Source organism: Bradyrhizobium sp. GW821-FHT13H06 (assembly GCF_058803975.1).
This window is the reverse complement of record NZ_JBXAPN010000002.1, coordinates 447599-559808: the sequence shown is the minus strand read 5'-3', so window position 1 is coordinate 559808 and position 112210 is coordinate 447599. Positions and strand designations below refer to the sequence as shown.

105 protein-coding genes (2 of these 105 cut by a window edge) are annotated in these 112210 nt (G+C 64.8%); 74 read left to right on the top strand and 31 right to left on the bottom strand.

What is annotated here, in order from left to right:
• The 4 genes in view from AC1RQP_RS09490 to AC1RQP_RS09475 are tightly spaced (at most 34 nt apart) and all read left to right on the top strand, a layout consistent with a single transcriptional unit that may run on beyond the window.
• Nucleotides 1–605, top strand: the 3' portion of a protein-coding gene (locus tag AC1RQP_RS09490; protein WP_492936725.1) for a polysaccharide deacetylase family protein. Its footprint begins 280 nt before the window's first position; the window shows 605 of its 885 coding nt (coding positions 281–885); its start codon lies beyond the left edge, outside the window; the stop codon is at nt 603–605.
• Entirely contained in the window at nt 602–1252 is a 651-nt protein-coding gene (locus AC1RQP_RS09485; protein WP_492936724.1) for an aspartate/glutamate racemase family protein, read from the top strand. The genes AC1RQP_RS09490 and AC1RQP_RS09485 overlap by 4 nt, the downstream gene beginning before the upstream one ends.
• A gap of 34 nt (nt 1253–1286) precedes the next feature.
• Complete coding sequence (locus tag AC1RQP_RS09480) at nt 1287–2870, top strand: ABC transporter substrate-binding protein (RefSeq protein WP_492936722.1); 1584 nt, start codon at nt 1287–1289, stop codon at nt 2868–2870.
• A complete protein-coding gene (locus AC1RQP_RS09475) occupies nt 2867–4240 on the top strand; it encodes an amidohydrolase family protein (RefSeq protein WP_492936721.1) in 1374 nt (457 codons plus the stop codon). The genes AC1RQP_RS09480 and AC1RQP_RS09475 overlap by 4 nt, the downstream gene beginning before the upstream one ends.
• Nucleotides 4241–4434: 194 nt before the next feature.
• On the opposite strand, the gene AC1RQP_RS09470 is transcribed toward AC1RQP_RS09475, so the two are convergent.
• Nucleotides 4435–5349, bottom strand: a complete 915-nt coding sequence (locus tag AC1RQP_RS09470; protein ID WP_492936720.1) for a LysR substrate-binding domain-containing protein — start codon at nt 5347–5349, stop codon at nt 4435–4437.
• A gap of 274 nt (nt 5350–5623) precedes the next feature.
• On the opposite strand from AC1RQP_RS09470, the gene AC1RQP_RS09465 reads away from it, so the two are divergent.
• The 10 genes from AC1RQP_RS09465 (at nt 5624) to AC1RQP_RS09420 (ending at nt 15611) form a co-directional block, all read left to right on the top strand.
• The gene (locus AC1RQP_RS09465; protein ID WP_492936719.1) at nt 5624–6658 is read left to right on the top strand and encodes an ABC transporter substrate-binding protein; all 1035 of its coding nucleotides are present in this window, start codon (nt 5624–5626) and stop codon (nt 6656–6658) included.
• 23 nt (nt 6659–6681) lie between these two features.
• Complete coding sequence (locus AC1RQP_RS09460) at nt 6682–7722, top strand: ABC transporter ATP-binding protein (RefSeq protein WP_492936718.1); 1041 nt, start codon at nt 6682–6684, stop codon at nt 7720–7722.
• Nucleotides 7719–8594 carry an ABC transporter permease gene (locus AC1RQP_RS09455; RefSeq protein ID WP_492936717.1) on the top strand — a complete coding sequence of 292 codons (876 nt, stop codon included), beginning with the start codon at nt 7719–7721 and terminating at the stop codon, nt 8592–8594. Before AC1RQP_RS09460 ends, AC1RQP_RS09455 begins: the two co-directional genes overlap by 4 nt.
• On the top strand, nt 8591–9397 hold the full coding sequence (locus AC1RQP_RS09450; RefSeq protein WP_492936716.1) for an ABC transporter permease: 807 nt from the start codon (nt 8591–8593) through the stop codon (nt 9395–9397). Before AC1RQP_RS09455 ends, AC1RQP_RS09450 begins: the two co-directional genes overlap by 4 nt.
• 8 nt (nt 9398–9405) lie before the next feature.
• A complete protein-coding gene (locus AC1RQP_RS09445; protein ID WP_492936715.1) occupies nt 9406–10602 on the top strand; it encodes an NAD(P)/FAD-dependent oxidoreductase in 1197 nt (398 codons plus the stop codon).
• 31 nt (nt 10603–10633) lie between these two features.
• Complete coding sequence (locus tag AC1RQP_RS09440; protein ID WP_061025046.1) at nt 10634–10930, top strand: (2Fe-2S)-binding protein; 297 nt, start codon at nt 10634–10636, stop codon at nt 10928–10930.
• On the top strand, nt 10927–12345 hold the full coding sequence (locus AC1RQP_RS09435) for an FAD/NAD(P)-dependent oxidoreductase (RefSeq protein WP_492936714.1): 1419 nt from the start codon (nt 10927–10929) through the stop codon (nt 12343–12345). The genes AC1RQP_RS09440 and AC1RQP_RS09435 overlap by 4 nt, the downstream gene beginning before the upstream one ends.
• Nucleotides 12342–13463, top strand: coding sequence for an NAD(P)/FAD-dependent oxidoreductase (locus AC1RQP_RS09430; protein WP_492936713.1), 1122 nt, complete (start codon nt 12342–12344; stop codon nt 13461–13463). The genes AC1RQP_RS09435 and AC1RQP_RS09430 overlap by 4 nt, the downstream gene beginning before the upstream one ends.
• A 14-nt stretch (nt 13464–13477) precedes the next feature.
• On the top strand, nt 13478–13825 hold the full coding sequence (locus AC1RQP_RS09425) for a RidA family protein (RefSeq protein ID WP_492936712.1): 348 nt from the start codon (nt 13478–13480) through the stop codon (nt 13823–13825).
• Nucleotides 13826–13997: 172 nt separating this feature from the next.
• A complete protein-coding gene (locus AC1RQP_RS09420) occupies nt 13998–15611 on the top strand; it encodes an ABC-F family ATP-binding cassette domain-containing protein (protein WP_492936711.1) in 1614 nt (537 codons plus the stop codon).
• Nucleotides 15612–15759: 148 nt separating this feature from the next.
• Here AC1RQP_RS09420 and AC1RQP_RS09415 read toward each other — a convergent pair whose 3' ends face one another.
• Complete coding sequence (locus tag AC1RQP_RS09415; protein WP_239627174.1) at nt 15760–17088, bottom strand: dicarboxylate/amino acid:cation symporter; 1329 nt, start codon at nt 17086–17088, stop codon at nt 15760–15762.
• Nucleotides 17089–17535: 447 nt separating this feature from the next.
• Between AC1RQP_RS09415 and AC1RQP_RS09410 the strand changes: the two genes are divergently transcribed.
• The 11 genes from AC1RQP_RS09410 (at nt 17536) to AC1RQP_RS09360 (ending at nt 31296) form a co-directional block, all read left to right on the top strand.
• Entirely contained in the window at nt 17536–18372 is an 837-nt protein-coding gene (locus AC1RQP_RS09410) for an SDR family oxidoreductase (protein WP_492936710.1), read from the top strand.
• Between the two features lie 140 nt (nt 18373–18512).
• Nucleotides 18513–20315: a cation:proton antiporter domain-containing protein gene (locus AC1RQP_RS09405; RefSeq protein ID WP_492936709.1), complete on the top strand. Its 1803-nt coding sequence runs from the start codon at nt 18513–18515 to the stop codon at nt 20313–20315.
• A gap of 38 nt (nt 20316–20353) precedes the next feature.
• The gene (locus tag AC1RQP_RS09400) at nt 20354–21160 is read left to right on the top strand and encodes an NAD-dependent protein deacetylase (protein ID WP_492936708.1); all 807 of its coding nucleotides are present in this window, start codon (nt 20354–20356) and stop codon (nt 21158–21160) included.
• Nucleotides 21161–21301: 141 nt separating this feature from the next.
• Nucleotides 21302–23386, top strand: a complete 2085-nt coding sequence (locus AC1RQP_RS09395) for a hydantoinase/oxoprolinase family protein (protein ID WP_492936707.1) — start codon at nt 21302–21304, stop codon at nt 23384–23386.
• Nucleotides 23387–23388: 2 nt separating this feature from the next.
• Nucleotides 23389–25047 carry a hydantoinase B/oxoprolinase family protein gene (locus AC1RQP_RS09390; RefSeq protein WP_492936706.1) on the top strand — a complete coding sequence of 553 codons (1659 nt, stop codon included), beginning with the start codon at nt 23389–23391 and terminating at the stop codon, nt 25045–25047.
• A 40-nt stretch (nt 25048–25087) separates the two neighbouring features.
• Nucleotides 25088–26089, top strand: a complete 1002-nt coding sequence (locus AC1RQP_RS09385) for a TRAP transporter substrate-binding protein (RefSeq protein WP_492936705.1) — start codon at nt 25088–25090, stop codon at nt 26087–26089.
• A gap of 10 nt (nt 26090–26099) precedes the next feature.
• The gene (locus AC1RQP_RS09380) at nt 26100–26693 is read left to right on the top strand and encodes a TRAP transporter small permease subunit (RefSeq protein WP_492937125.1); all 594 of its coding nucleotides are present in this window, start codon (nt 26100–26102) and stop codon (nt 26691–26693) included.
• 31 nt (nt 26694–26724) lie between these two features.
• On the top strand, nt 26725–28029 hold the full coding sequence (locus AC1RQP_RS09375) for a TRAP transporter large permease (protein WP_239627166.1): 1305 nt from the start codon (nt 26725–26727) through the stop codon (nt 28027–28029).
• A gap of 327 nt (nt 28030–28356) precedes the next feature.
• Nucleotides 28357–30075, top strand: coding sequence for a pyrroloquinoline quinone-dependent dehydrogenase (locus AC1RQP_RS09370; RefSeq protein ID WP_492936704.1), 1719 nt, complete (start codon nt 28357–28359; stop codon nt 30073–30075).
• An 83-nt stretch (nt 30076–30158) separates the two neighbouring features.
• Nucleotides 30159–30494 carry a c-type cytochrome gene (locus tag AC1RQP_RS09365; RefSeq protein WP_492936703.1) on the top strand — a complete coding sequence of 112 codons (336 nt, stop codon included), beginning with the start codon at nt 30159–30161 and terminating at the stop codon, nt 30492–30494.
• Between the two features lie 34 nt (nt 30495–30528).
• Complete coding sequence (locus tag AC1RQP_RS09360; protein WP_492936702.1) at nt 30529–31296, top strand: substrate-binding periplasmic protein; 768 nt, start codon at nt 30529–30531, stop codon at nt 31294–31296.
• Nucleotides 31297–31418: 122 nt separating this feature from the next.
• On the opposite strand, the gene AC1RQP_RS09355 is transcribed toward AC1RQP_RS09360, so the two are convergent.
• Complete coding sequence (locus AC1RQP_RS09355) at nt 31419–32063, bottom strand: glutathione binding-like protein (RefSeq protein WP_239627159.1); 645 nt, start codon at nt 32061–32063, stop codon at nt 31419–31421.
• A gap of 106 nt (nt 32064–32169) precedes the next feature.
• On the opposite strand from AC1RQP_RS09355, the gene AC1RQP_RS09350 reads away from it, so the two are divergent.
• Nucleotides 32170–32814 (top strand): TetR/AcrR family transcriptional regulator, encoded by a 645-nt coding sequence (locus AC1RQP_RS09350; protein WP_492936701.1) that lies wholly within the window; start codon nt 32170–32172, stop codon nt 32812–32814.
• Nucleotides 32815–32878: 64 nt separating this feature from the next.
• Here AC1RQP_RS09350 and AC1RQP_RS09345 read toward each other — a convergent pair whose 3' ends face one another.
• Nucleotides 32879–33844 (bottom strand): 2-hydroxyacid dehydrogenase, encoded by a 966-nt coding sequence (locus tag AC1RQP_RS09345; RefSeq protein WP_492936700.1) that lies wholly within the window; start codon nt 33842–33844, stop codon nt 32879–32881.
• A 139-nt stretch (nt 33845–33983) separates the two neighbouring features.
• Here AC1RQP_RS09345 and AC1RQP_RS09340 point away from each other — a divergent pair, with 139 nt between their 5' ends.
• The 4 genes from AC1RQP_RS09340 to AC1RQP_RS09325 all read left to right on the top strand — a co-directional run bounded on the left by AC1RQP_RS09340 (nt 33984) and on the right by AC1RQP_RS09325 (nt 36757).
• The gene (locus AC1RQP_RS09340) at nt 33984–34352 is read left to right on the top strand and encodes a YciI family protein (protein ID WP_194389848.1); all 369 of its coding nucleotides are present in this window, start codon (nt 33984–33986) and stop codon (nt 34350–34352) included.
• On the top strand, nt 34349–35650 hold the full coding sequence (locus tag AC1RQP_RS09335) for an RNA polymerase sigma factor (RefSeq protein WP_239627154.1): 1302 nt from the start codon (nt 34349–34351) through the stop codon (nt 35648–35650). The genes AC1RQP_RS09340 and AC1RQP_RS09335 overlap by 4 nt, the downstream gene beginning before the upstream one ends.
• Nucleotides 35651–35773: 123 nt before the next feature.
• Nucleotides 35774–36313 carry an SRPBCC family protein gene (locus AC1RQP_RS09330; RefSeq protein ID WP_492936698.1) on the top strand — a complete coding sequence of 180 codons (540 nt, stop codon included), beginning with the start codon at nt 35774–35776 and terminating at the stop codon, nt 36311–36313.
• 30 nt (nt 36314–36343) lie between these two features.
• Complete coding sequence (locus tag AC1RQP_RS09325; RefSeq protein ID WP_492936697.1) at nt 36344–36757, top strand: VOC family protein; 414 nt, start codon at nt 36344–36346, stop codon at nt 36755–36757.
• A gap of 113 nt (nt 36758–36870) precedes the next feature.
• Here the strand turns inward: AC1RQP_RS09325 and AC1RQP_RS09320 are convergent, their stop codons facing one another.
• The 3 genes from AC1RQP_RS09320 to AC1RQP_RS09310 all read right to left on the bottom strand — a co-directional run bounded on the left by AC1RQP_RS09320 (nt 36871) and on the right by AC1RQP_RS09310 (nt 39037).
• On the bottom strand, nt 36871–37221 hold the full coding sequence (locus AC1RQP_RS09320) for a hypothetical protein (RefSeq protein WP_492936696.1): 351 nt from the start codon (nt 37219–37221) through the stop codon (nt 36871–36873).
• Between the two features lie 462 nt (nt 37222–37683).
• Nucleotides 37684–38121 (bottom strand): hypothetical protein, encoded by a 438-nt coding sequence (locus AC1RQP_RS09315; RefSeq protein WP_131873882.1) that lies wholly within the window; start codon nt 38119–38121, stop codon nt 37684–37686.
• Nucleotides 38122–38248: 127 nt separating this feature from the next.
• Nucleotides 38249–39037: an SDR family NAD(P)-dependent oxidoreductase gene (locus AC1RQP_RS09310; RefSeq protein ID WP_492936695.1), complete on the bottom strand. Its 789-nt coding sequence runs from the start codon at nt 39035–39037 to the stop codon at nt 38249–38251.
• 250 nt (nt 39038–39287) lie between these two features.
• Here AC1RQP_RS09310 and AC1RQP_RS09305 point away from each other — a divergent pair, with 250 nt between their 5' ends.
• The 17 genes from AC1RQP_RS09305 to ftsH all read left to right on the top strand — a co-directional run bounded on the left by AC1RQP_RS09305 (nt 39288) and on the right by ftsH (nt 56711).
• Nucleotides 39288–39704 (top strand): YciI family protein, encoded by a 417-nt coding sequence (locus tag AC1RQP_RS09305; protein WP_492936694.1) that lies wholly within the window; start codon nt 39288–39290, stop codon nt 39702–39704.
• A 158-nt stretch (nt 39705–39862) separates the two neighbouring features.
• On the top strand, nt 39863–40267 hold the full coding sequence (locus AC1RQP_RS09300) for a YciI family protein (RefSeq protein ID WP_492936693.1): 405 nt from the start codon (nt 39863–39865) through the stop codon (nt 40265–40267).
• Between the two features lie 47 nt (nt 40268–40314).
• Nucleotides 40315–40680, top strand: coding sequence for a YciI family protein (locus AC1RQP_RS09295; protein ID WP_492936692.1), 366 nt, complete (start codon nt 40315–40317; stop codon nt 40678–40680).
• Between the two features lie 127 nt (nt 40681–40807).
• Nucleotides 40808–41548: a TetR/AcrR family transcriptional regulator gene (locus AC1RQP_RS09290; RefSeq protein WP_239627141.1), complete on the top strand. Its 741-nt coding sequence runs from the start codon at nt 40808–40810 to the stop codon at nt 41546–41548.
• A 121-nt stretch (nt 41549–41669) separates the two neighbouring features.
• Entirely contained in the window at nt 41670–42161 is a 492-nt protein-coding gene (locus tag AC1RQP_RS09285; RefSeq protein ID WP_126258771.1) for a DUF2852 domain-containing protein, read from the top strand.
• 234 nt (nt 42162–42395) lie between these two features.
• Nucleotides 42396–43160, top strand: a complete 765-nt coding sequence (locus AC1RQP_RS09280; protein WP_492936691.1) for a serine acetyltransferase domain-containing protein — start codon at nt 42396–42398, stop codon at nt 43158–43160.
• Nucleotides 43161–43371: 211 nt separating this feature from the next.
• Complete coding sequence (locus tag AC1RQP_RS09275) at nt 43372–43899, top strand: flavodoxin family protein (RefSeq protein WP_492936690.1); 528 nt, start codon at nt 43372–43374, stop codon at nt 43897–43899.
• Nucleotides 43900–44333: 434 nt separating this feature from the next.
• Entirely contained in the window at nt 44334–45050 is a 717-nt protein-coding gene (gene tolQ, locus AC1RQP_RS09270; RefSeq protein ID WP_014492404.1) for a protein TolQ, read from the top strand.
• A gap of 43 nt (nt 45051–45093) precedes the next feature.
• Nucleotides 45094–45543 (top strand): protein TolR, encoded by a 450-nt coding sequence (tolR, locus tag AC1RQP_RS09265; protein WP_124159110.1) that lies wholly within the window; start codon nt 45094–45096, stop codon nt 45541–45543.
• 3 nt (nt 45544–45546) lie between these two features.
• Complete coding sequence (locus tag AC1RQP_RS09260; RefSeq protein ID WP_492936689.1) at nt 45547–46506, top strand: protein TolA; 960 nt, start codon at nt 45547–45549, stop codon at nt 46504–46506.
• Between the two features lie 30 nt (nt 46507–46536).
• The gene (tolB, locus tag AC1RQP_RS09255; protein WP_492936688.1) at nt 46537–47883 is read left to right on the top strand and encodes a Tol-Pal system beta propeller repeat protein TolB; all 1347 of its coding nucleotides are present in this window, start codon (nt 46537–46539) and stop codon (nt 47881–47883) included.
• A gap of 259 nt (nt 47884–48142) precedes the next feature.
• Complete coding sequence (locus AC1RQP_RS09250; RefSeq protein ID WP_239627132.1) at nt 48143–50473, top strand: putative bifunctional diguanylate cyclase/phosphodiesterase; 2331 nt, start codon at nt 48143–48145, stop codon at nt 50471–50473.
• Nucleotides 50474–50635: 162 nt separating this feature from the next.
• The gene (locus tag AC1RQP_RS09245; protein WP_492936687.1) at nt 50636–51397 is read left to right on the top strand and encodes an N-acyl amino acid synthase FeeM domain-containing protein; all 762 of its coding nucleotides are present in this window, start codon (nt 50636–50638) and stop codon (nt 51395–51397) included.
• 242 nt (nt 51398–51639) lie between these two features.
• A complete protein-coding gene (gene pal / locus AC1RQP_RS09240; RefSeq protein WP_239627128.1) occupies nt 51640–52128 on the top strand; it encodes a peptidoglycan-associated lipoprotein Pal in 489 nt (162 codons plus the stop codon).
• Nucleotides 52129–52316: 188 nt separating this feature from the next.
• Nucleotides 52317–53375: a tol-pal system protein YbgF gene (ybgF, locus tag AC1RQP_RS09235; protein ID WP_239627127.1), complete on the top strand. Its 1059-nt coding sequence runs from the start codon at nt 52317–52319 to the stop codon at nt 53373–53375.
• Between the two features lie 81 nt (nt 53376–53456).
• A complete protein-coding gene (gene tilS, locus AC1RQP_RS09230; RefSeq protein ID WP_492936686.1) occupies nt 53457–54512 on the top strand; it encodes a tRNA lysidine(34) synthetase TilS in 1056 nt (351 codons plus the stop codon).
• Between the two features lie 276 nt (nt 54513–54788).
• Nucleotides 54789–56711, top strand: coding sequence for an ATP-dependent zinc metalloprotease FtsH (gene ftsH, locus AC1RQP_RS09225; protein ID WP_239627122.1), 1923 nt, complete (start codon nt 54789–54791; stop codon nt 56709–56711).
• 325 nt (nt 56712–57036) lie between these two features.
• On the opposite strand, the gene AC1RQP_RS09220 is transcribed toward ftsH, so the two are convergent.
• Nucleotides 57037–57903 (bottom strand): alpha/beta fold hydrolase, encoded by an 867-nt coding sequence (locus AC1RQP_RS09220; RefSeq protein WP_492936685.1) that lies wholly within the window; start codon nt 57901–57903, stop codon nt 57037–57039.
• A 224-nt stretch (nt 57904–58127) separates the two neighbouring features.
• Complete coding sequence (locus AC1RQP_RS09215) at nt 58128–58262, bottom strand: hypothetical protein (protein WP_492936684.1); 135 nt, start codon at nt 58260–58262, stop codon at nt 58128–58130.
• 317 nt (nt 58263–58579) lie between these two features.
• Between AC1RQP_RS09215 and AC1RQP_RS09210 the strand changes: the two genes are divergently transcribed.
• A complete protein-coding gene (locus tag AC1RQP_RS09210; RefSeq protein WP_492936683.1) occupies nt 58580–59959 on the top strand; it encodes a hypothetical protein in 1380 nt (459 codons plus the stop codon).
• Nucleotides 59960–60034: 75 nt separating this feature from the next.
• On the opposite strand, the gene AC1RQP_RS09205 is transcribed toward AC1RQP_RS09210, so the two are convergent.
• From AC1RQP_RS09205 to AC1RQP_RS09190, 4 genes are all read right to left on the bottom strand, one after another.
• On the bottom strand, nt 60035–61030 hold the full coding sequence (locus tag AC1RQP_RS09205) for a glycosyltransferase family 2 protein (RefSeq protein WP_492936682.1): 996 nt from the start codon (nt 61028–61030) through the stop codon (nt 60035–60037).
• Nucleotides 61031–61240: 210 nt separating this feature from the next.
• On the bottom strand, nt 61241–62803 hold the full coding sequence (locus AC1RQP_RS09200; protein ID WP_492936681.1) for a hypothetical protein: 1563 nt from the start codon (nt 62801–62803) through the stop codon (nt 61241–61243).
• 112 nt (nt 62804–62915) lie between these two features.
• A complete protein-coding gene (locus tag AC1RQP_RS09195; RefSeq protein ID WP_492936680.1) occupies nt 62916–64190 on the bottom strand; it encodes a glycosyltransferase family 87 protein in 1275 nt (424 codons plus the stop codon).
• A complete protein-coding gene (locus tag AC1RQP_RS09190) occupies nt 64187–65698 on the bottom strand; it encodes a hypothetical protein (protein ID WP_492936679.1) in 1512 nt (503 codons plus the stop codon). Before AC1RQP_RS09190 ends, AC1RQP_RS09195 begins: the two co-directional genes overlap by 4 nt.
• A gap of 392 nt (nt 65699–66090) precedes the next feature.
• On the opposite strand from AC1RQP_RS09190, the gene AC1RQP_RS09185 reads away from it, so the two are divergent.
• Complete coding sequence (locus AC1RQP_RS09185) at nt 66091–66255, top strand: Flp family type IVb pilin (protein WP_061880846.1); 165 nt, start codon at nt 66091–66093, stop codon at nt 66253–66255.
• A 246-nt stretch (nt 66256–66501) separates the two neighbouring features.
• Here the strand turns inward: AC1RQP_RS09185 and AC1RQP_RS09180 are convergent, their stop codons facing one another.
• Complete coding sequence (locus AC1RQP_RS09180; RefSeq protein WP_492936678.1) at nt 66502–67995, bottom strand: hypothetical protein; 1494 nt, start codon at nt 67993–67995, stop codon at nt 66502–66504.
• A gap of 397 nt (nt 67996–68392) precedes the next feature.
• Here AC1RQP_RS09180 and AC1RQP_RS09175 point away from each other — a divergent pair, with 397 nt between their 5' ends.
• The gene (locus tag AC1RQP_RS09175; protein WP_492936677.1) at nt 68393–69391 is read left to right on the top strand and encodes a M23 family metallopeptidase; all 999 of its coding nucleotides are present in this window, start codon (nt 68393–68395) and stop codon (nt 69389–69391) included.
• Nucleotides 69392–69565: 174 nt separating this feature from the next.
• Nucleotides 69566–70246, top strand: coding sequence for a TetR/AcrR family transcriptional regulator (locus AC1RQP_RS09170; RefSeq protein ID WP_028180633.1), 681 nt, complete (start codon nt 69566–69568; stop codon nt 70244–70246).
• A 146-nt stretch (nt 70247–70392) separates the two neighbouring features.
• Here the strand turns inward: AC1RQP_RS09170 and pyk are convergent, their stop codons facing one another.
• Together pyk and AC1RQP_RS09160 are read right to left on the bottom strand one after the other, a co-directional pair.
• A complete protein-coding gene (gene pyk / locus AC1RQP_RS09165) occupies nt 70393–71829 on the bottom strand; it encodes a pyruvate kinase (protein ID WP_239627103.1) in 1437 nt (478 codons plus the stop codon).
• Nucleotides 71826–72416, bottom strand: a complete 591-nt coding sequence (locus tag AC1RQP_RS09160) for a DUF1036 domain-containing protein (protein WP_239627101.1) — start codon at nt 72414–72416, stop codon at nt 71826–71828. Before AC1RQP_RS09160 ends, pyk begins: the two co-directional genes overlap by 4 nt.
• Nucleotides 72417–72584: 168 nt before the next feature.
• Between AC1RQP_RS09160 and AC1RQP_RS09155 the strand changes: the two genes are divergently transcribed.
• The 3 genes from AC1RQP_RS09155 to AC1RQP_RS09145 all read left to right on the top strand — a co-directional run bounded on the left by AC1RQP_RS09155 (nt 72585) and on the right by AC1RQP_RS09145 (nt 75210).
• On the top strand, nt 72585–72890 hold the full coding sequence (locus AC1RQP_RS09155) for a DUF1244 domain-containing protein (RefSeq protein WP_239627099.1): 306 nt from the start codon (nt 72585–72587) through the stop codon (nt 72888–72890).
• A 197-nt stretch (nt 72891–73087) separates the two neighbouring features.
• Nucleotides 73088–73360 carry a DUF2312 domain-containing protein gene (locus AC1RQP_RS09150; RefSeq protein ID WP_008546273.1) on the top strand — a complete coding sequence of 91 codons (273 nt, stop codon included), beginning with the start codon at nt 73088–73090 and terminating at the stop codon, nt 73358–73360.
• A gap of 83 nt (nt 73361–73443) precedes the next feature.
• Complete coding sequence (locus AC1RQP_RS09145; protein WP_239627091.1) at nt 73444–75210, top strand: adenylate/guanylate cyclase domain-containing protein; 1767 nt, start codon at nt 73444–73446, stop codon at nt 75208–75210.
• Between the two features lie 47 nt (nt 75211–75257).
• Here AC1RQP_RS09145 and mepK read toward each other — a convergent pair whose 3' ends face one another.
• From mepK to AC1RQP_RS09130, 3 genes are all read right to left on the bottom strand, one after another.
• Nucleotides 75258–76877, bottom strand: a complete 1620-nt coding sequence (gene mepK / locus AC1RQP_RS09140; protein WP_492936676.1) for a peptidoglycan L,D-endopeptidase MepK — start codon at nt 76875–76877, stop codon at nt 75258–75260.
• 284 nt (nt 76878–77161) lie between these two features.
• Complete coding sequence (locus AC1RQP_RS09135; RefSeq protein WP_492936675.1) at nt 77162–79357, bottom strand: L,D-transpeptidase family protein; 2196 nt, start codon at nt 79355–79357, stop codon at nt 77162–77164.
• 350 nt (nt 79358–79707) lie between these two features.
• A complete protein-coding gene (locus AC1RQP_RS09130; RefSeq protein ID WP_239627085.1) occupies nt 79708–81204 on the bottom strand; it encodes a sigma-54-dependent transcriptional regulator in 1497 nt (498 codons plus the stop codon).
• Nucleotides 81205–81331: 127 nt separating this feature from the next.
• Between AC1RQP_RS09130 and AC1RQP_RS09125 the strand changes: the two genes are divergently transcribed.
• From AC1RQP_RS09125 to AC1RQP_RS09070, 12 genes are all read left to right on the top strand, one after another.
• Entirely contained in the window at nt 81332–83269 is a 1938-nt protein-coding gene (locus AC1RQP_RS09125; RefSeq protein WP_492936674.1) for a M3 family oligoendopeptidase, read from the top strand.
• 82 nt (nt 83270–83351) lie between these two features.
• Nucleotides 83352–83576, top strand: coding sequence for an AbrB/MazE/SpoVT family DNA-binding domain-containing protein (locus AC1RQP_RS09120; RefSeq protein WP_061850860.1), 225 nt, complete (start codon nt 83352–83354; stop codon nt 83574–83576).
• A 12-nt stretch (nt 83577–83588) separates the two neighbouring features.
• A complete protein-coding gene (locus AC1RQP_RS09115; protein ID WP_492936673.1) occupies nt 83589–83984 on the top strand; it encodes a type II toxin-antitoxin system death-on-curing family toxin in 396 nt (131 codons plus the stop codon).
• Nucleotides 83985–84080: 96 nt separating this feature from the next.
• Entirely contained in the window at nt 84081–84233 is a 153-nt protein-coding gene (locus AC1RQP_RS09110) for an aa3-type cytochrome c oxidase subunit IV (RefSeq protein WP_008136857.1), read from the top strand.
• A 137-nt stretch (nt 84234–84370) separates the two neighbouring features.
• Nucleotides 84371–85501 carry a Re/Si-specific NAD(P)(+) transhydrogenase subunit alpha gene (locus AC1RQP_RS09105; RefSeq protein WP_492936672.1) on the top strand — a complete coding sequence of 377 codons (1131 nt, stop codon included), beginning with the start codon at nt 84371–84373 and terminating at the stop codon, nt 85499–85501.
• A 22-nt stretch (nt 85502–85523) separates the two neighbouring features.
• Nucleotides 85524–85841 (top strand): proton-translocating transhydrogenase family protein, encoded by a 318-nt coding sequence (locus AC1RQP_RS09100; RefSeq protein WP_028180801.1) that lies wholly within the window; start codon nt 85524–85526, stop codon nt 85839–85841.
• Nucleotides 85842–85880: 39 nt separating this feature from the next.
• The gene (locus AC1RQP_RS09095) at nt 85881–87278 is read left to right on the top strand and encodes an NAD(P)(+) transhydrogenase (Re/Si-specific) subunit beta (protein WP_239627079.1); all 1398 of its coding nucleotides are present in this window, start codon (nt 85881–85883) and stop codon (nt 87276–87278) included.
• Nucleotides 87279–87494: 216 nt separating this feature from the next.
• Nucleotides 87495–88292: an alpha/beta hydrolase gene (locus AC1RQP_RS09090; protein WP_492937124.1), complete on the top strand. Its 798-nt coding sequence runs from the start codon at nt 87495–87497 to the stop codon at nt 88290–88292.
• Nucleotides 88246–89721: a sodium:proton antiporter gene (locus AC1RQP_RS09085; RefSeq protein WP_492936670.1), complete on the top strand. Its 1476-nt coding sequence runs from the start codon at nt 88246–88248 to the stop codon at nt 89719–89721. The genes AC1RQP_RS09090 and AC1RQP_RS09085 overlap by 47 nt, the downstream gene beginning before the upstream one ends.
• 49 nt (nt 89722–89770) lie before the next feature.
• The gene (locus AC1RQP_RS09080) at nt 89771–90868 is read left to right on the top strand and encodes a calcium:cation antiporter (protein WP_239627075.1); all 1098 of its coding nucleotides are present in this window, start codon (nt 89771–89773) and stop codon (nt 90866–90868) included.
• Between the two features lie 20 nt (nt 90869–90888).
• Nucleotides 90889–91173, top strand: coding sequence for a cupin domain-containing protein (locus AC1RQP_RS09075; protein ID WP_014492439.1), 285 nt, complete (start codon nt 90889–90891; stop codon nt 91171–91173).
• Between the two features lie 94 nt (nt 91174–91267).
• Nucleotides 91268–92239, top strand: a complete 972-nt coding sequence (locus AC1RQP_RS09070) for a hypothetical protein (RefSeq protein WP_492936669.1) — start codon at nt 91268–91270, stop codon at nt 92237–92239.
• Nucleotides 92240–92264: 25 nt separating this feature from the next.
• Here the strand turns inward: AC1RQP_RS09070 and AC1RQP_RS09065 are convergent, their stop codons facing one another.
• Both AC1RQP_RS09065 and rpsU read right to left on the bottom strand, forming a co-directional pair.
• Complete coding sequence (locus AC1RQP_RS09065) at nt 92265–92915, bottom strand: tetratricopeptide repeat protein (protein WP_492936668.1); 651 nt, start codon at nt 92913–92915, stop codon at nt 92265–92267.
• 251 nt (nt 92916–93166) lie between these two features.
• Nucleotides 93167–93463, bottom strand: coding sequence for a 30S ribosomal protein S21 (rpsU, locus tag AC1RQP_RS09060; RefSeq protein WP_008546194.1), 297 nt, complete (start codon nt 93461–93463; stop codon nt 93167–93169).
• A 260-nt stretch (nt 93464–93723) separates the two neighbouring features.
• Between rpsU and aqpZ the strand changes: the two genes are divergently transcribed.
• Nucleotides 93724–94446 carry an aquaporin Z gene (gene aqpZ / locus AC1RQP_RS09055; protein ID WP_492936667.1) on the top strand — a complete coding sequence of 241 codons (723 nt, stop codon included), beginning with the start codon at nt 93724–93726 and terminating at the stop codon, nt 94444–94446.
• Nucleotides 94447–94584: 138 nt separating this feature from the next.
• Here aqpZ and AC1RQP_RS09050 read toward each other — a convergent pair whose 3' ends face one another.
• Together AC1RQP_RS09050 and purE are read right to left on the bottom strand one after the other, a co-directional pair.
• Nucleotides 94585–95691 carry a 5-(carboxyamino)imidazole ribonucleotide synthase gene (locus AC1RQP_RS09050; RefSeq protein WP_492936666.1) on the bottom strand — a complete coding sequence of 369 codons (1107 nt, stop codon included), beginning with the start codon at nt 95689–95691 and terminating at the stop codon, nt 94585–94587.
• Entirely contained in the window at nt 95688–96176 is a 489-nt protein-coding gene (gene purE / locus AC1RQP_RS09045; RefSeq protein ID WP_492936665.1) for a 5-(carboxyamino)imidazole ribonucleotide mutase, read from the bottom strand. The genes AC1RQP_RS09050 and purE overlap by 4 nt, the downstream gene beginning before the upstream one ends.
• Nucleotides 96177–96318: 142 nt before the next feature.
• On the opposite strand from purE, the gene AC1RQP_RS09040 reads away from it, so the two are divergent.
• Nucleotides 96319–97038 carry a GGDEF domain-containing protein gene (locus tag AC1RQP_RS09040; RefSeq protein WP_492936664.1) on the top strand — a complete coding sequence of 240 codons (720 nt, stop codon included), beginning with the start codon at nt 96319–96321 and terminating at the stop codon, nt 97036–97038.
• A gap of 2 nt (nt 97039–97040) precedes the next feature.
• Here the strand turns inward: AC1RQP_RS09040 and AC1RQP_RS09035 are convergent, their stop codons facing one another.
• The 3 genes from AC1RQP_RS09035 to AC1RQP_RS09025 all read right to left on the bottom strand — a co-directional run bounded on the left by AC1RQP_RS09035 (nt 97041) and on the right by AC1RQP_RS09025 (nt 97867).
• Entirely contained in the window at nt 97041–97292 is a 252-nt protein-coding gene (locus tag AC1RQP_RS09035) for a hypothetical protein (RefSeq protein WP_492936663.1), read from the bottom strand.
• A gap of 23 nt (nt 97293–97315) precedes the next feature.
• A complete protein-coding gene (locus AC1RQP_RS09030) occupies nt 97316–97534 on the bottom strand; it encodes a hypothetical protein (protein WP_492936662.1) in 219 nt (72 codons plus the stop codon).
• Nucleotides 97535–97660: 126 nt separating this feature from the next.
• Complete coding sequence (locus tag AC1RQP_RS09025; protein WP_008546179.1) at nt 97661–97867, bottom strand: YdcH family protein; 207 nt, start codon at nt 97865–97867, stop codon at nt 97661–97663.
• Between the two features lie 328 nt (nt 97868–98195).
• Here AC1RQP_RS09025 and AC1RQP_RS09020 point away from each other — a divergent pair, with 328 nt between their 5' ends.
• Entirely contained in the window at nt 98196–98375 is a 180-nt protein-coding gene (locus AC1RQP_RS09020; RefSeq protein ID WP_061880823.1) for a YdcH family protein, read from the top strand.
• Nucleotides 98376–98536: 161 nt separating this feature from the next.
• Here the strand turns inward: AC1RQP_RS09020 and AC1RQP_RS09015 are convergent, their stop codons facing one another.
• On the bottom strand, nt 98537–99640 hold the full coding sequence (locus AC1RQP_RS09015) for an NAD(P)/FAD-dependent oxidoreductase (protein WP_239627061.1): 1104 nt from the start codon (nt 99638–99640) through the stop codon (nt 98537–98539).
• Between the two features lie 202 nt (nt 99641–99842).
• Here AC1RQP_RS09015 and AC1RQP_RS09010 point away from each other — a divergent pair, with 202 nt between their 5' ends.
• The 5 genes from AC1RQP_RS09010 to AC1RQP_RS08990 are packed head-to-tail and all read left to right on the top strand — an operon-like array spanning nt 99843 to nt 106993.
• On the top strand, nt 99843–102527 hold the full coding sequence (locus AC1RQP_RS09010; protein WP_492936661.1) for an EAL domain-containing protein: 2685 nt from the start codon (nt 99843–99845) through the stop codon (nt 102525–102527).
• A 34-nt stretch (nt 102528–102561) separates the two neighbouring features.
• The gene (locus AC1RQP_RS09005) at nt 102562–104040 is read left to right on the top strand and encodes a glycerol-3-phosphate dehydrogenase (RefSeq protein ID WP_492936660.1); all 1479 of its coding nucleotides are present in this window, start codon (nt 102562–102564) and stop codon (nt 104038–104040) included.
• Between the two features lie 52 nt (nt 104041–104092).
• A complete protein-coding gene (locus AC1RQP_RS09000; RefSeq protein WP_492936659.1) occupies nt 104093–105265 on the top strand; it encodes an ABC transporter ATP-binding protein in 1173 nt (390 codons plus the stop codon).
• Nucleotides 105262–106176 (top strand): ABC transporter permease, encoded by a 915-nt coding sequence (locus tag AC1RQP_RS08995; RefSeq protein ID WP_492936658.1) that lies wholly within the window; start codon nt 105262–105264, stop codon nt 106174–106176. The genes AC1RQP_RS09000 and AC1RQP_RS08995 overlap by 4 nt, the downstream gene beginning before the upstream one ends.
• 4 nt (nt 106177–106180) lie before the next feature.
• Nucleotides 106181–106993: an ABC transporter permease gene (locus AC1RQP_RS08990; protein ID WP_492936657.1), complete on the top strand. Its 813-nt coding sequence runs from the start codon at nt 106181–106183 to the stop codon at nt 106991–106993.
• A gap of 132 nt (nt 106994–107125) precedes the next feature.
• On the opposite strand, the gene AC1RQP_RS08985 is transcribed toward AC1RQP_RS08990, so the two are convergent.
• The 4 genes from AC1RQP_RS08985 to AC1RQP_RS08970 form a co-directional block, all read right to left on the bottom strand.
• Complete coding sequence (locus tag AC1RQP_RS08985) at nt 107126–107977, bottom strand: carbohydrate ABC transporter permease (RefSeq protein ID WP_028178649.1); 852 nt, start codon at nt 107975–107977, stop codon at nt 107126–107128.
• Nucleotides 107974–108846: a carbohydrate ABC transporter permease gene (locus tag AC1RQP_RS08980; protein ID WP_247800923.1), complete on the bottom strand. Its 873-nt coding sequence runs from the start codon at nt 108844–108846 to the stop codon at nt 107974–107976. Before AC1RQP_RS08980 ends, AC1RQP_RS08985 begins: the two co-directional genes overlap by 4 nt.
• A 173-nt stretch (nt 108847–109019) precedes the next feature.
• Complete coding sequence (locus AC1RQP_RS08975) at nt 109020–110405, bottom strand: ABC transporter substrate-binding protein (RefSeq protein ID WP_492936656.1); 1386 nt, start codon at nt 110403–110405, stop codon at nt 109020–109022.
• Nucleotides 110406–110607: 202 nt separating this feature from the next.
• Nucleotides 110608–112210: the 3' portion of an AsmA family protein gene (locus AC1RQP_RS08970; RefSeq protein ID WP_492937123.1), read on the bottom strand. 326 nt of this gene lie beyond the right edge of the window; 1603 of the gene's 1929 nt are visible here — the last part of the coding sequence; its start codon lies beyond the right edge, outside the window; it ends in the stop codon at nt 110608–110610.

The following is a 112210-nucleotide window of genomic DNA, read 5'->3' as shown; positions in this document are numbered from 1 at the left end:
TCGACGCGCATCCGGCGATGGCGGAATCGATCTTGAAGGCCGGCCACGAGATCGGCCATCACGGCTATCATCATCTGCTGCCCGATCCCGGCGATCCCTGGATCGAGGAGGAGCTGGAGCGCGGCTTCGAGACGCTCAAGCGCAGGCTCGGCGTCAGGCCGACCGGCTATCGCGCGCCCTACGGCGAGTTCACCGAGGAGCTGCGCGTCGCGCTGGTGCGCCACGGCATCGTCTACACGTCCTCGTTCCGCGACGATGTGCGGCCCTATCGCCATCGTCTCGCCGACGGCAAGCCGGGCACGATCGAGCTGCCGGTGACGGCGAGCTATGACGACTGGATGCACGGCCTGTCGGCCCGTTTCAGTCCACGTTCGATCTTCCCGAAAGAGCACGTGCTCTCAATGTGGAAGGACGAGCTCGACGAAGTCCGCGACTGGGGCGCGATGGTCACGACGGTGCTGCATCCGCAATGCAGCGGCCGTCCGATGCGGCTGCGGCTGCTGCGCGAGTTCCTGACCTACGCAAGGTCGTGCCCGGATGTCTGGATCACGACCGGCGAGAAGATCGCGGAAAACTTCCTGGGCCACGAGGCCGGCAACCGTTGACCCGCATCCTCGTCATCAACCCGAACTCCTCCGCGTCGGTGACGGCGGCGATCGACGACGCGGTCGCGCCGTTGCGTATAACCGGCGGACCTGCGATCGAGGTGGTTGGCCTTGCCGAGGGGCCGCCGGGCATCAGCTCGCAACGCGATGCCGACAGCGTCGTCATGCCGCTGGTGAACCGCGTCACGCGCGACGATGCCAATGCCTTCGTGCTCGCCTGCTTCAGCGATCCCGGCCTGCATGCGGTGCGCGAGGCGGCCGGCGGGCGCCCGGTGCTGGGTATCGCCGAATGCGGCATCTTTCGCGCGCTGATGCTGGGCGAACGTTTTGGCGTCATCGCGCTGTCGCCGTCGAGCATCCGCCGCCAGCAGCGCATGGCGCGGGTCATGGGCGTTGACAGCCGCTATGCCGGGAGCTGGTCGGTCGGCGCGAGCGCGGCGGAGACGGCGGGTGCGGATATTCGTGGTCGCCTGATCGAAGCCGGTCGCGCCCTGGTCACGCAATGCCGCGCCGACGTCGTGGTGATGGGCTGCGCCGGCATGGCCTCGCACCGTGCGGCGATTGCGGAAGCGATCGGCGTGCCCGTGATCGAACCGGCGCAGCAGGCGGTCGCGGCCGCGTTGGGCGCGGTGCTGTTGAACCACTGAACGAATGCATCTGTCCCTTTAGGAGCTCCTCGCAATGTCCATCTCCCGCCGCTCGCTCCTCAAGGCAGCCGCAGCCATGCCGGCGCTGGCGCTGCCGGGTGTCGTACGCGCCGAATCTCAGACCACGCTACGCTTCATTCCCGTCATCGACCTTGCCTTCGTCGACCCGATCTATTCCACCGCGCAGGTGTCGCGAAACCACGGCTTCATGGTTTACGACACGCTCTATGGCATGAGCTCGTCGCTCCAGGTCTCGCCGCAGATGCTGTCGGGCCATGTCGTCTCCGCTGAAGGGCTGCAATGGGATCTCACATTGCGCGACGGTCTGTTCTGGCACGACGGCGAGCGCGTGCTCGCGCGCGACTGCGTCGCCAGTATCCGCCGCTGGGCGGCGCGCGACGGCTTTGGCGGCGAGTTGTTGGAGGCGACGGCCGAACTGCTGGCTGCCGACGATCGCACCATCCGTTTTCGCCTCAAGCGCCCATTCCCACTGCTGCCGCAGGCGCTCGGCAAGGCCGCGATCAATGCCTGCTTCATGATGCCGGAGCGGCTGGCGAGCCAGGATCCGTTCAAGCCGCTGACCGAAGTGATCGGCAGCGGCCCGTTCCGCTATCTCGCCGACGAGCGCGTGCAGGGCGCCCGCAACGCCTATGCCAAATTCGAGCGCTATCAGCCGCGCACGGACGGCAGGCCGGATTGGACGGCGGGTCCGAAGATCGTGCATTACGACCGCGTGGTCTGGACCACTACGCCTGATGCCGGCACCGGCGTCGCCGCGCTCCAGACCGGCGAGCAGGATTGGCAGGAGACCACGCCGCATGATCTGTTGCCGGTGATCAAGGCTGCCGGCGACATCGAGACGCGTATCCTCGATCCCCGCGGCTACGCCTGCATGCTGCGCCTCAATCACCTGCAGCCGCCGTTTGACAATCCCGCCATCCGGCGCGCCCTGCTGGGCGCGATCGACCAGTCCGCGTTCATGACCGCGGTCGCCGGCACCGATCCGGCCTTTCAGGTCTCGCCGATCGGCTTCTTCGCGCCCGGTACGCCGATGGCGACCGACGTTGGCCTCGATGTGTTCCGTGGCCCGCGTGATTACGCCAAGGTGAAGGCCGATTTGAAAGCCGCCGGTTACAACGGCGAGAAGATCGTGGTGCTGGTTCCAACCAACTCGCTGGCGCAGAAGCCGCTTGGCGAGATCGCGGTTGATAGCTTGCGCAAGGCCGGCATGAACGTCGAATATGCCGGGCTCGATTTCGCCGTCGTGTTGCAGCGCCAGCTCAAGAAGGACCCGATCGGACAGGGCGGCTGGAGCGCGGCGGTCGGCAATTGGCAGGGCATCGACTGGCTCAACCCGGCCGGCAACACCAACATCCGCGGCGAAGGCAAGGTCGCCGGCTGGTACGCGAGCGAGAAGATGGGGCCGTTGCGCAGCCAATGGCTTGCGGCGTCCGAGCTCGCGGAGCAGCAACGCATCTGCCGCGAGATCCAGGCGGTCGCGTTCGAGGAAATCCCGTATATTCCGATCGGCCTGTACAAACAGCCGACCGCCTATCGCAAGGCCATCACCGGCATTCTCGACGGCACTGCCGTCTTCTGGAACGTACGCCCCGCATGAGCACCACGGCAATCTTCGGCAGCTATGTGCTGTCACGCAACAATGGCGCGCAGGACGTGTTGCGCGACCACTGGGTCCTGATCGAGGGCAGGAAGATCGCCGCGGTCACACGTGACAAGCCGCAGGCCGATCACGTCTACGATCGGCCCGGCCGCTTCGTGCTGCCGGGCCTCTTGAACCTCCACAATCACTGCTTCTCCGAAGCCGTCGCGCGCAGCCATACCGAGGACGGCAACGGTCGCAAGAACAATCAGAGCATCGTCTATACGGTGCTGCTGCCGCTCACCAAGCGCGGCGCCGATATCCTGTCGGCGGAGGAGCGGCTCGCGGTCGCGCGGCTCGGCATCCTCCAGCTGCTCAAGGGCGGCGCCACCACGGTGATGGAGCCGTTCCGCAACTCGATTCCGGAGATGTTCGACGCGGCCGAGGAGATGGGCATCCGCTTCTATGGCGCGCCCTATCTGTTCTCCACATCCGACGCCAAAGCGGGCCCGGACGGTATCGTGCACTATTCCGGCGATGACGGTGCCAAGGACATGGCGACCTGGGATGCGCTCTACCAGCGTTGGCACAATCGCGGCGACGGCCGCATCAGCCTTGCGATGAGCCCGCACGCCACAGACACCTGCGGTCCTGATCTGCTGAAAGCATGCGCCACCCGGGCGCGCGAGCTCGGGGTGCCCATCACGACGCACATGGCGCAGAGCCGAGCCGAGGTCGAGACCATCGGCAGGCGCTATGGCGGCCGCACGCCGGCGCAATATCTGGACTGGCTCGGCCTGCTGGCGCCCGACCTCATGGCGGCACATTGCATGTTCAGCAGCGACGACGACCTCAAGCTGATGGCCGCGCGTGGCATGACTGTGCTGAACTGCCCGCGTGTCTTCGCGCGCGCCGGCATCACCGCTGCCTTCAGCCGCTTCGCCGAGCACGGCGTGCGCACCGTGGTCGGCACCGATGGCTACAACATGGACCTGCTCGGCGAACTCAATGCCGCCTCACTGATCTCAAAGATCACCTCGGCGCGTCCCGACGTCGCGAACTCACCGGAGCTGATCGAAGCGAACACGGCTGTCGCCGCCGATGTCATCAAGCGTCCGGATCTCGGGCGCATCGAGCCGGGCGCCACCGCCGATCTCACCGTTGTCGATCTCACCCATCCGCATCTTCAGCCGCTGTTCGATCCCCGCCGCGCGCTGATCGCGCTCGCCAACCGCGCCAATATCGATCAGGTCATGGTCGACGGTCGTGTGCTGATCGATGCCGGCCGCTATCTCGGCGCCGACGAAGCTGCGATCACCGCGGCCGGCACCGCCGCGATCGGCAGGATCTGGGACCTGCCGGAAGCGCAGGCCGCTTTCAACGGCTGATCGCTCTTTTTGGCGCATGATCGTCGCCCCGAGGAAAGTGCGCTCCCTCTCCCGCTTGCGGGAGAGGGAGGGGAGAGGGTTCTCTCAGCACAGGGGCACTCCCAATGAGGAGAGAGCCCCCACCCGGCGCTCCGCGCCGACCTCCCCCGCAAGCGGGAGAGGTTGCAGCGAGCCCGGGGCGAGAGTGATTCAACTCAATGCGTTTCGGCAGCGTCCTCGAATTCGACCAGCGCCTTGCGCATGGTTTCGACCAGATCGAGCGCCACCGGCGACGGACTGCGCTGTGCCGGAAAGACCGCCGAGAATTCGAAGTCGATGCGCGGCAGGAATCGTCTCACGACGACACCGCGCGCTGCAAACTCCTGCGCGGTGAAGGGATCGCAGATCGACACACCGAGTCCCGACGACACCATGCCGCACATGATCTCCGACAGCGTGGTCTCGACCCTGAGCACGCGGCGGACATCGTGGCGATGGAAGACCTGGTCGACGAGGTGCCGGCTCGACGATCCCGCCGACAGCGAGATGAAGGTCTCGCCCTCGAAATCGCGCGGCTCCAGCACTTCCTTCTCCGCGAGGCGATGACCGGTCGGCAGCACCGCGACGCGCGCCAATGCCGGCAGCCGCAGGCTCGGCAGGCCGGAATGGGCAATCGGCACCTCGGCAAAGCCGATGTCGCATTGGTTGTTCAACACCCAGTCGACCACGATCGGCGAGATCACGCCGAAGAAGGCAAGGTTGAGGTTGGGCCGCTCCATCAAGAAATGCCCCGCGAGCCGCGGCAGATAGCCGTTCGCCAGCGCCGGCAGCGCGGCGATCCGCAGCGAACCGGTGCGCCGGCCGCGGATTTCCTCGGCAGCCGCGGTGATGCGCTCGAGACCGACGAAGGAGCGCTCGACTTCGGTATAGAGCGCCATCGCCGCCGCGGTCGGGACCAGGCCGGTGCCTCGTCGTTCGAACAGCTCCATCTTGAGAAGCGCCTGGAAGTCGCGCAGCAGCCGGCTGACCGCAGGTTGTGTCACCACCATCAATTTTGCCGCCTCGGTGACGCTGCCGGTCAGCATCGTTGCCCGGAAGGCCTCCACCTGCCGCGAATTGATCCGCGCCATACCCAGAATCCAATCATAACATTTCGGCATGCAGAGGGTGCCATTATTCATTGGACGATGGAAGTATAGGTTGCGATCTTTTTCATCAGAGCTGGAGACAGCCCGCTTTTTCGGCAGATTGGAGGGATTCGAACCTCCAGATCGCGCCAAAGCCCGCCGAGCAGGGGCCGGAGCCCTGATCGGACAGGGATTTGCGCGGAAGGGAATGCGGAAGGCACTCCGGCCGGAGACTTGTCGGCACGTCACCTCATTCCGGTATTGGAGATCGGTCCATATGAAGACTCTTCGCCTTCTGACAGCGGTCAGCATCGCGGCGCTCGCTGCCGCCCCGTCGGTCGCCTCGGCCCAGCAAAAGACCCTCTACATCGCCGGCTACGGCGGCTCGTTCGAAAAGACGATCCGCGACGAGGTGATCCCGGCCTTCGAGAAGGAGAACGGCGTCAAGGTCGAGTACGTCGCCGGCAACTCCACCGACACGCTGGCCAAGCTTCAGGCGCAGAAGGGCAACCAGCAGATCGACGTCGCCATCGTCGATGACGGCCCGATGTACCAGGCGATCCAGCTCGGCTTCTGCGGCAAGCTCGACGGACTGCCGGCCGATCTCTACGACACCGCCCGCTTCAGGGACGATCGCGCGGTCGCGATCGGCATCGTCGCGACCGGCCTGATGTACAACACCAAGGTGTTCAAGGAGAAAGGCTGGGCGCCGCCGACTTCGTGGAACGACCTGAAGGACACGAAATACGCCAAGCAGCTCGTCATCCCGCCGATCAACAACACCTACGGCTTGGAGGCGCTGGTGATGCTGTCGAAGATGAACGGCGGTGGCGAGACCAACGTCGATTCCGGCTTCAAGATCTTCAAGGAGCAGATCAATCCGAACGTGCTGGCCTATGAGCCCTCGCCGGGCAAGATGACCGAGCTGTTCCAGTCCGGCCAGGCCGTGATCGCGGTTTGGGGCACGGGCCGCGTGCAGAGCTTCGCCAATACCGGCTTCCCCGTCGACTTCGTCTATCCGAAGGAAGGCGCCGCGACTCTGCTGACGACGGCCTGTCCGATCAACAAGCCCAACGCCTCGCCGCTCGCTGCGAGCTTCATCAAGATGCTGCTCGATCCCAAGATCCAGCTCGTGCTGCTGAAGGATTACGGCTACGGCCCGGTGCTGAAATCGCTGGTGATCCCGCCGGAGCTCGGCAAGATGGCGCCGATCGGCGAGCGCGCGGCCAAGCTCTACAATCCGGACTGGACCGTCATCAACGAGAAGCGCGAGGAGTGGACCAAGCGCTGGAATCGCGAGGTCGAGCGCTGATCGGTCGCGGCGGAGACAGCGTCATGGCCTATCTCGAGCTCGATCGGGTCGCAAAGCAGTTCGGCGCGCAGACTGTGGTCGACGACTTCAGCCTGTCGGTGGGGAAGGGGGAGTTCATCTCCTTCCTCGGCCCGTCCGGCTGCGGCAAGACCACGACATTGCAGATGATCGCGGGCTTTCTCGACCCCACGCGCGGCGCGATCCGCCTGGAGGGCAAGGATCTGACCGCGGTTCATCCGGCCAAGCGCGGCCTCGGCATCGTGTTCCAGAGCTACGCGCTGTTTCCGCACATGACGGCGGCGGAGAACGTCGCCTTTGGCCTCGAGATGCGCAACGTCGCGCGAGGCGAGCGGGCCGAGCGCGTTCGGGCCGCGCTGGCGATGGTGGGGCTCGCCGGCTACGAGGACCGCCATCCGCGCCGCATGTCCGGCGGCCAGCAGCAGCGCGTGGCGCTGGCGCGCGCGCTGGTGATCAAGCCGAGCGTGCTGCTGCTCGACGAGCCGCTGTCGAACCTCGACGCCAAACTGCGTGAGGAGATGCAGATCGAGCTGCGCCAGATCCAGCGCACCATCGGCACCACCACGATCCTGGTCACGCACGACCAGAACGAGGCGATGTCGCTGTCCGACCGCATCGTGGTGATGAGCCAGGGCAAGATCGAGCAGATCGGCACGCCGCAGGAGACCTATGAGAAGCCGGCCTCGGCCTTCGTCTCGCAGTTCCTCGGCAAGACCAATGACTTTGCCGCAACCATCGACCGGACCGCGATGCCGGCACGGCTGGTGGCGGGCTCCTGGAGTGCGCCGGCACCGGCCGGCCTCAACGGCTCCGTCATTGTCAGCATCCGCCCCGAGCGCATCGGCTTTGGCGATGCCGGACTCACAGCGAAGATCGTCACGCGCATCTTCCAGGGGAATCACTGGCTGTTCCAGTGCGAGAGTGAATGTGGCCCGGCGATCGTGATCCGGCAGAATGACGGCAAGGCGCAGCCGGCGGAAGGCGAGGCGGTTCGCCTGACCTGGCGGCCCGAGGACATGAGCGTGCGCGCGGGGGCCGGCGCATGAGCGCGGTCGCGGAGCAAAGCAACGCACGTGCGCCGTGGGCGCTGACGGCGCCCGCCTTGATGCTGTTCGTCGGCGTGCTGCTGATTCCGCTGGCGATGACGGTGATGCTGTCGTTCCACGATTGGGGCCAGTACAAGGGCATCGAGCCGGTCTTCATCCTCAAGAACTGGCACGAGATTGCGACCGATCCCTACTATGCCGAGATGTTCTGGCGGACATTTCGCATCGCGATCCTGACGACACTTCTCACTGCTGTGTTGGGCGCGCCCGAAGCCTACATTCTCAACCGCATGAGCGGCCGCTGGAAGAGCTTTTTCCTGCTGGTCATTCTCGGGCCGCTCTTGATCTCCGTCGTCGCGCGCACACTCGGCTGGGCGCTGCTGTTCGGCGGCAACAACGGCCTCGTCAACAAGCTCCTGATGTCGCTGGGGGTGATGCGCTCCCCCATCCCCTTCATGTTCACCGAGACGGGAATGATTGTCGCGCTTGCGCACGTGATGATGCCGTTCATGGTGCTGTCGGTGTGGGCCGCACTTCAGCGCCTCGATCCGCAGATCGAGAACGCCGCGATGTCGCTCGGCGCGGGCCCTGCGACCATCATCCGCCGCATCATCATGCCGCAGATTTTGCCGGGCGTGCTGTCGGGCGCCATCATCGTATTCTCGCTCTCGGCCAGCGCCTTCGCGACGCCGGCGATCATCGGCGGCCGACGGCTCAAGGTCGCGGCGACGCTCGCCTATGACGAGTTCCTCAACACGCTGAACTGGCCGCTCGGCGCCGCGGTCGCGACGCTGCTGCTGGTCGCGCTGGTGCTGATCGTCGTCGGCAGCAACGCGTTGATCGAGCGACGCTATGCGGAGGTGTTCCGATGAGCCGAAACGGCCCGCTGGCGCTGATCTTCCACGCCATCTTCGTCATCGTCATGGTGGCGCCGATCCTGGTGGTCTGCCTTGTCGCCTTCACGCCGGAAGGCTTTCTCTCGTTGCCGACCAACGGATTTTCGCTGCGCTGGTTCAGGACGATCGCGAACTATCCCGAATTCATCCACGCCTTCTGGGTCAGCCTCGGACTCGGCGCGCTCTCGTCCTTCGTCGCGCTTCTGTTCGCGGTGCCGGCGGCGCTCGCGATTGCGCGCTACCGCTTCCGCGGCCGCGATGCGCTGGCGGCGCTGTTCCTGTCGCCGCTGATGATCCCGCATGTCGTGCTCGGCATTGCCTTCCTGCGCTTCTTCACGTCGGTCGGGCTGGGCGGCAGCTTTGCCGCGCTGATCGTCGCGCATGTCATCATCGTGTTTCCGTTCGCGCTGCGGCTGACGCTGGCGGCGGCAACCGGCATGGACCGCACCGTCGAGATGGCGGCGGTCTCGCTCGGCGCCGGCGGCTGGACATTGTTCCGCCGTGTGACCTTGCCGCTGATCCTGCCCGGCGTCATCAGCGGCTGGGCGCTCGCCTTCATCCAGTCCTTCGACGATCTCACCATGACCGTCTTCCTCGCGGCACCCGGCACCGAGACGTTGCCGGTGCGCATGTTCCTTTATATCCAGGACAACATCGATCCGCTGGTGACGTCGGTCTCGGCCTGCGTGATCGCGATCACCATGACCGCCCTCATTCTGCTCGACCGCTTCTACGGGCTCGACCGTGTGCTCGCCGGCAAGGGCGATACGGGACGATAGGAGAACTCATGCCCAAAGCGTTTTCGAGCGAAGTGGACGCCGGTTCGCGTGAAGAAAGCGCGTCAAAACGAAAGTCTGAATACGACGTCGCCGTCGTCGGCGGCGGACTGCTCGGCTCCGCCATTGCGTGGGGCCTCGGCCGCCTCGGCAAGAAGGTGGCCGTGCTCGATGAAGGCGATATCACCAAGCGCGCCTCGCGCGCGAATTTCGCGCTGGTGTGGGTGCAGAGCAAGGGCTTGGGCATGCCGGCCTATACGGTCTGGACCGTGCGCGCGTCGGAGGCGTGGGGCCGTCTCGCGTCCGAACTGAAGCAGCAGACCGGCCTCGACGTCTGCCTCCAGCAGAACGGCGGCTTCCATCTCACGCTTGGCGAGGACGAATTCGGCCAGCGCACCGAGCTCGTCAAGCGCATGCACAACCAGGCCGGCGCCGCCGACTACAAGATGGAGATGTTGTCGGCGTCGGAAGTGAAGAAGTCGCTGCCGCTGATTGGCCCGGAGGTCTCCGGCGGCAGCTATTGCCCGCTCGATGGCCATGTCAATTCGCTGCGCACGTTCCGCGCCTTCCACACCGGCTTCAAGGCGTTCGGCATCGACTATTTTCCGGAGCGTCCGGTCTCGGCGATCAGCAAGTCCGGCGGCGAGTTTCGTCTGACGACGCCGGAGGGTGAGCTGCGCGCCGCCAAGATCGTGCTCGCGGCGGGCAATGCCAATCAGACCCTGGCGCCAATGGTCGGCCTCTTTGCTCCGATGGGACCGACCCGAGGCCAGATCGTCGTGACCGAGCGGACCATGCCGTTCCTGCCGCATCCACTGACCACGATCCGCCAGACCGACGAGGGCACGGTGATGATCGGCGACAGCAAGGAGGACGAGCTCGATGATCGCACGTTGAAGCATTCGATCAGCGCCGTCATGACGGATCGCGCACAGCGGATGTTTCCGCATCTGTCGCGGCTCAACGTGGTCAGGAGCTGGGCCGGCATCCGCGTGATGCCGCAGGACGGCTTTCCGATCTACGACCAGTCGGAGACGCATCCCGGCGCCTTCGTGGCCTGCTGCCATTCCGGCGTGACGCTCGCTTCCAACCACGCCTTCGATATCGCGCGCATGGTGGCGCAAGGTGCGCTCGAGCCGGAGCTTGTCGGCGCGTTCTCGGCCAGCCGCTTTGGTGACGCGGGCGCAGCCAACAACAGCGGCTATTAGAGATTTCAGGAAGGAGCCAAGGGGCATTCCCATGTTCAGGCGATCCGAACAGGACAAGCGTCCGCAAGTGCAGATCTTCGTCGACGGCGTCGCCGTCGCAGCGCGCCAGGGTGACACCGTCTCCGCGGCGCTCTTGGCCTCCGGCGTTGACGCACGGCGTTCCACCGCAGTGAGCGGCGCGCCGCGTCTGCCTTATTGCATGATGGGCGTGTGCTTCGACTGCCTCGTCACCATCGACGGCGTCGGCAACCGGCAGGGCTGCCTCGTGCCCGTGGCCGAAGGCATGCAAATCGAGATCCAGAAGGGCAAGCGGGAGATCGGAAAATGACTGTGGCTCCCAAGCGCGAAGCGTACGACGTGGTGGTGATCGGCGCCGGGCCTGCGGGTCTTGCTGCTGCCGCGACATCCGCCGAGGCCGGCCTGTCGACGCTGCTGCTCGACGAGAACGTCGGGCCGGGCGGTCAGGTGTTCCGCGCGATTTCCTCGACGCCGGTCACCGAACGCAGCCAGCTCGGCGCCGACTATTGGGTGGGGGCAAATCTCGTGCAGGTGCTGCATGCGAGCGGCGCCGAAATCATCCATCGTGCCACGGTCTGGAGCCTCGACCGCAATCTGGAGATCGCCGTCTCGATCGGTGGCGCATCCGCCTTCGTCAAGGCCAGGCGCGTGATCCTTGCGACCGGCGCGCTGGAGCGGCCGTTCCCGATTCCCGGCTGGACGCTGCCGGGTGTGATGACGGCCGGCGCAGCGCAGACCATGCTGAAATCATCGGCGCTGGTGCCTGATGGACGCACGGTGATCGCGGGGCAGGGGCCGCTGCTCTGGCTGCTCGCCGCGCAGATCCTCCGCCTCGGTGGCCGCATCGACCGCATCCTCGATACCACCGAGCGCGGCAATTATTTCGCGGCGCTGCCCCATGCCTTCGCCTTCCTGACCTCGCCCTATTTCGCCAAGGGCCTGTCGATGATGCGCGAGGTCAAGGCGAAGGTGCAGGTCGTCTCGCGTGTCACCGAGCTCTCCGCGTCCGGTGATGGCCAGCTCGCCAGCGTGAGCTATGTCGCCGGCGGCAGGCGCGAAACCATCCCTGCCGATCTGCTGCTGCTTCATCAAGGCGTCGTTCCCAACGTCAATCTGGCGATGGCAGCAGGAATCGAGCATCGCTGGGATGATCTGCAATTGTGCTGGTCGCCGGTGCTGGATGCGAACGGTTCGTCGTCGGTCGCTGGCATTGCCATCGCGGGCGACGGCGCGGGCATCGGCGGCGCGAATGCAGCGGTGGTCCGCGGCCGCATCGCGGCGCGCGCGGCCGCGGAAGCATTGGCGCCCGCGGCGTCTGCGAAGCTTCCCGCGATGGCAACGCTCCGAGCCGATCTCGCCAAGGCCGAGCGCGGCCGCATCTTCCTCGACACGCTGTTTCGTCCCGCGCGGCAGTTCCGCATTCCCTCGGGCGACACCATCGTCTGCCGCTGCGAAGAGGTGACAGCCAAGGACGTTCTCGATTCCGTCGTAATCGGCGCGACCGGCCCGAACCAGCTCAAGGCTTATCGCCGCACCGGCATGGGTCCGTGCCAGGGCCGGCTTTGCGGCCTCACTGTCACCGAGCTGATGGCGCAGGCGCGCGGCAAGTCTCCGCAGGAGATTGGCTATTACCGGCTGCGCGCGCCGGTGAAGCCGATCACGCTCGCCGAGCTCGCCGCTGTTCCCAAGAGCGAAGCCGACGTCAAGGCGGTGGTGCGCGGATGACTCGGAATGTGGATGCGATCGTCGTTGGCGGCGGCATCCACGGATGTTCGACCGCGCTGCATCTGTGCCTCGCCGGCTTGAAGCCGGTACTGATCGAGAAGGACTACGCCGGCCGCCATGCCTCGGGTGTCAATGCCGGCGGAGTCCGTCAGCTCGCACGGCACGTCCCTGAGATCCCGCTCTCGATCCGCTCGATGGGGATATGGGAGAAGATTTCAGATCTCCTCGACGACGATTGCAGTTTCGAGAGCCACGGCCAGGTGCTGGTCGCGGAGAACGAGGAGGAGCTCGCGATCTGCCGGGTGCGTGTCGCCGAGCTCAACGCGCTCGGCTTCACCCATGAGGAGCTGATCGACGCGACCGAATTGCGTCGCCTCGTGCCCGCCGTCGCCGAGACCTGTCCGGGCGGCGTGGTCTCGCGCCGGGACGGGGCCGCCAATCCGGCGCAGACGACGACGGCATTCCGTCGCAAGGCCGAGCAACTCGGCGCGACCGTGCGCGAGGGCGTGGCCGCGAGCAACATCCGCTACAGCGGCGGACTCTGGCACGTCGACGTCGGCACGGACACCTATGCCGCGCCGGTGCTCGTCAACGCCGCGGGCGCCTGGGCCGGCAAGATCGCCGCCGCGCTCGGTGAGCCGGTTCCGGTCGAGACGGTGGCGCCGATGCTGATGATCACCTCGCGCGTGCCGCACTTCATCGATCCCGTCGTGATCCTGCGCGGGCGAAAGCTGTCCTTCAAGCAATTCGAGAACGGCACCGTGCTGATCGGCGGCGGTTATCTGGCGACGCCCTACCAGGACCGCAACGAGACGGTGCTGGACTGGAAGAGTCTCGCGACCAGCGCGCAGACCGTGTTCGAGCTGTTCCCGGTGATGCGCAGCGCCGCCATCGTCCGCGCATGGGCGGGCATCGAGGCCAGGATGAAGGACGATCTGCCTGTGTTCGGGCCGAGCAGCCGTCACAAGGGCCTCTATCACCAGTTCGGCTTCTCGCTGCACGGCTTTCAGCTCGGCCCCGGCGCCGGCGCCGTGATGGCGGAACTGATCGTCAACGGCGGCAGCCAGACCCGCGTCAGCGATCTCGGCATCGACCGCTTCCATCCTTCAACGCTCTAGAAAAAGAGGACATCATGAGCATCACCCGCAGCATCCGCACGCCCATCATGCACCGCGCCGTCGAGGCCAACGGCTTCGTCTTCCTCGGTGGCACCATTGCCGACGACACGTCGGTCTCGATGGGCGAGCAGACCCGCAACATCCTCGGCAAGATCGCCGGCTATCTGAAGGAGGCCGGCACCGACAAGTCTCGCGTCGTCAGCGCTTCGATCTTCGTCACCGATCTCTCCGGGAAGAAGGAGATGGATGCGGCCTGGACCGAGTTCTTCGGCGACAATCTCCCCACCCGCGCCACCGTCGGCGTCGCCGATCTCGGCGGCGGCGCGCTGATCGAGGTGGTGGTCACCGCCCTGAAGGGTTGACCGCGCACGGCGACGAAGGACGACAGCGCCTTCCGCGCTGTCGTCCTCCTCGCGTCCCGCCTTGATCTCGCCCTTCCATGGGACTACTTAGAGAGTCCCTCAATCAGGATACTTGTAGCCATGGATATGACCCCGACCGCAAAGCTCACCTGCCTTGCTCACGGGGAATTCCATGCCTGCTTCGATCATTCTGTCGAACCTGTCGCTGTCCACGCCTGACGGTCGTTCTCTTCTCTCCAACATCGATCTGACATTCACGACCGAGCGTACCGGTCTCGTCGGCCGCAACGGCGTCGGGAAAACGACGCTGCTTGCGTCGATCATAGGGGAACATGTGCCCCGATCAGGGCGCGTTCTGATCGACGGCACCATCGGCTTGTTGCGCCAGGATGCGCAGGTTCTTGCCGGCGCGACCGTCGCCGACCTGTTCGGCGCGCGGCTGGCGCTGGACCTGCTTCGCCGTGCGGAGCGAGGCGATGCCTCAGCCGATGACATCGCTGCGATCGACTGGACGCTCGAGACGCGGCTCGAAGCCGCGCTGGCGCGCCTCGGGTTCGATCCGTCTCCCGACACGGAGCTGTCTTGCCTGTCTGGCGGCCAGATCACGCGGCTTCGGCTCGCCGCCCTGATTTTCGCCGAGCCCGACTTCCTGCTCCTGGACGAGCCCACCAACAATCTCGACCGGGACGGACGCAAGGCGGTGGCTGATCTGCTCGCCACCTGGCGTGGCGGTGCCATCGTCGTCAGCCACGACCGAGGCTTGCTGGAGACCATGGATGCGATCGTCGAACTTACCTCGCTCGGAGCTACGCGATACGGCGGCAATTGGAGCCGGTATCGCGAGCAGAAGGCCGTCGAACTCGCCGCTATCAGGCATGATCTCGCGCATGCCGAAAGGCGCCTGTCCGAGATCGACGACAAGGCACAAGAGGCAGCGGAAAGGAAAGCGCGCAAGGACAGCGGCGGAAGGAAGAAGCGCGCCAAGGGCGACATGCCGCGCATCCTGGCCGGCGCACGCAAGGATCGCAGCGAGGACAGCGGCGGCACGAACGCGCAAATCGCCGAGCGGCGGCGCGCAGAGGCCATCCATGCAGTGGACACGGCGCGCCGGCGCATCGAGATTTTTCAGCCGCTGTCGGTCAAGTTGCCCGTGACCGGCCTGCCGGCGGGCAGGGAGGTGCTTTGGCTCGACCGCGTCAGTGCAGGTTATCGGCCGGAGCGGTCGGTCTTCCGCGATCTATCGCTCGCGATCGTCGGTCCGGAGCGCGTCGCGCTGGTCGGACCCAACGGCTCCGGCAAGACGACGCTGCTGAAATTGATCGCCGGCGAGCTGCGCCCGTGCTCGGGCACCGTGCGGGTCAGGCCGGACTTCGCGCTGTTCGACCAGAAGGTCAGCCTGCTCGATCCCAGGATCTCGATCCTGGATAATTTTGGCCGTCTCAATCCAAAGGCGGGCGCGAATGAATGTCGTGCCGCGCTGGCGCGGTTCATGTTTCGCGCCGATGCGGCCTTGCAGATCGCCGGAAGCCTGAGCGGCGGGCAGTTGTTTCGTGCAGGCCTTGCCTGTGTGCTTGGCGGGGTGACTCCACCATCCCTGCTCATTCTCGACGAGCCCACCAACCATCTGGATGTCGAGTCCATCGAAGCGGTCGAGGCCGGCTTGAGAGCCTATGATGGCGCGCTGCTTGTCGTCAGTCATGACGAGGCATTTTTGCAGGCAATCGGGATCACGCGGCGGCTCGATCTCGCCGGCGAACGTGATTCCAAGGGCTCATCATTCGAATAGCAAAAACCCGACGCCCTGCCCCCAGCGCGTCGGGTGGAAAAAATGACTATCAATCCGTGATCGCAGTGCCGTCGTTGTGACGCTTATCCCGCCGGTTTTCCACTCCGGGAAACGACCGCGTCGGAATTGAGCTGCGCCTGCCTTCTACCTACGCGCTTCCGCCCGGTTCCAGCGCTTCGCCGATCTCCAGCGGGTGGGCCATGGTCTCGTGCAGTGCGTCGCGGTCGAGCTCGCCTTCGGAGATGCTGATGACGACGCAGGCGACGCCATTGCCGATCAGATTGGTCAGCGCGCGGCACTCGCTCATGAACTTGTCGATGCCGACCAGGATCGCGATCGACTGGATCGGTATGTCGGGCACGATCGAGAGCGTTGCCGCGAGCGTGATGAAGCCGGCGCCGGTGACGCCCGAGGCGCCCTTCGAAGTGATCATGGCGATGCCGAGAATGCCGAGCTCCTGCCAGATGGTCAGATGCGTGTTGGTTGCCTGCGCCAGGAACAACGTCGCCAGCGTCATGTAGATGTTGGTGCCGTCGAGATTGAAGCTGTACCCCGTCGGAATGACGAGGCCGACCACCGAGCGCGAGGCGCCGAGATGCTCCATCTTCTGGATCATCTGCGGCAGCACCGTCTCGGAGGATGAGGTGCCGAGCACGATCAGCAGCTCGTCCTTGATGTAGGCGATGAAGCGCAGGATCGAGAAGCCCGCCAGCCGCGCGATCGCGCCGAGCACGACCAGCACGAACAGGATGCTGGTGAGATAGAACGTGCCGATCAGCGCCGCGAGGTTGAGCAGCGAGCCGAGGCCGTAGGCGCCGACGGTGAACGCCATCGCGCCGAAGGCGCCGATCGGCGCGACGCGCACGATGATGCGGATGATGCCGAAGAACATCTTCGCGGCCTTGTCGATCGCATCCGCAATGGGCTCGCCGGCCTTGCCGAGGAAGGCGATGGCGAAGCCGGAGAGGATCGAGATCAGCAGCACCTGCAGGAGGTCGCCGCGCGCGATCGCGCCCAGATAGCTGTCGGGGATGATCGCCATCAGATGGGCGACGATGCCCTCTTCCTTGGCCTTGGTGACGTAGGTCGCGACCGACTTCGGGTCGATGGTGGCGGGATCGATGTTGAAGCCGTGCCCGGGCTGGAGAATCTCGCCGACCAAAAGTCCGACCGCGAGCGCGACGGTCGAGACCGTCTCGAAATAGATCAGCGACTTCAGCCCGACCCGGCCGACGCGCTTGAGGTCGCCCATCGAGGAGATGCCGTGCACCACGGTGCAGAAGATCACCGGCGCGATCATCATCTTGATCAGCGCGATGAAACCGTCGCCGAGCGGCTTCAAGGCCTTGCCGAGATCAGGATAGAAATAGCCGATGAGCACGCCGAGCGCGATCGCGATCAGCACCTGGACGTAGAGGATCTTGTACCAGGGCTGGTGCCGGCGGTGAATGGCTGGCTGGATCGCGATTTGTGTCATGGAGTGTGCCCCGGAACGCATTGATCATGCATGATCTGAATCATGCATGACTTGCATCATGTGATGGCCGCCGCCGAAGCGACAATCACATTTTTGTCTGTTTGCACGAAGATCGATCGCGGAGTCGCAAGCGCGCTTGTTGTCGATCGCAGCCACCACGTCGCCGGTGACGCCGGCGGCGGCAAGCTCTCGATGGGGCGGGTTCGCGACCGTTCCGATGATCGGAGTGCTTGCCTTTGCAGCCCAGGCCTACGGCGCCGCCTGCCGATCATTCTCGGTGCGATCGGCGGATGTCTCGGGTGCTTGGTGAACGGCCTCGCCTCGGCATGCCGATCGACTCCACCCAGCTGCCGGCCGCGCCGTTGTCCAGGGATGCGTGCAGCGTATGCACAACCGGGTGGAACAAAACGCCGGTTCCATCCATGATGACACATCTGGAGAGAACACATGCCGCAAACCGAACGCTCAACTTCATTTCCTTCGCGCCTCGTCGGCCAGTGCGCCCTGGTGACCGGAGGCTCGCAAGGAATCGGCCGCGCCGTCGCCGTCCGGCTCGCCCAGGAAGGCGCAACCGTCGCCATCAACTATTTCGAGAACGTGGAGCGGGCGGAGGAGACGCTCGCGCTCGCTCGGGCAGCTTCGCGCGCGCGCGGCCACGGCGAGCCCGATCATTGCATCGTCAAGGCCAATGTCGGCGATGAGCAGGACATTGCTGCCATGTTCGAGACGATCCTTTCGCGCTGGAAACGTCTCGATTGCCTTGTCAACAACGCCGGCTTCCAGAAGGAATCGCCGAGCGAGGCATTCGACGTCGAAACCTATCTCCGCATCATCGCCGTCAATCTCAACGGCGCCGTGCTCTGCGCGCAGAAGGCGCTCGCTCACTTCGTCGCGCGCGGCGGAGGCGGCAGCATCATCAATTGTTCGAGCGTCCACCAGATCATTCCAAAGCCCGGCTATCTCGCTTATTCGATCAGCAAGGGAGGCATGGCCAATCTGACGCGCACGCTGGCGCTCGAATTTGCCGGCCGGGGCATCCGCGTCAACGCGGTGGGGCCGGGCGCGATCGACACGCCGATCAATGCGGCATGGACCGGCGATCCCGAAAAGCGCGGCGTCGTCACCAGCCATATTCCGCTGGGCCGCGTCGGCACGCCGGAAGAGATCGCCGCCGTGTTCGCCTTCCTCGCCTCGGAGGATGCGAGCTACATCACGGGGCAGACGATCTATGCCTGCGGGGGTCTGACGCTATTCCCTGAATTCCGGGAGAATTGGGCAAGCTGAACGTCAGCTTTGGACCACGCCATCGGCGGCCGCCAGTGCCGCACTGAGAAATCAGGGCGGGTTGGGGGCTGCGGCGCCGTGTGCTATCGACCGTGGACGACGCGGCCGTTATTGGCAAGCGCCGACACAAGACGGGGCTCGTGACCACAACCATCAACATCAATGCCTATAGCGACGCGCTCGTGGTTCTCGGCACCGCCGGCGTGGTGGTGCCGATCGTGCGTCGCTGGGGCATCAACCCCGTGCTGGGCTATCTCGGCGCCGGCGCCATACTCGGTCCGCTCGGGCTTGGTTCGCTCATTCAGAATCTCCCGTTCCTGTACTGGTTCACGGTGACGGACGCGCAGAACGTCGAGGGCATCGCCAATCTCGGCATCGTGTTCCTGCTATTCCTGATCGGGCTCGAACTGTCTTTCCGGCGGCTCGTCACGATGCGACGGCTGGTGTTCGGGCTTGGCGGCCTGCAGGTGCTGGCGACGTCCGCCATGATATTCGGCGCGGCGCTCTTCTCCGGGCAGAGTTCCGATACTTCCGTTATCATTGGCGCGAGCCTTGCACTGTCTTCGACGGCCATCGTGCTCGAGCTTCTCTCCGCCGAGAGGCGGCTTGCGACCACGGCCGGGCGCGCCAGCTTCTCGGTGCTGCTGGCCCAGGACCTCGCCGTGGTCCCCATTCTCGTGTTCGTCTCGGTGCTCGGTGCAGGCAGCGGTGGCTCGGTCGTGACGCACATCTCCAGTGCGATCCTGAAGGCGGTCGTGGCGGTCGCTTTTCTCATTCTGATCGGACGGCTGCTGATGCGTCCGCTGTTCCAGACGGTTGCGGGAACCCATTCGACGGAGTTGTTTGTCGCGGCGACGTTGTTCGTCATCGTCGGCGCAGGACTTGCCGCACACCAAGCCGGCCTCTCGATGGCGCTCGGCGCATTCGTTGCAGGACTGATGCTGGCGGAAACGGAGTATGGAAAAGCCATCGAGGCCACCGTCGAGCCGTTCAAGGGCCTGCTGCTCGGCATCTTCTTCTTTACCGTCGGCATGGCCATCGACTTCCGCGTGTTCATGCGCGAGCCCGGTTGGCTGCTGGCTGCCGTGATCGGCATTCTCGTCGGCAAGGCGATCGTGCTCATCATTCTGGGCCGCCTCTTCAGGCTCTCATGGCCGGCGGCGATCGAGATCGGCTTCCTGCTGGGGCCCGTCGGCGAGTTCGCCTTCGTCAGCATCGGAATGGCGGCGGCGCTGGGCCTGATCGAGCCTCGCGTGTCGAGCTTCGTCGTCGCCATCACCGCCGTGACGATGGCATTGACGCCGCTTCTGGGCATGCTCGGACGACGACTGGCCGCCAAGCTGGCTGACGAGCGCATCCTCGATCCCGAACTGACGGTTCAGCCGCCAAGTGACCGAATGCAGGCCATCGTGGTCGGCTACGGCCGTGTTGGAAAAGTGGTCTGCTCGCTGCTCACCACCCATGGCGTGGACTACATCGCGGTCGATCACGACCCGATCGCCGTGGCGCGCGACCGCCGCGACGGCCATAGGGTCTTCTTTGGCGACGCGACAGAGCCGGGCTTTCTCGAAGCGTGCGGCCTGATGCAGACGACCGGTGTGATCATCACGATTCAGTCGCGAACGGCGATCGATGCCATCGTCGAGCGGACCCGTGCGGTGCGGCCGGATGTGTTGATCGTTTCACGTGCGCGCGACGCTGATCATGCCCGTCACCTCTATGCAATCGGCGCAACTGACGCGGTGCCGGAAACCATCGAGGCGAGTCTGCAGCTTTCAGAAGCCGCACTGGTCGGCCTCGGGGTCGCGGTCGGACATGCGATAGCCTCGGTGCACGAAAAGCGCGATGAGTTTCGGCGGACATTGCAGCAAGCAGCCCGCACGGCAGACCGGGATAAATCTCACCCGTCGTCTATCTCAGGGCGTCCGTCCCGCCGACAGTGATCTGGAAAAACCCGGCCTCGCGACCTACATCTGGTGCCATGTCAAACCCTCCGCTCCAGGATTTCGTCGGCCGGCACGAACGTCTGTTCGTGCTGACCGGCGCCGGCTGCAGCACCAATTCAGGCATTCCCGATTACCGCGACAGCCAGGGCAACTGGAAGCGCACCCAGCCGGTCAACTTCCAGGCCTTCATGTCGGACGAGCATACGCGCCGGCGCTATTGGGCGCGCAGCCTGATCGGCTGGCGGCGGTTCGGCCAGGCGAAGCCGAACGATGCGCATCATGCGCTGGCCCGGCTCGAGGCGAACGGCCGGTGCGGGATGCTGCTGACCCAGAACGTCGATCGGCTGCATCAGTCGGCCGGCCACCGCCAGGTCATCGACCTGCACGGCCGGCTCGATCTGGTCCGCTGCATGGGCTGCGGCCGCAAGACGCCGCGCGACGAGTTTCAGCACGATCTTGGCCGCGCCAATGCGGCGTGGCTGACGCTCGATGCCGCGGATGCACCTGATGGCGACGCCGATCTCGAGCACGAGGATTTTTCCTCCTTCGAAGTGCCGCCATGCGAAGCCTGCGGCGGCATCCTCAAGCCCGACGTCGTGTTCTTCGGCGAGAACGTCCCGCGCGAGATCGTCGCTACCGCGCAGGATCATCTGGCGCAGGCCGACGCCATGCTGATCGTCGGCTCCTCGCTGATGGTCTATTCCGGCTTCCGCTTCGTCCAGGCCGCGGCGCGCCGCAATATTCCGATTGCGGCGGTCAACCTCGGCCGCACCCGCGCCGACGATCTCCTGACGCTCAAGGTCGAGGAGCGCTGCGAGACGGCGCTTGCATTCCTGCTCTGATCGTGTCGGCGGCGCACACGCCTTGCCTATTGCATAGGTGCCAAGCAGAATAGCCGGGCGCGGCATGCATCTCGTCGTCCATGGCATGGAAATTGCTGCGCTTTTGTCCCCAGTCCTGACGACCAGCACGGAGAATTTGGAATGCTTGAGGGAGCCGAGGTGCGGCTTGCCGTTGATATCGGTGGCACGTTCACCGACATCGTGCTGGACGTGGGGCAAGATCGAAAAACCCGCAAGGTGCTGACCACTCCGCAGCGCCCCGAGCACGCCGTACTGGACGGCATGCGCCTCATTCTTGCCGATGCACGTGCCCACATCAGCGACATCGACGTCTTCATTCATGGCACGACGCTCGCGACCAATGCCATCATCGAGCGCCGCGGCGCCAAGACCGCGCTGATCGCGACCGAGGGCTTCCGCGACGTGCTCGATATCGGCACCGAAAGCCGCTACGACCAATATGACCTCGGCATCGACAAGCCGAAGCCGCTGGCGCCGCGCAGCCTGCGCTTCACGGTGCCCGAGCGCATCGACGCCCATGGTGCCGTTCGTCTCCCGCTCGACGAAGCGGCGGTGCGCGCACTCGCGCAGAGATTGCGTGAGCTGAAGGTCGAGAGCGTCGCGATCGCGTTCTTGCACTCTTATGCCAATCCCGAGCATGAGCGTCGCGCGGCCGCGATCATCAGTGATGAAATGCCCGGCATCTCCGTGACTGCATCGTCGGCAGTCTGTCCCGAGATCCGGGAATATGAGCGCACATCCACTGCGGTCGCCAACGCCTATGTGCAGCCGCTGATCGATGGCTATCTTGCCCGCATGGCCGATGCCTTGCAGGTCGAGCAGTTTCGCGGCGCCATTTATCTCGTTACCTCCGGCGGAGGCGTGACCTCGATCGAGACCGCGCGACGCTTTCCGGTGCGTCTCGTCGAATCCGGTCCCGCTGGCGGCGCGATCTTCGCCGCCCAGATCGCGGCGCGTCTCGGCGAGAGCAAGGTGCTCTCCTTCGACATGGGCGGCACTACCGCGAAAATCTGTCTGATCGAAAAGTACCAGCCCGAGACCTCGCGCGTGTTCGAGGTCGATCGCGCCGCGCGCTTCCTCAAGGGCTCCGGCCTGCCGGTGCGCATTCCCGTCATCGAGATGGTCGAGATCGGCGCCGGCGGCGGTTCGATCGCGCATGTCGACGCGATGAAGCGCGTCACCGTCGGTCCCGAGAGCGCCTCCTGGGAGCCGGGGCCCGCCTGCTATGGCCGCGGCGGTCAGCGCCCGGCCGTGACGGATGCGGACGTCGCACTCGGCATGATCGATCCCGATGCGTTTGCGGCCGGCACGATCAAGCTCGACCCGGAGCTTTCGAAGCAGGCGCTGCTGCGGGACGTCGGCGAGCCGCTTGGCCTGTCCGCGGAAACTGCGGCCTATGCTGTCCACGAAGTCGTCTGCGAGAACATGGCGAGCGCGGCGCGCGTGCATGCGGTTGAGCGCGGGGAGATTATCGGTCAGCACACGCTGATCGCTTTCGGCGGTGCCGCGCCGCTGCATGCGGCCCGTGTCGCCGAGAAGATCGGCGTCTCCCGCGTGATTGTGCCATCGAATGCCGGTGTCGGCTCGGCCGTCGGCTTCCTGGCTGCGCCCATCGCCTATGAGCTGGTGCGCAGCCGTCATGTCCGGCTCGATGACTTCGACACCGAGGCCGTCTCTGACCTCTTGCAGGAGATGGTGACCGAAGCGCGTGCGCTGGTGGAGCCCGGCGCAGCCGGTGCACCGGTGCGGGAGCGCCGCGCCGCCTTCATGCGCTATGTCGGCCAGGGCCACGAGATATCGGTCGAGCTGCCGAACCGGCGGCTGGCGACCGCCGATCTCGCCGGTCTGCGCCAGAAGTTCGAGGCGGATTATTCGGCGATGTTCGAACGGCCGATTCCGGGGGCTGCCATCGAGGTGTTGAGCTGGTCGGTGCTCGCCACCACCGAGGCGCGCAATCCGCCCACCGTCGCTTCCGTCGCACGCATGCCTGCGGCCAAGGCGGCCGGCAGTCGCAAGTTCTTCGACGGCCGCGCGGGCGAAGTAATCGAGATCCCGCTCTATCGCCGCGAGGACATGGCGCCCGGCGCGACGATTGCGGGTCCCGCCGTGATCGCGGAGGACGAGACTTCGACCTTCGTCTCCAACAGTTTTGACGCCCATATAGACGGTGCCGGCAGCATCGTCATGGAACGGAAGGCGGCTTGATCATGAGCAAGGCAAATGGCGCGAGCCTGATCGACCTTCAGATCATGTGGCACCGGCTGATCGCCGTGGTCGAGGAGCAGGCGCAGGTGCTGCTCCGCACCGCGTTCAGCCCGATCGTGCGCGAATGCGGCGACCTCTCGGCCGGCGTGTTCGACCTCGAGGGGCGCATGCTGGCGCAGGCGGTGACGGGCACGCCCGGCCACGTCAACTCGATGGCGGAATCGGTCAAGCATTTCATCGCTCACTTCCCGATCGAGACGATGAAGGAAGGCGACGCCTACATCACCAACGACCCCTGGATGGGTACGGGCCATCTCAACGACTTCGTCGTCACCACGCCCTGCTTCAAGGATGGCAAGCCGGTGGCGCTGTTCTCCTGCACCAGCCATCTCATGGATATCGGCGGCATCGGCTTCGGGCCCGACGCCACCGACGTGTTCATGGAGGGGCTCTACATCCCCATGCTGAAGCTGATCGACCAGGGCGTCGTCAACGAGACGCTGATGGCGATGATCCGCACCAATACACGGCTGCCGATCGACACCGAGGGTGACACCTATTCGCTCGCCGGCTGCAACGACGTCGGCTGCGAACGCCTGGTCGAGATGATGACCGAGTTCGGCATCGACACGCTCGACGAGCTCGGCGATTACATCTGCGACCGCTCGCGCGAGGCCGTGCTCGCCGAGATCGCCAAGCTGCCGAAGGGCAGCTGGCGCAATACCATGGTGGTCGACGGCTATGACGCGCCGGTGACGCTGGCTGCGACCCTGACGATCTCGGACGAAGGCATACACGTTGATTTCGACGGCACCTCTGCCGCCTCGAAGTTCGGCATCAACGTGCCCTTGTCCTACACCACCGCCTACACCGTGTTCGGCCTCGGCTGCGTCGTCGCCTCGCAGATCCCGAACAATGCCGGCTCGCTCTCGCCGCTGACGGTGTCGGCGCCGGCGGGCGCGATCCTCAATGCGCCGAAGCCGGCGCCGGTCGCCTCGCGTCACGTCATCGGCCAGATGCTGCCCGACGTCGTGTTCGGCTGTCTGCGCCAGATCATTCCCGAGCGCGTGCCTGCGGAAGGCACCTCGTGCCTGTGGAATCTCAACGTGCGCGGGCAGACGCGAAGCGGCGTCGGCGGCAATTACGGGTTCTCCATGGCGGTGACCTCCAACGGCGGCACCGGCGCGCGCTTCGGCAAGGACGGGCTGTCCGCGACCGCTTACCCAAGCGGCGTGCGCGGCACGCCGGTCGAGATCGCGGAGACGCAGACGCCTCTGATCTTCTGGCGCAAGGAGCTGCGTCCGGATTCCGGCGGGGCAGGGCGCACCCGCGGCGGCCTCGGTCAGATCATCGAAGTCGGCAGCGGCGTCGATGCGCCGTTCGACATTCTCGCTGCGTTCGACCGCATCGATCATCCGCCGCGCGGCCGCGATGGCGGCCGGGACGGCGAGGCCGGCTATGTCGGCCTCAAGTCCGGAAAGAAGCTGCGAGGGAAGGGCTTTCAGCAGGTGCCGCCGGACGATCGGTTGGTGGTGCTGACACCCGGCGGCGCCGGCATCGGCGATCCCGCCAAGCGCGAGCGCGCGGCGGTCAATGACGACGTCGAAAGCGGGCTCGTGTCCGCCGACAAGGCGGTCGCAGTTTATGGGTACTCGCGGTGACGCCTCGGGCGTCGTGCGCGGAGCAAACGGAGGGGTGCAAATGATCACGCGAAGGAATTTCACCGTGGGCGCAGCGACGCTGCTTGCCGCAGGCCACATCTCCACCCGTGCGCGGGCGGCAACGGTGAGCTGGGACATGTCGACGGTGTGGCCCGACGGCAATTTCCACACCCAGAACGCGATGGCCTTCGCGGAGGAGGTGAAGAAGCAGACGGGTGGCTCGGTCGCAATCACCGTAAAAGCGGGTGGTCAGCTCGGCTTCAAGGGCCCCGAGCACTTGCGCGCCGTGCGCGACGGTCTGGTTCCGCTGGCCGACGTGCTCAACATCCAGCAGGTCGGCGACGAGCCGTTCATGGGCGTCGAGAGCATTCCCTTCCTCTGCGGCTCGGTGGACGAGCTCAAGGTGCTGCACAAATACGTGCGGCCCGAATACGAGAAGATCGCGGCGCGCAACAACCAGAAGATCCTCTACATCGTGCCTTGGCCGACGCAGTACCTGCATCTGAAGGCAAAGGTCGCCGACGTCGAGGGCCTGAAGAACATCAAGATCCGCGTGCCCGACAAGAACGCGGTCGACATGCTGAATGCGATCGGCATGGCGGCCGTGATGATCCCCTGGGGCGAGACGATTCCCGCGCTCGCTTCCGGCGCCGTGGCCGGCGTCTCCACCTCGTCGGTGTCGGGCGTCGACGGCAAGTTCTGGGAATTCCTGAAATACGTCTACCCGACCAACCACGTCTGGTCGTCGCAGATGCTCACCGTCAATCTCGATTCCTGGAAGGCTCTCTCCGGCGATCAACAGAAGCTGGTTGCGGATATCGCGGCGAAGATGGAGCCGGGCTTCTGGGCCAACTCGCTCAAGGCCGACGTCGACAGCCTCAACCGCCTGAAGGAAGGCGGCATGGAGGTGGTGCCGGTCTCGCAAGCCATGATGACGGACATCCGGGCCAAGACTGCGCCGCAGCTCGACGCCTTCCTCAAGCGCGTGCCGGCCGCCGACAAGCCAGTGCGGGCCTATCTCGCCGAAATGAAGCGTGGCTGAGGATGATGTCGTGGTGAGCATCTCGCCCGAAGCTCCGCAGAGCCTGAATGCAGCGGCGCCAGCGCCGCTGCGCATCCTGCTCGACGGAATCGATCGCCTCGGCCGGCTCGACGGCTGGATCGGCGGCGGCTGTCTCTTGATGCTGACGCTGCTGATGCTCTGCGAGGTCGCAACCCGCTTCCTCTCGAACTTCCTGCCGTTCTTCCCGCCCAGCATCTCGATCGCGTGGGAATACTCTTCTTATCTCATGGCGGCGTCCTTCACTTTCGGAGCCGCCATGACGCTGCGTGTCGGCGGCCATATCCGCGTCGTGCTGCTCCTGAAGAACGTGCCGGCGCCGGTGCAGCGCGCGCTCGAGATTCTCTCGGCGGCGGCCGGCTTCGCCTTCATGGCGTTCCTGACCTCGGCCATGGCGAAATTCGCCTGGGCCGCGTTCGTGCGCGGCCAGGTCTCCACCTCGAGCGACACGCCGCTGTGGTTTCCGGAAGCCGTCGTCACCTTCGGCATGCTGCTGCTCACGCTCCAGTTTCTGGCACGCGCGGTCCAGGCCGCGTTCGGCCTGCCGCTGGAGGATCATCGCATGAAGGCCTCGCCCGTCGAATGATCGCTTTGCTCCCTCCCGGATCCAAGATCGCATGACCATCGAAGTCGTCGCCCTGTTCGCGATCTTGTTTGCGCTGCTGGCCTGCGGCGTCTGGATCGGCCTGACGCTTGCGCTCACTGCGACGCTGCTGCTCGCGATGTTCCGCTCGATCCCGCTCGACAAGCTGCTGCCCCAATATGCCTGGAATATCCTGACCACGCAGGAGCTGCTCGCGCTGCCGCTGTTCATCCTGATGGGCGAGCTCTTGTTTCGCACCCGGCTGTCGCGCTCGCTGTTCCAGGGACTGGCGCCCTGGGCCGGGCTGCTGCCCGGCCGCCTGCTGCATGTCAACGTGATCGGCTGCACCATCTTCGCGGCGATCTCGGGCTCGTCGGCCGCGACCACGCAGGTGATCGGCCGCATGTCGCTCAACGAGCTGCTGCGCCGCGGCTATTCCCGCGACATCGCGATCGGCTCGCTCGCCGGCGCCGGCACGCTCGGGTTCCTGATTCCGCCGTCCAACATCATGATCATCTATGGTGTGCTCGGCGACGTCTCGATCCTGAAGCTGTTCACGGCTGGCGTGCTGCCGGGATTCCTGCTGGCCGCCACCTTCATGGCCTGGGTGATGCTGCATACGAGCCTCAATCCGAGCATGGTGCCGGAAACGGAAGCCAAACTCTCGCAGGTGCCATGGAGCGAACGCTTCGCCGCTCTGAAGGACCTTGCCCCGGCGCTGTTCCTGATCGCCTGCGTGCTCGGCTCGATGTATGGCGGCCTCGCGACGCCGTCGGAAGCTGCCGCCGTCGGCGTGCTCGGCGCGGCCCTGGTTGCCTGGGCGCAAGGCGCGATGTCGCAACAGGTCATGCGCGACGTGCTGATCGGCTCGGTCGTGACCTGCTCGATGATCGCGCTGATCGTGCTCGGCGCATCGATCCTCGGCAATGCCGCAGCCTTCCTCGGCATCCCTCAGGCGGTGGCCGCCTTCGTCAAGGGGCTCGGCCTGTCGCCCTTCATGCTGATCGTGGTGCTGATCGTCTTCTATCTCGTCCTCGGCTGCTTTCTCGACGGCTTCTCGATGATCGTGATGACGCTGCCGATCGTGCTGCCGATCGTGAAGGGCGCCGGCTTCGATGAGGTCTGGTTCGGCGTCTTCCTCGTGCTCGCCGTCGAAATGGCGCAGATCACGCCGCCCGTCGGCTTCAACCTGTTCGTGATCCAGGGGCTGACCGACGACGGCCTCGGCTACATCGCCCGCGTGACGCTGCCGTACCTCATGATCATGATCGGTTTCGTGCTGCTGCTGACGCTGTGGCCCGGCATCGTCACGATATTGCCGAAAGTGCTTTACGGATAAGCCACTTGGCTCCGGGATTGGCCGATCGAGGTCGAAACGGTCAGTGCCGCTGCCGTTTCAATTCGCCCCGTGCGTTAAAGTCGTCTTCTGCGCGCGTTCCGTGTTTGCACGCCCTGTGATCCGTCGTAAGCTGCAGCGGCAAGCAGAAGTACAACAGCAATCACACCAGTGAACGTGGCTCCTTCGGCGCTATCCGCCGAGAGAGGGGATATCTGTTGGCGACTCGGTCCGATGGAGGACGATCGACGCGTACTGAACTGCAAATGCCCCCTCGCGGCCGCGCTCACGAGACGCAATCAACAAACACAAGAGCGGGAGGAAGTGCAAATGAGAAAGCAGTGGCTCAGCTCGGCCTTGCCTGTCGTCGTCGTTGCGACACTTGCAGCGTCGGCGGCGTCGGCCCAAGCCGTGGATACGGCCCGCATCGAGGCCGCCGGCCAGAACGATTGGCTCACCTATCACGGCTCGTACAAGTCCCACCATTACAGCCCGATTGCGCAGATCAACACGAACAACGTCGCCAATCTGGGCGTGGCCTGGATGCACATCCCGGGGCGATCGACGCGCGGTCTGCAGTCCATGCCACTCGTGGCTGACGGGGTCCTCTATTATTCGGGCTCTTACAGCCGGGTCTTCGCGCTGAATGGCGCGAGCGGCGAGGTCATCTGGTCGTTCTTTCCGGAACTGGACGAAGCGCTCATCAGCCGGCAGACCCACTCTCCCTACAACCGCGGCGTAGCTCTCGGTGAAGGCAAGGTGTTCGTCGGCACGATGGATGGGCGTGTCTTCGGGCTGGATGCGAAGACGGGAAAGGTCCTCTGGGAGACCAAGCTGATCGACTCGCAGAAGCTCACGGTCGGCTTTACTGGCGCGCCGCTTTACGCGAAGGGAAGCGTGATCATCGGCGCGCAAGGTGGCGAATGGCCGGGCCGCGGCCCGATCTTCGCCCTCGATGCCACGACGGGAAAGAAGAAGTGGGAGTTCCTGACGGTCGCGGGCACCGAAGAGGCCATGAAGACCTGGGGCAACGATTCCTGGCGCACCGGCGGTGGCGGCGGCTGGATGCCGGGCACCTACGATTCCGAGACCAACACCATCCTGTGGGGCACCGCGAACCCTGCGCCGCTCTACGACTGGTCGGGCGCCGACTACAAGACGCAAGGTGCGCGTCCCGGCGACAATCTCTATACCAGTTCGGTGATCGGCCTCGATATCGATACCGGCAAGCTGAAATTCTATCATCAGGAGCTGCCGCACGACGCCTGGGACTTTGACAGCTCCGTCGGCGAGTTCGTGATGCTCGAGCGCGACGGTCAGAAATACGTGGTCCATCCGAACAAGGGTGGCTTCGTCTTCGTCTACGACCGCAATCTCAAAGTGAAGAACGTCTGGCGGCTGGTCGAGAACATCAACTTCGTTAGGGATATCGACCCCAAGACCGGCGCACTGATCGGCCGCCGCGATTTCTCGGTCGGGAAAGTCACTGAACCGCCTCTGTGTCCGTTCATCGGCGGCGGCATCAGCTGGAACGCCGGCTCGTACAGCCCGAAGACCGGTCTCTACTACAAGATCGGCCAGGAATGGTGCATGACGCTGGACATCCAGAAGACGACACCGGTCACGACGCCGCAGGTCCAGCTCAACATCGGCGCCGATTTCAAGATGACGCCTCCTCCCGGCGGCGAGATCTATGGCCATCTCGACGCGCGTGATCCCATAACGGGAGCGAAGAAATGGGAGGTCCGCTATCCCGAGCCGCCGCTTGGAAGCGTGCTGTCGACGGCGGGCAATCTGGTCTTCGTGCCGGACTCCCGCGGCGTCCTTCACGCCTACGATGCCGAAACCGGAGCCGAGTTGTGGAAGCACAACAACGGCACCGGTCACCAGGGCGGCATCGTCAGCTACTCCGTCGGCGGCAAGCAATATATCGCCGTGACCGCGGGCTTCGGCGGCATGCTGGCTGACGAATATGCGCCGAACTTCGGCGGCGTATACAAGAGCATGCCGCGTGACGACGGCGCGCTCGTCGTCTTCAGCCTGAAATAGTTGCCGCAAACGATCTGCAGGAGCGGGTGCAAGCCCGCTCCTTGCCGATCGCAACGGCCACCTGCTTCAGGGATGGAGTGGACGTGTTGAAGCTGCATTTGAGAACAGTTCCGGTCGGCGCCTCGTTGCTGTGCGCTGCAATGGCTCAAGCACAATCCGCGGCGCCTGCGCCCGAGAATGCGCCGTTCGAGGTCGAGCAGGTGTTCGCGGGAACTTGCGGGTTTTGTCACTCCGACGGCGGCCGGGCTGTCGGCAAGGGGCCGCAACTGATGAATTCGCCGCGCGACGACGATTTCATTCGCAATCGCATCAAGCTCGGCAAGCAAGGCGCGATGCCGGCATTCGATGGCGCTTTCACCGACGCGCAGATCGACCTGATCGTCAAGTACATCCGCGCCTTGAAACCACGCGAAGGCTGAACCAGACCGCGATGCGTCCAGATGAGGGTATGCAATGAAGGCGATCGTGCCGGTCATCGTCGCTGCCGCCATCGGGCTGCCGGGACCGGCGCAGGCGCGAACCCTGGACGCGATCCGTGAGAGCGGCGTGATCGGGCTGTGCGCGCATCCCAACTCGCTTCCCTTTGCCCGCAAGACCGGCGAGCCGCCCGGCTTTCAGGTCGAGCTGGGACAGGTGATGGCCCGCGAGCTCGGTGTGGCGCTGAGGCTCGACTGGATCATCACGCAGTACCAGATGCGCAGCGCCGGCTGTGACATTCTTCTGGACGTCATTGCCGACCGCGAGGCGCAAGGCGAAACACGTTTGAGGATCTCGAAACCATATTATCGCACGGGCGTCGCGCTCGCGGTGCCGTCATCCAGCCCGCTCACCTCGTTCAAGAGCCTCAACGAAAAGACCAAGGTGGGAGTGCAGGTCGGATCGATCGCCGCCATGATCATCGGCCAACGGCGCGTGCCCCTGTCGACCTTCGGCTTCGAGAGCGACAGTCTGGAGGCCGTGTCGAACCGTGAGATCGATGCCGCCGCGGTCACGCCCACTGCGGCCGGCTATTTCAACCTGACGCATCCGGACAATCCACTCCGGATCCTGGATCGTGATGAGAGCGTGGCCGATCTCAACTGGAATGTCGCCGTCGGCATGATCCGCCCGGACGATGCGTTGCGCGAAGCCATCGACCGGGCCCTGGAGCGGCTGCGAAGCGACGGCACGATCGATCGCATATACGGCCGCTACGGGATCGTGCTGCAGGCGCCGAGATAGCCGATTGCACGCAAGCACGACGCCGTCCGGGCCGGGACGGACGACGTCGCTGGCCTTCCAGCCATTTCCGTTCCGGTGAAATCGGAAACGGGGACTCCGGATTCCTGTCTTGGCTGCTTCCGTTACGCCGCGGCCTTCTTCCGCGCGAGCTCGGCCTTGTACAGCTCGAACTCCTCCGCGATCGCCCTGGCGATCGATGGGCGCTGGCGCAGGCGTTCGTAGTAGGCCTTCACGTTCGGCCATTTCGCAAGCTCGATCGGCGGCGTCGCCATGGTCCAGTTGATGACCGTGGCGAGATAGGCATCCGCCACGCTGAAATGGTCGAGCAGGAAATCGCGGCCCTTCAGATAGTTGTCGAGATAGTCGAGCCGCGACAGGTTCTTTTCCAGCGCGTAGGCTTTGGTTTCCTGCGGCGCCTTGCGGTCGAGCAGGGGAAGGAACAGGCCCTTGTGCAGCTCGGTGCCGATGAAGCAGAGCCATTGATGCAGCCGGGTGCGCTCGATGCCGGCGGCGGCGCCGAGGCTGGATTGCGGAAAGCGGTCGGCGACATATTGCAGGATTGCGGCGTTCTCGGTCAGCACCACGCCCTCATCGGTGCGCAGCGTCGGCACCAGACCGATCGGATTCACCGTGCGGAAGTCGGAACCGTCGTTCAAAACCGTCTTGGTCGGCGGATCGACTTCGAGATAGTTCGCCTTGGCGCCGGCTTCGTACAAGGCAACGCGTGTCGCCATCGAGCAGGCGAGCGGCGAGAAATAGAGATCCATCTGTAGCCTCCTTGGGCAATTTCTCTTTGGGTGTCGCTCAACCTGGCCAGATTGATTTCTGTACCATCCTGCATAATATATCCGCGGTCAAGGATTAATTTGCGACATGGTACAAAAATCGAAGCCGCCCACTGCTGCCACAGAGCCTAAGCGCCGCGGCCGCCCGCGCGCCTACGAGCCTGACGTCGCGCTCGGCAAGGCGCTCGATCTGTTCCGCAAGCAGGGTTTCGCGGCCACCTCGCTCGACGATCTCAGCGAGGCCACCGGCATGAACCGGCCGAGCCTCTACGGCGCCTTCGGCGACAAGCGCGAGCTCTACATCAAGACCTACCAGCGCTACCGTGAGGAAGCGCGGGCCTCCATGGCCGCGATCTTTCGCGAGGAAATGCCGCTGCGCCAGCGCCTGGAGCGAATCTTCGCCTCCGCGCTGAACATCTATCTCTCCGGCGAGACCGGCCCGCGCGGCTGTTTCACGGTGGTGACGGCGGCGTCCGAGGCGGTGAGCGATCCCGAGATCCGCGCCATGGTGCTCGACGGACTCACCGAGCTCGACAAGGCTTTTGCCAGTTGCTTCCGCCGTGCCAGGGAGAAGGGCGAGTTGCCGGAGAGCGCCGATCCGGCCGTGCTGGCACAGATCGCATCAGCTACCGTGCACTCCATCGCCGTTCGTTCGCGCGCCCGCGTTCCGCGCAAGGAGCTGGAGGCGATCGTGAAGGGGGCGATCGATATGATGGTCGGCGCGAAAGCGTAGGCTGCCGTCGCGGGCAGGCGGAGACACCGAGCCTGAAGCGCCAGCGCTGGCGAAATCCAGGGGCTTAGTAGCCCCTTGCCCGATCCACCACGTTCTCCAGCGCTCCGCCGGCCTCGAACCGTCCGATCTGCTCGGCGACATAGGCCGAGATCGCGTCCGCGTCGGTGTCGGCCGCGTTGTGCGGCGTCAACACCACCTTGGGGTGGGTCCAGAAGCGGCTGTCCGCCGGCTGCGGCTCCTGCACGAAGACGTCGAGCGAGGCGGCGCCCAGCGTGCCGTCGTCGAGGCAGGCCAGGATATCGGCTTCGTTCTGAAGGCCGCCGCGGCCGGCATTGATCAGCACGGGCGCGCCGAGCGGGCTGTTGCGGTTGAGCTTTGTGAAGACGTCGCGGTTGAGGATGCCGTTTGTGTCAGGCGTCAGCGGCAGCAGGCAGACCAGGATGTCGGTCGTGCGCAGGAAGGCATTGATCTGCGCAGTGCCGTGGAAGCACGCGACGCCGTCGATCGTCCGCGGGCTGCGGCTCCAGCCGGCGACGCGGAAGCCGAGCCGCCGCAGCACATTGGCCGCATCGGCCCCCAGCGTGCCCAATCCCATGATTCCGACGGTGATCGCGCTCGCCGGCCATTGATATCTCGGCTCCCAGCGTTTCTCGCGCTGCGATTGCCTGAGGTAAAGCTCCTGGCGGTGATGCATCAGCACGTGCAGCACGACATATTCGGTCATCCGATTGGTGAGATCGGGCACGGCGACGCGTACCAGCGGCACATCGGGCAGGCTCTTGTCCGCCATCAGCGCGTCGACGCCAGCGCCGAGATTGAAGATCGCGTGCAGATTGGGGAACGCACCGAGATCGCCCGGCACCGGCTTCCACACCGCGGCATAGTGCACCTCCGCCGGGTCGAGCCCGGCATCCGGCAGCAGCACCACGCGGCGGTCCCCGCAGACCGCTTCGAACCGGGCCTTCCAGCGCTCCGGCAGCCAGTTCTGCTGCGTGCTGTTGATCAGGACGGCCAGTGTGCCCAGGGTCATTCGAAGTGCCTCGTCGGTTCCGTTTGAGAAGGCTCTCCTTGGCACGATCTGCCGGATTTTTCTTGCAAATTTTTTCCGCAGCCATGTCGGCGCGGGGCATATTGGCGCGTCTTTGAAACAGACGAGGAAAGTGTCGCCCATGCTCTACGCCATTCTTTGCTATCACGACGAGGATTTCGTCGGCTCCTGGACCAAGGAGCAGGACGAGGCCGTGATGAAGAAGCTCGCCGTGGTGCAGGAGAAGCTCACCAGGCAGGGCCGGCTCGGACCGGTGGCGCGGCTGTTGCCGACGACCGCGGCGGCGACCCTGCGCAAGGAGGACCCGCCACTGGTGCTCGACGGCCCCTATGCCGAGACCAAGGAGCAGCTGCTCGGCTTTTACATCGTCGACTGCAAGAATCTCGACGATGCGCTCGACGTCGCGCGCGAGCTGGGCTCTGCCAATCCGGGCGGCGCATACGAGGTGCGTCCCGTGGGCGTGTTCCGGCCCGGAGGAAATCTGACGTGAGCGAGACCGACACCGCCTGGATCGAGACTGCGCTGACCTCGGCGCGACCCCAGGCGGTGGGCGCGCTGCTGCGCTATTTCCGCGATCTCGACACCGCAGAGGAGGCTTTTCAGAATGCCTGCCTGCGCGCGCTCAAGTCCTGGCCGCAGAACGGGCCGCCGCGCGATCCGGCGGCCTGGCTGATCATGGTCGGCCGCAACGTCGCGATCGACGAGGTGCGCCGCGCCCGCAAGCAGCAGCCGCTGCCGGAGGACGACCAGGCCATCTCCGATCTCGATGATGCCGAGGGGGCGGTGGCCGAGCGGCTCGACGGCTCGCACTATCGTGACGACATCCTGCGGCTGATGTTCATCTGCTGCCATCCCCAGCTGCCGGCGACGCAGCAGATCGCGCTGGCGTTGCGCATCGTCTCGGGCCTCACCGTGAAGCAGATCGCACGCGCCTTCCTGGTCTCGGAAGCTGCGATGGAGCAGCGCATCACGCGCGCCAAGGCGAAGGTCGCCGACGCGGGCGTGCCTTTCGAAGCGCCCGGCGCGGTCGAGCGTTCCGAGCGGCTCGCCGGCGTCGCCGCGATGATTTACCTGATCTTCAACGAAGGCTATTCGGCGAGCGGCGACACCGCCGAGATCAGGAAGCCGCTCTGCGAAGAGGCGATCCGGCTGGCGCGGCTGCTGCTGCGGCTGTTTCAGAGCGAGCCGGAGATCATGGGCCTGACGGCGCTGATCCTGCTGCAGCATGCGCGCAGCGCCGCGCGCTTTGCCGAGGACGGATCGCTGATCCTGCTGGACGATCAGGATCGTTCGCTGTGGAACGGCACCATGATCGCGGAAGGTCTCGCGCTGATCGACAAGGCGATGCGTCACCACCGCAGCGGTCCTTATCAGATCCAGGCCGCGATCGCCGCGCTGCATGCGCGGGCAGCGACGCCGGAGGAGACCGACTGGACGCAGATCGATCTGCTCTATGGCGCTCTGGAAGTGGTGCAGCCGTCACCGGTGGTGACGCTCAATCGCGCGGTCGCGGTCTCCAAGGTGCGCGGGCCGCAGGCTGCGCTCGATCTGATCGAGCCGCTGGCACCGAAGCTCGCGAACTATTTCCATTTCTACGGCGTGCGCGGCGCCTTCCTGATGCAGCTCGGCCGCAACGACGAGGCCCGCGTCGCCTTCGACCGCGCCATCGCGCTCGCCAACACGTCGGCCGAAGCCGCCCACATCCGCATGCATCTCGATCGCCTGATCCGGGACAGCCAGCCGAAGCAAGCCAACGGCGGCGCGAGGCAGGGTGCGAAGGCGACGTGATGGTTCGCCGTCATTCCGGGTTCACCCTTCGGTGCCCCGGAATGACGGCAGAATAATTTCGCCTTCGAATTGTCGGCCCCAGCCATCCCCCTTCGTCCTGTGCCCGTATCCACGGAGCCCCTCATGCTGAAAGCCATTGCCGTCATTGCCGTTCTGCTCGCCGCCGGGCTTGCGGGCATCCTCATCTTTGCTCTTACCAAGCCCGACACCTTCCGCGTCGAGCGGTCGCTTGCCGTAAAGGCCCCGGCCGATGCGATCTATCCGCTGGTCGCCGATTTTCATCGCTGGACCGGTTGGTCGCCCTATGAGACCCGCGATCCCGCCATGAAGCGGACGTTCGGCGGAACCGCGGCGGGAAAGGGGGCGACCTATGCCTGGGACGGCAACAACAATGTCGGTGCGGGCCGCATGGAGATCCTGGAGGCGAACGGGCCCTCCAGGCTCCGCATCAAGCTCGATTTCGAGCGGCCGTTCGAAGGGCACAACACCGCCGAATTCACCTTTGTGCCGCAAGGCGATGCCACTCTGGTCACGTGGGCGATGTACGGTCCGGCCTCGTTCCTGTCCAAGGTCATGCAGGTGTTCGTCAACATGGACAGCATGATCGGCAAGGATTTCGAGGCAGGTCTCGCCGGCCTGAAGAAGCTCACCGAGAAGCAATAAACCTCACTGCAAGCGAAGAGGAGAGAAACGATGCTCAATCCCTATCTGTTCTATCAGGATACTTGCGAAGCGGCGTTCAACTATTACGCCAAGGTTCTCGGCGGCAAGATCGATGCAATGATGCGGTCATCGGACGCGCCGCCGGACGTCCCGGCCGCTCCCGGGCGTGAGAAGATGATCATGCATGCACGGATGTCGCTGCCCGACGGCAGCGTGCTGATGGCCTCCGACGCGCCGGCCGAGCATTTTCACAAGCCGCAGGGCTTTTCGATCTCGCTCACAGTCAAGGATCCCGCAGACGGCGAGCGCAAGTTCAACGCGCTCGCCGACGGCGGCTCGGTCACCATGCCCTTCAGCAAGACGTTCTGGGCCAAGGGCTTTGGCATGTGCATCGACAAGTTCGGCATTCCCTGGATGGTGAACTGCCCGGCGGAGGGGATGTGACGGGCGCGACCGCGCCCACGATCCGTTGAGTTGCGATCCCCTCTCTCCAATGCTGCGGGAGAGGGGACACGCATGAATTCCTTACGTCACGCACCGATCGGCCGTTTGTTCTCTCACCGGATTGATCCGGTGGCGTTCTCGCTCGGCGGCGACGGCTCCACGCAGCGAGGGCAGATCAGGAGCTTGCTGCCGAGCCGCCTGTCGTTCTCCGCCTGTATTTCGTCATGGACCGTCCACCACGCCTGGGAATATGGCTGCAAGGTGCCGAGCACGCGTTCCCGCTCCTGATTGGGATCCGGCGCTGCGGGCGCGGGATTTGCCACGCGCCGCTTTGCCACATGAGGACGGTTCGGATCCTTGCCAAGACCATCCCACGCGATGGGGCGACGTTCCTGTGCTGGAGCGCCTGCGCAAGCAATCAGCGCTGTGCAAAAACTGAGCAAGAAGAAGCTGTATCGAATCATGCCGGGGCCTTTGCTGCGTATGCGACGCGCAATCCGCGTGAAACACTTCGCATCACGTCGGTGTAATGGAACTCAAAGCAAACGGACCAGCCGGCATGGCCGAATACGAATCGGAATTTCATATCACCTTGCGCGCAGAGTGAGGCCACTTCGTGAAACCGACTGCACCGCACAACAATTGGCGCAATATTGGGCTGTGATCTGCACAACAGAATCGCTAACTTTGCTTCATAAAATCTACAAACTAGGGCGGGGCGACTTGGAAGGGAGCGACCGATGGCGGCGGCGCTACAAATCAACTTTGCTCTTTGGGGAATGGTCATTTGCGTGAGCATGAAGCTCGCGCCGGTGGTCCAGACTTTATTCTAGATCGCGAGCTCTCTGAACGAAATCGTGCCGCGGCTTCCGACGATGGACGTCAGTCGGTCGCGAGTGATCGCGAGACTATGAGCGACGACTTTGTCACCGACATCGCGGATAGATCGCGGCGAGATCGCGCCCCTTCAACAGCAGCAGCCGTGAGCTCAGGCCGCCACGGCGGCTGATCCAGTCGCGCACTGGGCCGGGATAGGCGGCAAGCACCGCGACCGATGCTTCCGGCTCGGCATAGAAGCGCCCGCGCCGGTCCACGGAGCGCGCGGCGTGGAAGCCCAGCACTGCGCGCTTGGTGACGCAGATGCGCTCGCCCGGCACGATGCTCAGCACCAGCGTGCAGGCGGACAGGCAGGGGCCGTCGATCACGACGCGCTCGCCGCTCTCACGCACTTTCTCAAACAGATCGAGGAACGGCCCGACCTGTCCACCCGGCGACTGGATGATGCGGATCTCGGCCGCCGCGGGCGTGACGCCGAGCAGCGCGGATGCAAGCATCAGGGCTTTGAGGAAGGCGATGCGTCGCATGGCATTCTCCGAAATCTCGACATCCCAAGGCGGGCAAAGCGTACGTGCCCACCGATGGTACCGCAAATCCAGAGAGGTGGTAGGTGAGGCGCTCGCACGCCCTTTGCCCACCCTCCAATCTCCGTGCCTACCCGTTGCGCCGCTGGCCGCGCAGTGTTGGCAGGCCAATACCCGCCGCATCGAAGCCGCCATCAACGGCCAAAATTTGTCCGGTGATGTAGCTCGCGCTCGCCGAGCACAGGAAATAGATCGCTTCCGCGAGCTCCTCTTCCAGGCCGTAGCGGTTGAGCGGAATGGCGTCGTGATAGTCGGCGCGGATCTCCTTGGTGTGAACCTGCTTCGCCATCGCGGTGTCGACCGGTCCCGGCGCGACCGCGTTGACACGGATATTGAGGGAGGCGAGCTCGACCGCGAGCTGCTTGGTGAGGTGCGCAAGGCCCGCCTTGCTGGTGCCGTAGGCCGAGCGCAGCGTCGAGGCGCGCACCGCCGAGATCGAGGTGATGTTGACGATGGCGCCGCCATTGCCGTCGCGCATCAAGGGTACCGCCGCCTTGGTGCAGAGGAACGGTCCGGTGAGGTTGACCTCGAGCACGCGGCGCCAGTCGGCGTCCGACGTCTCCATCAGCGGCGCGAACACCGCGATGCCGGCATTGTTGACGAGGGCATCCAACCGGTCGAACCGCCGCTCGATCGTCGTCATTGCAGCGCTGACCGCGGCCGCATCCGAAACGTCGCAGGTCAGTGCCAGCGTCGCCTCGCTCTGGCCGATTTCGGCGACCGCGCGGCCGAGCAATTCGCCCTCGATGTCGAGCAGCGCCACGCGCCAGCCCTCGGCCAAGAATTTCTTCGCGGTCGCAAGCCCGATGCCGCGTGCGGCTCCTGTGACGAGGGCGACTTTGTGCAGGGCTTGCGGCATTGGCTGATCTGTCCTGTGTCGGGAGGGGCGCGCGAGCGCCGGCCCCTTTTACTTCGCTTTGGTTCCGGCATGAAAGGCCCCTGCGCCGCGCCTATCGAGCCCGCTTCGGTTCCGAATGCGCCTGCCGCAGTCGCGCTGGCGCCTTTAAATAATTCCTGCCCCCGCTGTCGGCTCGGCTGAAGGTCGCTCGTCCTAGAGGGGAACGTGGGCCGGCTGTTTCCGCCCGCAGGACATATCACGGAGCAGGTCGATGCGTTTCATGGTGATCGTCAAGGCAAGCCAGGATACTGAGGCCGGCAAGATGCCGACCACGGAGATGCTGGCCGCGATGGGCAAGTTCAACGAGGAAATGGCCAAGGCCGGCGTCATCGAAGCCGGCGAGGGCCTGCATCCGACGGTGAAGGGCGCCCGGGTCAGATATTCGGCCTCCGGGGCGGGCGTCACGCGCGGCCCGTTCAGTCTTTCGCCCGACCTGATCGCCGGCTTCTGGCTGATCAAGACTGCCTCGCTGGACGAGGCCATCGACTGGATGAAGCGTGCGCCGTTCGAGCCAGGCTCGGAGATCGAGATCCGGCAGGTGTTTTCGGCCGAGGATTTCGGCGAAGCCTTCACCCCCGAGCTGCGCGAGCAGGAAGAGCGCACGCGCGCGTATGCGACGAGGAAGTAGCTCCGCCGACGCCGTCATTCCGGGGCGCGCAGAGCGCGAGCCCCGATGCGCAATTGCGCAACAGGGAAGCCAATGGGTGGCGGCAATGGTGGATCAACGGATTCCGGGCTCGTGACCCTGTCGCGCCCCGGAGTGACAGCGAGTGACGAGGAAATCCCATGCGATTCATGATGCTGATGATCCCGCTCGGCTACGAGGCGGCACCGCCGGACGTTCAACTCGATCCCGAACGTGTCGCGGCGATGATGCGCTACAACGAGGCGCTGAAGGACGCCGGCGTGCTGATCACGCTCGACGGCCTGCATCCGCCATCGATGGGTGCGCGCGTCTCGTTTGCGACCGGCAAGCCCATGGTCACCGACGGCCCCTTCACTGAAGCCAAGGAAGTGCTGGGCGGTTACTGGATGATCGAGGTCGCCTCGCGCGAGGAAGCGATCGCCTGGGCGAAGAAGTGCCCGGCCTCGGCCAACGAAATCATCGAGATTCGGCAGGTGCAGGAGGCGGCGGACTATTCGCCTGAAGTGCAGGAGGTCGTGGCCGGGTTTGGCGATCTGAAGAAGTAGACGACAGCCGCGACCGTTTTCCGATCAACCAACCAAAGGAGATATCCATGAGCGCCGAACACAAATTCCTCGCCGTCTATCTCGGCAGCACGACGGGTACCAAGATGGCGGCCTGGCGCGCTCTGCCGGAGGCCGAACGGAAGGCGAAGGAGCAGGAGGGCATGGCTGCCTGGCACGGCTGGGTCGAGAAGCACAAGGCCGTCATCGTCGAGATCGGCGGCCCGCTCGGCAAGACCCGCAGGATCGACGCGAGCGGAATCACCGAGGTCAGCAATGCGCTGACCGGCTTCACGGTGGTGCGCGCCGCCTCGCAGGAGGAAGCTGCCAGACTGTTCGAGAACCATCCGCATTTTGCGATCTTTCCGGGCGAGGCGATCGAAGTGATGCCCATTCTGCCCATTCCGCAGATGTAGCTTCGGTGCGAGCCCGTTCCGGGCTCGATGCCGACGCACCGGCCCGGCATGGCCGTGGAAGTACGGGTTAATCCTGCCTGATCGCCGCTAGTGACCTTCGCGCCCGGCTCATGTAAAGGTCGTTCACATGAGCTGGCGCAAGGAGCAGCGCCGCGCCGAGCGCGGCTATCACCACGGCAATCTGAAGGAAGCCTTGTTGCAGGCCGCTCTCGGACTCATCGCCGAGAAGGGCGCGGCCGGCTTCACCTTCGCCGATGCCGCGCGCATGGCCGGCGTCAGCGCCGCGGCGCCCTATCGGCATTTCCGCGACCGCGACGAACTCTTGTCCTCGATCGCTCAGCGCGGCTTCGAGCAGTTCGAGGCGCGCCTGACCGCGGCCTGGGACGACGGGCGCCCGGACACGGTCACGGCGTTCGAGCGCGTCGGCAGGGCCTATCTCGCCTTCGCCCGCGAGGAGCCGGCCTTCTACAACGCGATGTTCGAATCGGGCCTGCCGGTCGATGCAAATCCTGCGTTGATGGCAGCGGGCGAACGCGCATTCGGCGTCATCCGTGCCGCCGCCGAGCGTCTTGCGGCGCTGACGCCGCCCGGCGCGCCCCGTCCGCCGGCGATGATGATGGCGCTGCACATCTGGTCGATGTCGCACGGCGTCGCTTCGCTGTTCTCCCGCGGCGATGCCGCGCGTCGCAAATTGCCGATGTCGCCGGACGAACTGTTAGAGGCCGAGGTGCTGATCTATCTGCGCGGGCTCGGCTTCCCGATCGAACGCCGTCCGGCCACGAAGGGGGCCGAGCCGCCGCCGGTGCCGCCGGAGGCTTCCTCCGGTTCGGGCGTGCCGCCGGGCGGACCCTGGGGCAAGCCGAAATAAAGTTGCACAAATAATTCCGCGGGCCTGGCAGGCGCTCGGCTTGACAAAATCGCGGGATGGTTTAGCTATGTAAATGTTATTTACATTCACAACGGCGCAGGTGCCGTGATGGAGATGGGAAATGGCCTACACCGCTGATGTCAATCGATGGCGCGGCCCTTCGGACCAATACCAACAGTACGAGCGTCCCCGCATGCTGGATACGCCCTGGCATCCCGGCTGGATTGCCGTGACCATCCTCGGCTTCATCATCTGGTGGCCGATCGGACTTGCCCTTCTCTTTTTCACACTCGGGAGCAGAAGAATGTCGTGCTGGAGCAGCCAGGATCGCTGGCAGAACAAGATGGAGCGGATGCAGTACAAGATGGACCGCATGCGCGGCCGCATGGAGCGCAGTGGCTTCGGCTTTGGCTTCGGCCCGCCGTCCTCCGGCAACCGTGCCTTCGACGAGTACCGCTCTGAAACGCTGCGCCGGCTCGAGGAAGAGCAGGTCGAGTTCAGGAACTTCCTCGACCGTCTGCGTCACGCCAAGGACAAGGAAGAGTTCGACCAGTTCATGGCGCAGCACAAGACGCGTCCGACCCCGCCGCCGACTGACCAGCAGCAGGGCTGACATCCAAGCCTGACGCCTCTCAAAGCCTTCAGGCGCATGCCCCCAAAGTCCTGATGGCCCCGAGCCGCCCGCCTGCGCAACCGCAGGCGGGCGGTTTGGCTTCGGCGCGTTCGCGCTAGCGCGAGAGGCCGGATAGCCGCGCCAGAGAGGACGCGCATCCCTTGGACGCAACTGGCGCCTTGATCCGGACCGCCTATATTCGCCGTCACAGATGCACGCGGATCGGAGGCGACAATGCCGGAAGCTGCGATGAACGCGAGCGACGACCTCTGGCAGGCGATCCGCCGCGAGGCCCAGCGTGCGGCAGCTGCCGATCCCTTATTCGGCAAGGCTCTGGCCGGCGCCATCCTCACCCATGACGATTTCGCCGCGGCTCTGGCCGATCTGATCGGGCGGCGGCTTGGCAGCAGCGCCGAACGCGCGCGCTTCACATCCTTTTCCCGCGACGCCTTCCACGACGAGCCGGACCTGATTGAAGCTGCCAGCCGGGACCTCGCGGCCATCGCGCGCCGCGACCCCGCTGTCACCGACCTGCTGCCACCACTGCTGCACTACAAGGGTTACATCGCGCTGCAAGCCTGGCGCGTCTCGAACTGGCTCTGGCGTCATGACCGTCGCGACGCGGCGCTGCTGTTTCAGAACGAGGCGTCGAACCTGCTCCAGGTCAGCATTCATCCGGCTGCCAGCATCGGATCCGCCGTCTATCTGGACCACGCCACCGGCATCGTGATCGGCGCCAACGTCGTCATCGGCGACGACGTCACCATCCTCCAGAACGTCAGCATCGGCCGCAGCAGCGAACTGCCGGCGCGCTCGCCGCGCATCGGCCGCGGTGTCTACATCGGCGCGGGCGCGAGCATTCTCGGCGACATCAGCATCGGCCATCTTGCAAAAATCGGCGCCGGTACTGTCGTGACGGGCGACGTGCCTGCCGGCTGCACGGCAATCGGCAATCCTGCCCGGCTGACGAACTGCCCCGAGTCCGCCTCGGCCGCCTGACGCGCCTCCCGCTCAAAGCATGATCCGGAAAAGTGTGAAGCGATTTTCCGCCGAAAGTGATTTTCGGGACAATTCTGTGGGTACGGGCTGGTTCCTCCGGCACACCGCGTGATGCGATCCGCATCGTCGACGCGTTCTCGGCGCCTGTTGACGTGAATCAAGCCACGCGCATCGCGAACGCGATGTAGTTCGTCGGGCAGAGGCGAGGAGCATGACGATGGCGAACGCAAGGATACTCGTGGTCTATTATTCCCGGACCGGCACGACGCGCAAAGTTGCTCAATCCCTGGCGGCTGCGCTGTCCTGTGACAGTGAAGAAATCACCGAGGCTGGTAGCCGCAATGGGATATTCGGTTATCTGCGCTCGGCCATGGAAGCGCGACGGCAGATCCCATCGCGCATCGCCGCCACCGTCAGGGATCCATCTCTCTACGATCTCGTCGTGATCGGAACCCCGGTCTGGGCTTGGTCGCTGTCTTCGCCCGTCCGTGCCTACTTGCTCGCAAACAGGTCGAAACTCCCTGCGGTGGCATTCTTCTGCACGCTTGGCGGGGCCGGCAGCGATCAGGTCTTCGGCCAGATGCGGGAGCTCGTCGGCAAGCAGCCCCTTGATTGTCTTTCCCTCACTGCGCGCGAGGTGGCATCGACGAACCACGCAGCGCGGCTCGCCACGTTCGTCGAGGCGATACAGCAGGCAATTGCGAACGGGCGCAGCAGTGCAGCGACGAACGCCGCTTGAAGGATTGCTCGTCCAGCGGTCGGGAAGATCTCTTTGCCTCAGGAAGCGGTCCTCTAGCCGAGCTCGAACCCCGGTTCCCGGACACGGCTTGGCCCTCGATTTCCAGGCCAGATGCCGCCGCCCCCGGGCTCCACGGGGCCAAATCCCTGGCCCGCCAGCCTTTCCGGCAGCCAAATTCGCCGCCGGTAACCGCGCATTAACCAACGCCGGGCTCTGGTAATTGCGGACAGTCGCGCCCAAAGCCGTGTCGAGGCCCATAGTTTTGACATCTTGGCGGGGAATGCAGGCGGCCGGCTTGGACGAGCCCTGCACCCCAGAAAGACAAGGCTTTGAGCGGGCTTGCCGGCCGCGCCGATTCTAGCGCGGCTGTTGGGGAACCGGCCATTTCGTTGGCCAGGACATCAGGTAACGATCGCCTTGAGAGGATACTGCTTATGAATCCGGCCGACGTGGCTCAGTCAGCCCTTCCGGTTGCCGCCTCCGCCGACGTGTCGCTGATTGCGCTGTTTTGGCAGGCTCACTGGATCGTGAAAGCGGTAATGCTGGGACTTCTGGCCTGCTCGGTCTGGGTCTGGGCGATCGCCATCGACAAGATCTTTCTTTACGCGCGCACCCGGCGCTCGATGGACCGGTTCGAGCAGGCGTTCTGGTCCGGGGAGTCGATCGAGGAGCTCTATCGCACGCTGTCAGCCAAGCCGACGCACTCCATGGCAGCCTGCTTCGTGGCGGCGATGCGCGAGTGGAAGCGTTCTTTCGAAAGCCACGCCCGCTCGGTCGCCGGCCTGCAGATGCGCATCGACAAGGTGATGAACGTCTCGATCGCGCGCGAGGTCGAGCGCCTGGAACGGCGCCTGCTGGTGCTGGCGACCGTCGGCTCCGCCGGCCCCTTCGTCGGCCTGTTCGGCACGGTCTGGGGCATCATGTCGAGCTTCCAGTCGATCGCGGCGTCGAAAAATACCTCTCTGGCGGTTGTCGCCCCCGGTATCGCGGAAGCGCTGTTTGCGACCGCCGTCGGCCTCATCGCCGCCATTCCTGCCACTATTTTCTACAATAAGTTCACCTCCGAGGTGAACCGGCAGGCCCAGCGGCTGGAGGGCTTCGCTGATGAATTTTCAGCCATTCTCTCGCGTCAGATCGACGAGCGGGGCTGACGGACGGCATGTATAGTGTGAAGGGCAATTTGGGCACCAGACCATGGGCATGAACGTCGCAAGTTCATCCGGAGGCGGCGGACGCCGCGGCCGGCGCAAGCCCGTTGTGGCCGAAATCAACGTCACGCCGATGGTCGACGTGATGCTGGTGCTGCTCATCATCTTCATGGTCTCGGCGCCGATGCTGACGGTCGGCGTGCCGCTCGACCTGCCCCAGACCCAGGCCAAGAGCCTCGAAAACAACGACCAGAAGCCGATCCAGATGTCGGTCGACATCAAGGGCAAGGTGTTCATCAATGATGCCGAGATCGCGCTGAACGAGCTGGTGCCGAAGCTCAAGGCGATCACGGATGCGCGGGGCGGGCTCGAGGAACGCATCTACCTGCGCGCCGACAAGAAGGCGGATTACGGGACGGTGGCCAAGGTCATGGGCCTGCTGTCCGGCGCCGGATTCAAGAAGCTGGCCCTCGTCACCGAAGCGGATCAGGGGTAAGCCGTGAAGGTGAACATCGACAAGACACTCGTTGCGTCGATTGCCCTCCATGTCCTCGTGCTTGGATGGGGCCTCGTCACCTTTAGCAGCAGGGCCTATGTGGCGCCGGAGGAGTCGCTTCCGGTCGACATCATCTCCTCCGATCAGCTCGCAAAGATGATGGCGGGGCAGAAGACCGGCAAGAAGGAAGAGCCGAAGCCCAAGGTCGAGAAGATCGCGGAAGCGAAGCCTGAAGAGGATGCCGTCGGCAAGGTCACCGAGAAGAAAGAGCTGATCAAGACCAACTCGACGCCCGAGCCGCCGCCGAAACCCGTCGAGAAGCCGGTCGAGAAGAAGCCCGAGCCGCCGAAGCCCGTGGCGGAGGCGAAGCCGAAGGAAGAGCCGAAGCCGCAGGAAAAGAAGCCTGATCCGGCCAAGGAAGATCCGATCGCCGATCTCCAGAAGAAGCTGGACACCAAGAAGCCGCCGCCGAAGCCCGTGGAGCAGAAGGTCGCGGCCGTGCAGCCGCAGCAGCAACCGAAACCCAAGGAGCGCACCTTCGACCCCGCGCAGATCCAGCGCGACCTCGACAAGCGTGCCGCGACCCGGCATGAGCTGACGGGCTCGGCGCTGAACGCGTCGGCCGCGCTGGGATCGACTACCGGGACGGCAGCCAACAACGTCGCAACCTGGCAGGGAGCTTTCATTGCGGCTGTCAAGCACTGCTTCAATTTCCCTTACGACGCTCAGGACAGGGATCAGTTTGCAGCCGACATAGACATACAAATGCGTCCTGATGGCACGCTCGCTTCAGCGCCTGTGATTGTCTCGGTACGAGGACCGTCTCGGACGATTGCAAATGCGATGGCCGAGAGTGCCAAGCGTGCTATCCAACAGTGTCAGGCCTACGCATTCTTGCCCAAGTCCCAGTACGACACTTGGAAGACGATTGCGCTGACTTTCGATATGAAAGATCAGCGGTAGATGAGACATAAATTGACTCAGGTGAATAGGATGCCATTTCTGACGCGACGTGGGTTCATCGCGGCCGCGGGATCGACAGTCACCCTGCTGGCTGGACGCGCCGCAACTGCGCAGGGGCGACTTCAAGTCAGTCCCGGCGGATTCCAACCCATTTCGATCGCGATCACTAATTTCGTGCCCGGTTCACCCGCCGACGGCGAGGTCGGCAACGGGGTCACGCAGGTCATCACCAACAACCTGAAGCGTTCGGGTCTGTTCGCGCCGATCGACCAGGCCGCCTTCATCGAGCGCATCAGCAACATCGACGTCGCGCCGCAATTCCAGAACTGGAAGACCCTCAACGCGCAGGCCCTCGTCACCGGCCGCATGACGCGCCAGCCCGATGGCCGGCTGAAGGCCGAATTCCGCCTGTGGGACGTGGTCTCCGGTCAGCAGCTCGCCGGCCAGCAATATTTCACCTCGCCGGAATATTGGCGCCGCATCGCCCACATCATCTCCGACCAGATCTACGAGCAGATGACCGGCGAGAAGGGCTATTTCGACAGCCGCGTGGTGTTCGTGGACGAAAGCGGCCCGAAGGAGCGCCGCGTCAAGCGGCTCGCGATGATGGACCAGGACGGCGCCAATGTGCGCTATCTGACCCGCGGCTCCGACCTCGTGCTGACGCCGCGCTTCTCGCCGAACTCGCAAGAGATCACCTATATGGAGTTCGGCCAGGGCGATCCGAAGGTCTATCTCTTCAACATCGAGACCGGCCAGCGCGAGATCGTCGGCAACTTCCCCGGCATGACCTTCGCCCCGCGCTTCTCGCCGGACGGCCAGCGCGTCATCATGAGCCTGCAGCAGGGCGGCAATTCCAACCTGTTCGTGATGGACCTGCGCTCGCGCTCGACCACGCGCCTCACCGACACGCCAGCGATCGACACCTCTCCGTCCTACTCGCCGGACGGCACCCGCATCTGCTTCGAGTCCGATCGCGGCGGCCGGTCGCAGATCTACGTGATGGCGGCGGGCGGCGGACAGGCGCAGCGCATCTCCTTCTCCAAGGACGACACCAACGCCAGCTATTCGACCCCGGTGTGGTCGCCGAAGGGCGATTACATTGCCTTCACCCGGCAAGGCGGCGGGCAGTTCTCGATCGGCGTCATGAAGCCCGACGGCTCCGGCGAGCGGCTGCTGACCTCCGGCTTCCACAACGAGGGCCCGACCTTCTCCCCGAACGGCCGCGTGCTGATGTTCTTCCGCGATCCCGGCGGCAATGGCGGGCCCTCGCTGTACAGCGTCGACATCTCCGGTCGCAACGAGCTCAAGGTGCCGACACCGGGCTTTGCCTCGGACCCCGCATGGTCGCCGCTGCTGTCCTCGACGGCGGGCTGACGGGAGTGGGGCTAAAACATCGCGTGTTCAGACGAGCGATGTTTTCGAAAAAAAGCGCCGATTTTTTCGAGTTCGGGGCGCAAGGCAAGACTTCCTTCACCTTGTGCCCGGCAAGGCTTGCCTAGCTGCTTGATATCTAAGCGAAAATTGGTTCGCTATTGCCGAAAAACAACTCGACTTTAACGATGTTCCCTCAGAAAGGCTTCATCTCAGCTGGGTTAGAACTACGCGCCCAACCAGGACGCGCGTACACACCAACATGCAGTTCGCTAGCCAGAGCGGAGAGCAGGAGGAACAGGCCTCGCCGACGATTTCGGCGGCGCTGACCGATTCGCTGTTCGAGGCGCCCGGCACGGTGCTTACCGGCATAGTGTTCTCGGCGTTCTCGGCCTCCTTGACGGCGCTCAAGACGGGACAGACGCTGCTTTGGCTATTTGTCCCGCTGCTCATTCTTGCGGGAGCCATACGCGCCTTCGATTTGAGCCGGTACCAGGCCACAAAATCGGTTCTGAGCGCAGAACAAGCGGCGCGTTGGCAGCAGCGCTACCAGATCGGAGCGCTCATCCAGGCCGCCGCCATCGGTCTATGGTGTTCCACGACCCTGCTGAGCAATGAGGACGCCATCGCTCACATGATTGCCCTCTCGGTCACCACCGGAATCGTGGCGGGAGGAGCGGGGAGAGCTTACGGACGGCAGTGGATATTTCGTCTGCAAGCCACCTTGATATTCGGCCCGGCCGTGATCGCGCTGGCGCTGCACGCCACACCTTACTACATGGCGATGTCTGTCGTGTGCGCCGCGTTCCTCTTCTCGGTCATGCGGCTCTCCGGCAACCTGCACAGGATATTCTTGCGCGCCGTTGTCGCGCGCGAGCGCGAGGCCGCGCTCGCCGGCCAGTTCGACACGGCCCTCAACAACATGCCGCACGGGCTCTGCATGTTTCGCATCGACGGCCAGCTCGCGGTGATGAACCACCGCTTTGGCGCGATGATGAATCTGCCCGACAATCTCACCCAGACCAGCACGACTGTGCGCGACATCATCGCCGCATGCGTCGAAGCGGGATCGATTTCGGCGGCCAGCGGCGAGGCGATCATCTCCGACATCGAAACCGCGCAGGCGAACGAAATCATCACCGCCGACCCCGATCCGCACAGGAATCGTTCGCTGTCATGGACCGTCCAGCCGATGGCTGATGGCGGTGCGGTTTTGCTGCTCGAGGACATCACGGAGCGCCGCAACGCCGAGGCCAGGATCAGCCATCTGGCCCGCTACGACGATCTCACGGCGCTGCCGAACCGTGTCAATTTTCGGGACGAGATCGAGCGTTTGCTCGCAGTCGCGCGCCATGCGGAGCGTCTGTCGGCTCTGCTCTTCGTCGATCTTGACCAGTTCAAGCAAGTCAACGATACGCTGGGTCATCCCTGCGGCGATCAGCTTCTGTGTGCGGTCGCCAATCGCCTGCGCGAGATGCTGCGCCCGGAGGATTTCGTCGCCCGCTTCGGCGGCGACGAGTTCGTCGTCTTCCAGCAGAACATCTCTTCGCCGGAGGACGCCGCGGCGCTTGCCCGCCGTATCGTCGAACGGCTGAGCGAGCGCTACCGCATCGAAAATCATCTGGTCGAGATCGGCGCCAGCGTCGGCATCGCGCTGACCTCCCCGGGCGAGATCAGCGCCGATACGCTGCTCAAGAATGCCGACATGGCATTGTACCGAGCCAAGGCCGACGGCCGCGGCACCTTCTGCTTCTTCCGCGACGAGATGGCGGCGACCGTCGAGGCCCGTCGCATCCTCGAGCTCGACCTGCGCAAGGCGCTCTCCAACGAGGAGTTCGAGCTGTTCTACCAGCCATTGGTCAATCTGAAGTCCGGCAAGATCACCACCTGCGAGGCGTTGCTGCGCTGGAATCATCCGGTGCGCGGCACGGTCTCGCCGGTCGACATCATCCCGGTCGCCGAGGACATGGGCCTGATCGTCGATCTCGGGCGCTGGATCCTGCGCCGCGCCTGCATGGAATGCATGAAGTGGCCGGACGGCGTCAGCGTTGCCGTCAATTTTTCGCCGCAGCAATTCCATCAGCGCGACGTCCTGAGCGAAATCCGCTACGCGCTCGAAGTGTCGGGCCTGCCGGCGCATCGACTGGAAATCGAGATCACCGAGTCCTCGCTGCTGCGCAACACCCAGCTCACCCACGACATCCTGTCGCAACTGCGTGCGCTCGGCGTGCGTATCTCGCTTGATGATTTCGGCACCGGCTATTCCAGCCTCAGCTACCTGCACAATTTCCCGATGCAGAAAGTGAAGATCGACCGCTCCTTCCTCGAAGGCATCGATACCGACCGGCCGCTGACGCTGCTGCGCGGCGTCGCGCGGCTGTCCGCTGACCTCGGCATGGCCGTCGTGGTCGAAGGTATCGAGACCAACGAACAGCTCGAGCTGATCAGCGCCGACGGCACCGTGACCGAAGGGCAGGGGTACCTGTTCAGCCGGCCCGTTCCGGCGGTGCGCGTCCGCCAATTGCTCAATGCCTCGCATGGCCGTCGTATGCCTGACGACCAGCTCGCCATCGCATCGTCGCGATCGGCCTGATCTTTCGTCGCAGCTCCTTCATTGCAACCGGCTCCCGGCCAGCTCCGTAATATTGCGGGCCCTAAAAGGTTAACCCTAACAATTCTAATGCTTTGCAATTTCGTTAAGGAACCATTAATCTGCTACTACTCGCGGAAGTTGCTTGGTGTTTAGAGGTAGCAGATGAAGTCCGGAGCCGAATCGAGCGCGGCGCACCTTCCACGCGGCGCCGCGTTGTTTGACCGCATCGATTACCGACTCATCGAAACTCCCGAGGACAAGGACAACCTGTACTTGATGCGCTACCGCGCCTATCTGCAGGCCGGACTGATCCCGCCGTCGGAGTCGCAGCGGGTGACGGACCGTTTCGACGACGCGCCCAACGTCTGGAATTTCGGCGTCTACGTCGACGACGACCTCTGCAGTTCCGTTCGAATCCACGTTCTGACGTCCGAATGCCGGATGTCCTACACCACGGAGGTGTTCGGCGACGTCCTGCATCCTCGGCTGGACCGGGGCGAGGTCTTTGTCGATCCGTGTCGATTCGTTGCCGATCCCGAAATGCAACAGCGGTTCCCCGAACTGCCTTATCTGACGGTCCGGCTTCCCTTCGTTGCCTGCGAGCATTTCAATGCCGATGTCGGGCTCTCGATGGTGCGGACCGATCATCAGGCGTTCTACCGCCGCGTGTTCCTGTCCGAGACTCTCACCGAGCCGCGTTCATTTCCGGGCTGGCCGACGCAGAAGGCCGTGCTGATGGCCTCGGATTATCCCAAGGTCCGGGAAAAGATCCTGACGCGTTTCCCGATCATGCGCTCCAGCGCGTTTGAGCGGCGCATGCTGTTTACACGCAGCACCCCGCGCCAGGCTGCAACGCGGCCGGCGCTGGTGACCACGCCGCGGAGCCGGGATGTGGCGACGCCGGCAGTCGGTTCGGCCTACTAGGGCGGTCCCCCTCTCGATTCAGCTCAAAATTCCTGCAGAAGCCGGCGCTTTTGCCGGCCGGCGCGGCTTGCCTTCACCCTGGCGCCACATTTACAACTCATTAACCATGACGGTTGCTTTTCGCTGACTGGGGGCATTTGAGCGGCTGAGGCAAGGTTCCGTCAAGGTTGACGGAACGTTCGCTTAACCAACCCCCTGTAGACCGGACAGCAGTGGACTAACGTGAGCGTGGAGGCTCCGGAATGAAACATCCTATGCGTATCCTCCAGGGATTGAAGCTGGCCGCGGTGCTCGCCGTCGCGCTGTCGATGGGCGCCTGCGCCAACAAGAATGCCGCGACGGATGCGATGGCCAATGCGGCGACGCCCGGCAGCCAGCAGGATTTCGTCGTCAACGTGGGTGACCGCGTGTTCTTCGAAAGCGACCAGACCGATCTGACCCCGCAGGCGATCGTGACCCTGGAGAAGCAGGCGCAGTGGCTCCAGACCTATCCGCGCTACAGCTTCACCATCGAAGGTCATGCCGACGAGCGCGGCACCCGCGAATACAACATCGCGCTCGGCGCCCGCCGCGCCCAGTCGGTGCGCTCGTTCCTCTCCTCGCGCGGCATCGATCCGAACCGGATGCGCACGATCTCCTACGGCAAGGAACGGCCGGTCGCCGTCTGTAACGACATCTCCTGCTGGTCGCAGAACCGGCGCGCCGTCACCGTCTTGAACGCGAGCTCCTGACGCTCCAGTCAGCTGCCGTTCAGCTTCGGAAATGGACTATGCCGGCGCCCTCTCGGGCGCCGGTTTCGTTTCAGCATTCTGTGACAGAAACCGCTTTGTAGCAGTCACATTTTTGGCGTACTCCACTTCAATGTGAGGCGCGTCGAATGTTCCGTCGCAGGCCATTTCGCTTTTGTCGTCAGGGCAAGATGTCATCCAGAATTAAGGTCTTTACCGGCACCGTGGCGACCGCCGCGCTGCTCTCCTTGTGCTCGCCCGCACTTGCGCAACCGGTCTTCGCGCAGTCGGACGATGCCGACCCCGAGATGCGGATCGAGCGGCTGGAGAACCAGCTGCGCCAGCTCACCGGCCAGAACGAAGAGCTGCAATATCGCAATCGCCAGCTCGAGGAGCGGCTGCGGGCTCTCGAAGGCGGTGCGCAAGCCGCGCCCGGTCAAGCACCGAACGTTGCGGCGATGCCGCCCGCCCAAATCGCACCAACCCAGGTCACGCCGGGCTATCGCCAGCAGCAGCCGGCCGCGCAGCCGAATTACGAGCAGCCGCAGATCGCCGCCCCTGCGCCGATCATTCAGGAGCAGCCGGCGCCCGGCGCACCCGGCACGCGCCGCCGCGGCGATGCGTTCGATCCGAACCAGAACCCGAACGCGCCGGGCGCGCCGCGCGCGCTCGGCGGCGGGCCGCAGCCGTTGCCGGCGGGAGCCGGCGCCGGTGGCCGCAACCCGGGCGAGCCGCTCGATCTCGCCAACACCAGCCCCCGCTACCAGCAAGGCGTGCCGCCAGCCGCACAGCCCGGCTATCCGCCGGCCCAATCCGGCTATCCCGCACCGGCCGGCGGCGCTGGCCTGACCACCCTGCCGCCCTCGGCGACGCCGCGCGACGAGTTCGACCTCGGCATCGGCTACATGCAGCGCAAGGACTATGCGCTTGCCGAGCAGACCATGAAGAATTTTGCGCAGAAATTCCCGAGCGACCCGCTGGTCGGGGACGCGCAATACTGGCTCGGCGAGAGCTACTTCCAGCGCCAGCAATATCGCGACTCCGCGGAAGCCTTCCTCGCCGTCACCACCAAATACGAGAAATCGGCCAAGGCGCCGGATGCGCTGCTGCGGCTCGGCCAGTCGCTCGCCGCGCTGAAGGAGAAGGAGGCCGCCTGCGCCGCCTTCGGCGAGGTCGGCCGCAAATATCCGCGCGCCTCCGCCGGCGTCAAAGCGGCGGTCGATCGCGAGCAGAAGCGGGTGAAGTGCTGAGGCCCGGCGTTTCTGTCCTGACAATGCGGGTGCTGCTGCGCTAAACATCGCGATCATCCGCTGATGATGCTGGGCCGGGTCATGTCAGACGACGATTCTCCGATCTCGGCGCGCGAGGCGAAGCGGCTCTTCGCCGGCCTGAGAGCTGCGCCGGCGCTGGTGCTCGCGGTCTCGGGCGGGCCCGACTCGGTCGCGCTGATGTGGCTTGCGGCGCGCTGGCGGCGCAGCCTCGCGCGCGGTCCGCTTCTCACCGTCGTCACGATCGATCACGGCCTGCGGCGAGAGGCGCCGCGCGAGGCGCGCGAGGTCAAGCGGCTCGCAGCCGGGCTCGGGCTGCCGCACCGGACACTGCGCTGGCGCGGCACAAAGCCGAAGGCGGGGGTGCCCGCGGCAGCGCGCGAGGCCCGTTACCGTCTGCTCGCCGACGCCGCGCGTGCCGCGGGCGCGAGCCATGTGCTGACGGCCCACACCCGCGACGACCAGGCCGAGACCTTGTTGATGCGCCTCTTCCGCGGCAGCGGACTTGCCGGGCTGTCGGCCATGGCTCCCCTCAGCGAGCGCGACGGAATCGTGCTGGCGCGTCCGCTGCTCGATGTTCCGAAGTCGCAGCTGATCGCGACCTTGAGGCGGGCGAAGGTCGGCTTTGCCGAGGATCCCACCAACCGGGACACCGCCTTCACCCGGCCGCGGCTGCGCGCGCTGCTGCCGCTTCTCGCAGCGGAGGGCGGCGATGCCCGCAACCTGGCGCGGCTCGCGGCAAGGCTGGCGCGGGCCAATGCGGCGGTCGAGGTGCTGGCCGACGGCGCCGAGCGCTTCCTCCGTTTGCGGGATCGCGGCGTTGCGCCGCAGGCGGGGGTCCGAAGCTTCGAGGCCTCGGACTTTGCCGCCCTGCCGGAGGAGGTCCGGCTGCGGCTCCTGCTGCGCGCCATCAACGCGCTCGGACATGAAGGGCCGGCGGAACTCGGCAAGGTCGAAACCCTGATGTCCGCTCTGGACGAGGCCGTGGCCGCAAGTCTCCGCGCCCGCGCCAGCCGCCGGCCGGTCCTGAAGCAGACCCTCGCGGGAGCCTTGATCAGCCTTGCCGGCGGGCGTATCCACATTGCGCCGGCACCGGCCCGGCGGCGCACCGGGAGATGAGCACGAATAAGGGCGGATCATGGCACCTGCCGTTTCGCATCGGCGCCGTCAGGCCACCTTAACCAGGCCGGAAAACCCCCGATCGGGCGCCATTATTTCCGCGGGAATCGCGCTAAGATGGGATAAATAGTCCCATCTCGTTCCCTTGGCAGCGACCGGGGCGGCACCTAAATTGTATCCGTCTAACCGAGAGGATTCCTTGGGATTTCCTCGCATTGACCAAAGCCACTGCCCAAGGATCAGGGTTGCGATCCGCGCGACCACGAAGGAAGATCAATGAACGCCAATCTGCGCAATTTCGCCCTCTGGGTCATCATTGTCTTGCTGCTGTTGGCGTTGTTCACGCTGTTTCAGAATCCGGGTCAGCGGGCCTCCTCGCAGGACATCGCCTTCTCCCAGCTCCTGAGCGAAGTTGACCGCGGCAATGTGCGCGACGTCGTGATCCAGGGGCCTGATATCCACGGCACCTTCACCAACGGCTCGAGCTTCCAGACCTACGCGCCGAACGATCCGACGCTGGTGAAGCGTCTCTACGACAGCAAGGTGCAGATCACCGCGAAGCCGCCGGGCGACAACGTGCCCTGGTTCGTCTCGCTGCTGGTCTCCTGGCTGCCCTTCATCGCGCTGATCGGCGTGTGGATCTTCCTGTCGCGGCAGATGCAGGGCGGCGCCGGCAAGGCGATGGGCTTCGGCAAGTCGCGCGCCAAGATGCTGACCGAAGCGCATGGCCGCGTCACCTTCGAGGACGTCGCCGGCGTGGACGAAGCCAAGCAGGACCTGCAGGAGATCGTCGAGTTCCTGCGCGACCCCGGCAAATTCCAGCGCCTCGGCGGTCGCATTCCGCGCGGCGTGCTGCTGGTCGGCCCTCCCGGCACCGGTAAGACCCTGATCGCGCGTGCGGTGGCCGGCGAAGCCAACGTGCCGTTCTTCACCATTTCCGGTTCGGACTTCGTCGAAATGTTCGTCGGCGTCGGCGCGAGCCGCGTCCGCGACATGTTCGAGCAGGCCAAGAAGAACGCGCCTTGCATCATCTTCATCGACGAAATCGATGCCGTCGGTCGTCACCGTGGCGCCGGCCTCGGTGGTGGCAATGACGAGCGCGAGCAGACGCTGAACCAGCTGCTGGTCGAGATGGACGGCTTCGAGGCGAACGAGGGCGTGATCCTGATCGCCGCGACCAACCGCCCTGATGTGCTCGATCCCGCGCTGCTGCGTCCGGGCCGCTTCGACCGCCAGGTCGTGGTGCCCAATCCGGACGTCGTCGGCCGCGAGCAGATCCTCAAGGTTCACGTTCGCAAGGTGCCGCTGGCGCCGGATATCAACCTCAAGACCATCGCGCGCGGCACGCCGGGCTTTTCCGGCGCCGACCTGATGAACCTCGTCAACGAGGCTGCGCTCACCGCCGCCCGCCGCAACAAGCGGATGGTGACCCAGGCCGAGTTCGAGGAGGCCAAGGACAAGGTGATGATGGGCGCCGAGCGCAAGTCGCTCGTCATGACCGAGGAAGAGAAGCTGCTGACGGCCTATCACGAGGGCGGCCACGCCATCGTCGGCCTCAACGTGCCCGCGACCGATCCGATCCACAAGGCGACCATCATTCCGCGCGGCCGTGCGCTGGGCATGGTCATGCAGCTCCCGGAGCGCGACAAGCTGTCGATGTCCCTGGAGCAGATGACCTCGCGCCTTGCCATCATGATGGGCGGCCGTGTCGCCGAAGAGCTGATCTTCGGTCGCGAGAAGGTGACCTCGGGTGCCGCTTCCGACATCGAGCAGGCCACGCGCCTGGCTCGGATGATGGTGACGCGCTGGGGCCTGTCGGAAGAGCTCGGCACCGTCTCCTATGGCGAGAACCAGGACGAGGTCTTCCTGGGCATGTCGGTGTCGCGCACGCAGAACGCGTCCGAAGCGACCGTCCAGAAGATCGATTCCGAGATCAGGCGTCTGGTCGAGGAGGGCTATCAGGAAGCCACGCGTATCCTCACCGAGAAGCGTGCCGACCTCGAGGCCCTCGCCAAAGGACTGCTGGAGTTCGAGACGCTGAGCGGCGACGAGATCGTCGACCTGCTCAAGGGCAAGAAGCCGAACCGCGAATCCGTGCTCGAGCCGACCACTCCGCGCGCCTCCGCGGTGCCCCCGGCCGGCAAGTCGCGCCCGCGGCCCGATCCGGATCCCGGCCTGGAGCCGCAGCCGCAGGCCTGATTGCAAGCGGCAGACCGAATTGAAGAACGCGGCGGAAACGCCGCGTTTTTTTTGGCCTGCGGCGTCGCCGCAAACTCCGTCGTTGCGAGCGCAGCGAAACAATCCGGAATCTTTTCGCGGTGGCAGTCTCGATTGCTTCGCCGCGCTCGCAATCCGGATGTGCCGTGGCCGCAATGACTTGCGATAGCGCCGTCGGGTGGGCAAAGGCGCCCTTGCGCCATGCCCACCATCTCTCGGCGGTCGTGCAAGGGATGGTGGGCGCGCTTCCGCCTTCGCCCTTCGAGCTACGACGGGACAAGCCCGCTTCGCCCAGCCTGTGATCTCCTCACTTCGCCGCTGCTCCGGATTTGGCGCCACGCGCGAGGAAGCGCAGCACGTCGTCGTTGAACTGCTCCGGATCCTGCAGGAACGAGAAGTGGCTGACCTCTGGCTGGATCAGGAGGCCGGCGCCCGGAATGCTCGCGGCCATGAACTCGGTGTTCTCGCGCTTGATCGCCTCGTCGTGATCGCCATCCACGATCCAGGTCGGCACCTTGATGGTCGCGAGGTCCGAAGCCGTCCACTTCGGCTGGCTCTCCCACATCTTGGTGATCTCCGCGACAAAGCCCTTGTACTCGGTCGGGGTCGACGAAAGGCGCTTGTACTCCTCGCCGGCCCTGGCGATGTAGGCATTGAAGACGTCGCTTGACGCAATATCCGCAACGCCTGACGGGTCCGAGTTCGCCGCGAAGGCGAACAGCCTGCTCACCCGCTCCGGATGCTTCATGGCGATGTCGAGACCGATGATCGCGCCGTCGCTCCAGCCGACGATCGCAGCCTGCCTGATCTTGAGATGATCGAGCAGCCCGATCACGTCCGAGGCCATCAGATCGTAGCCATATGGCTCCTGGTTGCGGCCGCTGCGGCCATGGCCGCGGCTCTCCATGACGATGACCTGATAATGCCGCTGCAGCGCGCGGACCTGGTGGCCCCAGTAGTTGGCGTTGGCGAGGCCGCCATGCAGCAACAGGACGGGCTGGCCGCGACCGAAGACGGCGTACCAGACCTTGATGCCGTTGACGGGTGCGAAGCCGCTCTGCGCCGCCTTGGGCAAGGTTGGAGTCGGCGGCAGGCTGAGCCATTGCGGCGCCGCCTGCGCCGTCGTGATCGAGACCGTGACCAGAAGTGCGATGAAGAGATTGCGAAGCAGCATGACACACCTTTCCCTTCGACAATCCGATAGTACCGCATGGCAGAACGTGCGCGTCAGCTCTCGAGACGGTCCGCACGGAGAAGTGAAAACTCCATCGATCGTGCCGGCAACAACGCCAGCCGATATGGGTATTCGAACGCGCGGCACGCTCTCACCTGCGCACGCGCCAGACCGTCCAGCCGGATTTCGACATCGCTTCGACCGGCTCCTGATAATCCGGAGCTTCACCGCGGCCGAGCTGCGAGGCCCTCCGGCGCGATGCGGGCAAGGTCGATCGGCACCATCACGCGCCCGGGCGGCAGCGCGGCGAGTGGCACTATGCCGGAGATGGTCTGGAAGGACACGTTGCGATCGGGCATCGCGATCTCGTGGCGCTCGTTACCGCGACGAATGCCGGCCAGATTGCAAAGCTGACGCCGCCGAGGGTAGCGGGCGATACGAGGATTGCGGCACGCCGCAGCCCCCGATCGGTCGCGCAGATCGGCCTGGCAAGACTGTCCGGCGGGAGCAGTAGCAGTGCCAGCAGCAGCGACGACCCGGCGAGCCGCCCTGGGGCGAATGCGAGAACACTCAAGAAGAACTTAACGCTTGCGTTCTAGTTTGGCCCGCCATGTCTGACCAGGTCGTCCACAGCGCGGTTCAACCGTTCTCGGCACGTGCAGCGCTCCCTTGGCTGGTGGGCCTCAGCGTCTATGCTGCGCTGCTCTTCGCCGGGCCGCGGTTGCTCGGCGATCCCGACACCTATTCTCATGTCGAGCTCGGGTGCTGGATCATGGCGCACGGCGCCCTGCCGACGAGCGATCCCTTTTCGTTTTCCAAGCATGGCGCGCCCTGGATCACCTTCGAATGGCTCTCGGAGGTCATCTACGCGGCCGCGTACCTAATTTCCGGCTGGCCGGGCGTCGTCGTCGTGGCCGCGGCGGCGATAGCGCTCGCCTTTGGCTTGTTGACCTTTTTCCTGCTGCGTGAGCTTTCGCCGGTCCAGACGCTGCTCATGGTGATCGCCGCCGTCATCCTGTTGGCGCCGCATATGCTGGCGCGGCCGCACGTCCTCGTCCTGCCGGTCATGGTGATTTGGGCGGCCGCCCTGGTGCGCTGCATGGATCGTGGAGGGCCTCCGCCCTACTGGGCCCTGCCGCTGCTGGTGCTGTGGGCCAATCTTCACGGCAGTGGGGTGCTGGCTCTCGGGTTGATCGGCCCTGCAGGGCTCGAGGCGCTGCTGCGCGAGAAGCGAAGCGAATGGCCGCGCGTGCTGCTGCGGTGGCTACCCTTCACGGCACTCGCAGTCGTAGCCTCCTGCCTGACGCCCCACGGGCCGGAACCGCTGCTCATGCCGCTGACGACACTCGGCCTCGGCCCCGCGCTCGCCTGGATCGCGGAATGGCGACCGCAGGATTTCGGCCATATCGGCGGTTTCGAGTTGCTGCTGCTGGCTGGAATCTTTGCGCTCTCGCGTGGCGTGACGCTGCCGGTCGTGCGGGTCCTTGTGGTGCTGGGCCTGCTCCATTTCGCGCTGGCGCAGATGCGCAATGCGGATCTGTTGGCCATGCTGGCGCCGCTCTATCTGGCAGCCCCTCTGGGGCGGAGATTCGGCGGCGCGGCCGCGGACGATACGGCCGTCGCGTCGCGCGGCCTCACTCTGGCTGGGCTCGGCGTGTTGATCGCGGCGAGCGGGGTGGCCCTGGCGCATGACGTCAGGCCGGCTCCGACCATCACGCCTCAGGCGGCCATCGCTGGAGCCGATCTCGCCAAGACTGGGCGCGTGCTCAACGACTATTCCTTCGGCGGCTATTTGATCTTTGCCGGCATACCGACCTTCATCGATGGTCGCGCCGAACTGTACGGCGGACCGTTCATCGACCGCTACAATCGTGCCCTGGCGCTGATCGACCTCGGAGATTTTCTCAGCTTGCTGGAGGAATACCGCATCGGTGCGACGTTGCTCGCACCGAACACACCGGCAGTCGCGATGCTTGACCGGCTGCCCGAGTGGCAGCGTGTCTACAGCGACGACGTGGCGGTCGTGCACAAGCGGCGGGAGACGCCGCAAAGATAGGCAAAGGGGTGTCGAATCCGACATATAGGCCTCCGGACAACACGCCCGCCCGTCGCCTGGTCACGCGTCGTCAAGTCACTCGTTGATGGCGTGGATCGCGGGTGGGGCCGCCGCCTCGTTGCGGTCGAAGCCGGCTCGCGTCTGCACCACGTAGAGCGGGCGGCGCTTCACCTCGGCGTGGATGCGCCCGACATAGAGCCCCACGATGCCCGTCATCAGCATGTTGATTCCACACAGCAGCGACACGAGGACGATCGTCGAGGACCAGCCGGTCACGAGGTGGCTGTCGTTGCTGAGCCACATCAGAACCACCCAGCCGCCGTAGAGCATTGCGAGTCCGGAGACCGACAATCCGCACCAGATCGCCAGCCGCAAGGGCAGGTCGGAAAAGCCAAGTGCGGCATTCATCGCGAGCCGTACCATCTTGAACAGCGGGTATTTTGTTTCGCCCGCCGCGCGCTCGAGGCGGTGGAAGGCGACCTCGGCCTGCCGGAAGCCGAGCCAGGCGATCATGCCGCGCACGAAGCGGTCCTGCTCCGGCATTTGCCGAAGGGCGTCGAGCACCTTGCGATCGATCAGGCGGAAGTCGCCGACATCGGCGGGAATGCCGACTGAGGACATCCTGCCGAGCAGCCGGTAGAACAGATGCGCGGTCGCACGCTTGAAACGGCTTTCCCCCTCGCGCGACAGGCGGCGGGCGTGGACGACGTCATTGCCTTCCTGCCATTTCGCGATCAGTTGCTCGATCACTTCGGGCGGATCCTGCAGGTCGGCATCCATCACGATGATCGCGTCACCTTGCGCGGCGTCCATACCGGCGGTGATGGCGACCTGGTGACCGAAATTCCGCGACAGGCCGATATAGCGAAAGCGCGGATCGCGCGTGGCGAGCGCCTGTAGCACGATCGAGCTGGAATCGCGGCTGCCGTCGTCGACGAAGATCGCTTCTGCCGGCCCGTCGAGCCGCGACAATACCAGCTCGAGACGGTGCAGCAGGACCGGCAGCACGGCTTCCTCGTTGAATACGGGGATGACGAGGCTGTAGCGGATCGATCTGGGCCTGGCCGCCATGCGAAAGATTCCAACTGTGTTTCAGGAGCGGGACTCTAATGCGCCGGTGGTTAAGGTCGCCTTGTCGCAACTATTAAGGATCTATTGCTCCGGGGCCCACGCCGCGGGTTTGGACCATCCGGAGACGAAAGGGCGGAGCAGGTGGATGGTGCCTGATTGTCCACGTTGTGCCGAACGCACGAGGACGATCCATCCCGATCTCATCGCGCTTCAGGACCGGCGGCGGATCCTGTAGAGAACAAATCGATCCGAACTGTCCAACAGCTGGAGCAGATCCGGTAGCGGATTCGCGGCAGGCGGCCCAACCAAATAGAGATAGTCGTAGTCCCGGTACCACGTGCGGACGAGGGGCGGGGCGTCCGCCGGCGGCTGGCCTGCCGCAATCGCAACAAGCAGCCCTGACGGAACTATTCCTCCGTCGGACAGCGCAAGACGGCGCACGGCCTCGCGTGTCCGTACGGGTTGCTTGCCGGTTTCCGTGAAGAGATTGATCACGAACGCGTCGGCATAGTGCACGGCCAGCGTCGGCGCATAGTACATCGGATAGGAAGTGAGGTCGGCGAAGGGGGGATCTCCATTGTCGCCGGTGCTGCCAACCAGGACGCGCGAGCCGCGATCGAGCTTGTGGAACGACTCGATGATGGCCGCATAGTCGGCACGGTAAGGCAGCCACACCGCGAGGACGACGGCGAGATTGATCAACGTGATGCCGCTGATCGCAGCGAGCGCAGCCATGCTCCACGCTCGGCCCGGCAGCGACAGCGAGCAGAAGGCGGGCAGGATCAGGGCCGCGGCGGGAATGATGCGGAGGTCGACAAACGAGGTTCCGAACAGTCTCGACGGAATGACCAGGTAGAGCAGCGCAAGACCGATCGCGATCCAGATCCCGGCTGGTTCGAGCTTGAGGAAGCCGCGTCTTGTGGCGAAGTACAGCAAGATCGCGAGCGTCAGCCCGGTCGCCGCCGCTGCCGTCAGATTGTAGCCGTTCATGATGCGGAGCGGCCAAACCGGCTTGAACCCGAGGAACCAGCTCGAACCTTGCCCCCCGATCGAGCCGGCAGTCAGATGCATGACCACGAACAGCGCCAGCGCCGGCAGGGCCAGAGCGACGAGCCGCGCAGCGGCGACCGGGTACGCAATTCGCTGATGGCGGAGGCGCCAGAGCTCATAGAGGCCAAGCGTCGCGCCATAGATGCCCAGTGAAAAGAAGTGCGCCACGAACAGCGCAGCGACGACGGCCAGGTTGGCGGCGAAACGCAGCGGCCATGGGCGTTCTGCCAGCATCAGATAGACGGCGATGCCCCAGAGAGCGAGGCCCAGTCCGAACTCGAAATTCACGAAACCCCAGCTGAACGGCAGGCAGTAGAGGAAAGCGAGCGCAGCGAAGCCGGCAAGATGAATCCGTCCCTTTCGGGTCCATTCGAGCAGCAGCGCGCCCCCGACGATCAGCAATTGGCTCAGCAGCAGAAACAGCCGTGTGGCGTTCTCGACGCTCACCAGCCGCGCCATCTGCGGGACCAGCAGATCCATCCCGAGATTGGGATAGAACGCCCACACCACCTCGTAATGCGGATTGGCGTTGGAGGTACCGTTCTGGCTCAGAATGTACATGCGGGCGAGGTGATTGGGATAGTCGACCATCGCGGGGATCGGGGTCAGTAGCATCGGAAGAAACGAGACGGCCGCCAGCATTGCAAGAACGCCGATCGCCACGGATCGGTCCGAGCGGAGACGATCCGGAATTGTCAAGGTCGGCCTGTTGGAAGAAACCATGTCGTGGGATCGTTGGGTCTGAGCGCGGTATGCGAGGTCTTGGCTGCGTCACGTCTGCAAGGACCGGCCGCCGCCCGGATCCGGACGCCTGCATGGAGTCCCGGCCGCGGGCCTAATCGCAAGCGGTAGATCGAATTGAAGACAGCGGCGGAATTCCCGATTCGCGAGACTTCGCCTGGCTATGCATCCTTCCGAACACGAGGCCAATGAGAGCGATGGTGAGGAGCGGTGATAGACGTCCCGCAGGTACATAAACCGCAGGGCTGAGCAGCGGGACCATCCAGATGCCGAGCCCGATCAGCCAGTCGAGAAGGCGCGGAGCATCGATCGATGCGGCGAGCCACAGCACGATGGCGACCGCCAGCAGCGTCGCATCATAGGGGCCCGAATGCGGGGCCGCCAGCACGGTTGCCGCAAGCAACACGATCAACTTGCTGTCGCTATTCAGCGAGGAGCGAAACGCCACGAAGGTCGCTGCCGCGCTCGATACGATCGCGCCCAATTGCAGGATCGAGGCCAGCCGCTCCGGCACGCCCAGCAGTACCGCGCAGGCCCACACGCTGTGACCCCAGATGCGGCCATAGGCCAGCCATTTCTCATCGGGGCTGACCAGGTTGTTGAACGCCTGTGGTATCCACCGAATCCACAGCTCGATGCCAAAGATCATGACGCTTGCGAGCGCCAGTGCGAATGCCGAGCATGCAGCCGCACACAGGCCGCGATATTGGCGCAGACCCAGCAGCGCGAACGGAACGAGCAGAAAGAATTGCGGCTTGAAGCTCAGGAGTCCGAGGATGGCGCCGCCAAGGAGCGGCCGCGGTCCGAGTAGTCTAACGCCCGCCACCAGCAGTGCGGCGACGAGAAACGCGCATTGTCCATCGGCCAGATTGAGCGATGCGGATGGCGAGACCAGCACGGCAGCGATGACGTAGGGCGTCAGTTGCGGCTGCTCGGCGCGGTTGCGAAGCGCCCAAGCCAAGAGGCCTGCGGTCGCAGCCTGGAATGCAACATAGGAGCCGGCAAAACCGAGCGGAGCGAACGGCAGCAGCAGAACGAGAAAGCTGGGAGGATAGAACCATGGGCGGAACTCCAGCGGCACCGTGAGCCATGATGCGAACGACTGGTTGAGATGCGCGGTGAATGCCTCGGCATCGAGGACCAGCGCGAGCTTGCCGGCAAGCATCGATCTGATGGCGCCGTAGAACACCATCCAGTCAGTGCCGGGAGCGATGTGGTTCAGTCCGATCCATCCGGGATGGACGAAGGTCGAGATCAGGATGCCCCAGCCGAACAGCGCAGCGATCGACACGGCCGGCAGGAACATCAGGGGGATTTCGATCCGGCGACGCGCTGGAGCGGATATCGGCGGTTGAAGGGACATGCTCATTTGCGAGCATCCTTCGGGAGTTCCGCTCCCGGCGCCACGCCGGCCTGCCCGTCGTCCCGCACATGGATCACCGCGATGCCGTCCGCATAGATCCGCTTCCAGCCCTTGAGCTGGTCGAGGATCTGCGGGCCCGGCGCGTCGGCCACCAGGAGCGTCGCGTCGATCTTGTACTCATCCAACAAGCGCGGCAGCAATTCGGGCTTCTTGCCCTCCGTCGCCTTGAAGAAGTCCACGACGAATTTCTCGCCATAGAGCTCGGCGCGGCCGTCGACGAAAACTGGGATGTCGCGCGAGATCAGATAGCCGCCGAACTGGTAGGCGTTGAAGATGCGCCGCACCTTGCGTTGCTCGAGCAGGTCGACCGCCGCAACCGGCGTCTGCGTCATCGTGAAGGTGAAGCGATGGTGCCCCAGATAGAGCGACGTCGAGGTCCAGCTTGCCGCCACGATCATCAGCGCGCCGAGCGCAGTGACATGGCGGGCCGGCCAGCGGTCGGCGTCTGCGGCGTCGGGCGCCCGGCGCGGGAACATCTGGCCGAGCGGCTTTGCCAGCACCAGCGGCACCAGGAACGCAAATGCCTCGATGCTTCTGACATGGGTCAGCGCGCTCCAGGTCAGGAACAGGATCAGGAAGATCCGGGGCGCCGACAGCACGAGGCCCCGATAATAGCCGAACGCGATCAGGCCAAGCAGGGCGCCTTCGAACGAGGTGAAGGTGGCGAAGTTCGCCGGCATCCATTCGAAGATCAGCGACAGCAGTTCGCCGAGGCTGAGGATGTTGGTCGCGCCTTGCAGCGTCCGCCAGCCGTAGGGTGTGCAGCAGCTCGCGATCAACGCACCGATTCCGAACAGCACCCAGCGCATGAACAGGGCAAGCCGCCGCCCCTTCTCGGCATGCTCGACCGCCTCGAGCGAGATCGGACCGATCAGCGCGAGGCCCAGCACGAAGCCGCCGTGCAGGTTCGCCCAGAGCGCCATCAGCGGCAGCCAGGTCCAGGACGGCGCGCTCTTGCGGTCGGCGGCAGCCATCAGCAAGCCGACCCACGCCACCATGACGGGCAGCGCCAGGATATGCGGACGGGCGAGCACGTGATGCATCGACAGCAGCAGCGCCAGCATCGCGAACAGCACCGCGCGCGGTGCCTCGATCTGCGCGTCGAGGAAATGGACGAAGATGGCGGCGGTGAGCGCGACACCGATCGCGGTGATGATGACGGGGCCCGCCCAGCCCCAGTGCGTGTAGGAGAAGGCGAACAAGACCTGCGACAGCCACGATGTCGAGATCCAGGCTTCGCCGGTGCGCGTGAAAGAGTAGAAGTCGGTGTACGGCACGGCGCTGTGATCGAGGATCCATTGCCCGATCTTGATCTGCCAGAACGAGTCGGAATCCTGAAGCAGCGTGTCGCCGAGATAGAGGAAGAACAGGTACGCGCCGGCAGCGACGCACAGCGGCACCAGAGCCCGCGCGCGGCTTTGCGCCGCCATGCTGTTGGCAAGGGAAAGGGACATGCCGCCTCGTCGTCCTGTTGTTCTCGTCGGGTCGGGCATGATCCGGAAAAAGTACGTAGCGGTATTCCGAGAAGATCACGCTCAAACAATCACCTGAAGCGCGATGAGCGAGTCATCTCATCGCGCTTCAGTCCGAGCGGGTGGCATTGGACCATGGCGGTCAATAACTTCGGGTAAATCGGCCGCGCTGAGCCGTGTCCCGACAATTTAACAGGTTGTTTTGGATTTCGATTTACCATCGGCGAATACTCGCAAACCGCCCGATGTTTACGTAGTCGGATTAACTGCGGCGCAATTCTTTGCCTCTACGTTCGGTTCCATGGTCGGGCGGCGCTGGGAAGCCGAAAAGACCAGATCAGTTGTAAGCCTCGTGTACCCATTTGGAGCACTCTATGAAGAACCTCGTTGCGCGTTTCGTGAAGGATGAATCCGGCGCCACCGCTATTGAATACGGCCTGATCGCTGCCGGCATCGCGCTGGCGATCATCACCGTCGTCAACAATCTCGGTACCGCGCTGAACACCAAGTTCACCTCGATCTCGACCAGCCTCAAGTAAGGCCAGGACGAGCTGCGAATTCTTGAGAGCCCCGTCCCTGGCGGGGCTCTTTTTCGTACGAGGCGCCTGCAGCCGGACGACCGGTTGAGGTGCATAGTTCATGACGCTCGCTTTGGCAGGCGACTTGCGATGAGCCTCGGACATCCCGCTGCAAAAGCGACCCGAGGGCCCGCTGCAGCCGAAGGATGACTCAAGGCGAACTTTGCGTCGGCGAAGGCCCGCGAGAGCTGGCGGCCTTGTCTTGGCTCACCGTGATGCGGAAGGCAGCTGCGTCGGCGCGTCGTCGCGGACGTGAACCACGGCGATATCATCCGCATAGAGCCGCTTCCATCCCGGCAGATGGTCCATGATCCTGGCGGCGGGAACGGTTTTGTTCAGCAGCGTCGCGTCGATCCGGTAGGTCTCGAGCAGGCGCAGCAGGGTGTCCACGTTCTTGCCCTCGACGGCATCGAAATAGTCGAGCACGAACTGGTCGCCATACAGCTCGGCGCGGCCATCGATGAAGCTCTTGATGTTGCGGGTGATCAGATAGCCGCCGATCGGAGCGGTGCTGAAGATCCGTTGCGCGTGCCGTTTTTCGAGCAGGTCGACCGCAGCCGCAGGCGATTGATTGCTGATGAACGCATAACGGCTCGGCGTGGCATAGGACCGCGTGATGCTCCAGCCGGCCGCGACGATGGCCAGCGCCGCGAGTGCGGTCAGGGCGAAGGAGGGCCGCGCCTCGCTTCCCCTCAGCGCGAGTGCTCTCGTCACTCCGAAATGTTCGGCGAACGGTTTTGCCAGCACGAGGGGCGTCAACAGCGCGAAGGCCTCGATGTTTCTGATATGGTTGAGTGCCGCCCAGATCAGTCCGAGCAGCAGGAATATGCGGGTCCATGACAGCACCACCCCGCTGCAATAGCCGATGGCGATCAAGCCGAGCAGGCTGGCGCCAAACAGATCGAGCGAGCTGAAGTCGGCCGGCATCCACTCCCCGATCAGCGAGAGCAGCTTGCCGAGGCTGAGGATCTTGGTCGACGCCAGCAGCGTGTTCCAGCCATAGGGCGTGCAGCAGCTTGCGGCGAGCGCGGCAAGTCCGAACACGGCCCAGCGCGCCGCCAGGGCAAACCGGTCCTTGCGATCGGAAGACGCGATCGCATCGAGGCCGATGGCTCCGATCAGGGCCAGGCCCATGACGAAGCCGCCGTGAAGATTGGCCCACAGCGCCATCAGGGGCAGCAACAGCCAGGACGGCGCGCTACGCCGGTCGGCGGCCGCCAGCAGCCCGCCGACGAAGGCCACCATGACGGGCAGCGCCAGCATGTGCGGGCGCGCGAGAAAATGACCCATCGACATGAAGAGGAGCGGGGTCACGAGCACGAAAGCGCGTGCCGGCTCCAGATAGGGCTCGAGCAGGTGAACGAAGATCGCCGCGGTCGCGCCGATCGCGAGCGATGTCAGGATGACCACGCCCGACCAGTTCGATGGCTCGTAGACCAGTGCGAACAGGACTTGCGACAACCAGGAGCTCGAGATCCACGCTTCGCCGGCGCGCGTGAACGAATAGATGTCGGTGTAGGGCATCACGCGGTGTTCGAGGATCCACTGCCCGATCTTGATCTGCCACAGCGTATCCGAATCCCGGAGCATGATGTCGCCGACGCCCAGGAAGAACAGGTAGACACCGACGCCGATGCAGACCGGCAAAAGCCACCGCGCGACGCCGCGGACCGGAACGCTGCTGATGACGGAAATCGACATTGGAGGCTCGGGGTTGGGCGACCGCGCGCAACCGCGCATCAGGACCTGAGCATGATCGCGTTTAAGTTGGGGTAAACCGCACCGGTTTTCCATTTCAGGCGGTGCAAGGATGCGTTTACCATCTGCTTACGTGCAGCTCGGAGCTGCGTCGCGCTCGCATCCGCATTTGCATCTTACCGCTGTAGGTCTCTATAGAATTCCATCATTGTTCGGGGCGCGATTTCTTGCCTTCGCGGGCTGATCCTTACCAGTTCACGTGGCTTCACAGTGTACTGATGTTTGGCCAAGGTTCTTGGGACTTCAGTAATAAAACTCTCGCGTCCGGACTACGCTTTGTCTCGAACGGTACGCCGTTCAGACTATCCGCCCGCCCCTTCATAGAGAACGGACAGATCGGATGAGAACGCTTGTGTCTGCCCCGGCGCTTTGCGCGGTCATGGCTGGCGCGGCGGCATCCCACAGCTCCGAACCGCAACTCTTTGCCTGGCCGGTTGCCTGCGAATTGGGAACGACCTGCTTCATCCAGAACTACGTTGACCATGATCCCTCCGACAAGACCTTGGACTTTCGATGTGGTCACCGAACCTATGACGGCCACGACGGCACCGACATCCGGCTGCCCGATCTGGACTTTCAGAGAAAAGGGGTCGAGGTCGTTGCTGCCGCTTCGGGGCGCGTTGCTTACATGCGCGACGGCATGGACGACGTATCGGTCAAGGTCGTCGGCAAAGCCGCAATCGCCGGCAAGGAGTGTGGCAACGGGGCGATCGTCGAACATGGAAACGGCTGGAGCACGCAATACTGCCACATGGCCAAGGGCAGTCTCAGTGTGAAGCCCGGCGACAGCGTGAGCGCGGGACAGGCACTCGGGCGGGTTGGTCTGTCCGGAAACACCGAGTTCCCACATCTGCATTTCACTGTGAGGCAGAACGGAGCAGTCGTTGATCCCTTCGCCGAAGGGGCCGCGAAGGGCGAATGCAACGTCGGTCGTTCGCTGTGGCAGCCCATGGCGAGCTCTGCGCCCGACTACCGGCCGACCGAGATCATCAATGCGGGCTTTGCCGATCGAGCGGTGACCATGGACGAGATCGAGGTGGGAGACATCAAGCGATCCCCGTCTGGCTCTCACTCTGCGGCCATCGTTGCGTATGTTCGCGCAATCGGACTTCAGGCCGAGGATGAGCAGGCCATCGAGCTGAGGTCACCTCAGGGGCAAGTCATTGCGGAGTATCGCGCACCGAAGCTGCCGCGAGACCAGGCCCAATATTTCATCTCGGCTGGAAGGAAGCGCACGGGCTCCACCTGGCCGCCCGGCACCTACACCGCGACTTTTGTTCTGAGCCGAAGGGGTGCCGAGATCGAGCGGCGGTCCTTTCAGGTGGACATCGCGCAATAGCATCTCGTCGCGCGAGCCCATTCAACTCGCCTCGTTGTGACACTTCACGCATTTCCCATCTTGTCATTCACCCTGAATAGTTGTTCAGTCCTTGCGGGGCGATTTGCATCTTTTGACGTGACGAAGCGTTTGGCCGCAGGGCGTGTGGCCGGCGTGTGGGACAGGAAGCGCGCCATGGTTTATCGGCGGACGCATCAAGTGGTGAAGCGCCTTGCGGCGCGGCGCAGCGCTATACTGGCGGCGGCGCGGGACGCGGCAGCGGAAGGCGGTATGGCGGCGGTGCAGATCGCGCCCGTCGCGGTCCGGGCCAATGTCGCAGCGGGCACGGTCTACCGCTACTTCCCCTCCAAGGCCGACCTGATCTCCGAGCTCATTGCCGAGGTCTCCCGCGACGAGCTCGCGGCGATCCGGAGGGCAGCCGATGCCGCGCCGGGGCCGTCCTCGGCGCTGGCGGCGGCCGTGACCACCGTGGCGGTCCATACCCTGTCGCAGCGCAGGCTGGCCTGGGGCATCCTGGCCGAGCCTGTCGATGTCGATGTCAGTGCCTCGCGCCTTGCCAGCCGGCGCGAGATCGCGGGCGAAATCGCCGCGCGAATCGATGCCGCCGTGCGCGCCGGTCATCTGCCGGCTCAGGATACCGCGCTCGCCGCCACCGCATTGCTCGGCGCGCTGCATGAGGCCCTGGTCGGGCCGCTCGCGCCCGACAATCTCGATGATCCCGTCAAGATGCGCGATGCGGTGCAGACCGTGACGCTGCTGGCGCTGCGCGCGGTCGGCGTCATGGACGCCCGCGCCCGCGGCCTCGTGGTGCAGCAGACGCTGCTGCCGACGACGAAGGCGCTGGTCGGGGCGTAAAATCGGTCACGCTACGAGGTGGAGACCTGATCGCGCTCAGGCCGCTGGTCGGGCTCGCCTTTTCGAAAAACCGCAGCACGCGCGCCGAAGTCGCCGTCTACTGTGCATGGGGTTGTTTTCGCACTTTTTGTCGGAGCGGCCGGAAATCACATGTTGGCGTCGCCCTCGGGGCCAACCGAGGCGATGCGCACCATGTTGGTGGTGCCGGGAATGCCGAGCGGGACGCCGGCGACGATGATCACGCGCTGGCCGGCGCGGACGAAACCGTCCCGGAACGCGATCTGGCCGGCGCGGCTCACCATGTCGTCCTGGTCGCGTGCGTCTTCCGCCACCACGCAATGCACGCCCCAGGTCACGGCGAGCCGGCGGCCCGTGGTGATGTTCGGCGTGATCGCCACGATCGGCGGCTTCGGCCGCTCGCGGGCCACGCGCACCGCGGTCGAGCCCGAGCTGGTCCAGCAGATCAGGGCGGGCAGGTCGAGCGTCTCGGCGATCTGCCGGGCGGCGTCCGCGATGGCATCGCCCGCGGTGGATTCGGGGGCGGGGCGCTGGGCCATGATCACCGACCGGTAGGTCGGGTCGCGCTCGACCTCCTCGCCGATGCGGTTCATGGTCGAGACCGCCTCGATCGGGAATTTGCCGGCCGCCGATTCCGCCGACAGCATGATGGCGTCGGCACCCTCGTAGACGGCCGTGGCGACGTCGGAGACCTCGGCGCGGGTCGGCACCGGCGACTGGATCATCGATTCCAGCATCTGGGTCGCGATCACCACCGGCTTGCCGGCGCGGCGGGCCATCCGCGTCATCTGCTTCTGCAGGCTCGGCACGCGCTCGAGCGGCAGTTCGACGCCGAGATCGCCACGCGCCACCATCAGCGCGTCGGAAGCCTCGATGATGTCGGCGAGGCGATCGATCGCCTGCGGCTTCTCGATCTTGGCCATCACGGCGGCGCGACCGCGGATCATTTTCTTGGCCTCGATGACGTCGTCGGCGCGCTGCACGAACGATAGCGCGATCCAGTCGACGCCGGTGACGAGGGCCGCCTCGAGGTCGGCGCGGTCCTTCGGCGTCATCGCCGAGACCGGCAGGTCGGTGTCGGGCAGGCTGACGCCCTTGCGGTCGCTCATCCTGCCGCCGACGACGACACGTGTCACCGCGTGGTCTTTCGAGGTCTCCTCCGCGATCAGCCGCACCTTGCCGTCGTCGAGCAGCAGCGCATGGCCCGGCCGCAACGCAGCCAGGATCTCCGGATGCGGGAGATGGACGCGCGTGGCATCGCCCGGCGTCTTGTCGGAATCCAGCGTGAAGGTCTGCCCGTTCTGGAGCTGGACCGCGCCTTCGGCAAAGGCGCCGAGCCGGAGCTTGGGGCCCTGGAGGTCCACCAGGATGCCGATCGGCCGGCCATAGCTGCTCTCGACGTTGCGGATCGTCGCCACCAGCTCCCGCATCTTGTCATGCGAGGTGTGGCTCATGTTGATGCGGAACAGGTCGGCGCCGGCCTCGAACAGGCGGCGGATCATCGCGAGGTCTGAAGAAGCCGGTCCCAGGGTCGCGAGAATCTTGATACGGCGAAGACGCCTCATGGCTTATTTCCAGACGGGGACGAGGGCGCTGGCGGGAGGCCAGGCGCGGCGGGGGGCGTACCACCGGGCGGACCATTGGGCAAACCCGGAACGCCCGGGCCAACCGGGCCGGGCAGGCCAGGTACGCGTTGCTGCGCCGGCTGTTCGTTGGCGTCGGTCAGCTGCACCGTCCAGGCCCGCTGCTCACCGGTGTCGACCTCGAAATAGCCGGTCCGATCATAGCCGCGCGCGAGGCAATCCTCGGTGCCGCGGATGGTGAACTCCTTGTCGCGCGAGCACATGAAGGCCTGGCCCGACCATTCGCCGCCGCGGTCGTAGTCGATGGCGTAGATGTAGTAGTAGCGGGCGACCAGCGTGCCCCGGAGCAGCGTCTCACAAGAGCGTGACGAGATGTTCCACCAGCCCTCGGTGGTCCAGCCCTCGGCATCCTTGTAGCCGAGCGCGATCCCGACCCGGCTCGAAGTGTTGTTGCAGAGGCGGAAATCGGCCGAGGCCGGGCTGGCGCAAAGGCACAGCAGGGCGACGACCAGCACCGGGACCAACCGGGCAAGCAGGCGAAGCGGGAGGCGGGGAGATTCGGCAATCATTGTTGCGGAAGCTATACCAGATCATTGACGATTTGGCGTTGGGCCGGGGGCGCGCCCCGAAGCCGGGCTTGGGCCCGTTTGCGCCGCGATATGGCAAAATCTGTGACAGGACCCACCTGATCCCGTAAGGGTGACCGCCATCGGGACGGGCCCCTAAGGGATACAGCCATGGCAATCGACGACAAAACCAGAACGGAGCTCGAGGCGGCGGCTTTCCGGCGCCTGGTCGACCATTTGAAGACGCGGACGGACGTCCAGAACATCGATCTGATGAATCTGGCGGGCTTCTGCCGCAACTGCCTGTCCAACTGGCTCAAGGACGCCGCGGACGCCCAGGGCGTGCCCTTGAGCAAGGACGAGAGCCGGGAGGCCGTCTACGGCATGCCATACGAGGCCTGGAAGGCGAAGTACCAGGGCACGGCCACGCCCGAGCAGCTCGAGACGATGCAGAAGGTCCATCCCCACGGGCATTGAACGGCCCCGACCTCCATCGCCCGAGTCGCACCCAGACAACAGCTTTCTTCGCCTCGGCGCAGGAAGGTGTGGGCGCGCTGTGGACGAGCGCGATGCTTGCTTGAATGCAGCTGGCCCCAACCCTAAGGGTCTACCCAGCACGCGCGGTGAGGGATGCCGGCGTCACCTCGTTTTGCCAGTTCCATTGGGAGTACAAGATGGCCACCTCCGCCGCCGTCCGCGACGACGAGCCCGCGACGAAATTTGCCAAGGACCAGCTCAAGTCCATCATCGAGCGCATCGAGCGGCTGGAGGAAGAGAAGAAGGCGATCTCCGACGACATCCGCGACGTCTATGCCGAAAGCAAGGGCAACGGCTACGACGTCAAGGCGCTGCGCACCATCGTGCGCCTGCGCAAGCAGGACCCCAACGAGCGCGCCGAGGCCGAGACCATTCTCGAGACCTACATGCAGGCGCTGGGGATGATCTGAGGCGCATCGCCGGGGTGTTGGCGCGCAACACGCTTGGGCAGAACCTCTGCGTCTGCTAGAGTGCTCGGTGAAGAGACCGAGCGATGGATGTGCCGGGACCAGAGCGCAGGCTCGCCGCGGTCCTCGCCGCCGACATGGTCGGTTTTAGCCGGCTTATGGAGGTCGACGAGGCCGGCACTCTCGCGCGCCTCAAGACCCATCGGGTCGAACTGATCGATCCAGCCATTGCCAAGAACCGCGGCCGTATCATCAAGACGACCGGCGACGGCATGTTGGCCGAATTCCACAGCGTCGTCGATGCCGTGCTCTGTGCCGCCGAGGTTCAGCGCCGGATGGCGCGACGCAATGCCGACGTTCCGCCGCCGCGGTGGATCCAATTCCGCATCGGCATCAATCTGGGCGATGTCATCGTCGATCAGAACGACATTTTCGGCGATGGCGTCAACGTCGCGGCGCGGCTGGAGGCGCTGGCCGAGCCTGGAGGAATCTGCGTTTCCGGCGCGGTGCGCGATCAGGTCGGCGACCGGCTGGACGGGGTTCAGTTCGATGATCTCGGTGAACAGAGCGTCAAGAACATCGCTCGCCCGATCCGCGTCTTCCGCATTCGGCTGGCCGAGGGGCCTGCAAGCCTGCCCGACGGGTCGAACACTGCACTGACGCCACCGGGTGTCTCGAAGAAGCCGTCCATCGCCGTGCTCCCATTCGCCAATATGAGTGGCGATCCGGAGCAGGAGTTCTTCGCGGACGGTCTCACCGAGGACATCATCACCGAGCTTTCACGCTTTCACGACCTGCTTGTCATCTCCCGCAACTCGACGTTCGTCTACAAGGGCAAGGCCGTCAAGGTTCAGGACATCGGCCGTGAGTTCGGAGTTGACTACGTCATCGAGGGCAGCGTGCGGAAGGCCGGGGAGCGCGTCCGTGTCACCGTGCAGCTGATCGATGCAGAGACCGACCGCCATATCTGGGCCGAACGCTACGATCGCGAGCTCCGGGACATCTTCGCCATCCAGGACGAGATGACCCGCGCGATCGTGGCGACTTTGCCCGGCCGGGTAGAAGCCGCAACGCACGACCGCACCAAGCGCAAGCCGACCGACAACATGCCCGCTTACGAATGCGTGTTGGCTGCAAAGCTCCTGCATCACCGGTCAAACCGCGACGACAACGCACAGGCGCAAACGCTGCTCAACCGCGCGCTGGCGATGGATCCGAACTATGCCCACGCTCATGCCTGGATGGCATGCGTGCTCGGCCAATGCTGGATCTATGGCTGGTGCGCCGACCGCGAGGCGACCTTCGAGCAGGTGGCTTCGGAACTCGAGATCGCGCTGGCGCTCGATGACAATGACGCGGACGTGCACCGCATACTCGCCGCACTCAATCTGACGCGTCACGATTACGAGAAGGCCACCTATCATCAGGAGCGTGCGCTTGCCCTCAACCCGAATTACGACCTGGTGGTCGTGCAACAGGGGGAGCTCCTGACCTGGCTGGGCTTGCCGGAGGAAGGCATCGACTGGATCAGGAAAGCGATGCGCCTCAACCCCTATCATCCAGAGCGCTTCTGGAGCCACCTGGGCCGCGCCTATTATTGCGCGGAGAAATACGCCGAGGCCGCCGAGGCGTTTTCAAGGATCACACGCCCCGACTACACCCATCACGCGTTCCTGGCCGCGACGTTCGCGCAGATGAAGAATGCGATCGCGGCTGGCGCTCACGCCGCGGAGGTGTTGAAGCGCGAACCAGGGTTCTCGGTGGCCGTTCATCTGGCGACGCTGCACTACAAGCGCGAACTCGACCGGAAGCGCCACGAGTCCGGCCTCATCGCGGCTGGCCTGCCGGCTTGATCGATCCGAGCGAGGGAGAGCAGAAAGAGCCTTGCTGGACCCGGGACTCAGCGCAGCGAGGCGGTGCGCAAGACGAAGGACGTGGTCTCGAGCTTTGCAGTCGCGCTGCCCGAGAAGCTGTCGCAGGACAGGCCCTGCATCGGATCGTCGACAAAACCCATCGTGACGACCGCGCGCGGCTTGACGAAATAGGCACGCAGCGCGACCGTGTCGAGCTCGCCCATCAGCGTCACCGACATCGCGCGACTGGCGCTCGGCGACAGCATCACGATCTTGAGCCAGATGCTTTCGCCCTTGGCCGCGGAGAGGCGGGTGGCGGTTGCGACCCTGCCGTCGATGCTCTTGCCGACCACCATGTTGATCTCCGTCGCCTGAGCCACGCTGCGGGTGGCCGCAGCCGGGCGGGCGGAGCGCGGGATCGGTGCGGACGCTGCGACGACGTTGGCGCGGTCGACCGGGGAGGCCGCCGGTGCGTAAGCCAGGGCCTGGAAGGCCGCGTTGGTCACGCTCGCGGTTGGTTGCGGATCGGTGGCGGCGGCCAGCGCCTGACGCGCCTTCAACGCTGCGACCTGAGCCGGCGTCGCCTGCTGCGGCGCGGCCGGGACATCATCCCAGAAGCCGCGGGCATTGATGATGTCGGCCGGTGTCTCCAGCTTGCCTTCAACAGACTTGCCGGCCGCCGGCTTGTCAGCCACGGGCGCGGGCTTCGGCTTGGGCGGCGCAACGATCTGGGCATCGGCCGAAGCGAGCTGGAAGGTTGCGGCGATCTGCGGCTTGGCGCGGGGCGTCGGCACCGGCTCGGCGGGCCTGGCGGCGGCTGCGACCACGGTCGGCGCGGACGGCTTCGCGGCCGTTGCGGGCGCGCCCTCGTCATCCTCGTCGCTGCTCGCGGCAGGAGCCGGCTTGCTCCTGAACAAGGCGGCGAAGAAATTCGGCTTGCTGCCGGCGTCGTCGCCGCTGCCGCGCCGCTCGATCTCGGCCCTGGCCAGCTCATAGTTCTTCAGCGGAACGCCGTCGGTCGGCAGATGCACCGTCTTGCCGTCCGGGAAGACGCGGGCGAGCTGGTCATGCGTCATGCGCGGCCAGTGCCGGACGCTGCCGGTGTCCAGATGCACGAAGGGCGAGCCGGAGGTCGGATAGAAACCGACGCCGCCGCGCTGGAGGCGCAGGCCGGCGAAACGGATCTGCTCCAGCGGCACGCCCGGGATGTAGAAGTCCATCGCATGTCCCAGCATGTGCTGGCTGGAGCGCGCCACGCCGGAGGAGCGGCGGCGGAGCATGGCGTTGGTGGCGGGGGAGCGGTAGGAGGAGATGATCTGGATCGGCTGCTTGCCGTCGACGTCGCGATAGACTTCCCAGAGGATGTCGAAGAGGCGACGGTCCATGACCGTTTCATCTTGGGTGCGCCAGTCGCGCAGGAAATGGTTGAGCTGCTTCAGCGCGGCCTCGTCATAGCGGCCGTCGCGTTTGAAGGTGACGGTGAGGTCTTCGCCGGAATGGGTGTGGTGGAAGGAGAGCGTCTTGGTCTCGTTCAGCGCCGCAGCGTCGTGGACCGAGCCTGCGGCGGCAAGCAGCAACACGGAGGCGAGGCCGATCCGGGATCCGGCCTTCACCCCCGCATGGGACAACGACAGCACAACGAATTTGCGTGCGAGACCAGTCAGCACGTATGAGCCCACCCAGTCGACGAGCGTTCAAAATGGACTCTCCCGCCAACCCCGTTAGCAGCGCGAAGAGGATGAACGCTTTCTTAAAGCAAGAAGGTTAATTCGAGGTTGACCTTCCCGCCCCCAAACCAAGTCAGAGTGCAATCCTAAGCGGTTGACTGTGGCCAAAAGAAGCCGCTGCCCGGACCCAGGTTGACGATGGTTAACGTTAAGCGACCCCATCCCGGGGGACGGAGTCGCTGATATCATTGCGGAATTTTCGGAAATAAGGCAACGAGCCGGACTCAGCGGGTAAACACCCGCTGCTGCTGCGGGCGGCGGCCGACCGGAGCCGGCGGCGGGGTGGGAGCCCCGAACAGCCGCTCGAAGAAGTTCGGGCCGGACGAGGCGAAGCCACCGCCATTGTTGGCCACCGCCACGCCGGAGGGCAACGTCGTCGCCGGGCGCGAATAGCTCGGCTGGGAGTGGGCGACGACGCTCTCCAGGTCCTTGCCGCGGCTATTCTTCAGGATGTTGATCATGGTCGCATCGCGGCCGTAGATGTCCTTGCGGAATTGCAGCTTGCCGGCATCATCCACGAACGCAGTCTGATAGGTGATGTTGACAGGGATCGGCGTCGGGAATTTCAGATCGATCTCGCTCTTGCCGTACATGCTGCGCACGCGCTCCGGCGTGTACTTCTCGTTCGGCATGGTGATGTTGAGCAGCACGGAGGCGTATTGATCCGGATTCTGTACGCGCATGCAGCCATGGCTGAATGCGCGCTCGTCCCTGGCGAACAACTGCTTGTCCGGCGTGTCGTGCTGATAGACCAGGAACTTGTTCGGGAAATTGAAGCGGATGCGGCCGAGCGCGTTGGCTTCGCCGGGCGGCTGCGAGATGTGCACCGAGCCGTCGCGGTTCTGCTCGAGCCTGAGGCCCATGCGCTGAAGCACGGTCGGGTCCTGCTGCAGCGCCGGCAGGTATTCGTTGTAGACGATCGACGGCGGCACGTTCCAGGTCGGATTGACCGTGATGTACTTCATCGTCTCGGTCAGCAGCGGGGTGGCGTGCTGGCCGGGCTTGCCGGTGACGACACGGGTGGTCCAGACCTGATGGCCGCGCTGCATCACCTTCAACGTGAAGTCGGGAATGTTGAGGATGACATAGGCATCTCCCAGCGAAGACGCGCCGAGGTCGCGCGGCAGCCAGCGCCAGCGCTCCATGTTGACCAGCACGACGTCGATCTGCTTGTCGCGCTTGGGAGTGTTGAGCGCCTTGACGGTCTTGTCGTCGAGGATGCCGGTTGCCTTCATCTCGGCGCCGCTCTGGAATTTGCGCACGGCCTCGGCGACCGCCGCGTCGTAGCGGGTGTCGCTGGAATTCTCGGCCAGGCCGAGCTTGGCGCGGAGCTGCGGCACGCGCGGATCTTCCACGACGATCTCAGCCTGCTTCTTGCTGGCCGGCGTGTATTTCAGCGCCGGACCGTCGGTGATCTCGATCACAGGGCCGTTGCCCTGGCCGCGCAGCTCGGCGAGTTTGGCCTTCAGCTCCTTGTAGAGCTTGTGCGGCGGGTTGTAGCTGTCGAGCGCTGCGGAAGCATCCGCCGCGGTCGTGACCTTGGCGAGCACCTCGTTGGGGTCGACCGGATGCTCGGGATAGAGAATGTCGCCGCTGACCTGCGACCAATGCATGCGGCCGCTCTGGGCATGACGTGCGTAGTCGAACATGCTCGCGGTGAGCTTGAGCTCGGCATCCGCCAGCGCATCGGGCGTCGTGGCGGCGGCGAAATCCGGCAACGGATAGTCGGCGGGATTGAGGCCGTCGGAGGCCGCGTCCTTAAGCCGCGCGATCACGCCCTTCGCGGCAGCGGTCGGGATGCCGCCTTGCGTCCAGACCGGCGCGAAATCGCGTGCGCCGTAGAACTTCTCGATCGCCGCGCGCTCGTTCTTGCGGTCGAAATAGCGCGCGGTCCTGGCGCCGATGATGTCCCTGAGCTTGTCCGCGACCGGCTGGTCGGCTGCGGGCACGTTGCTCGCGGCCTTCACCGGCTCGGCGGCGGGAGCCGCTGCAGCGGGAGCCGCGGGAGCCGCCGGCGTGGCGGTCGCGGTGTCAGCCTTTGCAGGCTCGGTGTTTGCAGGCTCGGTCTTCGCAGTCTCGCTCTTCGGCGCTTCGGGCGCCGGCGTGGTGACGACGTCGGACGGCCTGGTCTCGACCTTGTCCGGCGCAGGCGCGGCGTCCGCCTTGACGGGCTCCTTCGCGATTTCCTTGGTGGGATCCTGCACCGTGGCGGTGGTGTCGAGCTTGATGTCGGCTGCAGTGGGGGGCGGGACGTTTGCCGGCTCTGGGCGCGGGATCGCAGCTTCGATCGCGAGCTCGGCAGCGCTGCTGCGCGCCTGGTCCTGCGCCAGCGCCGAGCTGGCGGACACCGCGAGGAAGGTCGCTGCAACCGTCATCAAGACACGGTCAAAGCCCGCACGGTGGTTCAAACAGTCACGCATTGTGTCGCACCCCTCGGGTGAGCTGTCCCCTCGTGGAACAGCTTCGTTATCGCCTAATGATGAGCTTCGGCTAAACCGCGCCGGCCTCTCGAAAGTTGCACGCCTGCACGCAACGATTCCTACGCAGACGATATACAGGCCCCGATTCTGCGGCCAGCGCTACCCGGGACAACTCACGACAAACTGACTTCAAGGGAGCCTCTTGGCAACGGATTGTGCGCTTCTGCCACGCGGTTTTCCGTCTGTCTGTCACTTCCGGGTCACGGTTCAAATCGCAGTCGAATTCTGTCGTCATGCGAACGGCTTACCGCTGTCGCGCACCGTCGCGCGAACCTCCGTTCGCACCCGGCTCAGTGCGTCTCCTCACCGCTTTTGCCGCCATGTCCGGGAACCCCGGCCTCGTCGAGTTTGCGGTAGAGCGTCGACCGGCCGATCTTGAGGCGGCGAGCCACTTCGGACATCTGGCCGCGATAATGCGAGATCGCGAAGCGGATGATCTCGTTCTCCATGTCCTCCAGCGCGCGGACATCACCGGTCGCGGTGAGCATGGCGAGAGTCCCCACGGCGGGGAGTGGCGCGATCGGTATTTCAGTACCTGAAGCTATCGAAGGTATCGCCGCCGGCTCCAGCATCAGCGGAGCGGTCGGAATATCCGTGGCGGGATGCGGCTGCGAGGCGAGCAGGGGGAAATCGCCAATGTCGAGCTGGTCGCCGTCGCTCATCACCACGGCGCGGTAGACCGCGTTTTCGAGCTGGCGGATGTTGCCGGGCCAGTCGAGCTGGGCCAGGTGCGCGACCGCCTCGCCGCTGATGCCGGTGATCGGGCGGTTCTCCTCGGCGGCAAAGCGCGCCAGGAAATGCCTGAGCAGATGCGGGATGTCCTCGCGCCGGGCGCGCAGCGAGGGGATCGTCAGCGGCAGCACGTGCAGGCGATAGAACAGGTCTTCCCGGAAATGTCCCTGCTTCACCCGCTCCAGCAGCTTGCGATTGGTTGCCGAGATGATGCGGACGTCGACCTTGACCGGCTTGCGGCCGCCGACGGCCTCCACGGCACCTTCCTGGAGCGCGCGCAGCAGCTTCACCTGCGCGGTCAGCGGCAGCTCGCTGACCTCGTCCAGAAACAGCGTGCCGCCATGAGCCTCGACAAACTTGCCCATGTGCCGCTCGGTGGCGCCGGTGAAGGCGCCCTTCTCGTGGCCGAACAGGATGGACTCGACGAGATTGTCGGGAATCGCGCCGCAATTGACCGCGACGAACGGCTTGGCCTTGCGCTCGCCGCTGCCATGGATGGCGCGCGCGAACATTTCCTTGCCGACGCCGGACTCGCCCTCGATCAGCACGGGGATCGCGGAATTCGCCGCCTTCTGTGCGGCTCGCATCACCGGGGTCATTGCCTCAGCGCGCGTGATGATGTCGGAGAAAGTCAGCCGGCCCTCACGGCTGTGACGGATGCGCTGCAATTCGCCCTTGAGCGCGGACGTATTGAGCGCGTTGCGCAAGGAGACCTGGAGCCGCTCCACGCCGACCGGCTTGACGACGAAATCGGCCGCGCCCGCGCGCATCGCCGAGATCACGTTGTCGATGCCGCCATGGGCGGTCTGCACGATGACAGGGATGCTCAGGCCGGCTTCGCGGATCTTCGCAAGTACGCCCATGCCGTCGAGGCCGGGCATCACGAGATCGAGGATGACGGCGTCGATGGCCGGCGCGTCGGGGGCGGTGAGGGTGGCAATTGCGGCGTCCCCGGACTCCACGACGACCGTCTCATAGCCGCATTTCTGCACCATGTTCTCGACCAGCCGGCGGGCTACAGCGTCGTCATCGGCGATCAAAATACTGGCAGCCATGGTGTTCCCCGCACGCTACTACTATCTGTCTCGAATCGGGGCACTCTGGCCGAAGCCGATTAACGCATGCTTAAGCCTTGATGCCCCCGCCCGCCGTCGCGATTGTTGAACACAGGTTTTCCACACAATGACTTCGCGCTCCAAGACCGCTCTCACAAAATCGGCACTCCGCAAGCCAGCCACCAAGAAATCCCCCGCCAAGAAAAAATCCTCCGAGCCTTCGCCCGCCAAACCTTCGCTCGCCAAACCTTCGCTCGCCAAGCCTTCACTTGCAAAGGCTGCGAGCAAGACCGGCAAGCTTCCGGAGTGGAACCTCGCCGATCTCTATTCCGGGATCGACGCGCCGGAAGTGGCGCGCGATCTCGAAAAGCTGGATATCGACTGCGTCGCCTTCGAGACGGACTACAAGGGCAAGCTGGCAACAGGGACAGCAAACGAAGATGGCGGAAAATGGCTCGCTGAAGCCGTGCGACGCTATGAGGCGATCGACGATCTCGCCGGCCGTCTCGGCTCCTATGCCGGTCTCGTCCATGCCGGCGACAGCGTGGACCCTGCGATTTCAAAGTTTTACGGCGACGTGTCCGAGCGCCTGACGGCGGCGTCGACACATCTTCTGTTCTTCGCGCTCGAGCTCAATCGGATCGATGACGATATTTTGAACCGCGCGATGCAGGCCACCGAGCTCGCCCACTACCGTCCGTGGATCGAAGACTTGCGCAAGGAGAAGCCGTATCAGCTCGACGACAAGCTCGAGCAGCTCTTCCTGGAGAAGGCGCAGACCGGCTATTCCGCCTTCAACCGGCTGTTCGACCAGACCATCTCCGGCCTGCGCTTCAAGGTCGGATCCAGGGAGCTCGCGATCGAGCCGACGCTCAATCTGCTGCAGGACCGCGACGGCGCCAAGCGCAAGAGCGCAGCGGAAGCCCTGGCGAAGACCTTCAAGGCCAATGAGCGCACCTTTGCGCTGATCACCAACACGCTGGCCAAGGACAAGGACATCTCCGATCGCTGGCGCGGCTTCAAGGACGTCGCGGATTCCCGCCATCTCAACAACCGGGTCGAGCGCGAGGTGGTGGATGCGCTGGTCGCCTCGGTGCGAGCGGCCTATCCGAAGCTGTCGCATCGCTATTATGCGCTGAAGGCGAAGTGGTTCGGCAAGAAGCGGCTGGCCTATTGGGACCGCAACGCGCCGTTGCCGTTTGCGGCGACCGACGTCATCGCCTGGCCGGAGGCGCGAAGCATGGTGCTGACGGCCTATCGCGGCTTCTCGCCCAAGATGGCCGATATCGCCGAGCGCTTCTTCACCGATCGCTGGATCGACGCGCCGGTGCGGCCGGGCAAGGTGCCGGGGGCGTTCTCGCATCCGACCACGCCATCGGCGCACCCCTACGTGCTCATGAACTACCAGGGCAAGCCGCGCGACGTGATGACGCTCGCGCATGAGCTCGGTCATGGCGTCCATCAGGTGCTGGCGGCGAAGAACGGCGCGCTGATGGCGCCGACGCCGCTGACGCTGGCGGAGACCGCGAGCGTGTTCGGCGAGATGCTCACGTTCAAGCGGCTGCTTGCCCAGACCAGGAATGCAAGGCAGCGTCAGGCGCTGCTCGCCGGCAAGGTCGAGGACATGATCAACACTGTGGTGCGGCAGATCGCGTTCTATTCCTTCGAGCGCGCGGTCCACACCGAGCGCAAGAAAGGCGAGCTCACCGCGACGCGGCTCGGCGAGATCTGGCTGTCGGTGCAGGGCGAGAGCCTGGGACCCGCGATCGAGATCAAGGCGGGCTATGAGAACTACTGGATGTACATTCCGCACTTCATCCATTCGCCGTTCTACGTCTATGCCTATGCCTTCGGCGACTGCCTCGTGAACTCGCTCTACGCCGTCTACGAGAATGCGGCCGAAGGCTTTGCCGAGCGCTATCTCGACATGCTCGCCGCCGGCGGCACCAAGCACTATTCCGAGCTGCTGCGGCCGTTCGGGCTGGACGCCAAGGATCCCAAATTCTGGGACGGCGGGCTGAGCGTCATCGCCGGCATGATCGACGAGCTGGAAGCGATGGGCTGAGCCTCGCGCCGACGCGAATAAAACATCTGTTGAACTGGTTCCCTCGGGATGTTATACATATGTATAACGTGTTGGAGCAGCCATGAAAATCGAGATCAAGAAGATCGGCAATTCGGACGGGTTGCTGCTGCCGCGCGAACTGATGCAGCGGCTCGATCTCAAGCGCGGGCAGCAATTGCATATCGTCGAATTGCCCGGCGGCGGTTTCCAGGCGTTGCCCTACGATCCGGATTTCGAGCGGACGATGGAAATCGCCGACGAGATCATGGACAAGTATCGCGATACGCTCGCTGCGCTCGCAAAATAGCTGGCTGACCGGATGAGCGAGCCTCAAGAGCCGCTGTGGATCAGCTATGAGCAGGCTGTCGCAATTCACAGCCGCCAGCTTCGCCGTTTTGGCGGTGCGCCGGGGCTACGCGATGACGGCATGCTGCGATCGGCGCTGGACCGGCCGATCAACAAATGGCGCTACCAGCAGGCTCCGCTGGATGAACTCGCCGCAGCCTACGCGTTTGGTCTCGCGAAGAACCATGCATTTGTCGATGGAAACAAGCGCATTGCCTTCATGGCGATGATGGTCTTCCTGCACAAGAACGGCGCGGCCTTCAGTCCCGATCCTGCGGAGGCGACGGCCATCATCCTCTCACTTGCTGCTGGCGAAGTCAGCGAGGAGAGCCTCGCGCGCTGGATCCGCGACAATTGGGATTCCAAATGAGCCGATTTGCGGGAAAACCCCGCCTGCGTGCCGTTGCCCTGCCCGAAGCTTTGCGGTATTGCCACCCAGGAATTCGACTTTCGACTGGGGACATCAATGGCTGACCATAGCGAAGTGGCCTACACCACCGCCGACGGCAACGACTATGTTGCCCACGAGCAGACCTATGAGGGCTTCATCAAACTGGTGAAGTACGGCACGGCCTCGGTCGCGCTCATCGTGATCCTGATGGCGATCTTCCTCACCTGATCCATCGTCTGCCGCGCCGCCAGCGTCGTCGGTGCCCATAAAATTTGCATTCAAGCCGGTCCCAAAACCGGTATCCAACGTTGCGGGAGTAACGCTAAGTTCGCGTGCGCGCTTTTTCCCGCGTCGCCGGAGGCCTCATGAAGATTGCCGTTGCCAAGGAAATCGATCCGTCGGAGCCGCGCGTCGCCGCTTCGCCTGACACGGTGAAGAAGTTCATAGCGCTGGGCGCCGAGGTTGCCGTCGAGCCAGGCGCCGGTATCAAGTCGGGCCTGCCGGATTCCGAATTCACCGCGGCTGGCGCCACAGTCAGTGCCGACGCGCTCAAGGACGCGGACATCATCATCAAGGTGAAGCGCCCCGAGGGGGCCGATCTCGCGCAGTACAAGCGAGGCGCGCTCGTCATCGCGATCATGGATCCCTACGGCAACGACGCGGCGCTCAAAGCGATGGCCGATGCCGGCATCTCCGCATTCGCCATGGAGCTGATGCCGCGCATCACCCGCGCGCAGGTGATGGACGTGCTGTCCTCGCAGGCGAATCTCGCCGGCTACCGCGCCGTGATCGAGGGCGCCGAGGCCTTCGGCCGCGCCTTCCCGATGATGATGACGGCCGCCGGCACCGTGCCTGCGGCCAAGGTGTTCGTGATGGGCGTCGGCGTCGCCGGCCTCCAGGCGATCGCGACCGCGCGCCGCCTCGGCGCCGTCGTCACAGCCACGGACGTGCGTCCCGCCACCAAGGAGCAGGTCGAATCGCTCGGCGCGAAATTCCTCGCGGTCGAGGACGAGGAGTTCAAGAACGCACAGACCGCCGGCGGCTACGCCAAGGAAATGTCCAGGGAGTACCAGGCCAAGCAGGCCGCGCTCACCGCCGAGCACATCAAGAAGCAGGACATCGTGATCACGACCGCGCTGATTCCGGGCCGGCCGGCGCCGAAGCTCGTCAGCGCCGACATGGTCAGGTCGATGAAGCCGGGCTCGGTGCTGGTCGATCTCGCCGTCGAGCGCGGCGGCAATGTCGAGGGTGCGAAGCCGGGCGAGGTGGTCGACGTCGATGGCATCAAGATCGTCGGCTACACCAACGTCGCCGGCCGCGTCGCGGCTTCGGCTTCCAGCCTCTATGCCCGCAACCTGTTCTCCTTCATCGAGACCATGGTCGACAAGAAAGAGAAGAAGCTCGCCGTCAACTGGGACGACGAGCTGGTCAAGGCCACTGCGCTGACGAAAGACGGCGCCGTGATCCACCCGAACTTCCAGCCCAAATCATCTTAAATCGGGTTTAAGGAGAGCCGCCATGGAGCATGCAGCACAGCTCGTCGACCCCTTCATCTTCCAGCTGTCGATCTTCGTCCTCGCCGTCTTCGTCGGCTATTTCGTCGTCTGGTCGGTGACGCCGGCGCTGCATACGCCGCTGATGAGCGTCACCAACGCGATCTCCTCGGTGATCGTGGTCGGCGCGCTGCTCGCGGTGGGGGTCGGCATGATTTCGAGCGGCTCGGGCTGGGCGCGCGGCTTCGGCTTCGTCGCGCTCGTCTTCGCCTGCGTGAACATTTTCGGCGGCTTCCTTGTCACCCAGCGCATGCTGGCGATGTACAAGAAGAAGTCGAAGTGAGCGGCCACCTCGGGCTGAAGGGATCAATGGGGACCTGAGATGAGCGCCAATCTCTCTGCATTCTTGTATCTCGTGGCGGGGGTGCTGTTCATCCTGTCGCTGCGCGGGCTGTCGAGCCCGGCATCGTCGCGCCAGGGCAATCTGTTCGGCATGATCGGCATGGCGATCGCGGTCGCGACCACGCTCGCAAGCCATCCGCCGGCCGACGGCGTGGCGTGGATCCTCGTCATCCTCGCGGTCGCGATCGGCGGCGGCGTCGGCGCGGTGATCGCCCGCCGCGTGCCGATGACCTCGATGCCGGAACTGGTCGCAGCCTTCCACTCGCTGGTCGGCATGGCCGCAGTGCTGGTCGCGGCCGGCGCGTTCTACGCGCCGGAGGCCTTCGGCATCGGGACCCCCGGCAACATCCATCCGCAGAGCCTGGTCGAGATGTCGCTCGGCGTCGCCATCGGCGCGCTGACCTTCACCGGGTCGGTGATCGCGTTCCTGAAGCTGTCGGCGCGCATGAGCGGCGCGCCGATCCTCCTGCCGTTCCGCCACATCATCAACATCGCGCTGGCTCTGGCGCTGGTGTTCTTCATCGTCGGCCTCGTGCTCTCAGGCAGCGCGTTCGACTTCTGGATGATCGTCATCCTCGCGCTGGCGCTCGGCGTGCTCATGATCATCCCGATCGGCGGCGCCGACATGCCGGTCGTGATCTCGATGCTGAACTCCTATTCCGGCTGGGCCGCGGCCGGCATCGGATTCACGCTCGGCAATTCCGCGCTGATCATCACCGGCGCGCTGGTCGGCTCCTCCGGCGCGATCCTGTCCTACATCATGTGCCACGCGATGAACCGGTCCTTCATCTCCGTCATCCTCGGCGGCTTCGGCGGCGAGACCGCCGCGGCCGGTGGGGCAACCGGCGAACAGAAGCCGGCCAAGCTCGGCTCGGCGGACGATGCCGCCTTCATCATGAAGAACGCCTCCAAGGTCATCATCGTGCCCGGCTACGGCATGGCGGTGGCGCAGGCCCAGCACGCGCTGCGCGAAATGGCCGACATGCTGAAGAAGGAAGGCGTCGAGGTGAAATACGCCATTCACCCCGTCGCCGGCCGCATGCCCGGCCACATGAACGTGCTGCTCGCGGAAGCCAACGTGCCGTATGACGAGGTGTTCGAGCTCGAGGACATCAACTCCGAATTCGCGCAGGCCGACATCGCCTTCGTGATCGGCGCCAATGACGTTACCAACCCCGCTGCCGAAGAGGACAAGTCCTCGCCGATCTACGGCATGCCGGTGCTCCAGGTCTGGAAGGCCGGCACCGTGATGTTCATCAAGCGCTCGCTCGCCTCGGGATACGCGGGCATCGATAATCCGCTCTTCTATCGCGATAACACCATGATGCTGCTCGGCGACGCCAAGAAGGTCACCGAGAACATCGTCAAGGCGATGTAGCGCGAGGCGCGCCGACCGTGGCCATCAACGAGGAATGGCACCGGTCCCATCCCATGCCGCCCAAAGCGACGCGCGAGCAGCGCGTCGTCTGGCACGCTGCTCACAAGCAGGCGTGCGGCTGCCGCGATGTTCCGGCGAGCCTTCGGCCCGATGTCATGAAATTGCTGCGGAGTCGTCGCAAGCCGTAAGTCTCATCGAGAGGCGAGCCGCGCAATGATGACCATCGTCAAGTGGATCGCCATTGCGCTGGTGACCGTCTATTGCGCCGGGCTCCTCGTGCTGTATGTCCGGCAGCGCGAGATGCTGTTTCCGATCCCGCCCGTCGGCCGCACCGCACCCGATGCCGCGGGCCTTCCCGAGGCGGAAGAGCACGTGCTGACCACGTCGGACGGCGAGAGAATCGTCATCTGGCACGTGCCGGCCAGGCCAGGTCGTTCCGTGATCCTGTACTTCCCCGGCAATGGCGATTTTCTCGCCGGCCGCGTCAGCCGTTTCAAGGCGATGACCGCCGACGGCACCGGCCTCGTTGCCCTGTCGTATCGCGGCTATGCCGGCTCGAGCGGGACACCGAGCGAACGCGGCCTGCTGCGCGACGCCGCAGCCGCCTACGCGTTCACCACTGCGCGCTATGGAGCGGAACGAATCGTCGTCTGGGGCTTTTCGCTCGGGACGGGCGTGGCAGTTGCGCTCGCATCCGAATACCCGATCGGCAGGCTGATCCTGGAGGCGCCTTATACCTCGACGGTCGACATCGCCGCACTGGCATTCCGGTTCGTGCCGGTGCGCCTCCTGATGCGCGACCAGTTTCGTTCCGACGAACGGATCGCGCGCGTCACGGTGCCGCTGTTGGTGATGCATGGCACCAATGACCTTGTCATTTCGATCATGTTCGGAGAGCGTCTGTTTGCGCTCGCGCGTGAACCGAAGCAGTTCGTTCGCTTTGCGGGGGGCGGACACGACGATCTCGATGCCTTCGGTGCGATCGAAAAGGCAAGGCAATTCATTGGATCCTAAACGGCTCGTCACGCGGCTCTGGAGCCAGGCCCTCGCCGCCATCCTGACATTTTTGCCGCATCAGGCGTGGGCCGCGACCGGGCTCGACGGCGCGGCGATGCGCTGGCCCTACGCGCTGCCCTTTGCCGGCCTGTTGCTGTCGATCGCTCTGGGGCCGCTGCTGTTTACAAAATTCTGGCACCACCATTACGGCAAGATCGCCGCGGCCTGGTCGCTGCTGGCGCTCGCCTCGCTCGTCATCTTTGCCGGCGGCATGGCGACGCTGGCGGCGCTCGTTCACGCCGTGCTCGTCGAATATCTCGGCTTCATCGTGCTGTTGTTCTCGCTCTATGTCGTGGCGGGCGGCGTCCTCATCACCGGGGACATCAAGGCGACGCCGGCGACCAATGCCGGCATCCTCGCGCTTGGCACGTTGGGGGCGAGCGTCGTCGGCACCACGGGTGCCGCGATGATCCTGATCCGCCCCTTGATTCGTGCCAACCGGCCGCGGCGCCACAACACCCATGTCGTCATCTTCTTCATCATCCTGGTGGCCAATGTCGGCGGCGCGCTGAGCCCGCTCGGCGATCCCCCGCTCTTCGTCGGCTTCCTGCACGGCGTCGACTTCTTCTGGACCACGCGGGCCCTCTGGTTGCAGACCGCGATCGTGGCCGGACTGCTGCTCGCGATTTTCGTCGCCGTCGACGTCTGGCATTTCCGGAGCGAGCCGCTCGGTGACACCGGCCCGGCGCAGCCGGTCCGCATCCGCGGCCTCGTCAATCTGGTGCTGATCGCGGCCATCGTCGCGAGCCTGCTGGCCTCGGCGATGTGGAAGCCCGGCGTCGCCTTCGACATTCTCGGCACCAAGCTGGACCTCGAGGACGTCGTCCGCAATCTGGCGTTGCTGGCCATTGCGGCGCTGTCGGTGTGGCTGACGCCCGACGAGCACAGGCAAGCCAACGGCTTCACCTGGGAGCCCATCCGCGAGGTCGCAAAGCTGTTCGCCGGCATCTTCGTCGCCATCATCCCGGTCATTGCCATGCTCAATGCCGGCCATCACGGTGCGTTCGCATGGCTGCTCTCCGCCGTGACGGGGCCGGACGGCGCGCCGCGCGAGGTCGCCTATTTCTGGTTCACCGGCCTGATGTCCGCGTTCCTCGACAATGCTCCGACCTATTTGCTGTTCTTCGAGCTCGCCGGCGGCGACCCGCAAGTGCTGATGCACGAGCTCTCGGGTACGCTTGCCTCGATCTCGATGGGGGCCGTCTACATGGGAGCGCTCACCTATATCGGCAACGCGCCGAACTTCATGGTCAGCAGCATCGCCGCCGAGAGCGGCATCGAGATGCCGAGCTTCTTCGGCTATCTCCTGCGCGCGGGTGCCGTGCTGATCCCCCTGTTCCTGCTGCTGACGTTCCTGCCGGTCGCCCCGATCCTGCACTGGCATTGAATCTGCCGGCCGATTTGCTACTGCTCATTCAAGCAAATGGAAGTGGTGGATGAGCGCGCACAATCCGATGCCCCGCTCGGCGTGGGTCTTTCCGGTGCTGGCCGTGCTGTTGTTCGCAGCCGTCAGCGCGACGGATTATGTTTTCACGCTGTCGTTTGGCGGACTCGTCTTCGCCATCGTCCTTCTGTTCATCCTGTTCGGCACCGTGTTCGCCGCGGTTCATCATGCCGAGGTGATCGCGGAGCGGGTCGGCGAACCCTATGGCACGCTGGTGCTGACGCTTTCGGTGACCATCATCGAGGTCGCGCTGATCACCACGATCATGCTGGGCGACAAACCTGCCCCGGCCCTGGCCCGCGACACCGTGTTCGCCGTGGTCATGATCGTCTGCAATGGTCTCGTCGGCCTTTGCATCTTCATCGGCGGCCTGCGCTATCGCGAGCAGGGCTTCCAGCTCTCAGGGGCCAACGTCTATCTCAGCGTGCTGTTCGCGCTCGCGACCATCACGCTGATCCTGCCGAACTACACCACCACCACGCCGGGGCCGGTCTATTCGACGGTTCAGCTCGGCTTCGTCGACGTGGTCACGCTCGCGCTTTATGCGGTGTTTCTCTACACCCAGACCGTTCTGCACAAGGACTACTTCGTTCATGAACGGGCCGAGGGCGGGGCCGGGGAGGCGCACCTGTCCGCCGGGGCGCTTGCGCTCACCTTGGCGCTGCTCCTGGTCTCGCTTCTAGCGGTCGTGCTGCTGGCCAAGAAATTCTCGCTGGTGGTCGATGCCGTCGGCGCCAGGATCGGCGCGCCATCGGCCTTCGCCGGCCTTCTGGTCGCGCTGCTGATCCTGATGCCCGAGGGCGTGGCGGCGATCGCGGCGGCCCGCAGGAACGACCTCCAGAAGAGCATCAATCTCGCGCTCGGCTCGTCGCTGGCGACCATCGGTCTGACGATCCCTGCCGTCGGTGTCGCCACCTATGCGCTCGACAAGGAACTCGAACTCGGCCTCAACGCCCAGGGCAGCGTCCTTTTGCTGCTGACCTTCTTCCTGAGCATGCTGACCTTCGGCACGGGCAGGACCAATGTCCTGTTCGGACTGGTCCATATGGTGGTATTTGCCGTCTACGTATTTATGGTTTTCGTGCCCTGAAGCGCTAAAGGAGAGTTTCGATGCTTGCCGCCAAGTCCGAGGTCCAGGTCGACAACGAGCAGGTCCGGGTGACCGAATGGCGGCTCGCCCCGGGTAGCGCCACCGGGCATCACACCCATGGGATGGACTACGTGATTGTTCCGGTCGTTGCCGGCGAGATGACCATCGTGGCGCCCGGTGGCGAACGGTCCAAGGCGCAGCTCGCCGCCGGAAAATCCTACTTCCGCAAGGCCGGCGTTCAACACGACGTGCTTAACGAAACCTCAACTGAGATCGTGTTCCTTGAAATCGAGCTGAAGCCGTAAGTCCGGCGTTACCCTTTGCCATTGATCCGTCGCAGTTGATCCCTCACAATGCCCTAAAGTTCCCGCATCAGATCGCGCGGGGAGTGGCCGAGAAATGCTGAAATACCTCGCTAAAATCTCGATGGATATTTTCCCCTCGGTGCTCGCGACGATCATCGGGGCGTACATCGTTAATCATTACATCAACGCCAAGCCGGCGGCTGATGCCCCCGCGGCCGTTGTTGCGCCCGCCGACGCCGGCCAGAACGGCAAGCCTGCTGATGTCGCCAACCTCCCTGCGCCCGGCGTCAAGGCCAAGGGCATCTCCGAGAAGAGCGTGACCGACAAGCCGGCAGCCGACAAGGCGGCCGATCATCAGCCGGTCGCCGAGCCCAAGGGGGCCGAGAAGGGGTCTGAGAAGGCCGCCGAGAAGGCTCCGGATGTGGCGCCGGCCGAGAGCCCGCGCGCCAAGCCGTCCGCCCGTGAAAAGGCGGTCGCCAAGTCTACGCCGGCCGTGACCGCGCCTGCCCCCGTTGCGCCGGTGGTCGAGGCCAATTCGGCGCCAGTTGCTGCCGCTCCGGCCGCAACTCCCGATGCCAACGATCTCGTACGTGCCGCGATCGAGCGCCTGCGCAAGTCGCCCGAGGGCAGGTCCGCTGAGGCCAGATCTTCCGAAACCAAGCCTGCCGAGGTCAGGTCGTCCGAGGCCAAGCCAACCGAGAGGCCGGCGGAACCTGCGGTGCGGGAAGCCGCCCGTACGCCGGAGGCGCCGCGGGTCATCGGCATGGAGCCGTCCACGGTCCGTCCGCTGCCGCCGCCGATCACGGTCTCGACGCCCTCATCTGAGGCCTATGGGAATGGCGGCTCCAATCCGCCCTACACGGCCTCGGTGGGCAGTGACGATCCGAATCGGGTGAGGCCGCCGGCCGACATTCCCGTGCCGGTCATAGCGCCGCCGCTCGACCTGCGTGCCGATGTTGGTGCCTCCATGCCGCGGCCGAGGAAGACCAATGTCGCCGACGAGATGCTGTCGGGCATGAAGTCGATGTTCAACTCCGTTCTGCCGAAGAGCGCCACGCCCGATTAAGACGGGCCCGCGCGGCGCCAGACCGTCAGCCGCCGACGCGGGCGAGGCCGCTGCGGGCGGCGTCATCGCGTGGACGAAGCGCGACGGCCTTGGTGTAGGACGCCGCCGCCTTGGCCCTGTCCCCCAACCGCTCATAGGCCTGCCCGCGCGTGGTCCAGACCTGGGCATTGTGCGGATCCGCCTCGGAGGCTTCATCGAGATCGGCTGCGGCCTCCTTGAGCTTGCCGATCGCGAGATAGCTGGTGGCGCGGCCGAGCAGAGGCTCGACCTTCTGCGGGTTGAGCCCGCTCGCGGCGCTGAAATCGGCGATCGCGAAGTTGTGCTGATTATTGCCCTGGTAGATCAGGGCGCGGCCATAGAGTGCCTGCGCATTGTAGGGATCGAGCCCGACGGCGCGATTGAACTCGTCGAGCGCTGCCGCGGTCTCCCCTGACTTCGCCAGGGACTGGGCCTTTGCGGTGTGGGCCTGAGCTTCGGTGACGTTGCCGGCGCTGACCGCGCTCTCGGCAGGCGCCTCCGCCTTGGCCGTCTCCTGGGGCTTGTCCTTCTCCGGGATCAGCGATCCCAGATCGAAGGAGCAGCCGCATAGCGCGATCCCCATCAAACCCAACGCGAGCGGCTGCTGCCAGATCCGGCGTCGCCACGCCAAGCTGCGCTGAGGGAAAGGGGAAGCCATCTACGGTTCGCTCGCGCTAAAGCATGATCCGGCAAAGTGTGCCGCGGTTTCCTCTCGCGACAAACGCGGAACGCGTTTGCGCGGAGATCGTGCTCAAACAACTACCTAAAGCGCGATGACCATTCATCCAATCTTATCGCGCTTTAGCGCCGCATCGGTCGTGCCCCGTCCCGCGAAGGCACCGCTCACAAACAACAACGCGGGCCAAGGGCCCGCGTCATCGAAAACCGAGGTCTTAAAGGTTCGGCGAATCAGCGCGGTCCGCGCGGACCTGCACCTGGGCCGCCACGACCGCCGCGATCACCGCCCGGGCCGGCGCCGAACACCGGCTTCGGCTTCATCGGCAGCAGGCCTTCGCGCTGCAGCTTCTTGCGGGCCAGCTTGCGCGCACGGCGCACGGCTTCGGCCTTTTCGCGGGCCTTCTTTTCGGAGGGCTTCTCGTAGTGACCGCGGAGCTTCATCTCGCGGAAAATGCCCTCGCGCTGCATCTTCTTCTTCAGCGCCTTGAGAGCTTGATCGACGTTGTTATCGCGAACGAGAACCTGCACGCGGCATCCTCTTCAGTGGATCGGATTTGAATTCTGGTAAGTCAAAGGGGATGGCAAAAAGCCGGGCGCCCTTGGCCTTGAGCGCGCGGATGTATCAGACAAAACCTTGGATGTCCACCGGCCAAGCGGGTTTTCGGGCCAAGTTCGGCCATTAAATGCGGCGAAAATACCTCCGAACGGTCGCAATTTGGGTGATTTGGCGCCGGAAGGCGGGCCGTTTCCGGAAGTTGATCCGGAGCTGAAATCAGGGGAGAGTCCACATGGACATGAAGAAATACGCCGCCGAAGCCATCGGCACTTTTTGGCTCACATTCGCCGGTTGCGGCAGCGCGGTGATCGCGGCCGGTTTCCCGCAGGTCGGCATCGGCCTGGTCGGTGTCTCTCTCGCATTCGGCTTGAGCGTCGTCACCATGGCCTATGCGATCGGGCATATCTCCGGCTGCCATCTCAATCCGGCCGTCACGGTCGGCCTTGCCGCCGGCGGCCGCTTTCCGGCCGGCCAGATCCTGCCCTACGTGATCGCCCAGGTGGCGGGCGCGGTCGTTGCCGCGTTGCTCCTCTATGTCATCGCGAGCGGGGCGCCCGGATTCGACGTCAGCAAGGGCTTTGCCTCCAACGGCTATGATGCGCATTCGCCTGGCCAGTACAGCATGATGGTGTGCTTCCTCACCGAGGTGGTGATGACCATGATGTTCCTGTTCATCATCATGGGTGCCACCCATGGCCGCGCGCCGGCGGGCTTCGCACCGCTCGCGATCGGGCTCGCGCTGGTGATGATCCATCTCGTCAGCATTCCCGTCACCAACACCTCGGTGAACCCGGCGCGCAGCACGGGCCCGGCGCTGTTCGTCGGCGGCTGGGCGCTGTCGCAACTCTGGCTGTTCTGGGTAGCACCGCTGATCGGCGGCGCGCTGGGCGGGGTGATCTATCGCTGGCTCAGCGAGGAGCCCGCCGGCGTCGTTGCGGGCGTGAAGACGGCGTAATCGCAAAACGGGATCGCGGCCAAAGCATGATCCGGAAAAGTGCGTAGCGGCATTCCGAAAAGATCATGCTTCAACAACAACCCAAAGCGCGATGACGATTCATCCCAATCGCATCGCGCTTTAGCAGCCGCGGTCCCCTCATTCGTCCTTGGGCGGCCGGACTTCGGTGACATGACCCATCTTGCGGCCGGGTCGCGGCGCGCCTTTGCCGTAGATGTGCACGGTCGCGCCCGGCACGCTCATCCACCTTTCGTAATCGTTGATCTCGTCGCCGATCAGGTTGGTCATGGTGACGACTTCGCCGTGGCGCACGGGCTTGCCGAGCGGCCAGCCGGCGATGGCGCGGATGTGCTGCTCGAACTGCGAGACCGAGGCGCCATCGAGCGTCCAGTGCCCGGAATTGTGCACGCGCGGAGCGATCTCGTTGACCAGCACCTTCGGCCCGGTGCCGTTGGCGAGCACGAACATCTCGACGGCGAGCACGCCGACATAGTCGAGCGCGCCCGCGATCTTGCCGGCGATGCTGCGCGCTTCCTCGGCGAGCGCATCCGGAATCGGCGCGGGCGCGCGCGATATCTTCAGGATGTGGTCGCGGTGCTCGTTCTCGGTGACGTCGAAACACTCGACCTCGCCTGCGGCCGAGCGCGCGGCGATCACGGAGATCTCGCGCTCGAACGGCACGAAGGCCTCCAGGATCGCCGATTTGGTGCCGAGGCTGGTCCACACCTTCGCGATGTCGTCGCCGTCGCGGATGATGACCTGGCCCTTGCCGTCATAACCGAAGCGGCGGGTTTTCAGCACGGCCGGAAGGCCGATCCTGGCGATCGCCTCGCGCAGGGCGGGGACGGAGGTGACGTCGGCATAGGCTGCAGTGCCGATGCCGAGCCGCGTGACGAAATCCTTCTCGGCAAGGCGGTCCTGGGTGGTCTCGAGGATCTTGCGGTTCGGCAGCACGGGTCGGCGCGCATCCAGCACCATCGCGGCTGCTGCGGGCACGTTCTCGAATTCATAGGTGATGACGTCGACGTCGTTCGCGAACAGCTCGAGCGCTTCGACATCGGCATATTCGGCGCAGGTCGCGTTCAGCACGACGTCGAAGGCCGGCGAATCCGGATCGGGCGAGAACACCTGGCAGCGCAGGCCGAGCCGGGCCGCAGCCATGGCCAGCATCCGGCCCAATTGTCCGCCGCCGAGGATTCCGATGGTGTCACCGGGCTTCAGCTTCACATGCCTGGGGTCGGTCACGCCTTGTCCTCCGGGCGCTCGGCGACCGCCTCAGTTTGCGCCTTGCGCCAGGCGGCGAGGCGATCGGACAGGGCCGGGTCGGACAATGCCAGCACGGCGGCCGCCAGCAGCGCGGCGTTGATCGCACCGGCCTTGCCGATGGCGAGGGTGCCGACCGGGACACCCGCCGGCATCTGGACGATCGAATAGAGCGAGTCGACGCCCTTGAGCGTCTTGGATTCGACGGGAACGCCGAATACCGGGAGTTCCGTCAGCGCCGCCGCCATGCCGGGCAGATGTGCAGCCCCACCGGCACCCGCGATAATGACCTGGTAACCCGCAGCCTTGGCGCCCTTGGCGAAAGCAAACAGCCGGTCGGGCGTGCGATGTGCCGAGACGACGCGGCTGTCGGCGGCAATGCCGAGCGCTTCAAGCGTGTCGGCAGCATGCCGCATCGTGTCCCAGTCCGACTGGCTTCCCATGATGATGGCGATCGGCGCGGTCATGACGTCAATTGTGCCCGGAAAAACAGAAAGATAGGCCAGATTTACGGTTCCGGCCGGCGGCTCGCAAGGCGGTGGCAAGGAGAAGGGAATCCACTATCCTGTCTTGGTGAATCCCCGCAAGCCTTCATTGAGCAGGATGCCCATGAAGAAACCAAGAAGGGCGAGCGCTGCGAAGGCCAAAAACGGCCGGAAAACCAGCGCCGGCCGATCCGCCCCCAAACGGCTGACCAAGCGTTCGGCGAAGCCGCCCAGGCGCGCCGCCTCTGGCGATGATGGGGCCAAGGAAAACGCCAGGGCGACAATCCGGGGCCTGCGAGCCAAGCTCAAGGAGGCGCAGCTCCGGGTCGCGGAACTGGAAGCTGTGGCCGACACCGATTTCCTGCTCGAGATTCCCAACCGCCGCGGCTTCGAGCGCGAGCTTGCGCGCGCCATCGCCTATATGAAGCGCTACCGCGCCAGCGGGGCACTGATCGTGCTCGACGTCGATCGGCTCAAGCCGATCAACGATTCGTTCGGGCATGCCGCCGGCGACGAGGTGCTCAAGGCGATCGTCGTCACGCTGACGCGACAGGTCCGTGCCTCCGACGTGGTCGGCCGGCTCGGGGGCGACGAGTTCGCCCTCCTGCTCTGGAATCTCAGCGAGACCGACGCCAAGGCGAAGGCCGCAGCCTTCGAGCAGGCGATCGACGAATTGTCCTTCGTCTTTCGCGGCCAGCAGGTGACCGCGGGCGCTTCCGCCGGCGTCGCGCTGCTGGGGGCGCAGTCCGACGCCGGCCGCGCCCTGGAGGAGGCGGACGCCGCCATGTACGTGCGCAAGGCGTGTCGGCGGCACGAGCCGCAGATCAGGCTGGTCAGCAGCTGAACTTACAGTGTGCCCAGATCTTCCGGCACGTTGCCGAATTTGCGCAGCAGCTTGGCGTCGCCGAATTCGCCGGTCATGGGATCGCCGCTGCGGCTGAATGCGACCGCGCCGACGTGGCCGGCACCGTGAGCCAATATCTCGGCGCGCCGCAGCGCCGCAGTCGAGGTCTGGCATTCCTCGGCAGTGCCCGCGACCGGCGAGCCGTCTGCATCGATCAAGAAGGGCATTGCAACGTAGTAGGTCACATCCGACATGGCGTTGCTCCGGTTGTTGAAAATCAGGCGGCGCTGCTCTTGCTCCGCATCTTGCTGCGCGCGGTATCCGGAATGCAGCCGGCGGAAATCGCCGCCTGCAATTCCTCCAGCTCGGTTTCCAGATATTCATTGGCCATGATCAGCGCTTTGATCGTGCTGCGCAGATTGCCGTCGCACATCGCGATCGCCTGATCGCAGGCCTGTTCATAATGGCTGTTGTCGAGAAGGGGCGTTGCCGACATCTGCGTTGTCCTCGTGTCGTGGGCTTGGGCATTTCGGAGGTTGGGGCGCTCCAAAATGTTCCTATTTTGTTCTCATCGAGTCAAGCGGATTCATGCGGGCGACCCGCGGTGCAGGCCGCTCACGGATCAGGCGATGATGTCGGGGGTAATCTGGTCTTCGATGAACGCGATGCGGTCACGCAACAACAGCTTGCGCTTCTTCAACCGCTGTAACCGCAATAGGTCGGGGGCGGGCGATTGATGCAGTGCATCGATCGCGGCGTCCAGATCTCGGTGTTCCTGCTGCAACCGGGTGAGCTCGGCTTCGAGCTCACGCTCGTCTTCATTGGTCATGTCTGCGGTGGCCGAAAACCGATAAGCGTGAGATTAAGGCTGTGGATGCCCTGTGGAAATTATCGTCCTTGCGCGGCGTGATCGCAAGCGATCTGCGATCCTCGCTCGCCGATCTCCCGCAAGATATTTCTGCAGGTTGGTGCGGCGTCGCGCAGGCGCATTGATATCACGGATTTTTCCCGCGCGGTTCCCTAGTCACGCTTCGTTACATATGAACTTTCAAAAATGACACTGCGGCGACGGATACCCATCGACAGAACGGATCGCTGATGTAGACTTGCTTGTCCGGATCGAATCCTGAGGTTCAACCCTACCGAGGAGGTTTCGAATGACAATTCAGGCACATCTTGTTGAATTGGAACGGAAGCACAAACTTCTCGAAAACGAATTGCACGAAGCTCTCGTGCACCTTTCAACAGACGACCTGCAAATTGTTGAGTTGAAGCGCCGGAAGTTGATGGTCAAGGACCAGATCGAGCGTCTGAAGCACGGCGATACGCTCCACTAGCGACCCCCGTAACATCGTAGAGTTGATCACATCCTTTCACGCAGGGATGAGGGCATTCGTGCTCATCCCTGCTGCAAGGTGGCGCAAGACGTTTGCCTGGCGCCAACTTTGTTGGGACCGTTTCTCGACGCCAACCGTCATCCACCTCACGCGAAAACGCGCTAGATGTCTGCAAGCTCGGCGACGTGATCGGCGATCGCGAGCGACGACGTCAGTCCCGGGGATTCGATGCCGAACAGGTTGATCAGGCCTGCGACGCCGTGATCATGCGGGCCCTGCATCAAGAAGTCCTGCGTGGCCACGGCCGGCGGCACGATCTTCGGCCGGATGCCCGAATAGCTCGGCATCAGCGCGCCATCGGGCAGCGTCGGCCAGTATTTGCGGATCGCCGGATAGAAGCGCTCTGCGCGTGACGGATCGACCTCGTAGTTGATCGTCTCGATCCATTCGACGTCGGGCCCGAAACGTGCCTGCCCTGCCATGTCCAGCGTCAGATGGACCCCTAGCCCGCCGGGCTCGGGCACCGGATAGATCAGGCGCGAGAACGGCGCCTTGGCGTTGCAGCTGAAGTAATTTCCCTTGGCGAGATAGGCCGGAGGAATCCGGTCCAGCGGCATGCCGTCGATGTTGCGCGCGACATTCGTCGCCGACAGCCCCGCGGCGTTGACGAGGAGGCTGCATTGCAGCGTCATCGGCGCCTCGCCGCCGGCCTCGACGTCGATGACGCCGGCAGTCGCCTTGGCGCGGATCAGCGGGGTGTGGAATGCGAAGGCCGCGCCGGCGTCCTCGGCCTCGCCGCGCAGCGAGAGCATGTAGGCGTGGCTGTCGATGATGCCCGTTGACGGTGACAGCAGCGCAGCATCGCAGGCGAGCGCCGGCTCCAGCGCCCGCGCGGCCTCACCCGTGAGCAGCTGCATGTCGAGCACGCCATTGGCCTCGGCATGCGCCTTGATCGATTGCAGCTTCTCGGTTTCCTTCGCGCTGGTCGCAACGATCAGCTTGCCGCAATTCTTGTGAGGGATGCCGCGCTCGGCGCAATAGCGGTAGAGCGCGTGCTTGCCGCTGACGCACATGCGCGCCATCCAGCTCCCGGCGCGATAGTAGATGCCGGCATGGATCACCTCACTGTTGCGCGAGGAGGTGACGGTGCCAATGGCCTCGGCTGCCTCGAGCACGATGACCTCGCGCCCGGCCTGGGCGAGCTTCCGGGCCACCGCGAGCCCGACGACGCCGGCTCCGATGACGATGCAATCGACCCTATCCATGGTTGTGCAGAATGTCCGCTGGAAGTGCCGGTGGCATTGGAGCCGAGAACGAGGGCGCGGGCCCGTTTTCCATTAAGCAAGCATTTATCATGTCAGGGCAATTGCCGCATTTCGCGTCACATTTTTCTGTTGCGCCTACAGGCGTTTACCCGATCCAAACCCGCGAGGCCAGACAATCCGACGTTGAAATCGCGGGTGGCTGATGGCTGAGAAGAACTGGCACGCGGGCAGCGCGCTTCCGATTGCTGTGCAGGCCGTCGCATGCTTGGCCGGTGCGGTCACGCCTGCGCGTGCCTTTGCGCTGTCGGACAGCTTCGCCGCTCCGGGCGATCTCACCAAGCTCGATCCCAGCGTGATCTGGGAAGCCCTGATTGCGGGCATCGTCGTGTGCTCGTTCCTCGCCGCGATCGCGCTGTGGATCCATTCCTCGCTGCGCCGGACCAGACGTCTGCAGTTGCGGCGCAACGCCTTCATCTCCTCCGCCATGAACAATCTCAATCAGGGCGTGGTGATGACGGATGCGCAGCGCCGCGTCATCTTCTGCAATGACCGCTATCTCGAGATCTATGGCCTGACGCGGTCGGACGTCCGGGCTGGCATGGACGGCCGCGAGCTCCTCGCGCTTCGGCGCAAGCGCGGAGTGCTGGGCGCCTCCGACGATGAATTTTACAACAAGGCGGCAAGCGCCAATGGTCTGATCACGGAACTGCCCGACGGGCGGGCCATCCTGGTGAAGTACTTCGTGCTGCCGAATGGCGGCTCGGTGGCCACGCATCTCGACGTCAGCGAGCAGCGCAGGCTGTCGCGGCAGCTCGCCTCCACCAAGCAATTCCTGGAATCGGTGCTGGACCATGTGCCGGCCTGCGTGGCAGCCAAGAGCATCGAGGACGGTTGCTACATCTTCGCCAACAGCGCCTATGAGCGGTTCTGGGGATTGTCGCGGGACTTCGCCGTCGGCAGGAGCGCGCGGGAGCTGTTTGCGCCGAGTTCGGCGTCCAGCATCGAGGCGGCCGACCAGGCGGCGCTCAATTCGCCGGATGGCCAATACCGCAATGAGTTCGAAGTCGACCGTGCCGGTGCGCAGCGCATGGTCGCCTCGATCCGGATCGTGGTCCGCAACGAGAGCAACAAGCCCGAATTTCTGCTCATCGTGTTCGAGGACATCACCGACCGCCGCTCGCTGTCGCAGGAGCTGGAAAGCACCAAGAAGTTCCTCGAGCTCGTGGTCGACAACATCCCGGTCGCGCTGATCGTGGAACAGGTCAAGGACGGCCGCTATCTGCTCGCCAACCGCAGCGCGGAGACGATCCTCAACCGCAGGCGCGAGGAAACCACCGGCCTGACCGCGTCCGACATCTTCAATGCCAAGGAAGCCAAGCTTATCATCGCGCGCGATGAGGCCGCGATCAAGAAGCGCGGGATGATCACCGAGGAGCATCCGATCTCCACCAAGGACGGCCTGCGGTTGTTTCTCACCCGCCGCGCTACCGTGCTCAATGATGCCGGCGAACCGCAATATCTGATCAAGACCCACGAGGACGTCACCGACCGCCGCCAGACCGAGTCGCGCATGGCGCACATGGCCTATCACGACGGCCTCACCGATCTGCCGAACCGCGCCGCCTTCCTCCAGGCGCTGACCCAGATGATCGAGGCCTGCGAAGGCACCGGCGAGGAGTTCGCCGTGCTCTGCGTCGACCTCGACGGGCTCAAGGAGGTCAACGACGTCTTCGGCCATGCGCTCGGCGACAAGCTCCTGATCGAGGTAGCCCATCGGCTCCAGGACTCCGCGCGCGGCGGCGTGGTGGCGCGTCTGTCCGGCGACGAGTTCGGCCTGATCATCGATGGCAAGCAGCCCGAGGCGGGCCTCGCGCTGGCGCGGCAGATCGGCGAAGCCGTCGCCCGGGAATTCCAGATCGACGGCCGGCCGGTCCGTGCCGGCATCACCACCGGCATGTCGGTCTTCCCGCACAATGGCACCGACGGCGCCTCGCTGCTCGCCAATGCGGGCGCGGCGCTGTTCCGCGCCAAGCAGAAGTCGCGCGGCACGATCAGCCTCTACCAGCCGGAGATGGACCAGCAGATCCGTGATCGCCGCGTGCTGCATCAGGACCTCTCGATGGCGGTCAAGAACGGCGAGCTCTCGCTCGCCTTCCAGCCGCAGGGGGCCGCGGGCCACAGCGTCGCCGAGAGCGAGATCATCGGCTTCGAGGCGCTGGCGCGCTGGCAGCATCCGGTGCGTGGCCAGGTTTCGCCTGCCGAATTCATTCCAATCGCCGAGGAGAGCGGCCTGATCGTCGAGATGGGCGAGTGGATCCTGCGCGAGGCCTGCCGCGAGGCGGCGTCCTGGCCGAAGCCGCTCCAGGTCGCGGTCAATCTGTCGCCGGCGCAGTTCATGCACGGTGACGTGGTCGGACTGGTCCATTCGATCCTGATCGAGACGGGCCTTGCACCGGGCCGGCTCGAGCTCGAGATCACCGAGGGCGTGCTGATCGAAGATTTCGATCGCGGCCTTGCGCTGCTGCGCCGCCTGAAGGCGCTCGGCGTGCGCATCTCCATGGACGATTTCGGCAGCGGTTACTCCTCGCTGAGCTACCTCCAGGCGTTCCCGTTCGACAAGATCAAGATCGACCGCGCCTTCATCGTCAATCTCGGCCGCAATCCGCAATCGGCGGCGATCGTGCGCGCGGTGATCGATCTCGGCCACGGCCTCGAAATGTCGATCATCGCCGAAGGCGTCGAGACGGTGGACCAGCTCGCCTTCCTCGCCAGGGAAGGCTGCGACGGCGTGCAGGGCTATCTGCTCGGCAAGCCGCTGCCGATCGGGAAATATGCCGGCCTCGTCGGTCGCGCCGAAGCCATGGAGCTTGCGCTGAAGACCGGTTAGTTATGGGAGTGCTTCGCTTCCATTCGACGGCTTCATGGCGGATTACGACCTCGCGATCATCGGCGGCGGCCTGAACGGTGTCAGTCTCGCCCGCGATGCGGCGGGCCGCGGCCTGCGGGTTATCCTCTTCGAGCAGGGCGATCTCGCGGGCGCTGCGTCGTCGGCGACGCCGCGGCTGATCCATGGCGACCTGTCGGTGCTGGAGCGGCGCGGCTTTTGGCGGGTGCGCCGGGCGCTCGCCGAGCGCCGGACCTGGCTCCGGATCGCGCCGCATCTGGTCCGGCCGATGCGTTTCGTGATTCCCGTGCATTCGGACGAGCGTCCACCATGGCTGCTGCGCGCCGGTCTGTTCCTCTATGACAGCCTCGCCAGCGGGAGCGGCCTGCCCCGATCGACGACCCTCGACATCACCCACCATCCGGTCGGCAACGCGCTAAGGCGCCCATTCGGCACGGCGTTCGAATATTCGGACTGCGTCGTCGACGATTCCCGCCTCGTGGTGCTCACGGCGCTGGATGCGGCCGAACGCGGCGCGGCGATCCGAACCGGGGCACGCTGCGTGCGTGCCGACAGAACCGAAATTTGGCGCCTCGCTGTGGTCGATCGCGGCCATCGCCGCAGCATCACGAGCCTGGCGCTGGCCAACACTACCGGCGGCTGGACCTCGTTGGTCGCAGAGACGGTCCTGCGCCAGCCACAGCCCGCCGCGACAGCCGTGCAGATGAGCCAGATCATCGTGCCGCGGCTGTTCGATTCGGACAACGTCTACGTCTTCCAGAACAATGACGGGCGGTTGATCTTCGCAAGCCCGTTCGAGCGGGAGTTCACGCTGATCGGCACCGTCACGCATGATTTCACCGGCGATCCCGCCATCGTCGCGATGACCGGCACCGACGTCAGCTATCTCTGCGAAGCGGCCAGCCGCTACTTCCGCGAGCGCATCGCTCCGGCCGACGTGGTCCGGACGGTTTCGGGCGTCAATTTGAGGCCGGCGTCGGCGCGGCGAGGTGACGGCACGACCCTGTTCCACGCGCGCCGGCGCAAGGCGCCGCTGCTCACGATGTTCGGCGGCGACGTCACCACGTCGCGCCTGCGCGCGGAGCGTGCGGTGACGAAGCTGACGCCGTTCCATCCGATGTCGCCGCCCTGGACCGCCGGCGCGGCGCTGCCCGGCGGCGATTTTGCCTGGGATCGCTTCGACACCGCGGTCGACCTCGCACGCGAGCGCTGGCGGTTCCTCTCGGAGCCGCAGGCCCGGCGCCTGGTTGCGGCCTATGGCTCGCGATTGCCGGCGGTGCTCGGGGACGCCAAGACCCGCGACGATCTCGGCCCTGCCTTCGGCCTCGAGCTGACGGGCGCCGAGGTGCGATACCTGATGAGCCGCGAATGGGCGCGCTTCCCCGAGGACGTCCTGTGGCGTCGCTCCAAGCTCGGCCTGACCATGCCCGCGGCGGACCGTGACGCGCTGGCGGCGTTCATGGCGGATGTGAACGATTCGTCCCGAACTGGTTGAGCTGGGGACGATCGGCCGCTAGCGTGCGGCGGAATCGGGGTTGGCGGGGACCATGACGGACGAGTTGCCCAGAACAGACACCGCGGCCAATGCGGCCGGTGGAGATCCGTATCCGGCGGCAGGGGAGCCGCTGCTGCGGATCGAGGGCGTCGCCAAGACGTTCGGGACGTTCCGCGCCGTGGATGGCGTCTCACTCGACATCAAGGCCGGCGAGTTCTTCGCGCTGCTCGGTCCCAGCGGCTGCGGCAAGACCACGCTCTTGCGCATGCTTGCGGGCTTCGAGGCGCCGGACGAGGGGCGCATCCTGCTCGGCGGCAAGGACATCGCGCAGGCGTTGCCGCATGAGCGCCCGATCAACATGATGTTCCAGAACTACGCGCTGTTCCCGCATCTGTCCGTGCGCGACAACATCGCCTTCGGCCTGAAGCGCGCCGGCATGCCCCGCGCCGACATCGCCACCCGCGTTGCGGAAATGGTCGCGCTGGCGAAGCTCGAGGGGCTGGAGAAACGCAAGCCTGACCAGCTCTCCGGCGGCCAGCGCCAGCGCGTGGCGCTCGCCCGTGCCCTGGCGCGCCGGCCGCAATTGCTGCTGCTCGACGAGCCGCTCGCCGCGCTCGACAAGAGGCTGCGCGAGAGCACGCAAGGCGAGCTGATGGAGCTGCAGCGGCGGCTCGGCATGACCTTCATCGTCGTCACCCACGATCAGGAGGAGGCGATGACGATGGCGAGCCGGATCGGCGTGATGAAGGCCGGCAAGCTCGCCCAGGTCGCGAGCCCCCGCGAACTCTACGAGGCGCCGCGCTCGCGCTGGATCGCGGAGTTCGTCGGCGACATCAATCTGTTCGACGGCGAGTCCAAATTGCGCGATGGTCACCGGTTGGTCATCGGCACGCGTGATGCGGGTGCGCTGGTGGTGGCCGAGCCGCGCGAGCCGGTCGGCGCGGGAAGATTGGCGGTCGCGATTCGCCCCGAGAAGGTCAAGCTGTCGCGCCGCGGTCCGGTGAGAGAGGCCGGTCATGAAACGGCGATCAACCGGCTGGACGGCGTGATTGCGGACATCTGCTATCTCGGCGGCACCACGACCTACAAGGTGAAGCTCGACACCGGCGGGATGGTGCAGGCTTCGGTCGTCAACAGCGCACGCATCGACGTCGATGCCTACAGCCTGAACCAGCACGTCGTCGCCTGGTTCACGCCCGACGATTGCGTGGTGCTGCCGTCATGAGCTCCCGCCGCATCTTCGCGCGACCGGCGCGCTTTGCCGCGATCGCACCCTATGTCTGGATGGTGCTGTTCTTCCTGGTGCCGTTCGCCTTCGTGCTGAAGATCAGCCTGTCGCAGACGGCGATCGCACAGCCGCCCTACGCGCCGGTCTTCGACCTGACGGCGGGATGGGACGCGCTCAGGGGCGCCTTTGCCGCCCTCTCGGTCGATAATTTCAAGCTGCTCGTCTCCGACGACATCTATGTGTTTGCCTATATGCGCAGCCTCACCGTCGCCGTGACCGCGACTGCGCTGCTGCTTCTGATCGGCTATCCCATCGCCTATGGCATGGCGCGGCTGCCGAAGCGCTGGCAGGCGGTGGCCATGGTGCTGGTGATCGTGCCGTTCTGGACCTCGTTCCTGATCCGCATCTATGCCTGGATCAACATCCTCCAGCATGACGGCCTGCTCAACCAGATCCTACTGGCGCTGCATCTGGTCAGCCAGCCCGTGGTGTGGCTCTCCACCGACACCGCGATGTATATCGGCATCGTCTATTCCTATTTGCCGTTCATGATCCTGCCGCTCTACGCCACGCTCGCCAAGATGGAGCCGGCGCTGGAGGAGGCGGCCGCCGATCTCGGCGCGCCGCCCTGGCAGGTGTTCTGGCTGGTCATCTTCCCGTTGTCGCTGCCCGGCGTCGGCGCCGGCGTGCTGCTGTGCTTCATCCCGATCGTCGGGGAATTTGTCATCCCGGATCTCCTGGCCGGCTCCAATGCGCTGATGATCGGCCAGACCCTGTGGCTCGAATTCTTCACCAACAAGGACTGGCCGGTTGCGTCCGCGGCCGCCATTGTGCTGCTGATGGTGCTGCTGGTGCCGCTGCTGCTGTACGAACGGCTGCAGAAGCGGCAGCTCGAACACGGGCGGTGAGGCGATGCGCAACATCTCTCGCCTGTCCCGCTTCAACATCGCCTCGCTGGCGCTGGGGCTGGCATTCCTCTATTTGCCGATCCTGATCCTCGTCATCTATTCCTTCAACGGCTCGCGGCTGGTGACGGTGTGGGGCGGCTGGTCGCTGCGCTGGTACCACGAGTTCTTCAATGATCGCGCCATGATCGAGGCGGCCTGGATGAGCCTGCGGGTCGCGGTTGCCTCCGCGACGATCGCGACGCTGCTCGGGACGCTCGCCGCGGTGGCGCTGTCGCGCGGCGAGCGCTTTCAAGGGCGGACACTGTTCTCCGGCATGCTCTATGCGCCGCTGGTGATGCCGGAGGTGATCACCGGATTGTCGCTGTTGCTGCTGTTCGTCGCGCTGAACGCCGAGCGCGGCTTCTGGACGGTGACGATCGCCCATACCACACTGACGATGTGCTTCGTCGCCGTCGTCGTGCAGTCCCGCCTCGGCTCGCTCGATCGTTCGCTGGAGGAAGCGGCGATGGACCTCGGTTGCGACCCGGTGCGTGCCTTTCTCTCGGTGACGCTGCCGCTGATCGCGCCCGCGATCGTCGCGGGCTGGATGCTGGCGTTCACGCTCTCGCTCGACGATCTCGTGATCGCGAGCTTCACCACCGGCCCCGGCTCGGCGACGCTGCCGATCAGGATCTATTCGGAGGTGCGGCTCGGCGTGAAGCCGGAGATCAACGCGATCTGCACGCTGGTGATCGCCGTGATCGCGGTGGTCATCGTGATCGCTTCGCTCGCCTCGAAACTGTCGAGCTCGCAAGGCGAGAGCGCGGCGCCGTTGTGAGCCCCGCTGTCATTGCGAGGAGCCCGCGACAAAATTGCGAAGCAATTTTGCGCTGGAGCGACGAACCAATCCAGAGTCTCTCCGCGGAAAGATCCTGGATTGCTTCGCTGCGCTCGCAATGACGCAGGAGCCCTACGACTTCACCGCACCCGCCGTGAGCCCGCCCACCATGTAGCGGCGGAAGGCGTAATAGACCGCGGCCGGCGGCAGCGCGTAGATGAAGCCGGTCGTCATCAGCAGCTCCCACGGCGAATCGTCGGCGGCAAGGAAGTTGCCGAGCGCGACGGGGAGGGTGATCTCGCGGTCGTTCGAGAGCAGCAGGAACGCGTAGAGATACTCGTTCCAGGCGAGCAGCACGGCATAGGTGCCGATCGCGACCAGCGAGGGCATCATCAGCGGCAAATAGACCAGGCGGAAGATCTGCAGCGTGGTCGCGCCGTCCATCACGGCGGCCTCGTCCAGCTCGACCGGCAGCTTGTCGGAGGCCTGCTTGAGCACCCAGATCGCGTAGGGGCTCGCGATCGTCACCATGGCCAGGATCAGCGACCAGTGATTGTTGAGCAGGCCGTAATTGCCCATGGTGCGGTACATCGGCACGGCGAGGAACGCCGCGGGGATGAAATAAGTGAAGAGCGCGAGGTTCAACACCGTGCGCCCGCCCGGCACCTTCAGCCGCGAGATCGAGAACGCCGCCGCGGTCGCGATGAACAATGTCAGCACGCCGACGGAGACCGCGATCACGGTCGAGTTCCAGAACTGGATGTAGAAGTCGCGCAGGAAGTAATGCTGCTGCTTGAACACGATCTCGAAATTGTGCAGCGTCGGGTGATCCGGCCACAGCTTGCCCGAGAACGCGTCCTCCTTCGGGGAGATCGCGAACAGGAACATGTGATAGATCGGGATCATCGTCCACAGGAAGACGGGGATGCCGATCAGCAGCAGCCGCGCTTCGGTTCCGACTTCGCGCAAGGAGGGGAGCTTCATCGCGACAACCGTTTCATCATGAAGTACACGAGCGGCAGGACGAACGGCATCGCGCAGACGATCGATGCCATGGCCAGCGAGAGCTGGTCGAGCCGGAGATAGCGGATGCCGAGCGTCGCCAGCACGTGCGTGAGGTCGGCCGGGCCGCCGCCGGTGAGCAGGTAGACGCTGTTGAAATCGCCGAGCGTCCAGATCATCGAGAGCAGCGTGCAGGTGACGTAGAGCGTCTGCATCGATGGCCAGGTGATGTAGCGGAATTTCTGCCACCAGCTCGCGCCGTCGACCTCGGCGGCCTCGAACAGGTCGTGCGATATCGCGAGGCGGCCGGTGATCAGGATCAGCGTCCAGAACGGCAGCGACTTCCAGATGTGCACGGCGATCGCCATGGTCAGCGCCACGGTCGGATCGTTCAGCCAGTTCGGGCCGTCATCGCCGGTCAAGGCGAAGATGTAGTGGTTGATCATGCCCCATTCGGGATTGAGCATGAAGCGCACCGACAGGATGGTCGGGATCGACGGCACCGCCCAGGGCAGGATGAAGATCACCGAGAGCCATTTGATCCAGGTGCGCTGCTGGGCGAAGAAGCCGGACAGGAACAGCGCGATCAGCATCTTGATGTTGATGCCGATGACCAGGAAGATCAGCGTGTTGACCGCGGCGCGCGCAAAGATCGGATCATTGTAGAGCGCCACATAATTCGACGGGGCCCGCGCCAGCCACAGCCCGTAGCAGACGGGATAGACGACGAAGGCAAGGAAAACGAGCAGATAGGGCGCGAGCAGGATGATGCCCCAGACCTGCGCCGGGGTCAGCCGCGACGACAAGGGCGGGCCGGGGATTGCCTGATCGCCAGAGAGCGTGATCGCCATTCTTTCGAACTCTTCTCAAATCTAAAGCCTCTCCCCGCTTGCGGGGAGAGGTCGGATCGCCTTCGGGCGATCCGGGTGAGGGGGTACAGGACTCACTACGCGCGCAACTAGCGGATAGAGCCCCTCACCCCAACCCTCTCCCCGTAAGAACGGGGAGAGGGAGGGGATGGACCTTAGCCCGCGACCTGCTTGATGCGGGCGATCAGCTCGTCGACGGCCTTGTCGACCGGAACCTTCTCGCTGACGACGCGGTTCATCGCCTTCGCCCACACGTTCTCGTTGTTGAGGATCGTGAACTTCCAGTTCTTGGTGAAATCGAACGCGGCGGTGCCGCCCTTGAACTGCGCGTAGACGGCCTTGCGGTGCTTGTCAGCCTGCCAGAACGGGCTTTCCTGGCTTTCCTTGGTCACCGGGAACCAGCGGCCGAGCGCGCCTTCGATGTAGGGACGGACGTTATCTTCCTGGAGCAGGAAGCTGATGAACTGCTTGGCCTCGGCCTTGTTCTTGGCCGCGGTGAACACCAGCCCGGTCTTGACGTCCGAGCGGTAGCGGATGGTCGAACCATCCGGCGCCTTCGGGAAGGATGCCGTGATGATGTCCTGCTCATAGGCCTTCTTGCCGGCGTCGCGCTGCTCCTGGGTGAGCGCCTGGTTCTGCGAGTCCTCGAACCACTTCGCCGCGATCGAGATCGTGAAGTTGTGGGTCATCACGATGGTCTTGTTGTGGAACGCGACGTTGTTGTCGGGATCCTTCCAGGTGGTCGAGGAGGGCGGGGTGCAGCCCTTGATGTAGGTGTCGGTATAGTCCTTCATCGCCTTGATCAGGCCGTCGCGGACCTTCGGGTCGTCGACCAGCAACTTGCCGTCGTCGTCGACCAGCTTGACGTGGTAGGCGTCCATGAAGGTGTAGAACGACTGGAAGGAATCGGTGGATTCCACGCCCATCGGCTGGCCGACGGCATAGAGGCGCTGGCCAGTGGCCTTGCGGATCGCCGGCTGCACCTTGTCGCACCAGAACGTCCAATAGCCCGTCCAGTCGTTCGGGATGTCGCTCTGCTTGAAGCCGGCCTTCTCCAGCATGTCGTTCCAGATCTGGACGTGCATGCTCTGCTGCTTCAGCGGAAAGCCGTAATAGGCCTTCTTCTTGGCGACGTCGTTGTAGAGGATCGACGCATCGAGTGTGTTCTGCACGAACCGGCCCTTGATCGGCTCCATGACGTCGGTGAGGTCCTCGAGCTTGCCCTCATAGGCCCACTTGCCCTGCGCCTGCACGTCATAGGAATCGGAATAGGCGACATCGGGAACGGTGCCGGCATCGAGCGCCGCGACCGTCTTCGGAATCATGTCCTGGATCGCGTATTGCGACAATTCGACCTTGATGCCGGTCTTGGCTTCGAATTTCTTGATCGTCTCGATCAGCGCGTCGTCTTCGGAGCGATAGAAGCCCTTGCCCCACCAGACGGTGATCGTCTTCTGCTGCGCAAAGGCGGGTGCAGTGGCGGCAAAAAGCCCAACCGCAGCGACCGCCAATGATACTGCGCCAATAACCTTGGATCTCACGTTTTTCTCCCTCAAACGGCCGGTGTTTTTAACCGGTCGTATAAAACACTAGCGCATGGCGGTAGTCCGATCTAGCGGCATGTTGTCAGACATAGGTCGTGGAGACAGGGCCGCGCGGAGATGCTTGAGGCGTGCATCGATCCAATCGCCGCATCAATTCGCCCTGATCAATTCGCGATGGCCGGGCAGCGGCAAACGTTTCTCAATTCGACTTCGCGTTCTCTTTGGCGTTCTCCGCCGTCGGCGATTCCGTCGGTGCGGGGCGCTTTCCGCTGCCGGTGATGCGCTCGATGGCGGAGCGCACGGCATCGTTCCCCTTGCGGTCCTTGAGCATGTCGAGCAGCGGCGCGGAGGCCGGAGAGCGGCGGATCAGGCTTTCCGGATCGGGGAAGATCAGCGGATCGTCCCAGGGGCCCTGCACCACGAACGGCAATTCGAACCCCGACGCGCTGTTGAGGCTCGCCACGCCCTTCATGTCGTATTCGCGCGTCGGCACCGAGGCGGTGCCGGTGAGCGTGATCTTCGCCGCCGGCCCTTCGACGCGGATGTCCTCGGCGGTGGCGATGCCGTCGGAGAATTTTACGGCGATGGTGAGATTGGTGTAGGGCGTCGAGCCGTTGCGGAAATTGCCGCCACCCGACAGCGGGCGCCGCTCTAGCCGCTTCAGGAGCTGCTCGGCGTTGAAGCCTGCGATCGCGCCGTCATGCCCGGTCACGGTGGCGCTTCCGTCGAGTGACTGCACGAGGCCGAACGGGCTCGATCCGGAGGCGAGAAGCGAGACGTTGATGTTGCCGCGGCCGGACAGCTTGTTGAGGCCAAACAGTTCGGTGGCGCAGGCCTGGAGATCGACGTCGGTGAACTGGAATTGCGCCTTGATGTCGGCGACGGTGTCGGACCGGGCGATGCCGAACGAGCCCTTTGCGATCCCGCCATAGACCTGCGCCTCGCCGACCGAGAGCGCCAGCGTGCCGTTGCGCAAATTGGCGCCGATCGCGGTACGGCCGAGCTTCGTCGGCCCGACCGTCAGCTTGGCCGCGGACAGGCGCATGTCGAGGTCGGTGGTCGACAATCCGTTGAGATCGAACAGCTGCCGGTTCCAGTCGCGCGCGCCGCTCGCGAGCAGGCGGAACGTCGAGATATAGGGCGTGAAGTCGAGCGCATCGGCGGCGAGCGTTGCCTGCAGCGTCTGCCGGCCGTTATTGGCGTAGGTCATGACGCCCTCGGCGGCGTTGCCGTCGAGCTCGACATTGACATTGGTGAGCGCGATCGAGGCGCCGACGACGTTGGCGCGCGCCTTCAGCGCGAAGCGGCCGAAGCCGCCGCTGCCGGGCTGCGGCTGCCCGGTCCAGCGCAGCGCGTTGCGCAAGGACGGGCTGTCGACGGTGAGCGTGCCTTCCATCATGGGGCTGGTGCGATTGGCGACGCTGCCGTCGAAGGCGAGCTTGAGCGGCGCGCTGGCGATGCGCGCCTTCAGGCCGGACCGGTCACCGGAGAGGGCCGCGACGAAATCGGAAAAGCTGATCGAGCCGTCGACACGCTCGCCGCGCCAGTCGAACTGTCCGGTCGCGGCAAAGGAGCGCGAGATCGAAGGCCAGGCCAGAGACAGGTCGATGTCTTCGAGCTTCTCGGTGGCACGCGTGGCGGCGTCCTCGTAGTCGAGCACGCCGTCCTGGATCCGGATTTCGGAGAACGAGACCTGGTTCTCGGCCCCGGGCTTCATGGTGCGCGCGATGGTCTGGATGAAGGGCGTCCAGTTGCTCTCGCCGTCCGGCTTGAGGCTGACATGGATGCGCGGCCGCAGCAGC

Bases quoted from the DNA above. Each gene is read 5' to 3' on its own strand.
- AC1RQP_RS09480 (WP_492936722.1), top strand. From the start codon at position 1,287: ATGTCCATCTCCCGCCGCTCGCTCCTCAAGGCAGCCGCAGCCATGCCG.
- AC1RQP_RS09475 (WP_492936721.1), top strand. From the start codon at position 2,867: ATGAGCACCACGGCAATCTTCGGCAGCTATGTGCTGTCACGCAACAAT.
- AC1RQP_RS09470 (WP_492936720.1), bottom strand. From the start codon at position 5,349: ATGGCGCGGATCAATTCGCGGCAGGTGGAGGCCTTCCGGGCAACGATG.
- AC1RQP_RS09465 (WP_492936719.1), top strand. From the start codon at position 5,624: ATGAAGACTCTTCGCCTTCTGACAGCGGTCAGCATCGCGGCGCTCGCT.
- AC1RQP_RS09460 (WP_492936718.1), top strand. From the start codon at position 6,682: ATGGCCTATCTCGAGCTCGATCGGGTCGCAAAGCAGTTCGGCGCGCAG.
- AC1RQP_RS09455 (WP_492936717.1), top strand. From the start codon at position 7,719: ATGAGCGCGGTCGCGGAGCAAAGCAACGCACGTGCGCCGTGGGCGCTG.
- AC1RQP_RS09450 (WP_492936716.1), top strand. From the start codon at position 8,591: ATGAGCCGAAACGGCCCGCTGGCGCTGATCTTCCACGCCATCTTCGTC.
- AC1RQP_RS09445 (WP_492936715.1), top strand. From the start codon at position 9,406: ATGCCCAAAGCGTTTTCGAGCGAAGTGGACGCCGGTTCGCGTGAAGAA.
- AC1RQP_RS09440 (WP_061025046.1), top strand. From the start codon at position 10,634: ATGTTCAGGCGATCCGAACAGGACAAGCGTCCGCAAGTGCAGATCTTC.
- AC1RQP_RS09435 (WP_492936714.1), top strand. From the start codon at position 10,927: ATGACTGTGGCTCCCAAGCGCGAAGCGTACGACGTGGTGGTGATCGGC.
- AC1RQP_RS09430 (WP_492936713.1), top strand. From the start codon at position 12,342: ATGACTCGGAATGTGGATGCGATCGTCGTTGGCGGCGGCATCCACGGA.
- AC1RQP_RS09425 (WP_492936712.1), top strand. From the start codon at position 13,478: ATGAGCATCACCCGCAGCATCCGCACGCCCATCATGCACCGCGCCGTC.
- AC1RQP_RS09420 (WP_492936711.1), top strand. From the start codon at position 13,998: ATGCCTGCTTCGATCATTCTGTCGAACCTGTCGCTGTCCACGCCTGAC.
- AC1RQP_RS09415 (WP_239627174.1), bottom strand. From the start codon at position 17,088: ATGACACAAATCGCGATCCAGCCAGCCATTCACCGCCGGCACCAGCCC.
- AC1RQP_RS09410 (WP_492936710.1), top strand. From the start codon at position 17,536: ATGCCGCAAACCGAACGCTCAACTTCATTTCCTTCGCGCCTCGTCGGC.
- AC1RQP_RS09400 (WP_492936708.1), top strand. From the start codon at position 20,354: ATGTCAAACCCTCCGCTCCAGGATTTCGTCGGCCGGCACGAACGTCTG.
- AC1RQP_RS09395 (WP_492936707.1), top strand. From the start codon at position 21,302: ATGCTTGAGGGAGCCGAGGTGCGGCTTGCCGTTGATATCGGTGGCACG.
- AC1RQP_RS09390 (WP_492936706.1), top strand. From the start codon at position 23,389: ATGAGCAAGGCAAATGGCGCGAGCCTGATCGACCTTCAGATCATGTGG.
- AC1RQP_RS09385 (WP_492936705.1), top strand. From the start codon at position 25,088: ATGATCACGCGAAGGAATTTCACCGTGGGCGCAGCGACGCTGCTTGCC.
- AC1RQP_RS09375 (WP_239627166.1), top strand. From the start codon at position 26,725: ATGACCATCGAAGTCGTCGCCCTGTTCGCGATCTTGTTTGCGCTGCTG.
- AC1RQP_RS09370 (WP_492936704.1), top strand. From the start codon at position 28,357: ATGAGAAAGCAGTGGCTCAGCTCGGCCTTGCCTGTCGTCGTCGTTGCG.
- AC1RQP_RS09360 (WP_492936702.1), top strand. From the start codon at position 30,529: ATGAAGGCGATCGTGCCGGTCATCGTCGCTGCCGCCATCGGGCTGCCG.
- AC1RQP_RS09355 (WP_239627159.1), bottom strand. From the start codon at position 32,063: ATGGATCTCTATTTCTCGCCGCTCGCCTGCTCGATGGCGACACGCGTT.
- AC1RQP_RS09350 (WP_492936701.1), top strand. From the start codon at position 32,170: ATGGTACAAAAATCGAAGCCGCCCACTGCTGCCACAGAGCCTAAGCGC.
- AC1RQP_RS09345 (WP_492936700.1), bottom strand. From the start codon at position 33,844: ATGACCCTGGGCACACTGGCCGTCCTGATCAACAGCACGCAGCAGAAC.
- AC1RQP_RS09340 (WP_194389848.1), top strand. From the start codon at position 33,984: ATGCTCTACGCCATTCTTTGCTATCACGACGAGGATTTCGTCGGCTCC.
- AC1RQP_RS09330 (WP_492936698.1), top strand. From the start codon at position 35,774: ATGCTGAAAGCCATTGCCGTCATTGCCGTTCTGCTCGCCGCCGGGCTT.
- AC1RQP_RS09325 (WP_492936697.1), top strand. From the start codon at position 36,344: ATGCTCAATCCCTATCTGTTCTATCAGGATACTTGCGAAGCGGCGTTC.
- AC1RQP_RS09320 (WP_492936696.1), bottom strand. From the start codon at position 37,221: ATGATTCGATACAGCTTCTTCTTGCTCAGTTTTTGCACAGCGCTGATT.
- AC1RQP_RS09315 (WP_131873882.1), bottom strand. From the start codon at position 38,121: ATGCGACGCATCGCCTTCCTCAAAGCCCTGATGCTTGCATCCGCGCTG.
- AC1RQP_RS09310 (WP_492936695.1), bottom strand. From the start codon at position 39,037: ATGCCGCAAGCCCTGCACAAAGTCGCCCTCGTCACAGGAGCCGCACGC.
- AC1RQP_RS09305 (WP_492936694.1), top strand. From the start codon at position 39,288: ATGCGTTTCATGGTGATCGTCAAGGCAAGCCAGGATACTGAGGCCGGC.
- AC1RQP_RS09300 (WP_492936693.1), top strand. From the start codon at position 39,863: ATGCGATTCATGATGCTGATGATCCCGCTCGGCTACGAGGCGGCACCG.
- AC1RQP_RS09295 (WP_492936692.1), top strand. From the start codon at position 40,315: ATGAGCGCCGAACACAAATTCCTCGCCGTCTATCTCGGCAGCACGACG.
- AC1RQP_RS09290 (WP_239627141.1), top strand. From the start codon at position 40,808: ATGAGCTGGCGCAAGGAGCAGCGCCGCGCCGAGCGCGGCTATCACCAC.
- AC1RQP_RS09285 (WP_126258771.1), top strand. From the start codon at position 41,670: ATGGCCTACACCGCTGATGTCAATCGATGGCGCGGCCCTTCGGACCAA.
- AC1RQP_RS09280 (WP_492936691.1), top strand. From the start codon at position 42,396: ATGCCGGAAGCTGCGATGAACGCGAGCGACGACCTCTGGCAGGCGATC.
- AC1RQP_RS09275 (WP_492936690.1), top strand. From the start codon at position 43,372: ATGACGATGGCGAACGCAAGGATACTCGTGGTCTATTATTCCCGGACC.
- tolQ (WP_014492404.1), top strand. From the start codon at position 44,334: ATGAATCCGGCCGACGTGGCTCAGTCAGCCCTTCCGGTTGCCGCCTCC.
- tolR (WP_124159110.1), top strand. From the start codon at position 45,094: ATGGGCATGAACGTCGCAAGTTCATCCGGAGGCGGCGGACGCCGCGGC.
- tolB (WP_492936688.1), top strand. From the start codon at position 46,537: ATGCCATTTCTGACGCGACGTGGGTTCATCGCGGCCGCGGGATCGACA.
- AC1RQP_RS09250 (WP_239627132.1), top strand. From the start codon at position 48,143: ATGCAGTTCGCTAGCCAGAGCGGAGAGCAGGAGGAACAGGCCTCGCCG.
- AC1RQP_RS09245 (WP_492936687.1), top strand. From the start codon at position 50,636: ATGAAGTCCGGAGCCGAATCGAGCGCGGCGCACCTTCCACGCGGCGCC.
- pal (WP_239627128.1), top strand. From the start codon at position 51,640: ATGAAACATCCTATGCGTATCCTCCAGGGATTGAAGCTGGCCGCGGTG.
- ybgF (WP_239627127.1), top strand. From the start codon at position 52,317: ATGTCATCCAGAATTAAGGTCTTTACCGGCACCGTGGCGACCGCCGCG.
- tilS (WP_492936686.1), top strand. From the start codon at position 53,457: ATGTCAGACGACGATTCTCCGATCTCGGCGCGCGAGGCGAAGCGGCTC.
- ftsH (WP_239627122.1), top strand. From the start codon at position 54,789: ATGAACGCCAATCTGCGCAATTTCGCCCTCTGGGTCATCATTGTCTTG.
- AC1RQP_RS09220 (WP_492936685.1), bottom strand. From the start codon at position 57,903: ATGCTGCTTCGCAATCTCTTCATCGCACTTCTGGTCACGGTCTCGATC.
- AC1RQP_RS09215 (WP_492936684.1), bottom strand. From the start codon at position 58,262: ATGCCCGATCGCAACGTGTCCTTCCAGACCATCTCCGGCATAGTGCCA.
- AC1RQP_RS09205 (WP_492936682.1), bottom strand. From the start codon at position 61,030: ATGGCGGCCAGGCCCAGATCGATCCGCTACAGCCTCGTCATCCCCGTA.
- AC1RQP_RS09200 (WP_492936681.1), bottom strand. From the start codon at position 62,803: ATGGTTTCTTCCAACAGGCCGACCTTGACAATTCCGGATCGTCTCCGC.
- AC1RQP_RS09195 (WP_492936680.1), bottom strand. From the start codon at position 64,190: ATGAGCATGTCCCTTCAACCGCCGATATCCGCTCCAGCGCGTCGCCGG.
- AC1RQP_RS09190 (WP_492936679.1), bottom strand. From the start codon at position 65,698: ATGTCCCTTTCCCTTGCCAACAGCATGGCGGCGCAAAGCCGCGCGCGG.
- AC1RQP_RS09185 (WP_061880846.1), top strand. From the start codon at position 66,091: ATGAAGAACCTCGTTGCGCGTTTCGTGAAGGATGAATCCGGCGCCACC.
- AC1RQP_RS09180 (WP_492936678.1), bottom strand. From the start codon at position 67,995: ATGTCGATTTCCGTCATCAGCAGCGTTCCGGTCCGCGGCGTCGCGCGG.
- AC1RQP_RS09175 (WP_492936677.1), top strand. From the start codon at position 68,393: ATGAGAACGCTTGTGTCTGCCCCGGCGCTTTGCGCGGTCATGGCTGGC.
- AC1RQP_RS09170 (WP_028180633.1), top strand. From the start codon at position 69,566: ATGGTTTATCGGCGGACGCATCAAGTGGTGAAGCGCCTTGCGGCGCGG.
- pyk (WP_239627103.1), bottom strand. From the start codon at position 71,829: ATGAGGCGTCTTCGCCGTATCAAGATTCTCGCGACCCTGGGACCGGCT.
- AC1RQP_RS09160 (WP_239627101.1), bottom strand. From the start codon at position 72,416: ATGATTGCCGAATCTCCCCGCCTCCCGCTTCGCCTGCTTGCCCGGTTG.
- AC1RQP_RS09155 (WP_239627099.1), top strand. From the start codon at position 72,585: ATGGCAATCGACGACAAAACCAGAACGGAGCTCGAGGCGGCGGCTTTC.
- AC1RQP_RS09150 (WP_008546273.1), top strand. From the start codon at position 73,088: ATGGCCACCTCCGCCGCCGTCCGCGACGACGAGCCCGCGACGAAATTT.
- AC1RQP_RS09145 (WP_239627091.1), top strand. From the start codon at position 73,444: ATGGATGTGCCGGGACCAGAGCGCAGGCTCGCCGCGGTCCTCGCCGCC.
- AC1RQP_RS09135 (WP_492936675.1), bottom strand. From the start codon at position 79,357: ATGCGTGACTGTTTGAACCACCGTGCGGGCTTTGACCGTGTCTTGATG.
- AC1RQP_RS09130 (WP_239627085.1), bottom strand. From the start codon at position 81,204: ATGGCTGCCAGTATTTTGATCGCCGATGACGACGCTGTAGCCCGCCGG.
- AC1RQP_RS09125 (WP_492936674.1), top strand. From the start codon at position 81,332: ATGACTTCGCGCTCCAAGACCGCTCTCACAAAATCGGCACTCCGCAAG.
- AC1RQP_RS09120 (WP_061850860.1), top strand. From the start codon at position 83,352: ATGAAAATCGAGATCAAGAAGATCGGCAATTCGGACGGGTTGCTGCTG.
- AC1RQP_RS09115 (WP_492936673.1), top strand. From the start codon at position 83,589: ATGAGCGAGCCTCAAGAGCCGCTGTGGATCAGCTATGAGCAGGCTGTC.
- AC1RQP_RS09110 (WP_008136857.1), top strand. From the start codon at position 84,081: ATGGCTGACCATAGCGAAGTGGCCTACACCACCGCCGACGGCAACGAC.
- AC1RQP_RS09105 (WP_492936672.1), top strand. From the start codon at position 84,371: ATGAAGATTGCCGTTGCCAAGGAAATCGATCCGTCGGAGCCGCGCGTC.
- AC1RQP_RS09100 (WP_028180801.1), top strand. From the start codon at position 85,524: ATGGAGCATGCAGCACAGCTCGTCGACCCCTTCATCTTCCAGCTGTCG.
- AC1RQP_RS09095 (WP_239627079.1), top strand. From the start codon at position 85,881: ATGAGCGCCAATCTCTCTGCATTCTTGTATCTCGTGGCGGGGGTGCTG.
- AC1RQP_RS09090 (WP_492937124.1), top strand. From the start codon at position 87,495: ATGACCATCGTCAAGTGGATCGCCATTGCGCTGGTGACCGTCTATTGC.
- AC1RQP_RS09085 (WP_492936670.1), top strand. From the start codon at position 88,246: ATGCCTTCGGTGCGATCGAAAAGGCAAGGCAATTCATTGGATCCTAAA.
- AC1RQP_RS09080 (WP_239627075.1), top strand. From the start codon at position 89,771: ATGAGCGCGCACAATCCGATGCCCCGCTCGGCGTGGGTCTTTCCGGTG.
- AC1RQP_RS09075 (WP_014492439.1), top strand. From the start codon at position 90,889: ATGCTTGCCGCCAAGTCCGAGGTCCAGGTCGACAACGAGCAGGTCCGG.
- AC1RQP_RS09070 (WP_492936669.1), top strand. From the start codon at position 91,268: ATGCTGAAATACCTCGCTAAAATCTCGATGGATATTTTCCCCTCGGTG.
- AC1RQP_RS09065 (WP_492936668.1), bottom strand. From the start codon at position 92,915: ATGGCTTCCCCTTTCCCTCAGCGCAGCTTGGCGTGGCGACGCCGGATC.
- aqpZ (WP_492936667.1), top strand. From the start codon at position 93,724: ATGGACATGAAGAAATACGCCGCCGAAGCCATCGGCACTTTTTGGCTC.
- purE (WP_492936665.1), bottom strand. From the start codon at position 96,176: ATGACCGCGCCGATCGCCATCATCATGGGAAGCCAGTCGGACTGGGAC.
- AC1RQP_RS09040 (WP_492936664.1), top strand. From the start codon at position 96,319: ATGAAGAAACCAAGAAGGGCGAGCGCTGCGAAGGCCAAAAACGGCCGG.
- AC1RQP_RS09035 (WP_492936663.1), bottom strand. From the start codon at position 97,292: ATGTCGGATGTGACCTACTACGTTGCAATGCCCTTCTTGATCGATGCA.
- AC1RQP_RS09030 (WP_492936662.1), bottom strand. From the start codon at position 97,534: ATGTCGGCAACGCCCCTTCTCGACAACAGCCATTATGAACAGGCCTGC.
- AC1RQP_RS09025 (WP_008546179.1), bottom strand. From the start codon at position 97,867: ATGACCAATGAAGACGAGCGTGAGCTCGAAGCCGAGCTCACCCGGTTG.
- AC1RQP_RS09020 (WP_061880823.1), top strand. From the start codon at position 98,196: ATGACAATTCAGGCACATCTTGTTGAATTGGAACGGAAGCACAAACTT.
- AC1RQP_RS09015 (WP_239627061.1), bottom strand. From the start codon at position 99,640: ATGGATAGGGTCGATTGCATCGTCATCGGAGCCGGCGTCGTCGGGCTC.
- AC1RQP_RS09010 (WP_492936661.1), top strand. From the start codon at position 99,843: ATGGCTGAGAAGAACTGGCACGCGGGCAGCGCGCTTCCGATTGCTGTG.
- AC1RQP_RS09005 (WP_492936660.1), top strand. From the start codon at position 102,562: ATGGCGGATTACGACCTCGCGATCATCGGCGGCGGCCTGAACGGTGTC.
- AC1RQP_RS09000 (WP_492936659.1), top strand. From the start codon at position 104,093: ATGACGGACGAGTTGCCCAGAACAGACACCGCGGCCAATGCGGCCGGT.
- AC1RQP_RS08995 (WP_492936658.1), top strand. From the start codon at position 105,262: ATGAGCTCCCGCCGCATCTTCGCGCGACCGGCGCGCTTTGCCGCGATC.
- AC1RQP_RS08990 (WP_492936657.1), top strand. From the start codon at position 106,181: ATGCGCAACATCTCTCGCCTGTCCCGCTTCAACATCGCCTCGCTGGCG.
- AC1RQP_RS08985 (WP_028178649.1), bottom strand. From the start codon at position 107,977: ATGAAGCTCCCCTCCTTGCGCGAAGTCGGAACCGAAGCGCGGCTGCTG.
- AC1RQP_RS08980 (WP_247800923.1), bottom strand. From the start codon at position 108,846: ATGGCGATCACGCTCTCTGGCGATCAGGCAATCCCCGGCCCGCCCTTG.